Source organism: Citrifermentans bremense, from assembly GCF_014218275.1.
GTDB lineage: Bacteria > Desulfobacterota > Desulfuromonadia > Geobacterales > Geobacteraceae > Geomonas > Geomonas pelophila.
Genome location: NZ_AP023213.1, coordinates 399,881 through 511,573, shown reverse-complemented (window position 1 = coordinate 511,573; position 111,693 = coordinate 399,881). Strand labels below are relative to the sequence as shown.

Genomic DNA, 111,693 nt, shown 5'->3' with positions numbered 1-111,693 from the left:
CGGGTTCCTCGTTACGATGAGGCGTTTGCTCAAACACAGGCTACTGCCCGGAAACGTCGAAAGACGCCAACGGGTAGACCAGGTCTTGCCGGCTTAAGGCTTGACCCAAGGTAGCTGGTCCCCCGGGGCCTACGTTGCGCACTGCCGAAAACCTACGAGAGGGGAATCCGCGCCGGAAATAAGGCCATGGTCCCCCATGGCCTTTTGCTTTTCCAGATCACGACAAAAAGGTGGTGGTTTTTCACATTGGACAGTCATAGTAGCGACTATCACTTACCCATCCCGCAGTTCCGGCAGTAGCCTCCCCGAAGCTCCCCTCTAACCTGGGCCTGCTTCCGGTTCTCCTGCCGCGCCGCGGGAAACAGCCGAAGCGAGGAGTCCAGGGGCCTTTTTCCCGACTTCCCTTCAATTCATCATTCTCACTGCGGTGCCATGAAGCATCGGCAGTAGGGGTCTCTTCGCGCGTGGTCTCGGCATGCGGCAAGGGGACCCGCGTCCGGAGATACCTAAGCCTTTTTCCCGAAAAGAGGTAGAGTATCCGGCAGCACGGAGGAAGCAGGATGGCCAACCGGTCGACACCGCTGGACAAAACTACAGGGAGAGCCGCTCCGAACCTTTGGGACTTCGCCGCCTTTCTCCTGGTCATGGGGCTCGTCACGCTCTTTGCCTGGGGAAGCCGTGAGATGGCGCTCCCCTATACGCCGGGGGAGCGTATCCCCCTTTCGCTTGACCCGATCCACCTCCCCGAGTACGCGCTGCGCACCGTATTGCGCATGGCGGCGGCGCTGGCGCTTTCGCTCCTTTTCACCTTCAGCTACGGGACACTCGCCGCGAAGAGCCGCCGCGCCGAGCGGATACTGGTCCCGCTTCTGAACATACTCCAGTCGGTGCCGATCCTTGGCTTTCTCTCGGTCACCGTGACCGGCTTCATCGCCCTTTTCCCCGGGAGGCTTCTAGGCGTCGAGTGCGCCGCCATCTTCGCCATCTTCACCTCCCAGGCCTGGAACATGGCCTTCAGCTTCTACCAGTCGCTGAAGACCATCCCCGCCGACCTGAACGAGGCCTCGGTCCTCTTCGGGCTATCCCCCTGGCAGCGCTTCTGGAAGCTGGAGGCCCCCTTCGCCATGCCCCCCCTGATCTGGAACATGATGATGTCCGTCTCCGGGGGATGGTTCTTCGTGGTGGCGTCCGAGGCGATCACGGTCGGGAAGACCTCAGTCACCCTCCCCGGGATAGGGTCCTACGTGGCACAGGCGATCCACTACCGCAGCCTCTCCGCCATCGGCTGGGCGCTTTTGACCATGCTGCTGGTGATCCTCGTCTACGACCAGCTGCTCTTTCGCCCCATGGTGGCCTGGGCCGACAAGTTCAAGTTCGAAACCACCGAAAGCGGCGAAGGAAGCGGATCGTGGCTTTTGACCCTGTTCCAGCGTGCGAGGCTTCTGCGCGCGGCCTCGCGCTTCGCGCTCGACCGCTGGATCAGGCTCACCGACCGGCTCCCCAGGCGCAGGCAGCGCGGCAGCTTCCACGGCGTGACGCCGGCCGCGATTTCCAGGCCGCAGGAAGCCGCCTGGAACGCTGCCCTCGCCATAGGGGTCGCCGGGGGGGCATGGCTCCTGGTCCGCTTCGTCGGCGGTGAGGTCGACGGCGCCGAGATCGGGAAGGTCTTCTATCTCGGCTTCCTGACGCTCACGCGGGTCACCGTGCTATTGATCATCGCCAGCCTGATCTGGGTCCCCATCGGTGTGGCCATCGGGCTCAACCCTAAATGGGCCACGAGGGTCCAGCCCCTGGCGCAGTTTCTGGCCGCGTTCCCTGCGAACCTCTTCTTCCCGGTGGCGGTCTTCTTCATGGTCCACTACCACCTCTCCCCTGAGATCTGGACCGCGCCGCTGATGATCCTTGGGACGCAGTGGTACATACTTTTCAACGTGATCGGCGGTGCCTCGGCCATCCCGACCGACCTGCGGGAGGCGGCCCGCAACTTCGGCGTCTCGGGGTGGAAGCTCTGGAAGACGCTGCTTCTCCCCGGCATTTTCCCCTCGCTCGTCACCGGGCTCGTCACCGCCGCCGGGGGTACCTGGAACGCCAGCATCGTCGCCGAGATCGTCACCTGGGGGAACACAACCCTGACCGCAACGGGGCTTGGGTCGTACATCGCCGTCTGGACCGAGAAGGGGGACTACCCCCGCATAGCCCTGGGGATAGCAGTCATGAGCATTTACGTGGTGGTACTGAACCGGTTCTTCTGGCAAAGGCTTTTCACCGTCAGCCAGACGCGCTACCGGCTCGGGTAGGAGAATAAAAATGGAAGCTACAGGCAACAAGGTTCCGCTGCTCAAACTGAGCAACATAAGGAAGTCGTACAAGAAGAGCGATTCGGGCGAGCACCTGGTGCTCGACGGGGTCGACATCAGCATCGAAGAGGGGGAGATCGTCGCGCTTTTAGGGCGCTCCGGCTCCGGGAAATCGACGCTCTTGCGGATCATCTCCGGGCTCGCGCAGCCCGGCAGCGGCGAGGCGCTTTACTGCGGGAAACCTATAACCGGCCCCACGCAGGGGCTCGCCATGGTGTTTCAGAGCTTCGCCCTCTTCCCCTGGCTCACCGTCCTGGAAAACGTGGAACTCGGGCTCGACGCCATGGGGGTGCCGCAGGCCGAGCGCAGGAGGCGCGCCCTGGAGGCGATCGACCTGATCGGCCTGGACGGTTTCGAATCCGCCTACCCGAAGGAGCTCTCCGGCGGTATGCGGCAGCGGGTCGGTTTTGCCCGGGCGCTGGTGGTGGAGCCGACTCTCCTTTTGATGGACGAGCCCTTCTCGGCGCTCGACGTCCTCACCGCCGAAACGCTCCGTACCGACCTGATCGAGCTCTGGCTGGAGCGGCGCATCCCGACCAAGGGGATCCTGCTGGTCTCCCACAACATCGAGGAGGCGGTGCTCCTGGCTGACCGGATCATCATCCTGGGGAGCAACCCGGGCCGCGTGGTCTCCGAGATCAAGGTGCCTCTGGCCCATCCCCGCGACCGCGACGCCCCCCTGTTCCGGCAGCTGGTCGACACGGTGTACGGCCAGATGACCCAGCGCTCCCGCGCAGCCGGGAAGGTGGAGGCCGTCCCCATCTCCTACCTCCTCCCCGAGGCGCACGTGAACCAGCTCTCCGGCCTTTTGGAGGCGCTGGCCGCCGAGCCTTACAACGGCAAGGCTGACCTTCCGGAACTCGCCGAGCAGATGGGGTTCGGCGTGGACCAGCTCTTCCCGCTTCTGGAGGCGCTCGACATCCTGAACCTGGCCCGCATCGAGGGCGGCGACGCCGATCTCACCGCGTCCGGCAAAAGCTACGTCGATGCCGACATCCTGCGCCGCAAGGAGATCTTCGCCGAGCACCTGGTGCGGCACGTGGCACTCGCCGCCCACATCCGGCGCGTGCTCGACGACCGCCCGGGAAACCGCGCGAAGGAGGACCGTTTCCTGCGCGAACTGGAGGACTTCTTCTCCGAGGAGACCGCGGAGACGGTGCTGCAGGTGGCGATCGAATGGGGTCGCTACGCCGAGCTCTTCGCCTACGACGAGGGCTCCGGCATCCTCAGCCTGGAGAACCCGGCGAGCGGCGAGCACGGCTAACCGGCAGATAAAGAACAAGGGGGAGCGATCGTGCTCCCCCTTTCCATTTTTCCCCTGAATTTCCCCGCCAGGATTCCGATAAAGTTAGGGAAGAAAAAAGCGCGGGCCATCCCGCCAGACTCTCGTTTTTCACACGCGGCCGGGGAAAAGCAGATGATTCAAAAATTCGTCAATAAACGCGCCCTCGCCCTTCTCGTCCTTGGCTTCACCTGCCTGTGCATCTTCATATTCAATTTCGCCTACCAAAAGGCAAAAGACGCAGCCATAACCCGCCTGAACCAGGAGCAGTTCATACATGCCAGGCAGGCGGCCAGGGGGATCGAAGAATATTTCGTCACCTGGACCGGCATCCTCACCTCGCTTTCCAGACTCCACGAGATCTTCAACATGGATCCAGCCGGTAAGCGTCAGATGGAGTTTTTCTACGACGCCCACAAGGACCAGATAAGGTCGTTCACCAGGATGGACGAGAAGGGAAACATCCTCTTCACCGTCCCGAACCTGGAGATGTCGGGAAAGAACATCGCGGCGCAAAAGCACGTGCAGGAGCTGATCGCCACGCGAAAGCCGGTGGTAAGCGACGTGTTCCGTTCCATCCAGGGGTATGACGCCGTAGCGCTTCACGTCCCGGTCTTCGATGGGAACCGGTTCCGGGGGAGCATCGCCATCATAGTGAACTCCCAGGGTCTCGCCAAGCGCTACCTTGAGGTGATCAGGGTCGGCAAGACCGGCTATGCCTGGGTGGTGAGCCGCGACGGCACCGAGATCTACTGCCCCGCAGCCGGCCACAGCGGTCAGAGCGTTTTCACCACCTCCGCGGGCTCGCCGTCGAGGCTGGCCATGGTGAAGGCGATGCTCAAGGGAGGATCGGGAACGGCGAGCTACACCATCGCCTTCAACAAGGGCGCCGCCCCCGTGAAGAGACACGCCGTCTATCTCCCCATCAAACTCGACAACACCTTTTGGGCCATAGTCGTCGCCTCGTCCGAGGAGGAGATTTTCTCCTCGCTCACCTCGTACCGCAACAAGCTGGCTCTGGTAGTCGGCACCACCCTGTTCGCAGCTATCGTCATCTGCATCCTGGTACTCCGCGCCCTGCTGATAGTAAGGGAGGAAGCCGTTTACAAGGAGGCCGAGGCGGAGTTGCGGGCCAGCGAAGAGAAATACCGCTACCTCTTCGAGCAAAACCCCGCGCCGATGCTGATCTACGAGCGGGGGACACTGCAGATGCTGGCGGTCAACGACGCCTTCGTAATCAGCTACGGCTACAGCAAAGACGAGGTGCTGGAGCTAAAGCTCACCGACCTCTATCCCGAGGAGGAGAAACAGAAGATCACCGAGGTTGCCGCCGGACTCAGCGGCCACACCTATGTTGGGGAATGGCACCACCGCCGCAAGGACGGCACGGTATTCCCCATCTTCGTCACCTCGCACGACATGCCCTACGGCGGCAAAACAGCTAGGATCGGCGTCATCACCGACATCACCGACCGCAAGCTGATGGAAAAGACGATCGAGGAGGAGGCGATCTTCAACCGCCTCCTTTTGGAGCACTCGCCCGACGGCATCGTCATCATCGACCCGGAAACCGCGCGCTTCATAAACTTCAACACCGCCGTCTGCAGGCAGCTCGGATACTCACGAGAGGAGTTCGCACAACTGAGCGTCTTCGACGTGGAGGCCATCGAAACGAGGGAAGAAACCCGGCACCGCATCGAAGAGATCGTGCGGGAGGGAAGAAGCGACTTCGAGACCATGCAGCGGACCAGCCAGGGAGAACTGCGCAACGTCCATGTGACGGCGCAGATCCTGACCATCCAGGACCAGCCGGTCTACTATTGCATCTGGCGCGACGTAACCGAGCAAAAGAAGCTGGAAGAGCAGTTAAGGCAATCCCAGAAGATGGAGTCGGTGGGACGGCTTGCCGGCGGCGTCGCCCACGATTTCAACAACATGCTCGGCGTCATCATAGGTTCCGCCGATCTCTGCCAGCACCAGATCGCGCCGGACAGCCCGCTGCAGAAGTACCTCGAGCACATTATCAAAGCCGCTCAGCGTTCGAGCGACATCACGCGCCAGTTGCTGGCCTTTTCCCGCAAGGAGGTGGTTTCGCCCAAGCCGGTGAACCTGAACAGCCTCATCATCGAGTCGGAGAAGATGCTCTGCCGGTTGATCGGCGAGGACGTCAACCTCACCTTCAAGCCCTCCACCGGCCTTTGGACCGTCCTCATCGACCCGGCCCAGTTCGACCAGATACTCATGAACCTTTCCGCCAACTCCCGCGACGCCATGCCCGACGGCGGCACGCTCGATATAGCGACCGGCAACGTGCATGTCGATGCCGACTACTGCCGCCATCATTCCGGAACGGTTCCCGGCGACTACGTGAAAATCACCGTTTCCGACACAGGAACGGGCATGGACCGCGAAACCAGGGACCACATATTCGAGCCCTTTTTCACCACCAAGGGGGTCGGGGTTGGGACCGGTCTCGGCCTCGCCACCGTCTACGGCATCGTCACCCAGAACAAAGGGTTCATAAACGTCTACAGCGAGCCTGGCCAGGGGTCCGTCTTCAACATCTACCTTCCGCGCCTGCTGGACGATGAAGCGGCAGAGGAGGCGGCCGAAGTGGCCCCGCCGCCGAAGGGAACCGGAATCATCCTTCTGGTCGAGGACGAGGAGATGCTCCTTTGGACCACCACGAAGATGCTGGAGGAAATCGGCTACACAGTGCAGCAGGCAGGGTCTCCGGCAAGGGCCATAGAGATCTGCACCAGCGGAGAACAGATAGACCTGGTGCTCACCGATGTGGTGATGCCCGGCATGAACGGCCGGGAGATGGTGGACAGGATCAGGAGCGCCAGGCCCGACATAAAGGTGCTGTTCATGTCAGGCTATACCGCGGATATCGTGGCACAGCGGGGGATCGTCGAAGAAGGGATGTTCTACATTTCAAAGCCACTGGACGCGAGACAATTGCATGAGAAAATCGTCCAGGCGCTGGCGTCGTGAAGCAGGCTGCTCACAGGGCAGAGATTCTGTCATTCTCACTAGGCCCTTGTAGATTCCCGTTTTTGTGGAAAGCTTTTCCTGGCGGAGGAAAAGCTGATGACACAGAGCGCGGCCAGTCTCTTCGAACAATTGATAGTATTCGTCGTCCAGCTCTTCGTGATCGTCGATCCTCTCGCCGCCGTCCCTACCTTTCTCGCCATCACCGTAGCACACAGCAAGCAAGAGCGCAGAGCCATAGCTAGACGCGGCTGCTCGATAGGACTTCTGGCCATCGTCTTTTTTCTGGTAGTAGGCCCGTCCCTGCTGAAATACTTCGCCATCAACACCTCCGCTGTGCAGATAAGCGGGGGGCTGCTTCTATTCGTGATCGCGCTGGAACTTCTTTACGGCAATCCGACCGGCACCCAGACCAGCAGCAAGGAAGAACGCCTGGCAGAGAAGAAGGAGGACGTCTCCGTCACCCCGCTGGCCATTCCCCTGCTGGCCGGCCCCGGCGCGATAGTCACCTGCCTGGTGTTTTCAAGCCAGGCGAGCGGCGCCCTGTCGGTGCTGGTTCTTATCGGGGGCGCGCTCATCGTTTTCATCACGGCTTACCTGCTTTTGCACTGGGCCGACGAGCTGGCCCGCGTCTTCGGGGAACTGGGGATGAAAGTCGCAGTAAGGATAGTAGGGCTCATCCTCGCATTCATCGCCGTGCAGTACGTCATCAACGGCATCACCGCCATCTGGCCCGGCGTCCACATCCCTTCCTGATACCCCCGCATTCCGCGCATCGCCCCCCCGCGTCCGTTTCATATCCCCTGCATCCGTTGCAACACCTGGGTCCGTTGTATCCCTGAAGCGTCAATTAGCTCCCCTCCCCAGGAGGGGGAGGGACAGGGTGGGGGAAACAGGCGCAGTCGGCTAATCACGTTGCACTTTGCTGCCTGCGCAAGTATAAAAGAACCTGTTTTTCCGGTGAATACGTTGTTACCGTCTGAAGCCGAGGGAGTAGATGAAGCACGAACGCGAAAGGGCAGTCAAAGAGAAAAGGCGGCTGGCGCACAAGATCACGCTGGAGCTGCTTGGTCCCATCGTGGGAAAGATGCCGAAGTCGAGCATCGAGTCGCTGGAGAAACTCTCCTACCTACCCAAGGTCAAGCGTCACATCGCCGAAATCATCTCGGTTGCGGATGCCCACGTTGTAAAGCACGACCTGCAGGTCCCCTTTCCTCCTTTCATCAGGACAGAGGCGGCTTTCGGCAAGCGCAACATCTACCTGTTGAAAGACGCGGTGGTGTCGCCCGATACCGGCATGGCCTGGATCGGGAACAGGATCATCGAGGAGAGCGTTGGCTCCTTGCGTCGCATCATGGACTGGGGGGACATGCTGCACGAGCCGCTTCTTCCCGTGAGCGAGCTTAGGTCTGAGGATCCTATTGTCGTCTGCCATCCCGCCGCGGGGTACTACCATTGGCTCCTGGAGGTACTGCCCAACCTTCTCTACGCCGTCTCGACCGTCCCGCAGGTGAAGATCGTACTGCCCGAGAACTGTCCTGCCTACGTGATGGACGGGTTGGCCACGGTACTCGGCCCCGAGGCAGCCGGCCGTTTCATCTTCTGCTCCACTCCGCTCAAGGTTCGAAGCCTGGTGATGCCCCAGTACCACACGGCGCCCGAATTCACCAGCCCCCAAGTCATCGACCTGCTCAGATCGCAGGTGAAGGCCAAGGTCATAGCCAAAGAATGTTCCGCCGTGCCCGCGCCGGGAACGAGGCTCTACATCTCCAGGCGCAGAAGCAGGAGGCGCCGGTTGATGGGAGAGGAAGAGCTGGAGAGGACGCTGAAGGAAAAAGGGTTCACCATACTGCACCTGGAGGACTTTTCCTTCCAGGAGCAGATCCGCATCTTCCGCCAGGCCGAGACGGTGGTCGCTACGCACGGAGCCGGCTTGAGCAATCTGGTCTGGTCTGATCCCCCCTGCCGGGTGATCGAGATTTTCCCCCGCAACTACGTCCTCGACTGCTTTGCCTGGCTCAGCTTCTGCCTCGGGTTCGACTACCGCCACGTCATCTGCAGCACGGGCCACAGGATAGACGACGAAGCCATGGCCGCCGTGCTGGAACAGCTGTAAAGTCCAAAGGAGGGCCGACAGGGACAGGTTTATCCCTGATGAACCAGCTGAAAACCCGCGTATCCTAAATTTTTCTTCCTGCAACCTTTCCGACACATGCCCGTGACGTGTGGCTGCTACCTTTCGTGACAACGAACCGAAAGGAGCTGCACCATGTGGAAAGAAGATATCGTCGACCTGAAACTTACCCGCTTCTACGAGATGTCGACCAGAGTCGTCCTCTCGTTCCTGATTCTGTCGATACTTTTTGCCATCGTTGCCGGCGTCGGATGCGCCATCTACGACCTTCGCCTCATCTTCGAAACCGACTTTCACAGTGCCTTCAAAACCATCATGGTCGACCTGCTTACCGTCCTCGCCATCATCGAGGTCTTGAGGACCGCCCTGGCCTATTTCAGCGAAGGGAGGGTCAAGGTCACCTACATCATCGACACGGTGATCGTCACCGTGCTCACCGAGGTCATGGCCTTCTGGTACAAAAGCATCCGTTGGGAAGAAGTCGCCATGACCATCTCCCTGGTCATCTCCCTTTCCCTGGTCAGGGTCATGGCGGTCAGGTACTCACCCGCAGCCATAAGGAAGGAGCTTTGATAAGCTCACCTGTTTTTTAGGAAGAAATGTCATTTCCGAATCCGAAAACATCACTTTTAAAAAAAATGTGCTGTTTCGCATACAAAATGACAATTTTGATTCACGTCTAAAAGAAATATGACGTATTCGAGTTCGAAAATGAAACATTTGAAAAAAATATAACGTTTTTGCATAAGGAAATGACATATTTGAAAACAATGTGACGTATTCGCATCAGGAAATGACACATTCGGGGAAAATGTGATGTTTTCGCTCAGGAAATGGCACATTTGAAAAAAATGTGACGTTTTAGTTCGGGAAATGACACATCTGAAAAAAATTCGTCATTACCTGCTCCGAAAATGACCTTCCTACGTTGCACCCCTCAAGCGCTGGTCCACTCGAGCCAAAAGTCCCTCAAATTGCATTGACAACGCCCCCTACAAGATATAGAAATATGAATATTCATGTCACAAGCGGACAGAAACGTGGCTAACAAAACGAAGATGACGGGTTCTGCGGAGGTTTTGATGAAGGTTTGTTTCCCGGTTTTTGAGAATGAGGGGTTGGAGAGCGAGGTGTATGGGCATTTCGGATCGGCGCCGGCTTTCGTCGTGGTGGATCTCGACACTAAGGAGCTCACTGCGATCACCAACCAGGACAGGATTCACCAACATGGAGCCTGCAATCCGATCGCTGGACTTGGCGGCCATCGTGTCGACGCCATCGTCGTCGGTGGGATCGGCGGCGGAGCGTTGTTCAAGCTGAACAGCTCCGGGATTCGGGTATTCCAGGCGTGCGAGGGGACTGTTGCAGAAAACATGTTGCTCTTCAAGAACAACGAGCTCCCGGAATACCAGCCTGGCCACACCTGTGGCGGCCACGGCAGCAGCCACGGATGTTCCCATTAGTTACTCAGCGCACCGAGGAAGTAAAAAAAGGAGCGCGTCGCCTGCAAATGAAGCGTGAGGTCGATAGATGACCATGAAGGACAGACTCAGCTACAGATTTCTTATCCCCTTGGCGCTGCTTCTTGGTTTTGCCCCCTTCTACCCCCAGCCCCATATCGTCGAGAAGATCGGGATGCTGACGGCGGGAACTTTGATCCGGCCCATCGATGTATTCGACCTTTTCTGGCACTCCTGGCCCTTCGTGTTGCTGGGCTACCGCGTAGTCAGCGACCTGAGTCAACGAAGAAGGTGACCGCCGCGGAGGCGCAATTCAGCTGGAGTGAGAAAACCGGCACGAAGTGATGCCCCCTCGCCCATGACTCTTCCTCCCGCCCCGGGCTCTTTATAAACCCGGGGATCTATTGTCTTCTGCAAGAAAGGTTATGCCGCGGACTGCACTCAGACAAAGGGATGCTATATTGGTGAAGACTTTTTAACCGGTATCTCCTGCAGGCATGAGTGCTTCATGGTCCCCACCCCCACACAGGAAGAGCGAACGGAACAGTATCTTCGACGCGGCGCGGTTCTGAGCGGAATCGTCGCTGCCGTCATCGGAGCGGTCCATCTCGCCCTGTGGCTCTCCGGCCTCCTTACCTCTAGCGGTCTGTACTCTTTCGTCATGAAGACCAACGCCTCTTTGTGCCTTGCTCTTAGTGGCTTTGCCCTGGCTGTCGCGGCGGCGGAGCGCACGAGGCCTTGGAGATGGTGGTCGGCCGTTCTCGCGGCACCGGCTACCGCCATCGCCGCTCTTACCCTCCTCGAACACCTGCTCGGCTTCGATTTCGGCATCGACCAGTTCCTAGCCTATGAGGAACCGGGCGCCCTAGGCGTCCTGCACCCCAACCGGATGGGTCCCCCCGGTGCCTTCGCCTTCACCATTTGCGGCATCGGCACCTTCTTGCTGCTGCAGGGGAAAGGGGTGGCGATCCGCATGGCCCAGTCGCTTGGCCTTATCCTTTGCCTGCTTGGCCAGATGGGACTTCTCGGCTATCTCTACCATGTCGAGGGGTTCTACGCTGCTCCGCGGGTCACCGCCATCGCCTGGCCCACGAGCTTCTCCATCTTTCTCCTTGGCGTCGGCTTTTTACTCGCAAGGCCGAGGGAGGCCTTCACGGCGGTCTTCACGTCACCCACACCCGGCGGCTTCGTCTCGCGTGCCCTGCTCCTGCCTGCGGTCGCACTCCCCATCCTGCTCGGGTAGCTAGTCCTTGCCGGAGAATTTCACGGCCTCTACGGGACCACCTTCAGCATCAGCCTCCTCGTCCTCTCGTGGATCGTCACCTTCTCAGCCATCGTCTACGAAATCGGGAAACGCGCAGACCTTCACGTGCGGTTGGTCGAGGACCAGCGGACCCGCGAGGCGCTGCTCCAAAGCGAGGAGAAACTAAGGGACATCATCGACAATATGGCGGAGGGGCTCATCGTCATTGACGCCGAAACCGCCGGGTTGTACTGGAACCGCAGGGCCCTGGAGATGTACGACTTCGAGGAGGAACTTGATGCGATCAAAACGTTTGAAAGAATGGTCCAAAAGATCGAGCTGAGGACGCTGGAAGGGGAACTCCTCCCCTTGGAGCAGTGGCCGATACGGCGGGTAATGAGGGGAGAGGAGCTGCACGATGTCGAGCTTTTGGTGAAAAACAAGGAGCAGACCTGGCAGCGGATCTACAGCTACCGCGGTGCCGCGATACGCGACCCGCAGGGGAAGCTGCAGATGGGAGTCCTGACGCTTCGTGACATCACGGTGAAAAGGCACGCCCAGGAGGCGCTAAGGGAGAGCGAGGAGAAGTTCCGGGCCGTTTTCGAGCAGGCGGCGGTCGGAATGGGACGGGTGACCTTCAGTGACGCGCGATGGATCGACGTCAACGAGGCGTTTTGCAACATGCTGGGCTACAGCCGCGAAGAGATGCTGGCGACCCCTTGGCCCGAGATGACGCACCCCGATGACCTGGACCTCGATCTCATCCCATTCAGAAACATGGCCTCAGGGGAGTTGGACAGCTACAGCGTAGAGAAGCGCTTCCTCCATAAAGCCGGTCGTCACGTATGGGCAAGGCTCACCCTGTCGCTGGTGCGCGACCTCCGTGGCGGGCCGGATTTCGAAGTAGCCATCGTCGAGGACATCACTCGCCGCAAAGAGGCTGAGGAGGCGCTCCGCAGGGCCAAGGACGAACTCGAGCTGCGGGTCAGGGAGCGGACGGCAGAACTTGAGCAGGCGTACGTCGCGCTGCAGCGGGAGACCGACCAGCGCCTTGCCGCCGTTGAGGACCTGCGGGAAAAGGAACAGCTTCTCATGCGGCAGAGCCGGCTGGCAGCCATGGGGGAGATGCTCGGCAACATCGCGCACCAGTGGCGGCAGCCGTTGAACGTCCTCGGGCTCCTCGTCCAGCAAATGCAACTGACCTACGAGGTGGGAAACTTCAGCGGCGAGTTCCTTAAGGGAGAGGTCGCCAAGGTGATGGATCTTATCAGGCACATGTCGGACACCATCACCGATTTCAAGGATTTCCTGAAGGAGGAGAAGGAGCCCCAGCCGTTCAACGTCAATGCGGCCGTGGCCGCCACGGTAACACTTCTGGAGGCGCCGCTTAAAGCGATGCGCGTCGAGGTACGTATCGAGCAGACGGACGAGCTGGTCGTAACGGGCCACCGGAACGAGTTTTCCCACGTCATAATGAACCTGGTGAACAACGCGAGGGAAGCCCTCAACGAGCGGGCGGTGGCCACTCCGCAAATCTCGATACGCCTTTTCAAGGATGCAAGCAGATCCGTCGTCACCGTTACCGATAACGCCGGCGGGATTGCCGAGGAGATAATGCCGCGGATGTTCGAGCCGTACTTCACCACCAAGGGGCCGGATAAAGGAACGGGGATCGGACTCTACATGTCGAAGAACATCATCGAGAAGAGCATGGGAGGAAGGCTCTACGTGCGGAACACCGGAGAGGGTGCGGAGTTCAGGATCGAGTTTTCCGGGTAGCCGAACGGGGAAAACCATCGGCAAAAGCCAAAGTCGTCCATACTTTGCTCTTCCTTTTGGCTGCCCCGCTCTTTCATTGCACTAACAGTGGCGCAGGGGTTTCATCTGGCATCGATGATTTCCTGCTTCAGTATCAGGCTCAATTTCTTCGCGCCCCTCTCATTGAGGTGATCATTGTCCGAGAAATCGCTTATGTCGAAACGGCTGTCGTTGAAGTAATTGTAGCTTTTGACCCCGTACCTGTTCGAAACCTCTGCTATTACCTTGACCATGGTCGCGTAAATCTTCGGATCCACATGCCGAGCGTAGGTCCTGTAGACCGGCGTGACCAGCAGAATCATCTGTATGTTCTTTTTCTTGAGCAGTTCCGCCATCTGCCCCAGTATGGCGAGGTTCGACTGCAACACCGAGGGGTTCATGATCTTGTTGTGATACCCCACCCTCTGTTGCCCCGCGCTGTCGTTTATCACCTCGTCGACACGCTGCCTGTTCGGCTCCGGTGCCTGGTAGCCAAACTCGTTTATCCTTAGTTTCTTTGCCTTTTTCAGGTTCTTCACAACCCCTATAGGACCTTCCCACAAGGCAAGCGCGCTGTTGTTCCTGAGCTCCCAGCCCGAAGCAGAGGCATCTGCATTCACCCCCATGTACACGGAATAGTAAGCGCAGCGCCAGGCTTCCGGTGACAGAGCGAGGTCGGTTTGCAGCGTGAAGTAAGAAATCGGGACCAGGACCAACCTTACGTTTTTGCACAGGGGGAGGTACTTGAGCAGGAGCTGGTAATCCTGCGACAGGCACTGGCTGGCGTTGGCCATGTTAAAGCCGGGCCTCCCGAAGTACTGAGGATCGATGCCAAAGTTGGCATGCGACGAGCCCATGACCAGCGCCTCAACGCTGTCCTTCTTGGTATTGAGCGCCTTGTACTTTTGGCCGTAGCTGGTCGGGATGGTGCGGGCTAGCAACTCGAAAAGGACAAGGAACGCGAGCACCGGCAACGCTATAAGAACTATTTTTTTGATTAGCTTGGTCATGGTCAGAACTGGAAGTATATGAAGCTCTTAGTCGCCCCGTACTTCGCCAGGAGGATAAGGGAAAACAACAGTGAGTTGTAAGCCAGGTAGCGTTTAAAAGCGCTCTTGGCGAAGAGCTGCTGCAGCTTCTCCTGTCGGAAAAGGGCCGACAGCAGGACGAAAATGGCCACCGAGACCAGGGTCATGGTGAGTTCGTGCGACCGCAGGAACAGAAACGCTTCTTTCATGCCATCTGCTCCGTTGAAAAGGTTGGACGCAACGTACCACGCGTCGGCAAGCGTTGCGGCACGGAAGAATATCCAGGCAAAACTGACCAGGTTGAAGGTGACGAATACCTGCCACCACTTGAGAAGCTTCGTCTTTTCCATGCCGAGCGCCTTATGCAGCTTCTTCTGGTACGGCTTGTAGAAGATGGAGCAGGCCATGAACAGGCCGTGCAAGCCCCCCCAGATCACGAACCCCCAGCTCGCCCCGTGCCAGATCCCGGACACCAGGAAGGCGATGACGAGAGCAGCGGCGCTGCCCCAGTTTTTCAGGCTGCGCCACTGCATCTGGAGCGGCTTGAAGATGTAATCGAGGATCCAGCGGGAGAAGGAGATGTGCCACCGTCTCCAGAAATCGGCCACGGAGGTGGCCAAGTAGGGACGGTTGAAGTTCTGGGTCAGCCGGATGTTGAAAAGGAGCGCGCTCCCCAGCGCCATGTCGGTGTACCCGGAGAAGTCGAAAAAGATCTGGAAGGAGTACGCGTAGGTTGCCAGCAAAAGCGGCAGTCCCTTGAAGGCGTGGACATTGTTATAGACGTTGTCAACGTATGGGGCGATGCGGTCGGCGACGACCACCTTCTTGAACAGCCCCCAGGTGAAGAGGAGCATCCCGAGACGCGCGTTCTCGTAGTTGAACAGGTACTTCTCCCGCAACTGCGGGATCAGGTCGCACGACCTCTCGATCGGGCCCTGGAGGAGCTTCGGGAAGAAGGCGAGATGCAGGGCGAAGTGCCCCAGGTGCCGTTCCGGTGTGTCGATTTCCAGGTAGATGTCGAAAAGGTAAGAGATGGCCTGGAAAACGTAGTAAGAAACGCCTATCGCGACCAGCGCCTGTACAGGCGTAACATCTGCGCCCGGGGAAAAGAGCTTCGCAAGCGTCCCCAGGTTCTCCGAGAGAAACGGTAGATACTTCATGCCTACCAGTATCAACACGTTGGCCGCTATGCCGCACCACAAAAACGCGCGCTTCGCCCCTTGCGTCCGCGCCCCGTCCACCCAGATGCCGAAGGCGTAGGTGACGAGGGTCACCAGCGCCAGCACCGCCGGAAGATATGGAACCTTCAGCGCCGAGTAAAAGCAGAAGCTGGCCGCAAGCAGCACGCCCCAGCGGGCACGGTCCGGCACGCAATAAAAGACCAGGTAGACGAGCGGCAGGAACAGGAAATACTGAACCGAGTTAAACGGCATGATCTATCAGCCGAGCTTGCTGCGGATGGCGTTAAGGAGGTCGCCGACGTTTTTGAAGGTCAGCAGTTCCTTCTGCGAGAACCTGATGTTGAACTTGGACTCGATGCTGACGATCAGGTTGACGTGCGAGAGGGAATCCCATCCGTCCACATCGTTCGCGGTCATCTCCTCAGAGATCCTGATGTCGTCATCGTCGAAGACCTCGCAGAAGATATCGTTCAACTGTTCTTTCAACTCCATTGCTATTCCTCCAATGTAGATATGTCGCCTGCGTCCTGACCCAGGTAGCGCGCCTTTAAAAGGCGCCGCATGATCTTTCCGCTCTTGTTCTTGGGGACGCTGTCCACCACTATTATTTCCTGTGGCGTGGCGATCGATGAAGCCCTGTTGCTGACGTGAAGCCTCAGTTTCACCTCAAGCTCTCTGCTCCAGGTGCACCCCTCGTGCAGGTTTACAAACGCCACCACCTTCTCGAACAGCAGTTCGTCCGGAGCGCCGATGACGCCGGACTCGGCGACCTCCGGGATCTCCAGCAAGGCGCTTTCCACCTCGAACGGGCTGATCAGGTGCCCTGCCGTGTTGATCACATCATCGCTGCGGCCCTTGAACCAGTAGTACCCTTCGGCATCGCGCACCGCGGTGTCGCCGGTGTAGTAGTACCCGTTCTTGAACTTCTGGCCGTACACCACGGGATTGTTCAGGTACGTGGTGAACATCGAGGCCCAACCGCTCTTGAGGCAGAGGTTCCCTGTCATGCCGTCACCCAGAACCTCTCCGTCGTCCGCGATGATCGCCGCCTCGATCCCCTCCAGGGGCGTCCCCATTGAACCGGGACGGATCTGCAGTCCAGGGCGGTTGGAGATCATGATGCCTCCGGTCTCGGTCTGGAACCAGGTGTCGTAGATATCCTTCCCCAGTGCCGCGCGGGCCCAGGTTATCACTTCGGGATTGAGCGGTTCCCCCACGCTGTAGATGTGCCGCAGTTTCGATAGGTCGTAGCCGCCGTAGAGCCCGGCATCCTCCCGCATCAGCATGCGCAGCGCGGTTGGGGCTGAGTACCAGATGGTAACCGCCTCCTTTTGCAGGACGTCGAACCACAGTTTCGCATCGTAGCCGCCGCCGTAGTGGATCTGGGTGACGCCGAGGCTCCAGGGTCCGATGATGCCGTAAGAGGTTCCGGTCACCCACCCCTGGTCCGCGGTACACCAGTAAATGTCGAACTGGGTGAGGTCCAGCACTTTCGCCGCGGTCATGCTCTGGTGCAGGACGCTTCTGTGCGCGTGCAGAACCCCCTTGGGCTTTCCGGTGGAACCGGAGGTATAGTGCAGCACCGACGGGGTTTCGGGCGGGGTCAGGGGCGCGGTGAAATCCTCAGATGCCTCCCGCATCAACGCCGCATAGCTCAGGATCTCCGCCGACTGGTGCTCGTCTATGTCAGTGAGGATGATGTACTGCAGGGAAGGGAGCTGCGGACGGACCCGCGTGAGCTTTTTCAGGAAGCTCTTCTTGGTGATGACGGCTTTCGCCCCGGCATCGCCCAGGCGGTCCAGTATGGCGTCATCGCCGAAGTTTGAGAACAAGGTGCCGCAGATCACCTGCAACTTCAGCGCGCCGAGAAAGGCGAAGAACTGTTCCGGGGCCTTGGGGAGGAAAGTGAAAAAAATATCGCCGGCTGTGAAGCCCAGCATCTGCAACACGTTGGCGAATCGGCTCGACTCGCGGTCGAGGTCGTTGAAAGTGTAATCGGCACGGTCCTGATGGGCGGAAATCCAGCGAAAAGCAGTCTTTTCCCCCATCCCCAAATCACATTGCTGCCGCGTACAGATGTGGCCTATGTTGTATTGCCCGTTAACAACGACACTCAAAGCGCAGCGTCCCCACGTAGGTTTCAGAAATATTTACGAAGGCGAGAAGTTATCACACGTTTGGAGCAGAAAAAAGGAATTTATGAAAGCTGTGACGGGATGCAGTCTTGCAGATGGAGTTGAATAAGCAAAAAGGGGTTAGCTATTACTAGCTAACCCCTCTACTTTCTAGTGGTGCCAGAGACGGAATCAAATTCCGCCCATAAGCACTGATGAGGCCAACTGTTTTCCTGATTCGATTTTCAGAGTATACTTAAAACTATACCTATCCTAGACTGCGTAGAAGGTCGTACCCTTTATGACAAACCTTTTCCTACAAACAGGGCAATCTGTTCCAACAACCTTATTTTTTTGAGAAGCTAAGATGGTGACATCCACCAGCCCCGTGCAGTAAGGACACGGTCCCCGCAAGATGGTACTGCCTGCAGAATCAACACCGCCCTTTACACCGAAAGCACCGACGAAAAAGGGAGCTGCTATGCCTGTCACCATCAGGAATGGACCGAGCACCCACCCTATCACAGGAATCAGGCAAACGACAAGGCCAACACTGAAAAATCCTATCCCAAAGAGCGCACCAAGTTTCATGCCCTGGGCTGCCCCTTTTAGCCCTGACGTTAATTTTTCGTTCCTTGCCTTTCGCTGCTGAGCTTCTTCCTTCGCAGTTCTTACCAGCCTCTCTCTTTCCACTTGTTTCTGGTGGTACTTTCTAATCACAACGCCACACTTTGGACATTCTTCAAAGGCATCACCAGCAACGAAACCACAGGCTGGGCATTTAACCGTTTTATCAAACGACATCTCTTCCCCCACTTTCACCTTACACTCAAGTTGGTTTTGCTGGTTCTTTTCTATATTTTAGTGGGGTTATTCTAACTATTAGGAAGATATTGTCAAATAAAATAGGCCTATCAGTAAGTTTAGCTTCCCTCTTGAAACGCGCATTATTCGCAACAAGACGAGGGGGGACAAATGAGCGACAGGAAACTGCTGCTAGGAGCGAGGATAAAGGAACTACGGAAACGTACGGGGCTATCGCAAGACCAGCTTGCCGAGCGGGTTGGAATAGAGGCTAAATACCTCAGTCGGATAGAGGTTGGAAAACGTTATCCTTCTCTTGAAACGCTGGAGAGTATTGCAGATGCATTACGAGTGGAGATGAGGGAGTTATTTAACTTCACGCATTTTGAAGACGGGGCTGACACTACGAGAGGGTTTCAAGCCCTAATAGAGGGGGCAACATCCGAAGAATTACGGCTGATCAACAAAATCGTCACCGCTATACTACGGTAATCAACGGATTGACATTAATTGCAAATTGCACCTGACGGGCAGATTAGTTGGTTGCATTAGTGGATCATGGCAACATCAAATACCTATTCAGAGTAAATTTCTACGTTATAGCCCAGAGCTTTTAGAGCTTTGCTCGTGCGACCATTACGTGGTGGGAACATATCTGGCAAGGTCCATCCGACAATTTCACCTAGGCTGCTAATCCCCAGATGCGAGATTTTATAACCTTCCGAAGCCATCGCTTCCCAAATCCGCTCGGGAACTCCTTCCGGTTTACCTCCGTAAAGGACATAAGATAGGACCTGAATCACACTCCGCCCTTGAGCAGTCTTTTGTTTCCACAGGTATTTGCTGAGAAGCTTGATCCTTTCGGTGCTGTCAGTCGAAAAGTTGGCAGGCAACCCATAAGTGCTATTTTTAACTCTCTTGCAATGGTCTGTAAGCGCGTGGACATGCTTACAAACATCTAAGAAGTCATTTTCTGTCAGGCCGTCAATTCTTTTCTTACTCAAATTAATCTTAACAGTTTTTGAATTAGCTATATTTTGATCTTCCCATGAGGGTGCGGACGTAGTGGTTCTCCACCAGCTTATGATTTCCTGAAGGGCTCTCTCAGGATTTGCAGAGTTTTTGAGATAAAATTCATGGTGCCTTGCTTTTTGTCCTTCTAGTACATGGTTATAATAGTAGGCATGAAGAAACTGATCTGCTTGCACGCCTTTTGGAGTTTCTACAGGAAGCCATACCGGCTGATTGGAAGGATCAGAAACCCGATCTGCAATATCTCTTAGTATTTGCAGTGTATCCCGCCACTCCTTCAAAAACTTGTTTTTCCTTCGATCAATACTATTCCGAGGTGAAATGGCTTGAAGCGGATTTAGTTTGGGAATCAATCGTTTCTTGTTGAAATCATCACGTTCCGTTTGTCGTCCTTTGTTAGCGGTGAATTCTCTTAATTCCAATTCGCAAATTTGATCGTAGATCTCTTTTGTTAGCGAATGCGCCAGACTGTCCACCTGTTCAAAAAAATCCGTAAGCTCCAAGTCCAGGCCATTCTCTACTATTTCTTCTTGAGAGAAAAAAGTACCTGCTTCAATATTACCCACCCAACCGTTGTCGGTCAGATTGGCGGAACCAATATAAACTCCATAACCACCCCACCATATTACCTTCGCATGAAAAATGTCAGGAACTAACTTGCAGACAAAATTCGGGGACTTCCTATCCAGAAACGTTTTCAGGATGTTCGTCGTAACTGGGGCACTGCTGTCGAACCTTCCATAAAAAGTAAGTGGGATGGAATTTTTCCAACAATCCTCGAAGAGCTTTGGATGTCCACTAGCATAAGCTATCGCTGCCTTGACCCAAACAGTCTCCTTCTTAGAGTTGGTATTAATTTCTTCAAGATAAAGTCCGTTGAGGCCCCCTGCAACGACCTTCATATCCCCCCCCATCACTTTAGATGTTAGCGCTAGTGCCTTAACATATTTCTATGTCTGATGTAACGAGTGTGGTTTGGATCTCTTCTGCTATTTTTTGCCTGCGGTGTTCGTCGGCCACTGTAAACACAAGTCTTCCATCTGTGACCTTAATTTTGTAGCCCCGGGTCGGTAGCCCGCGGGGATTTTCAGCTGATGGACGGCCCCAGTCCTGCAAGCAGTCTGATAATTTCAGAAGGAATGCCAACGGAGCGCGATCCTTGTCTATAGGTGCGTCTTTGAAACAGCGGGCGGGTAAGTTATGTACGAAAATGGCCGAACAGGCGGACACAACATCGTTTTCAAAGAAGGCCTGATTCCAATTTATACCCACAGGTGCAAAGATGTCTCGATGTTCCCGCTGAGGATTATATTTTTGGTACATCAGATCAATCACGTACAGAACCGACAGAGAACTCATGATGCCATGGCACATCTGCCCGGACTCCAGCATGTCGTTGTACTCACGTGCCGCGTCCACGCGAAGCCCCCACTGGTCTAATCGCTGTTGGATCAGATCTAGGGAATTTCTGTCGTTTCTCAATCCGTCGAGCCCAACGGGTACTAGCTTGAAGAATACGTCAGGAGCCTCTACCCTCAATGTTTCCTTGATTTTATTTATCTGGCCTGTGAACGGCTTTAGGATATCTCTAGCCACTTGGGCCGGATAAGCAACATCGTGGAAGAGACCTGCGAGCTTCCACTGAAACGTGTCTACATCAAGCCCCCGCTCTTTCATGAACCTTTCATTTATGTATATTCCGAGCAGGAAACTGAGTAAGGCATGAGCCACATGATCCCTCACCCACGGCTCTAGTTCTCGTATTCCATGTTCTACTCGTGCCAATTCTACAACGTAATGAAGCAGCTCCTGCTTGCCGTGGTAGGTCATTGTGCCATCAAGAATAGAAATTGCTTCTGTTTGGCGGCGACGAAGCCCCCAACGCGCCATAAGAAAGGTTTCAATTTCTGCGGGACTACAACCATAATCCACAAGTACGTCATTAATGGCATTAAAGATGGTGCGATTTATACCCACAGTCCCCCCAGCTCTAGTAGATTAAAATTGATTTCAAGTCTCAACTTTGAAGATTGATTAAGTCTGTTACAAAATAGCACAAGGGGGCTTCAAATTTCCTCCGTGGGCCTCCTTTGAATGATGGTGAAGGGGATGAGCTTTCAGCTCAATAGTCGCTCGCCAATGTTCCCTCATAGAGTTTCTTGGCATCCTTAGCCTCTGCCACCCCCTTGCGCACCTTTGCATCGGTCATATCGAGCACGCGCAATGTCCCGTTAACCTCGGCAACTGCACCAATTCGACGATAAACGCTTGAATAGGTCTCGGCGTATTTCGCCAGGCCCACAAGTTTGGGCAATGAATCGCTGTATTGTGTCCCGTGAGGATCAACAATGTCTGCCACCGTGGTACCGTCCTCCTCCGCAGAGAAAATGATGAAATCCGGCCTCATAATTTTGATCTGCAGATCCTCCGTATAGGCGATTCCCAGAGAATCCTGGCTTGGACGCGACGGGTTACGGTACCAGAACTGAAAACCTGGACGTTTCATCTCCTTTGCCAACACGGCGCGTTCCCAATTGTTCATCTCAGCCGGGAACAAACCGCTCTCGTCGCATAATAGGTGCTGCCTATACGTCGGCAACGGCTGGCTGTTGCCGTGGATATCCTGCTCAGTAGTAGCCACCGTCCACGATTTCGGCACGGCGAGGTCTATCTCTCCTGGCTCCGTACTCATCTCTTTAAGCGAACGATATACATCCTGTCGCTCGTCGGACAACTTCTTGATCTGAGCCTTGTATGTTGCGAACCACTCATTGGCCAGGGTATCCGCTGCGGCGTCGAGACAGGTTTTCACATTGGTTACCAGTCCAAGAGCCGCAATGTCGGCGTAGGCCTCAATCAGTGCCTCTTCCATGTCTTCAGCATCTTCATTCTTGGCTGCCAGATATTCGGAGTAGGTGCGCGCTATATCTGGACTCAGGATGCGCCCGGCACGACGATAGGAATCTTCGATCACGACATAGTCGGCTTCCTCTAAAAATTCATCAAGGGTTTTCTCCTTAATCCTCATATCGGCGATAGTGGTATACCCTTCAACCTTCAGTACTTCTTTGCGGGCAGCAGCGATTTCACCTGAAAAGCGTATCTGAAGTGCATCCAGCAACTTGTGCATTTCCCCGTGGGCGATCTTTCCGGCTCCAGGGAGCAGCTTATCCCAGGCGAGTTCATGGGCAAGAGCGGTCAAACGTTTCAATGGCTTAGCGCCTCGATGTGGCAGGGACTGGGACGGCAGTGTCCGAAACTTTTCCCAAACTGATTCCGGAGTTGATGGATTCGGCGTCATATCCTTTGGATTGATGAGTACACGACGGCCAGGGAGCCCTTTGCCGTCGTCTCCCCCCTTCATGAGAGCGTCGGCCACAGCTTGAACGGATTTCGTATCGAAAAACGGCAACAGACAGTCCACTGAATTGAGCCTATCATTGCCCGGAATCCGCCTGGCAAGGGGGGTCCGGACCATGCGCCCCATTAACTGGGTTATGTGGGTTCGATCCTTAGACTGCCGGAAGGAAACCAGCACCTCAGCACGTGGGCAGTCCCAACCGGTGCTTATGGCATCCTTGGCGATAAGCACGCGAATCCAATGGGAATCCTGCACTAGCTCAGGGGAGATGTATGGCACCGAATACTTGCCAAACGTATGGGTGGTGTGTTCGCCGAAGACGTGGGCAATGGCTTCTTCAGTCAATGCCGGCCACTTCTGAAAGATCGTATCCAGTGCCCGCCCGATCTGGTTTTGGTCCGGCGTGTTCGGTACTTGGAGCACCATGAGCGGCCTAACGACCTCCTTGATCCCCTGCTGTTTGCAATACTCATCCCACGTATCGCTCGACTCCTTGATTTTGCCGGTGGCCCGGCGTACCAGCACCGTGTCGAATAGGCCTACTTCATCAGTAGTGTCAATAATGATGGTGTCCTTCAGCAGGCCCGACTCCTGTACCTTCGCAGAATCGACGACCACGTTTCGGAGTAGGTCGCGACCTTGTGCCTCTATCATAGCGTTATTAAATCGCTCGACGGTGGCGGAAATGCCCAAGACAATAGGAATCGCGGGGACAGTGCCGGCCCCGTTGATGAGGCGTTTCACAATTGTTGATTTGTCCCTTAATACCGCTTCCGACGGACTCCCCATGCCACGGTGAGCCTCGTCAAGAACGAGATAAAGCGTCAGAGCTGGGTCTTCAATCGTGTTTTGGATAGTATCCCAGATGGTGTGGGAACGGAGGTCTGGCCGCATTTCGGGGAATGACGGGCTGTCCTCATCAGGTTCGAAGCCTCGCACAAGGAGGCTCTTTTTACTCAGCTTCTGAGTGTTAATGAAGTAAATTTTCCCCGGTTCAAATTTCTCACGGTTAAAAGAATTCTGCACCACGACGAGATCAGAGTAATTCAGACGGTCAGATGCTTCCATAAGGCGAAACCGCGTTTGCTCATTCAATGAAGGATCGTCGCTGAACCAAATCACCACTGCACCGCGATCAGCATCGAAGTCGTAATTATCGTCACCATGAAACAACGCCTCAAATGCCGCAGCAGCCATAACAGTCTTACCAGCGCCAGTTACCGCCGTGAGGGAGAACGCATGCCGGTCACCATCGTCACGCCAGCGCTTGCGTGCCTTCCGTAGATTGGCAAGCACGTCCCGCACCGCCTCGTCCTGGTAATCCTTGAGGGTAAACTTCATTTATTACTCTCCATTGGCAAACTTGAAGTTCGAAAGGTATGACTCATATAGCCGGATCGGTTCTACCGATTCTGGCAGAGTGCGAGCAATGGCTTGGAAGCGGCGATCGTCGTTGGTGACGATGTAAGCGATACGCAAGCCATCAGTTTTTTGGAAGGCAGCACAAAAGGCTTCCGCCTGATCCAGATTCGTGAGCAACCCATAATTATCGGCGACCTCCCAACCGTTGAGGGGAAGGCTATCGATGCGCCTTCCTCGGCTACCGGCCCGGAGCCACAGCAGAGGGGCAACACGTTCAAACGCAAGGTTGTGGCTGACCGCCACAGGCGTTTCGTAAGTGAGGGTGAAAAACTCCGCGTTTTCCTCAAGGCCCTCGGCTATTGGAAATTCGTCTACAAATTTATAATCGCCATCCACGGGATTGCCATCAGGAGTAAGTCCTGTAATTGCAGCTTTAACACGGGGCTTAGTAATGTACTCACATATACCTAGCTCCTCCCACTCCGTATCCCCCGGGCGCTTGCCCTGAGTGCGCAACAATAGTTGCTCTGCTACTGCGACCTCGTTGTTCGTCACCGCTATGCATTGGCGACGGCCCTCATCCCTACGATTCAGCCGCATGACAGCATGTACTGTGGTCCCCGAACCTGAAAAGAAATCTAGCACTGTAGCATTCAACTTCTTGCTCAAAAAGAAACTGAGGACATCTTCAACTGCGTAAAGTGATTTTGGAAATGGAAACTTACGCTGTGGAAGAAGCGAGAAAAGCAACTTACTACCATACTCACCCGCATTGTGCGAAGGCATCTTCCATACTGTTTTAGGTTGGGTTACCTTTGTATTTTCAGGGTACCGCACAATTAGAGTACCATCAGGTTTCCGGCCTACGGTCTCTATCTCTCCGGAATCAACCTTTTCCATGATTCCAGATGAAAGATAGGACATTGGGAATTTACCCCTCGCCGGATCAATCTTCCCGAGGCGAAGGGCTCCTATTGCAAGCAGTTCACGCGCCTTTTCGGGTCCAATCCCCCATCTACCTTCTACTCCGCTAAGGTGATTCGGAGGCCACACTACGACTGTCCCGTTTGGAGCGGCTACTGATTCACGAGGTTGCTCCCATGGGAGGGGCTCACCAAACGAATGGATTCGGGACCGGTCGCAATCAATGAAAACTGGATAGAAAGCTCCTGGACTATCTGTTCTTACACCTTGCGCGCCTCCGCGAATAAGACTGGACCACTTAACCGTGCGACTAGCGGCTGCGTTTTTGCTTTCATCAAGCATATCCCTTACCTCTGGGACGACGCGACCGCCAAAATAAAGAATGAATAGATACTCTTCAACTCGTGCGAAGTCACCTCCTAATGATGCACCCTTTGGGTTGATAACAGTTGTTATCATCTGCATCCGAACCCCTTCAAAAACTTGCTGCAACAATAATCCAAGGCGGTGGACTTCATTTTCGTCAATCGCACATATCAAGATAGAATCGGAGGGATTTAATAGTTTTTTTGCTATTCTTAAACGCCGCTCCATAAAAGCCAGCCACTTGCTGTGCCGGTAGAGGTCCTCCGACTCCACGTAATCGTTGTTGTACTTCCAGTCCTTCGCGCCTGTGTTATATGGCGGGTCGATATAGATGACATCCACCTTCCCACGGTGCGTGTAAGTCAGAGCCTCCAGCACATGGTAATTCTCGCCGTTGATGACTGTGTGAAAAGGCTTGTCCCCGCCCTGCGCAACTTTGCCCGTGGAGATTAGCCCTGGGAAGATGTAGTCCCGAAATTCTGCTACAACAACCAGATCATCAACTGAAACATCCTGCATCTCCGATCCGGTGTCGCCCTTTAACTCCAGGCGTGCGATCAGGTTCCCTTTGACCTTCGCAACCCCCCTCACCAGCCACAGCCGCTGGTCCCCCTTCGCGGTCGATCCACGCTCCGGAAGAACTCGCACCTTATCTCCCTTGCGGACCGGTCGCCGGGGAAGTTCCACCACTTCGGGCCGATGCCGTTCAAAGTTCAATCCGAACGCGAGGCGCGAAGACAGCGCCTTGAATTCTCGTTCCAAATCCAGCCCCATCTGGGGGTCTTTCGCCTTTGCTTGTGCGATGAGATCGGTAAGCCGTGACACTTCAACTCCTTGTAATTTAACGACCGGAAGATTCAACTTCCTCTTCATCCGTAGTCTGTAGTTACTTTGCAAGCTGGGCATATTAAACTATTCCTCACTGATTTGTAAGCCAAAATTCATTCGTCCCTAGAGCCAAGTTTTTCTCTCTTGCTAGCCCCTTACCTGCTAAGAGCCCAATTACCCATAAAGTGACATTAATAGCAAACGACCTTGCCCATTTCTCATTCGGTCGAGCATTAGAAAAGGCCACTTTAGAGATGCTGTGGCCCCCAAAATTGACTTTAGGTGCTTGATTTATAACTGAGGAAGGGAAAGGTATTGAGGGATGGCGAGACCAGCATTAAAACAAAAATAGCGTGTTTGCGCTATGGTAGCTTTTCTGCATATTCCGCCAATATGTCTCCGTGGCAAGGATTGGGCTTGCAAAAACAAACAAGGGTCTTCCCTCGCAGCCTTTTGACCAATTCTTTGAACTGCCGGTCTGCGAACAGCCTCTTCTCAAGATAAAGACGGTAGCACATCTCCCATCGCCCTTCGTCATTGTATGGATGCAACTGCTTGCAGGTTGGACATTTATAGCCAAACCTGACCGGATTCCCGAACAAAGACGACATCCCCCGGCCTGAGCGACCAATGTAGACGTAAGCTGGATTTTCTCTCCAGCCAGCAGGAGCATCTTTGATATTAATCACTTCAGTTGTCATTATCTCTCCTTAAAATAGCCTTGAAAGTGATGATTTCCTGCAACAAACTTGTTTGATATTGAGCGGTTGCCACAAATAGAGTTAACGAGTGCTTTACCTGTGCCCGGCCTACCGAATGGCTAGTCCCGCTTCAGACGGGACCGCTCCACCACATTTTGTCGTGCTTCCCTGAGAATAGGTTTGTGCTTCAGAATCAGCCTTGAAAGCTCCACCCCATCTTCCAATCGCAGGCACTTTTTTTGGTAATCATCCTCGACCGTCATCCTGTAAACCCGATCGGCTCCTTCAAAGTCAATCCTTCTATCCAAGATTGCCGACTCTGAAATAAAAAGGCTGATTCCGATGGCACCAATGATCTCTTCATTCCCGACCATACGCATAGTTGTGAGGAAGTTACTGACAGGGGTGCAGGCTTGGTAAAATTTCAGGTAAGCAGCTTTGCCCTCTCTGGTGTGCTGATCCCAAGCCTCTTCAAGGACACCACTGATATAAAACGGCGGAAGAACTTTCGTCTCTCTAACCTGCCTATATGGTGACCTCTCCAGCAGCTCCCATACGAAGGAGTAGCAGATATTCATTGCGCATCCCCGGCATGCGACCATCCCCCGTAGAGTGATGTACTTCACCAAGCCTGGCATTCTCATGTTCTCAACAGTAAGGTCGAACCAGTCTCTTGATCCACCCCGGAGTGGGAGCCGTGGATTCTTCATCTTGTCGGTACCCCACAGTAGCCATATTGCAGCTATGCGGGTATTAATTACGGTGTCCGACAAGACCATGTCAGAGAGACCTTTAGGGGAATTGGACTTAAGAAGCGTAAGGGATGAGGGTGATAAAGACCGGTTCTCAAGAACCTGACAAAGATCGGCAACCGTCCTGTCCTTGACCGATTCTGCTAGTCTCTTAACGATGTACCGGATAACGATCAAGTCCCCACCGGCCCTCTTCCTCCAAACGCTGCTTCTCGCAACGGCTAACGTCATTGCGACCGCCCACACGTCGCCAACTCCGACATCCTCAAACGCTATTATGACTAGTCGTTTCCAAAAGCTGGCAGGATCAATGGCGTGGTAGGTCAAGGCGCATTTGACTGAATCCTCGACGAAACCTCGCCTTATGCTCTTTTGAAGTCCTGAACTGTATTTCCATTTTGCAGAGATGCTGGTCTCGTTGTCAGCCTTCACATCCAGCAGCTCAAACTCTGCCAGTTCATCTTCGAGGAAAGTTTCCAGCATTGCCTCAACAGCCTCGTATGGGACGTGTTCATCCATGAGCAATTCAAGCATTGATTTCTGTGTAGGGGGAATTTCCAACAGGGATAGTTGCGTCATACCACCTCCGTCTTAACAAGATGTTTTTTAGGATCTGTATCTATGACAGGCTATGCAAAACCCAAAAATATGCAGTTTCTGTATTTTTTTGTGCTTAGACAGATGTCTCTGTCTTTGTCTCTCTGATGATTTCGTTTATGTAGGAGACAGCCCTCTCCAGCCGAGATCCCGGTCGTGTGACATTAATGTCAAATGCCCTCATATCTCTTTTAAGTAAGCGTCCTTGATGTCAGCCTCTTGTATTCCCAAGTATGCAAGAGTCTGCTTCTGACTTGAGTGGTTGAACATCTCCATCAACACAGGGACGCTCGTACTGAATACCGTGCGATGGATGTAACCGAAAGTTTTCCGAAGGGTATGACTCCCATAGTTCCCACGCAGATTGATGGACCGACACCATTTTTTCGTCAACCCGCTGAGATAAGGAACACAAAGCGGCTTGCCTCCTTTCCTAGACCTGAAGAGAGGGGAGTCATCTGTTGCGTCGGGCATGGTCGTCAATAGATTAGCGATAGCGTGGTGCACAGTCTTGTTTAGCGTTATGATCCTCTCCTTCCCAGTCTTCTTCTCCTTAATCGTAAAATGCTCTCCCACCTTCAGGTGACGGACTTGGCCTACTGTGATCTTCAGGAGATCAGATGCTCGTAGGTTAGTGTTGATCCCCAAAGTGAAGATTGCCAAGTCCCTTGGTTTGTCGGAAAGGAGCTTCTTGATATTCCTGATGTCTTTTTCTTCTCGAATGGGATCGACTCTGATCGTTTCTCCTTTGGCTGGATGGTTCCTGTTTTCTCCCATGAAATACCTCCCTGTGAATGTTAAGAAGTGGGATAAATACGCGTATATTCTAACTTTTAGAAAACAAGAGGTCAAAGGAAAAACCCTTCAAGTATCTGAAATCATTGTATTTTTATGAATTTACGGATTTTTGAGGATGTTAAGATTTGGGGAATAGTTTAGATTGGGTTATCAGGGCAAAACGTGGAGGTGCGGTTCGGTACTAGTTTCGAACACTACAAAATTGGGATCAGATGAAGCAAACAATAAAACCGTTTCTACTTGAAGATGACAAACTGGCAGTTGGCTCCATCATGGGATGCGTCAATGGTGATTGCAGAAACTGCAACGATGCAGTTTTCGACACTAGCCAACTGTCAGAGTGGCAGTTGGCTCTCCCCCTCTCCCCGCGCCCCTCTCCCTAAAAGCAACAAACCAAAACCTATCTCGGCCCTAAAGGGCCTCGTGAACAAACCAAACTTCTTACTTCAAACCCCAAAACCTTACACCCTAAACTCACTTAGGAACAAAAGCCCCCCTACCCCATTTACGAATGGGTGGAAGGCCTTTTCCTCTCGAAAGTGATGTTCTCACTTGAGGCCAGAATACCCCTTGCAGTGATCCTGGTTCTCTCAGACTATCACGGACTGCAAGTCCGCCTCCGGCCCGCTCTGAAATTAGCCCCACGGTGCCACTATGCCGGATTTCTTGGTAATGGCTTGTCTTTGTATCCGCGCCAACGTATCTAGCCGCCCACGGATACTAGAAGAAGAATAAAGGCAGCCTACCTAATATTTTGCGCAAATTGATGGACATCCTCAGATCGCCAAACCGTACACCTAGCGGAAAGTCTCACCGGCTCTGGGAACTTTCCATCTTTTACCCATGCCCATAGAGTAGATTTCGATACGGGCACTATTTCCAGCACTTGTTTGATACGAAGTAGCTTATTCATTGTCCACCTCCGATGGTTAGCCTTGAGACAAAGAAAAAGCCCCAAGACGCAACAAGGGTGTAAAAATTACATCCCTGTAGCGCTTGGGGCTCTATGAGTCGCAAGCTTTATTGATTTTTTCTGGTTCTACATCAACCGTTCTGGACTGTCAACGAAAAAAACACACCATAAATTAAGTTGGTAGTCAAATATCATGCAACTTCTGAAATCGGAGTCGGCTTCGCGAGCTTTTTGATGTCATCTAAGAAATCAGCCCATCTCTGCATCATGTCCCGGCGTGCCTCAAGGTGAGTAGTCCTATTGTAGGCAGTTCCCAATGCATCCCTCACAGTGTGACTAAGTTGATGCTCGATATACTCGGGCCGGAATTTAAGCACCTCATCTAAAATCGTCCTTGCCGAGGCTCTGAACCCGTGCGCTGTCGCCTCTTCTTTCGTAAACCCCAACCTGCGCAAAGCAGCATTTAGGGTGTTGTCGCTTATACAACGTAACACTGAGCGGGTGCTGGGGAAGAGATACCTCCCGCCCCCCGTCAAGGGCTGTAATGCCTTTAAAACCTCAATCGCTTGATGGGATAGCGGGACTATGTGCGGTTGTTTCATCTTCATTCGTCCGGCGGGAATCTCCCATACTGCATTCTCCAGGTCGAACTCTGCCCACTCAGCAGCCCGTAGTTCGCCGGGCCTGCAAAAGAACATCGGTAGGAGTTGAAGGGCGCACTTCACCGGGAAGCTTCCTTCATATTCATCGACCGCCACCAAGAGTGGTGCTAAGGTTTTTGGTGTCGTCAAAGCCGCATGATGCCCATTCTTGACGGACGGCAACGCACCTCGCAAATCTGCAGCGATGTCCCGCTCTGCCCTCTCGGTAACCACCGCATACCGGAAAACCATCCCGCAATGGTGCTTAAGCCTGTGGGCGGTATCCAGGGCTCCTCTGCTGGCAACACGCTCCAGCACCTTCAGTAGATCAACAGGTTTTATCTCGGATATGGGGCGTGCTCCTAAGGGAGGGAAAATATCCTTTTCAAAGCGGTGAAGGATGTCCGTCGCATGCCCTTCTGACCACTTGCCTGCGGAGGAAAACTTTAGGTGCCATTCACGGGTTACGGCTTCCAGAGTATTTTTCGCAACTTCTTTCTGGAGAGCCTTGGTGTTTTTTCGACTCTGGCTGGGGTCAATCCCTTGCAACAAGAGTCTTTTGGCTTCTGTTCTAGAATCTCTAGCGTCGGCAAGCGAGACTTCAGGATAGCTCCCAAAGGAAAGCATGTTCTCTTTCCCGGCATGCCGGTATTTGAACCGCCACAGCTTTCCACCACTAGGAGTGACCAGGAGGAAAAGGCCACCACCATCAAACAGGGTAAATTGTTTTGATGCGGCCTTTGATTTTCTGACTTGGAGTTCGGTAAGAGGGGTGATTTTTTTAGGCATCTGTCCTCCTATGAGTATACCTGATCCAGTTTGGGTATACGTTATGAGTATACCTATACTTAAAAAGACTGGATTGGAGTATAGCTAAGAGGAGAACGCTGGACAATAGGAAATAAAAAAGCCCCTGTGGTTAAGGGGCTTTTCTACATCATCGGACAATGCCGGATTTTTTGGTGGTGCCCAGAGACGGAATCGAACCGCCGACACGAGGATTTTCAATCCTCTGCTCTACCGACTGAGCTATCTGGGCAAGAGACCAACTTTATACTTGAATAATCCGGACGAGTCAACCTCTTTTTTTAATTTTTCTGACTGTCCAGGAAACCTGAAGTCCTGCCCTCACCCTGTCCCTCTCCCGCTGGGCGAGGGAACGTTTTGCCACCGGTTACGACTAAGGGGGCAAGGTATCCGGGTAGTAGGCATACTTTGCTTCTTATTCCTAACTAGGCGCGGGATATGAAACGTGCGTCGCGGGTGTCTACTTTGATCTTCTCTCCGGCTTCGAGGTACGGCGGCACCTGCAGACGCAGGCCGGTCTCGAGTACGGCTTCCTTGGTCTGGGCGGTGGCGGTGGCGTTTTTCATCGCGGGGGCGGTCTCGGTGACTACCAGTTCGACGGTCATGGGGAGATCTACGTTGACCATGCGCTCCTGGAAAATGCCGAGCTGTACTTCGGTGCCGTCCAGCAGGAAAGGTGCGATGGCCTCGAAGTTGTCCTCTTCCATCTCGAACTGCTCGTAGGTCTCCAGGTCCATGAAGATGCCGCGGCCGCCGTCGGCGTAGAGAAACTGCCCCTTGTGGCGCTCGAAGTCGGCTTCGTCTACCTTGTCGCCGGAACGGAAGGTCTTCTCCAGCACCTGGGAGGTGATCAGGTTGCGGTACTTGGTCTTGACCATCGTGTTGGCGCCGCGGGCGGACGGGGACTGGAAGCTGACGTCTACTAGCACGCAGGGGGCGCCATCCAGCTGGATGACGAGACCCTTCTTGAAATCATTGGTGGTGTACATGCAGGATTCTCCTTTACGAAATGTCCCTTTTTAGCAGAAATCTGTGATAAGTTCAACCGCGCCATATAGGCGGCAGCTATCGAGAATGGAGGATTTAGTGAAGATAGATACGGAATTCATCAAACTGGACAGCTTTCTGAAAGCCGTGGACGCTGTCAGTTCAGGCGGCGAAGCGAAGATCATCATCTCTGAGGGGATGGTGTCGGTAAACGGCGAGGTGGAACTGCGCCGCGGCAGGAAACTGCGCCCCGGCGACAAGGTGCAACTGGAGAAAAAGACGTTCCTGGTGGAGTAGCCTGATTCTACCCGCCGGCGCGCTTGGCTTTGTAGCCGCGCTTGGCGAGTTCGGCGAGAAGGACGTCGGCGTGGTCGCCCTGGATCTCGATTACGCCGTCCTTGGCCGTACCGCCGCAACCGCAGCGGCGCTTCAGCTCTCCAGCAAGGGCGCTGAGCTTATCTGCATCGAGGGGGAGGCCGGTAATGACGATGACTGTCTTGCCGCCTCTCCCTTTTGTTTCGCGCCGGAGACGCACCACGCCGTCGCCTGCGGGGCCTGAGGCGTTCTTGCGGCAGACGCAATCCTTGAGCGGCTTGCCGCAACCGGGGCACATACGGCCGAATTCGGAGGAGTAGACTACCGGGGCGTCGCTATTGAAGCTGGTCTTTTTCATAGGGGCTTTTGTAGCACAAAAACCAAACCGTTTGCCACGGAGAAAATCTGACAGTGAGAGCAAAAATGTTTGTACTCTCATTGCCTCTTTGCGGCTTTGCAGTCAGCTTTTTAGTTCCACGGGCCTTGGCACTTCACTTTCCATGATCGGGCGGGGGGTGAGGCGGTCGGGGATTTTCAATACTGTCACTCCGGGCGGCGGTTCTATCTCCTGGTACAGGGGCTCGCTCCCCCGCTGGTAAGTCTTGGAGAAGTGCATCGGCAACACGTACTTCGGGCGCAGCCGGTCCAGCATCATGTTGAAATCGGTCGTGCTCATGTGCCGCGAGAGCCGCGCCTTTGCTTGCTCGGAGGCAAGGAAAGCGCATTCGCACACAAGTAGCGTCACTCCCTTAACCAAGCCTTCCAGGCTCGCCATGTTCTCCTCTGAATACCCGATGTCGGTGACATAGCCGATGCTGGCCGGCTCCTCGAATTTCCGGATCCGCTGGTACAGTGCCGCGGCATTGGTCTCCACCCGCTCCTCAACCCTTTCGCCGCTGCTACAGAGATAGCGTACGGGGTTCCCCTCCATCAAGCCGTCGTGAAAGAGCTTCTCCATCTCCTTCAGCCATACACCTTTTCTGACTCCTGCTGCGGCCATCCGTTCGTCGTCGATGACGAAGGCGGCCCCTTCTTCCACCTTGTAGGCGACGACCGGAATCCTGTGCTCGCACTGCGCGCTGGTGACGGTGAGGTGCCTGTTGCTGTAAAGGACGCCGGAGCGCTCCCCTTCCCTGCTTGCCGCGAATCCTTCGGGGCCGCTGAAAAGCGTGCTGACAATACGGCCAGCGTCGTTTATCTCGGCTACCCTGAAGTTTCCCCAAAAGGTATCGGCCAGGTTCCAATCGTAGCAGGAGAACTTGTGCCCCATCCGGTCAGCGAGTGCTGGGGGGCCGAAGACGTCTATGGTGCGGGGAGAGGCGTGGCTGTGACGGATCACGCTGTCCATCCCCATGAAGTGATCCATGTGGGCGTGGCTGATGAATATCGCGTCGATGGAGGTGTAGACTCTCTTGGCCAGATGGTGCATCTTGCCGCAGTCGAATAGCAGTGCGCGGCCGGTCGGTCGCACGCGAACCAGCAGTAGCGGGTCGTCGAAGAGACCGGCGAAGAAGGTGGGTTCGAGGTAGCGGAAGGGTTTGGGCATGCGCAGAATTTTACCATTAGATTGACCTGCATCAATTGCATCACTGTCTGATCGGGTTACAGTTCCTATCAAGAAATCAACCTGCGTGAAAGGAGAATGGATATGGCTGAGAAAAAAGGCGTGGCACTTGGGGAGAAGCTGAATCTGGTGAACCTGGCTGGCTATCAGGATGGTGCGGTGGTGAGCAGGACGGTCATAGACAAACCGGTGGGAACTATCACTGCGTTCGCCTTTGATGCGGGGGAGGGGTTGAGCGAGCACACCGCACCCTATGACGCTTTCGTGCAGGTTTTAGACGGGGAAGCGGAGATCAATATAGACGGGACCGCCCACAACGTCGCGGCGGGAGAGATCATCATCATGCCGGCGAATAAGCCTCACTCGCTGCGGGCGGTGAAGCCGTTCAAGATGCTGCTGGTGATGATCAGGGCTTAAAGGCGTTGCACACGGATAAACACGGAAACATCTGCGGATAACTTCAGATAGACCTTAACTCAGCTTGATCTGTTTGAATCCGTGACGGTTTGCCTTTCCGTGTGCGGTCGCCACAAGTACACATAGTAAACACAGAGAAAAATAAACAAAGGGCGCAGATGCTCGTGACGAGTATCTGCGCCCTTTTATGTTTCCTGCTTTAGCTCTGGGTCCTCTGTGAACCGCTGGACCTCTGTGGTGAGCTTTAAGGTTGGCCTACTTGCAGCCGCAGCCGCAGCGGTCGCTGATGTCGGCTTCGTACCCTTTCCTCAACAGTTTGGCTACTTCCTTGGAGTGATAAGTGAGGATCAGGTCGGCACCGGCACGCTTGAAGGAAAGCATGGTCTCCATGGTGACGCGGTCCTCGTCGATCCAACCCATCTTGGCTGCGGCCTTGATCATGCTGTACTCGCCGGAGACGTTGTACACGGCGGTCGGAAGATTGAACTCGTTTCTCACCTCGCGCACGATGTCGAGGTAGGGAAGACCCGGCTTCACCATCAGGATGTCGGCGCCTTCTTCGACGTCCATGCGTGCTTCGCGGATGGCTTCGAGTCTGTTGCCCGGATCCATCTGGTAGGAGCGGCGGTCGCCGAACTGCGGCGTCGACTCGGCGGCTTCCCTGAACGGGCCGTAGTACCCGGAAGCGTACTTCACGGCGTAGCTCATCAGCGGGATCTGGTTGAAGCCGTTGTTGTCGAGCGCCTCGCGGATTGCAGCTACGCGCCCGTCCATCATGTCGGAGGGGGCGACCATATCGGCACCCGCCTTGGCGTGGGAGAGCGCTTCCTTGGCGAGCAGTTCCAGGGTCTCGTCGTTGTCGACGTCGCCGTTTTTGATCACGCCGCAGTGGCCGTGATCGGTGTACTCGCACATGCAGACGTCGGTGATGACGGCCAGCTTGGGTACGGACTTCTTGATGGCGCGGATGGTCTCCTGGATGATCCCGGTGTCGGAGTAGGCGTCGCTACCCATGGCGTCCTTCTGCTCGGGGATACCGAAAAGGATCACTGCCGGAACGCCCAGCTCGTAGACCTCCTGGGCCTCTTCGACGATGTTCTCGATGGACTGCTGGTAGATGCCGGGCATGGAGGAGATCTCTTTCTTGATCCCCTTGCCGAAGGCGGAAAACATCGGGTATATGAGGTCATTGGCGGAAAGCGAGGTCTCCCTGACCATGTTTCTGAAGACTTCTTTGCCCCGGATCCTTCTCGCTCTGTACAGTGGGTAGAACATTGATCTCTCCTTTTTGTCTGTCGTTAAGCCTTGAAACCTTCCCTCACCCTGTCCCTCTCCCGCTGGGCGAGGGGACTTTCGTCCAACTGATATGGCTAAAGGGCAAGCTTGATGGTTAATGCTCTGTGCCTGCCTGGGCGAAATACTTGATCATCTCCGCTGCCAGCGCGTCGAGCGTGTACTCGGCAGGCTCCATGTGCACCTCAAGTCCCAGATCGCGGCAAGTCTTCGAGGTGATGGGGCCGATGGAGGCTACCTTTACCCCTTTCATCAGGTGCAGGAACCGGTTCTCGCCCAAGATGGCGGCAAGGTTCTGCACGGTGGAGGAAGAGGTGAAGGTGGCGCAGTCGACGCGCCCGTCTTCAAGGGCGGCAAGGGCCTCGGCCGGGATGCCGTCTGGGGTGTGGTTGGCATAAGCGATGGGGGCGATCACCTGCGCACCCAGCCGCCCCAACTCCTCGGTGATCACCTCACGGGCGCGGTCGCCCTTGGGAAAGAGCACCCACTGCCCAGCCATGTCCATCTCGGAGAAGACATCCACCACTCCCTCGGCCTTGTAATCGGGAGGGATCAAGTCAGCGCGGACGCCATAATGGGCCAGCGCCGCGGCGGTCTTGGGGCCGACGGCGCAGACGCGGCAGCGGCCGAGGGCGCGGGTGTCGAGGTTGTGCTCGGAGAGCCTGGCGAAGAAGTACTTCACTGCGTTGTACGAGGTGAAGATGATCCAGTTGAAGCTGTCCAGCGCCTCGATCGCCTCGTCGAGCGCAGAATGATCGGCCGGCGGGGTGATCTCGATGGTCGGGCAGCAGTAGGCCCTGGCTCCAAGCTGCTCCAGCTTGGAGGTGAACTCGCCTGCCTGGTCGGCACCGCGTGTCACCAGGACCGAGTGCCCGAAGAGCGGGCGGTTGTCGAACCAGCGCAGCGTGTCCCTGAGGTTGACCACTTCCCCGACTACGGTGATGGCGGGCGCCTTGAACTCGGCAGCCCTCGCCTTCTCGGCGATATCCGCCAGGGTTCCGACCAGCACCTCCTGCTCGGGACGGGTGCCCCAGCGGATCAGCGCCACCGGGGTCTCGGGCGCGCGGCCGTGTTCCATCATGCTGCGGGTAATGTGCGGCAGGTTGGTGACACCCATGTAGAAGACGACGGTGCCGCTTCCCAGCGACAGCCCCTCCCAGTCGATCTCGGAGCTGGCTTTGCCTTTCTTCTCGTGCCCGGTGACGAAGGCGACCGAGGTGGTCACCCCGCGGTGGGTGAGCGGAATGCCTGCATAGCTGGTGGCGCCGACTGCGGCGGTGATGCCGGGGACGATCTCGAAGGGGATGCAGGCCTCGACCAGCGCCTCGCATTCCTCGCCGCCGCGCCCGAAGATGAAGGAATCTCCCCCCTTCAGTCTCGCCACGATCTTGCCCGAGAGCGCCTTCTGTACCAGCAGTTCGTTGATCTGGCTCTGCTCCCGGTTGTGTTCGCCCCCAACCTTGCCGGCGTAGATGAGCTCCGCCCCCTTCGGGGCAAGGCGCAGCAGGTCCTCATTGGCCAGGTAGTCGTACATCACCACCTGGGCCTTGGCGAGGCAGTCCCGTCCTTTCACCGTGATCAGCCCCGGGTCCCCGGGACCCGCACCGATGAGATAGACATATCCGTTCTTCATACCAGCGCTCATAGCGACACCACACCAAAAGGCAAAAGGCTAAAGGGAAATCCATTAGCCTTTAAACAAGAAAAAGAAACAAAAAGCTTTACCACAGAGGTCACCGAGGATCACGGAGGTCACAGAGAGAAGCAAAAGACTTTGGGGTTACCCCGAAAAGCCTTTTGCTTTTGTCCTCAGATTTTCCTCTGTGTACCTCTGTGTCCTCTGTGGTGAGAGCCGTTGTTTTGGTTATACCGGGATTTCCTTCTCCCTGGAGACTTCACGCTGGTATACCTCGGCGAGGATGGCGTGGCCACCTTCGGAGAGGAGCTGCTCGGCGAGCTTCACACCCAGCTTCTCGCAGTCGTCGGCGGGACCGGTAACGACTCCCTTGACGGAAACCTTGCCGTCCACGGAAGCGATGAAGCCGGTCAGCTTCAGCTGGTCGCCGGTCACTTCGCCGAAGGCGGCGATGGGAACCTGGCAGCCGCCCTCGCAGCGCCACAGGAGGGCGCGCTCGGCGCGAACGGCGCGGCTGGTGTCCGGGGAGTTGAAGAAGGAGATGGCGTCCTTCACATCCTGATTGGAGAGGTTGCACTCGATGCCGAGGGCGCCCTGGCCGATGGCGGGCAGGGAGAGATCGGTCGGGAGCAGTTCGGTGATCTGGTCGGCAAAGCCCAGACGGTTCAGGCCGGCTGCGGCGAGGATGACGGCATCCAGCCCTTCGGTCTTAAGCTTGTCCATGCGGGTCTGCACGTTGCCGCGGATGATGACCATCTCGAGGTCGGGACGCACCTTGAGCAGCTGTGCCTGGCGCCTGAGTGCCGAGGTGCCGATACGCGCGCCCTGCGGCAGATCGGCGAACTTCACGCCATTGGAGATCACGGCGTCGCGCGGATCTTCACGCTCGGTGATGCAGTAAAGGCCCAGCCCCTCGGGGAATTCGGTCGGCACGTCCTTCATGCTGTGCACCGCGATGTCGATCTCGCCGCGCAGCATCGCCTCCTCGATCTCCTTCACGAACAGACCCTTGCCGCCCACCTGCGCCAGGGGCACGTCGAGGATCTTGTCCCCGATGGTCTTGATCTTGACGAGGGTGACGGTCATATCCGGATAGCGTTTTTCCAGCTCGGACTTGACCCAGTTTGCCTGCCAGAGTGCGAGCTGGCTCGCGCGGGTACCTATTCTCAGCTCTTTCAGCGCCATGTACTTCTCCTTTTAGTTGAATCGAGGGGCTAGGGACTAGGGGCTAAGGTCCGGCGCCCGTTTTTTAGTCTTCAAGGTCCATCATGTTGTCCTGCGACTCGCCCGCGACCTCGAGGTCGAAGAGGTTTCTCAGCGCGTCGACGTAGAGGTCGTTGCGGTTTCCCTGGTCGGTCCTCTTCAGCACGCTGGTGGGCTGGTGCAACAGCTTGTTCATGATGGCGTTGGTCAGCGCGTCGAGCTTCTTCTCCGCGCCGGGGGGAAGATCCTTCCATCCGGAGATGGTTTTGGATAGCTCGGCTTTGCGGATCTCATCAAAATGGGTTCTGAGCGCCACGATGGTCGGGGTCACCTCGAGGGAGGAGAGCCACTTGAAGAACTGCCCGATCTCCTGCTCGACGATCGCCTCGGCCTTGGCCGCCTCGATTTTGCGCTGCTCCAAGTTGGTGGCTACGACGCCGTTCAGATCGTCGACGGTGTAGAGATAACAGTTCTCCACGTCGTTGACCTTGGGGTCGATGTCGCGGGGCACAGCGATATCGATGAAGAACATCGGCTTGTGCTTGCGGCGGCGCAGCACGTCCTCCATGTCCTTTTCGTGGATGATGAAATGGGGAGCGCCGGTGGAGGAGAGGATGATATCGGCCTTGGGAAGCGTCTCCATCAACGCCTCGAAATGGACCGGCTTCGCGTCGAACTCTTCGGCCAGCTTCTCGGCGCGCTCGTAGGTGCGGTTGGTGACCATGACGCCGCGCACGCCGACGTTGATGAAGTGCTTGGCGGCAAGCTCGCACATCTCTCCGGCCCCGATCAGAAGGACCGTCTTGTCGGAGAGCTCCCCGAAGATCTTCTTGGCCAGTTCGACCGCGGCGAAAGCGACGGACACGGCGGAGGAGGCGATCTTGGTCTCGGTGCGGACCCTCTTGGCGACGGAGAAGGCCTTGTGCAGGAACCGGTTCAGTATGATGCCGGAGCTCTTGAACTCGGCTGCGTAGCCGTAGGAGGTCTTGATCTGTCCGAGGATCTGCGGCTCGCCCACCACCATGGAATCGAGGCTGGAGGCGACCCGGAAGACGTGACGGGTGGCATCTTCGCCGTGGTAGCTGTAGAGGTGCTTCTCCAGCGTCTCCAGGGGGACGTTGTGGTAATCCGCCAGGAAGCGCTTGATCCTTGCCATCCCACCGGCTACGTCGCGCGTGGTGGCGTAGATCTCGACCCTGTTGCAGGTGGAGACGATGACCGCCTCGGTGATGTCCGGAAGCGCCACCACGGCCTGGAGCGGTTTTTCCATCTGGGTCGGGGCGAAGGCTACCTTTTCCCTTATTTCAACTGCGGCAGTTTTATGTGACAGCCCAACCACAATAATATTCATAACAATCCTGCCCCTTGCTGAGATTCACAACCGAAAAGCGGTTGCCGCCTCTTTCGCCCTTACTTGTAGCTGTGCAGCCCCGACAGGAGAAGATTCACGCCGAGGAAGGTGAAGAGCATGATGACAAAGCCGAAAATGGAAAGCATGGCAGCCTTCCTGCCGCGCCAGCCGGTGGTGAGCCTGCCGTGCAAAAGCGCCGCGTAGATGAACCAGGTGATGAGCGACCAGGTTTCCTTGGGGTCCCAGCTCCAGTAGGTGCCCCACGCGGTTTCGGCCCAGATGGCGCCGGAGATGATGGCGAAAGTGAGCAGCGGGAACCCGAAGGTAAGGCAGCGGTAGCTGATGTCGTCCAGCATGTCGAGCGGCGGCAGCTTCTGGAACATAGGCCCGAGCCGGCGCTTCTTCAGGAAATGCGACTGGATCAGGTACATGACGCTGACGCCGAAGGAGATGGCAAAGGCGGCGTACCCAAGGAAAGCCATGATGGTGTGGACGGCGAGCCATTTGCTCTTGAGCGCGGGGTTGAGCGGCGGGATGACGGCCGAGAAGGTCGCCGAGATGGCTAGGATCAAGAGCGCCAGCGGCATCACGAAGGACCCGAGGATGGATACCTTGTAGCGCCGCTCGAACAAGATGAAGATGCCGACGGTCGCCATGCTGAAGAAGGAAAGCGACTCGTGGAGATTGGTGATCGGGGTGTGCCCCGCTTCGACGAAACGGTCAAGCGTGAAGCCGAGATGCACCAGGAAGCCTGCAACAGTGAGCCAGAAGCCGGCAAGTCCCAGTGATTGCTTGGGCTTGACCAGGTAAGCCAGGTAGATGACGGTGGCGACTGCGTAGATGACCAGGGTGCAGTTGAAGAGCAAGGCGTTCATGACGGTTCCTTTTTATCAGCCCCATCCGGGCCAGGTCGAGCCCCGGTAGCGGAGAGCTTTAGGAGTATCTGGTCTATTACATCTCTCTGCCCGTTTTTGATCAGCGCGGGGAGATCAAGCGCTGCCAGCTCGGCAAAAACCGGGTCATTGTATTCGTTCACAACCTTTTCAGTCAATAGCTTTTCACGGGCAGTACCTAAAAGCGATACAGCTTCGGCATATTCGGGACCGAAAAGCGGCTCGATCATGGCGACGATCTGCCGTGACAATGACGGGCTGGCACCCCCTGTCGACACGGTGATCAGCAGATCCCCCTGTTCCAGTACTGCGGGGGTGGTGAAAGCGCTCTGACGCGGGGCGTCCACCACGTCGACCAGGATGCCGCGCTCCTTCGCCTCGGCTGCAACCTCGCGGTTCAACAACGGGTTATCGGTAGCGGCGAAGGCGAGCAAGGCACCGGCCAAGTCGCCGTGGCGGTAATCTCTTTCCAGGTGCCGCAGCGCCCCCTTCTTCGCCAGCTCCGCAAGCGTCGGCGCGAGTATGGGCGCGACCACGGTAAGACGGGCGCCGGCGGCTATTAGCCGGTTGGCCTTTCTGGCGGCAACCTTTCCGCCCCCCACGATCACCACGCTCTGGTCATGCAGGTCGATGTTTATCGGGTAGTAGCGCAACTTGGCTCTCCGATTCAGGATTTGCGCCAATATGGCCTTAAGCCGCGTCACTGTCAACCTTGAATACGACTGACAGGAAAGGCAAGAGCCCGGGCTTTGTTTTTTCCGCTCTAAAGAAGGTTAACTGGACGGCCAAAGCCCTTTAACCACCTCTAATACCGCGCCCAAGTTACCCCTTGCATTTTTCATCCGCTCATTTATAGTAGGAGTCACTTTTTTTATTAAAGGAGAGGGTTCATGGCCAGCGAAAACGTACACACCTTTACCGACGACAACTTTGAGAAGGAAGTGCTCCAGTCCGACATCCCTGTGCTGGTTGACTTCTGGGCCACCTGGTGCGCCCCCTGCAAAGCAATCGCTCCGCTCATCGATACCGTAGCGTCGGAGTATGAAGGACGCGTAAAAGTTGGCAAGGTAAACGTCGACGACAACCCGGCAACGCCCGGCAAATACGGGGTGCGAGGCATCCCCACGGTCATCCTGCTGAAGGACGGTAAAGTCGTGGACCAGGTCGTCGGCGCGATACCCAAAGCACAGCTGGAGGCCCTGATCAAGAAGGCGCTCTAAATGAAAATGCAGATCCCGTTTCAGAAGTTTGCAGTAAGAGTTGTCCCCCTGGCTCTTGCCGGCCTGCTGCTATCCACGCAACCGGCAGCCGCCATACTGCAGAAAGGGGAGGCGGCGCCTCCCATCAAGTTGGTGACGACCTCCGGGCAGCCGATCACGCTCAACAACTACAAGGGTTACGTGCTGGTGATGGATTTCTTCGCCACCTGGTGCATACCCTGCAAGGAGTCGATCCCGCACCTGAACGCGCTGAGGCAGAAGTACGGCAAGCAGGGTTTGCAGATCCTGGGCGTCAGCGTGGATGAAGGGAGCGACCGCGAAGTGAGGTCCTTCATCGGCGAAAGAAGGATCAGCTATCCGGTGGCGATCGCAGGCGAGGAAATGCAGGCAGATTACGGCCTCCGCTCCATCCCGACGATGTACATCATCAACAAGAAAGGGATAGTGGCCGGGAAGTTTCAGGGCTTTTCCGACGAGACTGCCAAAGCGATGGAAGATACCATCAAGAGGCTTCTCGCGGAGTAAACCACTCTTTGAAGCAAATAACGGAAGCGGCATTCCCCCCATTACAGCCAGATGGCTATGGACGGGGATGCCGCTTCTGCTCGTTTACAGGGTCGACTCACCAGCTTTCCATCCTTGGCGCAAGTACCCAAGACATTACGCCGCTCTCCCCTCCCCGCAAGGGGGGAGCTATTTGGCCGCACTGGAGCCCCCTCCCTACCACCCCCCCTCCGGGGGAGGGTACTGGAATAACAGGGCAACTGCTGCTTTATGGTGGGCTTACGGGTGGGCCTCCAGGTAGTTTTCGGCGTGGTAGCTGCTCCTCACATACGGGGCGCTCTCCACGTGCTCGAACCCCATCGCCAGCGCCCTCTCCTTGTAGAACTCGAACAGCTCCGGCTCGACATAACGCTGCACCGGATGGTGCATCCGGCTGGGCGCCAAATATTGTCCCAGGCTCAAGTACCGGCATCCCACCTTCAGCAGGTCCTCCAAGACGGCGAAGAGTTCAGTTTCCTCTTCCCCGAGACCAAGCATCAAGCCGGATTTGGTGTTGAGGTCAGGAGCCAGCAGGCGCGCCTGGGCCAAGAGATCAAGAGATCTCTGGTAATCCGCACCGCTGCGGATGTAGTAGAGCCGCGGCACAGTCTCCAGGTTATGCCCCAGGATGTCCGGGGCGCTCTCGACCACCGCGGCGAGCGCCGCCCCGTCCCCGCGGAAGTCGGGGATCAGCAGCTCGACCTTGGTACCGGGAGAGACGCTCCGGATGCTGGCGACCGTTTCCGCATACATCGATGCGCCACCGTCGGCGAGATCGTCGCGGGTGGGGCTGGTTATGACGACGTGAGAGAGGCCCAGCCGCTTCACCGCTTCAGCGACCGAGGCAGCCTCTCCCGGTTCCACGGGAAGAGGGGCCTCCTTCGAGACGGAACAAAACGAGCATAGACGCGTGCAGATACGACCAAGGATGAGGAAGGTCGCCTGTCGCTTGCCGAAGCATTCAGTGATGTTGGGACAGCGCGCCTGCTGGCAGACCGTGTTCAGGCGCAGCTCCTTCAGAAGCCCCTCCATCTCCGCATGGGCCACAGGGGTGATCTTCTTCTGCAGCCAAGCCGGTTTTCTGATCGGATCCATGTGCACCTTCGTGGGGTGGGATAGGATAACAGCTTGGAACTATACACGCCTTCGAATCAAAGCGCTACGGCATGCTCGCACTTTCGGGCCTCCGTCATGGCTGCTTTAGGTGAGGAGGGAGAGGTAGGGCTGGCGCGAGCCGGCAATAAGCTTGCGCAAAGAAAAAAGGGCGCCGTTGCCGGCGCCCCATAACATACCCAGGAAGTGCTTTTTTTTAGAACTTGTAGTTCACATAGGCTCCGAACACATGCGCGTCGTAGCTGAAGTTGTTCGCGCCGGTGTAGAGGTACTTGGTGCTGTTCTCGTAGGTGTTGCCGGCGGTGTAGGCGCCAGTCTGGGTGAAGTCGTCCTGCATGAACAGCTCGTACATGTAGGTGACGCCCGCTTTGAGGTTCCTGGTGAAGCTGTAGCCGAGATCAGCCTTCAACTCCTGGTACTTGTTGGTGATGGTGTTCCAGTCCTGGGCTGTCGCGTTGCTGAGCTTGGTCGGGACGCCGTTCGGGTTGTAGGTGTTGACGTCCATCTTGCTGTAGGAAACGTTGTAGTTCGTGTTCAGGGTGAGCTTCTCGGGAATCACCTGGAAGCTTACGCCCAGACCGACCGTGTCGACTTTCTCGTAGATGGAGGAGTTCCAGTAGTTGAACGGGTTGAAGTTGCCACCTGCCGCACCGGTGGTGAAGGCATCGTCGAGGCTGCTGACGGCGTTGAAGACGTCATCCTTGGCAGCGGACTGCATGAAGCCCTTGCGGTAGTCTTTGGCGTAGCTCGCATAGATCGAGACCCTGTCGGACATGGCGTAGTTCACGTCGATGGCGCCGGTTACGCTGTCGTTTTGCTTGAGCCCGAACCTGTTCTCGCCGCCGAACTCGTCTTTGAGATACTGCCCGGAAAGTCCCACGGTGACTGCCTGGATCGGCGTCGTCTGCAGCCTCAAGTCCGCCTTCTGACGGTTCCTGTCGGCCCAGTCATAGTTCTGGAGCCCGATGGCCTCGGGGCTTTCGGAGCTGTTGCCCGGCTTGTAGCCATCGACCGCGCGGTGCGAGTAACGGTAGTTGCCCTTGAGCTTGGTGCTCCTGGCCGGCTGGTACACGAACCCGCCGCCTACCCCAAATTCGGTGGTGCCGTCGATGCGCAGTTGCTCGCGGTCCCAATCCTCCCAGAACCCTTCCACGATCAGCGTCAGCGGCTTGAGAACATGGTAATCAACCGAGATTTCGGCATTCTGGCGGGTAAAGGAGAGCGCCTCGTTGCGGACCGGAATGTCGGTGAGGCTCGCGCTCACGTCGGCCCTTTCGGTTCTCCAGTAGGAATCGCCAAACGCAGCGTAGCCAGGGAAGGTTATGTTGTCCGATTTGTTGTTGTAGTCATAGTAGCGGTAGCGGGCGGTGACAGCCAGCGAGTCGGTGGGCTTGCTTGTCAACTGGTAGCTCTGGAACAAAGTTGCGACTTCCCCGTTCAGGCTCCCCTGCGGCAGCGCCAAGGTGGAGGCGAACGGAGCGCCCGCGCCCGGGAAAGTCGTGCCGATTGCGCTATTGAGGGTGTAGGGGTCAAATGCCTCGTCCTGGGTGACCCAGCCGTAGCTCACGTTGCCGGTGAACCTGCTGTGCAGCGGGAGCTCTACCGACCCGTTCAGGCTTATATCGTGGGACTTGCTGTCCGGGGAGAGGGTGATCTGCCCCAGTGCGGAGCGCCCGCGGTTGAAACCGTTGTCGCCCAAGGCGGCGGTGGCGTTACCGGCGCCTGAGGCCTGCGCCGAGGTCAGCCGGAACGGGTTGTCCCACACCAGAGAATTGATCTTGTTCTCGAAGTTGGTGAAGGTGTACTCCGCGTCCGCGAGCCACTTTTTCTTGTAGACACCGGCGCCGACGCTCATGGTAGTGGTGCGGTAATCGATCACCTCAGGGAGTTCAACCCCAGCTACCAGGAAATAGTCGACGAGGTGCACGTTGCCGGAGGTCAGGGGAACCGGGGAAGTCCCGGCGTTGGCGGTGAACCTCTCGTAGGTCCCCTGGTTGATGCGCCTGGTCCCGGTCCGCTTCTCACTGTTCACCTTGGTCCAGACCTTGACGTCCTCAACCGGAGCGAAGTCGAAGCTGAAACCGGTCTTGTTCCTTTTCAGCCCGTACTTCACCGGATTAGCCGAGTTGGAGTACAGGTTGTTCACGATGTTGACCATACCGGCGTCCAGCGCCTGATTAGTGGCGTCCGCCGGGTTTATGATTCCGCCGGAGGCCACACGGCCGGAGCGCAGCACCTCGTTTGCCTGCAGCGCCGACTGGATCGGGTCGGCGACACGGAAGACCCCGCCGCCGACGTGGTTAAGGATCAGCTTGCCGTCGCTGAAATTGTGCGGGGTCTTGTCATAGAGAAGACCGAAGTTGTACTTGCCGTGCACCCCGCCCTTGACGGCGTACGACTCGTCGTCCTGGGACACGTCCTTCGCCTTGAGGTCCAGGTAATACGGAGTTTCAGCGCCATTCACTTTCACGCGGACGTCGTTCAGAACCACACCTTCTTCGATGTCGCGGTACTCCTGGAACTTTCCGTTGGCGCCGTCGAGTTTCGTCTGTTGAATACCTGCGTTCACTTCGCCGTGAATGGTCGCCTTGCCACTTTCCGCCAGTGCCGTGCCGCAGGCGATTGCCGTCGCAAGCATGGACACCGCAGCATATCTAAAGCTTTTTCGCTTCATTATCTATCCTCCCAGTAATGATTAGATCTGTTGCTAGCGCTGCAGTATCGCGCCGGACGGGTTGTTGGAACCGTGGACCTGGGAATGGCAGTTCAGGCACCCCCTGTTGATCGCATAGGTGGAATTCATCCCCAAGGCCCCGCTTTGGTGGCGTCCCTGCATATGGCACTGCTGGCAAAGGCGCGGCACCTTGGTGACCAGCATCTTGTCGTTGGAGGATCCGTGGGGGGTGTGGCAGGTCATGCAATCTTCCTTCACCGGGGAATGCTCCCAAAGCAGCGGGGCCTTTTTCTCCTGGTGACATTCGTAGCACTTGTCGTTGAAAGATTTGGCGTCGATCAGCTTCTCGCCTTTGGCGCCGTGGACGTTGTGGCAGGAGGAACAGGTCATTTTGCCCTCGCCGGAAGGGGTGGAAGCGTCACGCATCGGATGCTTGGAGCGCTTGAACATGTCCGCGCGCACGTCCAGGTGGCAGGTAATGCAGAGCTCTGTTTCGGTCTTTTTGCTGAGGAGCTTATCGTTGCCGCCGTGGATCTTATGACAGGCGACGCAGGCGAGCTTCTGGGACTCGTGGATGCTGCCATGCCAGAACATCTGCCCTTTCCCCTTGGAGTGGCAGTTCAGGCAGCCGGCGGAAGCGGCCTCGACGTCGATCTTGGCAGGGTTGCTGATCGCGGCGATATCGCCGGTGCTGGCGTGGGAAGCGCTGGCGCCGTGGCAGGACTCGCAACTGGCGCCGGCGAAGCCGTAGGCCCCAGCTTTCGAGTGGACGTTGCTGGAGAACTCCTGGACTTCCGCGGCGTGACACTCTTTGCAGAGCTCGCCTCCGGCCGGGGCACTGTCTACGGCAAAGGCGAACGCACCGAACGAAAACAGGCATCCGACAATTGCGCCAAGCAGAAACAGCTTCTTTGGTACCGATCTTTTACTCATCAGATATTCTCCTTTGGTGGTCTGAATTGATCCTGTTTCCAGGGATATCCTGCTACTGAAGCCACCTCCTCTGTTGATATGGTTGTTTCAATAGAGCAGGATCCAGTCCAAGCAGCATGGCAGCGCATGCGAATCGACTCTGACGAAGGAGTGCGGCGCGAGATGAGGATACAGAGGGGGGCAGGTTTTAATGCTGAGGAATTCAGAAGTTACGCAGCCGTCAGGCGTAGCGGCGAAAAGATTATTTTATTCAAATCGTATACGAATTGGAGGTGTGTAATAAGGATAAGACAACGAAGGGTGGCGCAGCGGAGGAGATTTCCAAAATGGAACGTAAAGTTTTCTTTACGCCCCGGCCTTATCGCGTGGCGTCGCACCATCATGGCGTCTGATCTTCTCCCAGAGCATCTGACGCGACATTCCGAGCAGGTCGGCGGCCTTGGTCTTGTTGCCGCCGGTGCCTTTGAGCACCTTGGCGATGTACCTGTCCTCGAACTCCTGCACCGCCTCCTTGAGCGGCTTATCCACGCTGAAGCATTCAAACAGGCTGCCGACCCAGGAGTCGCTGCCCAGCGAGACCGGGATCTGCCTTGCCTTGATGGTCTCACCGGGGAAGCGGATGGTGAGCTGTTCAACGATGTTCTTCAACTGCCTGACATTACCTGGGAAATCGTATTGACACAGCCGGTCCAGCGCCTCGGGAGTGAAATCGATCGCCCCACCGACGCCAGCCGCGGCTAATCGCTTCTGGAAGGTGGCGATCAGCAACGGTAGGTCCTCCCTCCTTTCCCTGAGGGGGGGCACCTCTATTGGCATCACGCTGATGCGGTAGTAGAGATCCTCGCGGAACTTCTTCTGTTCCACCAGTTGGCGCAGGTTGCAGTTGGTGGCTGCCACCAGGCGAAAGTCGACCGGGATCTCCTTGTTCCCGCCGACGCGGTACGCCGTCTTCTCCTGCAGAACCCGCAGCAGTTTCCCCTGCAGGGAGAGCGGCAGGTCTCCGATCTCGTCCAGGAACAGGGTCCCCCCGGCAGCCATCTCTACGTACCCCTGACGGGTTCTGTCGGCTCCGGTATAGGCGCCCCTCTCGACACCGAACAGTTCGCTCTCCACCAGGTTTTCCGGTATCGCCGCGGAGTTGATCTTCACCATCGGCCTGCGCGCCCTCTTGCTCTGCGCGTGCACCAGGTCCGCCAGGAGTTCCTTGCCCGTTCCGCTTTCCCCCAGAAGAAGCACCGCGACGTCGGTGGGGGCGGCCACGCGCACCATCTCCAGCACACCGGCCATGGCCGGGCTGCGGGTCACCAGTTTAGGCTCCTCCCCCTCCTTCAGGGCGGCCACCTCCTTCTCCATCTGCCGGAACTCAAGCACCTTTTCAATCTTAAGAAAGAGCACATCCATGGCAAAGGGCTTGATCAGGAAGTCGAAGGCCCCGATCTTCATCGCCTTCACCGCCCGGTCCACGGTGGCGAACGCCGTCATCACCAGCGCCTTCCACTGCGGTTGCCGGCCAAGGATCTCCTCCAGGAGCTCGAGCCCGTCTGCGTCAGGGAGCTGAATGTCCTGCAGCACCAGGTCGAAGCTCTCCTCGTTCACCGCCTCCAGCGCTTCCGACCCGCTGCGGGCAAGGCGCACCTGGTACCCGGCCTCCTCCAGCGACTCCTTTATCAGGTCGCCCAGGAGACGGTCGTCCTCTACCATGAGCAGCTTGGTCTTAACCATGGTCGGGTTCCTTCTGCAGCGGGATCCGGATCAGGAAGGTAGTGTCTCCCGGACGGCTCTCGCAGGTTATTTTTCCCCGGTGCATCTCGACGATGCTCTTGCTTATAGCAAGGCCGATGCCGCTTCCCTCCCCCCCGGGCTTGGTGGTGTAGAAAAGTTCGAAGATCTGCTCCTCGTCGCCGGGGTTGACCCCTGCGCCCTGGTCGTGGACGGCCAGGCAATAGTTGCCGTCCTCCAGATAGGCAAGCAATTGCACCACCCCTCCCTCGGGGGAAGCGTCCGCCGCGTTCAACAGCAGGTTAAGCACCACCTGGTGCATCTTCCCTTTGTCGATTAAGAGCAAGGTCGCACCGGCGCTGTTGCTGCTTTGGAACCTTACCGGGAACTTCTTGATTGCAAGGGTAGCGAAGCCGGCGGCTTCCTCAAAGAACCGGTCGCTCGTCACGCGCTGCAGGTCAAGGCTCCCGGCCCTGCTGAAGTCGGTCAACTGGCGCACTATGCCCTCTATGCGCTGGACCCCCTCCTTATGGTGAGAGATGTACTTGACCAGTTCGGGCTGCACCTTCTTCTCCAGGTGAAAAAGGCTCGTCGACATCACCATGAGCGGGTTATTGATCTCGTGCGCTACGCCTGCCACCAGCTTGCCGACAGTTGCCATCTTTTCATTCTGCATCAGCCGCGCTAACGCCACCTGCCGCTCCTGCTCGGCCTTCTTCAACCGCTGCAGCATCTCGCTGAAGCTCTGCTGCAGCTTTCCGATCTCGTCGTTTCGATGCATGTGCTGTGAGAGGGGGACGGCGTCCAGGGAGTGATGGTTGACCTCCGACATCGCCTGGGAGAGCTTGAGAAGAGGTCGGGACATGGTGAGGCCCACCACATAGAAGACCACGTTGCCGATCAGGAAAAAGAGCACCGAGAACATGATGATCTCGCGTGCCATGAGCTCTTTCTCCTTTTCCACCTGGGCCAGTGACACGCCGACCCGCAGCGCCCCCCAGCTTTTCCCCGCCACCTGTAGCGGCATCGCCATGTCGTAGATCTCCCCTGAGGGGAGGCGGGCGGTGTGGCCGTAGAACTCGTGGCGGCGGAGAGCGGCCGTGGTGAGCGGGTCACGGTACGTCTTGCCGAACTCCCGGTAGTCGCTGTGGGCAAGGACCTTGCCGTTGGTGTCCGTGATGAAGGCGTAGACTACCTGCAGCTCGCGGTTTTCCACGATCTGCTCGATGAAGTTGTCCAGCAGTCCAGCGTTCTCCTCGACGACCCCCAGCCTCTCGTAAAGGATCGCGTCGATGATGGGAGGCTGGATCGAATCCAGCAGGAGCCGCCCGTTCGCCTCGAGCCTTTCCATGAGATGCTCGCTCTCGTTTAACCAGAACCATCCCCCCCAGGTGATGGACGTGAGCGCCACGAGGAAGGTGGACACCAGCATAAACTTGGCCTTAAGGCCGAAGCTGATCCCTTTTCTCATCGGTGACACCCCGACCCGCAGCCGAAGGGGATGGACTGGAACATCCAGATCTGCTCGCGGTAGTCGGTGGCCGAGGCCGGGGCGAAACCGTGCTGGAACTCGTCGTCCCATCGCGACATGATCTCTCGGTGCGCGGGGTTGCGCCGGTCCAGCTTCAGGAGCGCGGCGACAACCGCGTCCCTAACCGGCGGCGGTATGTCGGGGCGCACCACCAGCGGCACCGACGGGATGGGATCGGAAAACGCCAGCACCCGCAGCCCGTACTGCCAATACCTGCCGGCGAAAACCTCCTTCACCGAACCGGCGTCGTACTGCCCCTTCAGGATCGCCTTGGTGACCGCGTCGTGGTTTTTCAGGCTCGCCCGATATTCGAGTCCGGAGACGCTCACCCCTCCCCGCTCCAGCATGTAGCGCGGCAAGAGGTTACCGGTGATGGAATGGTGGGAACCAAAAGCGAAACGCTTGTTCTTGAGGTCAGTGATGCGCTGGGCATGAGAATCGCGAGGCACCACGATCGCCGCCCGGTAAAAAGGTTTGCCGTCATGGTTCAAGGGCTTAACAATCGGGACCGCGCCGTAAAGCAGCATCGCTTCCACGAAAGCCCCGTCGCCGAGTGAGCTGATCAGGACCCGCCCGTCTTTCAGATCGTTGAGCGCCTGGCGGTAGTCACGGCTGATCAGGAGCTCGAATCGGTAGGGCGTGTTCTCCGTGAGGTAATCCATGAGGGGCTGATAGCGGGCGTACATGGTCCTCGGACTGTAGCGGAGGTTGATCCCGAAGAAGACCACCGGCTTCGAGCCGGCAAGGCAGGGCTGGGCCGAAGCGATCAGCAGCAGGACGCCCAGTATCAGACGGGTAAAACGTGGCATGAGGGGCTTCCTTTCCTAAAATGGGCTCTCGTTACCTTACGGCGCCTGGCCATCTCGACTTTAACGATCTTCCTTCATTAATGCAAGAGAGCGGCCACATGGCACGGGCCGGGGAGATGCGGACTTCAAAGGAGGGGCAGGAAAACGGGGGGGCACAGCGGATACTAGAGCAAAAGGAAGGCTATACACGGCCTTCAAGGTTCCAGCTGCCACTTCTATACTTCCGGGTTTCCAGTAGCGCCGCGGCGTCCAGTTCCGCCTCGGTGGGGAGCTGCGGCTCGAGGGTCACCCCCAGGCGTTCCTCGAACGATTCCACCAGCGCCTGCTTCAACTGCGGCTGCTCGACGGCTATGCCTAACTCCGTGAGGCTCACGGCGCCTGCGGCCCCGGGAGCTGGCTCTTTGAGGTAGCGAAGCCCGTGCTGCACCCGGCTCACCAGCGGGATGGAGCCGTGCTGCAGGATGGCGCCGTTCACCCGGCGCTGGGCGTTGCCGCCGATCTTGCGCCCCCGCACCACGATGTCGAACTCCTCCTTGCCGGCAAAGCAGAAAGCGGTGCGCGCCCCCAGGCGCTCCTCGTCCGGGTTCAGGTCGACGGCGAAGCTGGCTTCGAGCCCGAGCTTTCCGTAAGTCCCCAGCAAAAAGGCGCAGAGTCTGCGGAAGCCCTCCTTCACCCCCGCCGCCCCGCCGATATGTCCAGGGGCGCAGACGATGCTGTAGGTCAGTTCCTGGGCGTGGTAGATGATGCCGCCGCCGGTCATGCGGCGCACCACCGGCACTTTTTCCTCCTGGCAGAGCTCCAGCTTCAATGAGGCCGCCACATCCTGGAAGCGCCCCACCGAGAGCGCGGGGGGATCCCAGCCGTAGAGCCTTAAGAGCGGCTGCGAGCGCTCCTTGTCGAAGCAGTTGAGCAGCGCCTCGTCCAAGGCCATGTTGGCGGGACCATCGAGAGGGCCGGTATCGATCAGACGCCAGGAAATCATAAAGATAAAACCTCAAAACATTGGCCACGGAGAAATCTGAGAACTTCTGAGAAAACCCGGAACCTATCTAACAAAACAGCCACGGATAAATCAAAGGGAATCTCAGATCTCCTCAGATTTTCTCCGTGGCCAATGGTTCCCGGTTCTGCTTTTGTCTTTACTCGCAGCAGACCTGCTGCGCCCTGGCCGCCCGTGTCTCATCGAGCCGCCCCACGGGGGTGGTCACCGGCGCCTGGTGCAGTGCTTCCGGGTTCTCCCTGGCAAGCCTTGCCGCCTCCAGCATCACGTCGATGAAGAGGTCCATGGTCTGCTTGCTTTCCGTCTCGGTCGGCTCAATCATGATCGCCTCCTTGACGTTCAATGGGAAATATACGGTGGGAGGATGGAACCCGCGGTCGATCAGGTACTTGGCGATGTCGATGGCGTGCACCCCTTCCTTCAGTTGACGGCTAGCCGAGAAGACGCACTCGTGCATGCAGGTCTGCTCGAAGGGAAGCTCGTACTCATCCTTGAGCCGGGCCATGATGTAGTTGGCGTTCAACACCGCGTGTTCGCTCACCTCGATCAGCCCCTCGCGCCCCAAGAGAGTGATGTAGGCGTAGGCGCGCGCCATGATGGCGAAATTCCCGAAGAAGTCCGAGACCCGCCCGATCCCCTCGGGATGCGCCTCGACTACGAAGCTCCCGTCCTCCGTGCGCTGCACGCGCGGAGTGGGGAGGTAGGGGATCAGTCCCTTTTTCACCCCCACGGGACCGCTCCCCGGGCCTCCACCGCCGTGCGGGGTGCCGAAGGTCTTGTGCAGGTTCACGTGGATGACATCGAAGCCGACGTCGCCCGGGCGCACCTTCCCAAGGATCGCGTTGAGGTTGGCACCGTCGTAGTAAGTGAGCGCCCCGGCCTGGTGGGCTATGTCGCAGATCTCGGCGATGTGCGGGTTGAAGAGCCCCAGCGTGTTGGGGCAGGTCATCATCACCGCCGCCACCTCGTCGTTCATGGCGTTCTTGAACTGATCCAGATCCATGTCGCCGTAGGGAGCGGTCGGTATGGTGACGATCTCGTACCCCGCCATGGCGGCGCTGGCCGGGTTGGTGCCGTGGGAAGAGTCGGGAACGATTACGTACTTCCGCTTCTGATCTCCGCGCGCCTTGTGGTAGGCGGAAATCACCATGATCCCGGTCATCTCGCCGTGCGCCCCCGCCAACGGCTGCGTGGTCACCTCGTCCATGCCGGTTATCTCGGCCAGTTGCTGCTCCAGGCCGTGGATGAGTGAGAGAGGTCCCTGCACCAGCCGCTCGCCGCCGGGAAGCAGCGGCAGGACCGGGTGACATCCGGCGAAGAGCCCCCCCGCGTTCTCGGTCACCTTGGTGTTGTACTTCATGGTGCAGGAGCCCAGGGGGTAGAAGTTGGTGTCCACGGAGAAGTTTCTCCGGGAAAGGGAGGTGTAATGCCGCACCAGGTCCAGCTCGCTCACCTCCGGCAGCAGGACCGGCTCCTTGCGCCGGAGTGCATCGGGGAAGGGGGAGGCTTTCGGGACGTCGGAGAGGGGAACCCGCACCCCGCTGCGCCCCGGTACAGATTTCTCGAATATCAGCTGCATAGCGCCTCCTCCAGGAGAGCTGCCAGGCGGTCGATCTCCGCCCTGCTCCGTTTCTCCGTTACCGTCACAACCAGCGCCTCGTCCAGGCCCGGGTAGTACTGTCCCAGCGGCACGCCCGCCGCGACTCCCGACGCGAGAAGCTTTTCCACCACCGGCGCCGCGTCCATCGGAAGCGACAGGGTGAACTCGTTGAATGTGGTCCCGGTGTTCATGAGGGTGACTCCCTTGAGGGAGGTGAGGCAGGACTTCGCGTACTGAGCCTTGTCGTAGTTCAAAACTGCCAGCTCCTCGAAACCCTTTCTTCCCAGCGAGGCGCAGAATATCAGGCCGCGCAGCGCGCACAGGCTCTGGTTGCTGCAGATGTTGGAGGTGGCCTTGTGCCTTTTGATGTGCTGTTCGCGCGCCTGCAGGGTCAACACGTACCCGCGGCGGCCCTGGTTGTCGATCGTCTCTCCCACGATCCTGCCGGGAAGGTTGCGGATGAAGCGCTTGCGCGTGGCGATGAACCCGAAATAGGGGCCACCGAAGGAGAGCGCGTTGCCAAGGCTCTGACCGTCACCGACCGCGATGTCGGCTCCCGTCTCGCCAGGACTTGCCACAAGGCCCAGGGCGATGGGATAGCTGGAGACGATGAGGAGCGCTCCCTTTTCGTGCGCCTTCGAGGCGAGTTCCGAGAAGTCCTGCACGCTCCCGAAGAAGTTGGGGTTCTGCACGATGACCGCGGCAGTCTCCTCGTCGATGGAGTCGATGAGGCTTTTCAGGTCCGAGCTGCAGCCGTCCGGCGCCACCTCGACCGCCTCCGCCGACAGCCCGTGCAGGTAACCGGTCACGATCTCGCGGTGCAGCGGATTTACCGAGGCATCCAGGATTACGCGGTTCCGCTCGGTGATGCGGAGCGACATGAGGGCCGCCTCCGCCACCGCTGTTCCGCCGTCGTAGAGCGAGGCATTGGAGGCCTCCATCCCGGTCAGCCTGCAGATCGCGCTTTGGTATTCGAATAGGGCCTGCAGTGTCCCTTGCGAGCACTCCGGCTGGTAGGGGGTGTAGGCGGTGTAGAACTCGGCGCGCGAGGAGAGGTGGTCCACCGCCGCCGGTATGATGTGGTCGTAGATGCCGCAGCCGATGAAAGGAACGATCTCCGCCCCACCTGCCGCGGCCTTCTCCCTCATGATCCGCATCAGCTCGAACTCGGACATGCCTGGGGGAAGGTCGAAGGACTTGGCGCGCAACTCCGCCGGGATGGGAGCGAAGAGCTCCTCGATGCTGCCCGCGCCGATCACGGCGAGCATCTCCCGGATCTCGTCTGGTGTGTTGGGACAGTATCCCATCCCTATAGCCCTTCGAGGTATTTGGCGTACGCCGCGGCGTCCAGGAGCGCGGCGAGCTCGGAGGCGTCCACCCCTTCGAGCCTGCAGATCCACCCTTCGCTCTCGGCCCCCTGGTTCACCAGCTCCGGGGCGTCCTCCAGCTTGTCGTTCACCTGGACCACCTTGCCGGAAACCGGCGCGTAGATGTCGCTTGCGGCCTTGACCGATTCGATCCCCGCGAGGGTGTCGAACTGCTTCACGCTCTTGCCGATTTTCGGAAGCTCCACGAAGGTGATGTCCCCCAGCTCGTGGGCCGCGTGTTCGCTGATGCCGACGATCGCCTGCGCCCCGTCCATCTCTACCCACTCGTGCTCCTTGGTGAAGAACTTTGCCATCTGGTGATCCTCCGTTTTTTTGTGTTCGGATAAAGGGTAGTTCTCCTTCCCCTCTTAGCTCCACTCTGCTCCGCCTGCCTGCAACAAAGCATTGGAACAACTGCGGGCTCCCCTCCTCCTGGAGGGGGAGGCTGGGAGGGGGGAATAGCTATGCCCTAAGCGAGCCCCCGGTGTAGAAGGGAAGCTCTACCACCTGGGCCTCCATCTCCACCCGCTCGTGCTTGATGGTGAGCCTGGTCCCGAGCGCGGCCGCCTCCGGCTTCACGTATCCCATACCGATGCCACAGGAAAGCATCGGAGAGAAGGCCCCGCTGGTCACCATCCCGACCGGCGTTCCCTGCTGCAGGATCTCGTAGTAGTGGCGCGGGGAACGGCGGGAGTCGACGCGGAATGCGATCTTCACCTTTTCCGGCCCCTTTTCCCGTTCCCTCAAAAGCGCATCCTTGCCGATAAATTCCTTGTCCAGGTTGACGAACCCGGTGAGTCCCGCGGCAAGCGGCGAGGTTTCCTCGTCGATGTCGTTTCCGTACAGGGAGTACCCCATCTCCAGCCGCAACAGGTCGCGAGCGCCCAGCCCGGCAGGAGCAACCCTCGGGTCCTTGAGCAGGAGCTCCCACAGTTCCGCCGTCTTGCCGCTGGGGAGAAAGATCTCGTAGCCCAGTTCGCCTGTGTACCCCGTCCGGCTCACGATGGCATCCGCCCCAAGCACGCGGGTCCTTATGAACTTGAAGAAGGGAAGCGCGCCGAGGTCGCCGCCCAGATGCTCCACCAGCACCTCGCGGGAGAGTGGCCCCTGGAGGTCCAGCTTCCCCGTCTGCGCGGAGATGTCGACCAAAAGCGCCGGGTTCTTCAGACGCGAGGAGATCACCTTGAAGTCGTTGGGGGCGGTCGCGGCGTTTACCACGATCATCACCTCGTCCTCCGCCAGCCTGAAGACTATCAGGTCGTCGATCACCCCCCCCGACGCGTTCAGCAGAAATCCGTAGCGCGAGCGGCCGACCGGGATCCCCTTCACCGAGAAGGTGAAGACGTCTTCCAGGCCGCCAGCCTGGATATCCCCCCTGTACCGGAACTCGCCCATGTGGCAGATGTCGAACAGCGCCGCTTTCTCGCGGCACCACCTGTGTTCGGCAAGGATTCCCTCGTACTGGATCGGCATAAGCCACCCACCGAAGGGAGCCATAAGCGCCTTGAGCCCCTCGTGGTGCGCTTGCAGCGGTGTCGCCTTGAGACCTTCCATAGTTACGTTCTCCTTTCTGCCGGCGGCGAGCCAGTAGTCGACTCCGGTATGCCAAGTGATTAGGCTAGGGGGCCCGCCCTCTTTAACTTCTTGCCAAATCAGCCAATTTGCTTATAATCTAGCCTTTGTTAGGAGATCCGAAATGGATAAAGAAGCAGTCGTTCAAAAGACCGTCGAGACGCTGGCCCCCTTCGAGACCGCGAACCTGGTGCATTTCATAAAAAACCTCACCGTGAAAAGCGCGATGGGGAATCCATGGATCATCGGCATGTTCCTGATCGTCGCCTTCTACGCCATCGTGGTGCGCTCGAAGTTCGTGCTCTCCCTACTTTTCGCCGCTGTTTCGCTGCTGCTTTTGCTGCGCTACACCCTGCCGGCCGAAGGGGACACCCTCTCGGTCTCCTCCACCCTTCCTTTCGCCTTCGGAGGCCTCGCCATAGGGGCGGTGCTCATCTACCTCAACTTCATCAAGACGGAGTAGGCTTTTGCGCAGAGTAGGCTTTACCACCACCATCCCGCTCGAGGTGTTGATCGCGGCGGGCGTGGTCCCCATCGACCTGAACAACGTCTTCATCACCCACCACGACAGCGCGTCGCTCATCGAAGATGCAGAACTCACCGGCTTTCCAAGGAACGTCTGCGCCTGGATCAAGGGGATCTACGGAGCCGTTGTGCAAAGCGGCGTCACCGAACTGATCGCCGTAACCGAGGGTGACTGCAGCTACACCAAGGCACTCATGGAGGTCCTCTCCCTGAACGGCGTGCGCGTCTACCCCTTCGCCTATCCGGCCGGGCGCGAGGCTGCGCCGCTCAAGGCGGAGATAGAAAAGCTCATGGGGCAGTTCGGCGTGGACTGGGACCAGGTGGGCCAGGCGAAAAAGCGCCTGGACCGGATCCGCACCAAGATTCACGAAATAGACCGCCTCTCCTGGCAGGAAGACAAGGTGACCGGCGAGGAAAACCATTACTTCCAGGTCTGCACCTCGGACATGAACGGCGACCCTGATGCCTTCGAGGCCGAGGTGGACGCCTTTCTCTCCGCAGCGACCGCCCGTCCGCCGCGCCAGGAGCGCCTGAGGCTCGCTTTCCTCGGGGTGCCCCCCATCATATCAGGCCTTTACAGCTTCCTTGAGGAGGTCGGCGCCAGGGTGGTGTTCAACGAGACCCAGCGGCAGTTCTCCATGCCCTACGGGATGGAAGACCTGGTGGAACAGTACAGGGCATACAGCTACCCGTATGACATCTTCCATCGGCTGGCTGACATCTCGCGCGAGATAGAGAAACGCCGAGTCGATGGCGTCATCCATTACGTGCAGTCTTTCTGCTTCAGGCAGATAGAGGACATGGTTCTCAGAAAAAGCATCAAGCTTCCGATCCTGACGCTGGAAGGTGACAAGCCCGGCGCCATCGATGCCAGAACAAAGATCAGGGTGGAAGGGTTTCTGGAACTGCTTGAGGATCGTGACTGAGAGGAAAGCCTCATCGTGACCAAATATACAATGTGGCCTTGGTTTCGCAAGCCTCGTAAATTCGAAAAAACAATTAGAAAAGCACACAATCACTACCCTGACAGGAGCAGAGCAATCAGGTGCCAGACAAACTGAAAATAGGAATAGATCTGGGGAGCAGAAAGGCGAAGTTCGCACTGATGCGAGGGGTGCAGATCGTGAGGCTCGCGGACCTGGACACCATCTCCTTTTACAAGAAATACGGCAGCATGGTGAACGATGAGCTCTCGCTGGACCTTTTGGGGAGCGGCATCTTCACAGCGGAGGAACTCGCCGAGGCGGAGATCACCGTTACCGGCTACGGCAGGAACAGCATCAACCTCCACGGGGCCCGGGTCATCTCGGAGATCAAGGCCCACGTCGCCGGTGCACGCACCCAGACCGGACTCGCCAACTTCACCCTGCTCGACATGGGGGGGCAGGACACCAAGGTGGCCCAGGTGGTGGGGGGGCGGCTGACCGACTTCGTGATGAACGACAAGTGCGCCGCCTCCAGTGGGCGCTACCTGGAGAACATGGCCGCCGTGCTTGAGGTCTCACTGGAAGAGCTTTCCTCGCACTCGGCCGATCCGGTGGCGCTGGACGCAACCTGCGGCATCTTCGGAGAAAGCGAGCTGATCGGGCAGATCCTGCGGGGGTACGCGCCGGAGCGGCTCTGCGCCGGGGTCAACCTGACCCTGGTCAAGCGGGTGATGCCCATGCTCAAGCGCTTTCCCTCCGACACCCTGGTGATAACCGGGGGGGTGGCCCTGAACCGGGCCATGGTGAGCCTGCTGATGGAGCAGTGCGGGATGAATGTAGTGATACCGGAGCACCCCCAGCATAACGGCGCCATCGGCTGCGCGTCCTGAACCTAAAAAGAACTCACCACAGAGGACGCAGAGGAAAAACAGAAGCAGGAAAATCACAACCTTTTTTGGGTATAACCAAAGACTTTAACTTTTCGCCTTCCTCTGTGCTTCCTCTGTGGTGACGCCTTTTGCCTTTACCAGAAAAAACTCTATGACCTCCGTGGGCCTCTGCGACCTCTGTGTTCCGCCGTTTGGTTCTCCCGGATCTTCTCCACCGCTAATGGTTTTAATTTTCGCTTGAATTTTCCGCGCGGCGCGTTTACCCTCGCCGCAATTGTATTCTTCGGAGGGCTACATGCGCATCGGCAAGAAGGACTGGTTCTTTATCATCATCATCGCCGCCGTCTTCGGCACGTTCTACCTAATTTCCGGCGAGGAGACCACCAAGCGGGTCCCCCTGGACGAAAACCACAAAGCGTCCTACGAGTTGTTCAAGAAAACCGGGAGCAAGATCGAGGCGGACAAAGGATGCCCGACCTGCCATTACGAGCCCGGCGGCGTTCCTTTCCCGGCTAAGCACCCGGTGAAACCGAAAGACGGCCCTTCGCGCTGCCTGTTCTGCCACAAGCTGAGGCTCGCCGGAGTCTAGTTTGTCTACGCTTAACCTGACCGGGGAGTTGGAACGCCTGATCCGGGACATTACCGCCCGCATTCCGCAACTGCAGCACGTAATGCCGGACAGGCTGCTGGTCTGTGTCTCGACCGGCAGGACCACCCGCGGCGGCAGTCTGGCGAAGATCCACCCTCTGCGCTTCGCCGGCGGGGAAAGGTCGGTCAAGGCACGACGCGGGCGGCGCAGCGTGCTCTGCACCATGCCCACCATCAAGCACCAGGGAGAGGAGATGCTCTACGTCATCTACTTCCTGGTGCCAAGGTTCCTCGAGCTTCCCCAGCGGGAGAAGCTCATCACCATCTTCCACGAGCTTTACCACATCTCCCCCGCCTGCGACGGCGACATCCGCCGGTTCCCCGGCCGAAACTACGCGCACGGCTCGTCCACCAAAAGCTACAATCTTCTGATGGGAAAACTTGTGGACGCGTACCTCGAAATGATCCCGGAACACTCTGCGCTGGACTTCCTCGAGGGAGACCTGGCTTCACTGCGCTCCCGGCATAAGGCCATCGTCGGCCGTCGCCTGCAGGCTCCCCGCATCAGCATCACCCCCGCCTGACCAATCCCTTAAGTAGCGCAGGAATTCGACCGATACGGTGATCTGTTATATACTTCTGTAATTCTCAGTCCCAAGGGGTGCGCCCTCATGTTAAAGCTCGATTACACCATCGCTAGAAAGTTTGAGGAGCTGGCCGAAAAAGCCAAAAAGGTCAATTCCTCCCAACAGATAAACGACATATCGGCGGTTGTCGACTCCAAGCTGTTTCAGGATTGGGCCAGCTCCGCCCTGAGCCTTCTTCAGCAGGTATTCGGCGAGGAAAGCGCCTACTACCGCAACTTCGAGGCGATCTACGCCAAGATCATCAACATCACCTACAAGGAAAGCTTCGACAACTGCCGCGCCATCGTGCAGTCCGCGCGAAACGAGTTCGAAGGTGGAGGATTGAACGAGGTCAGGCTGTTTCTCGACCATGCGGTACTGGAGTACCTGGGGGGACGGACCCTTGATTTTCTGCACCGCGGTGACCTTGCCACAGCCACCATCCTGGCCTCGGTCCTGCTAGAGCAGGCGCTGGCGCTAATCTGCGGCAGCAGGTCCATCCCATCCGGGAGCGTCCCCGAAATGAACGAGGCGCTCTACCAGGCAAAAGCGTACCAGGTAGGGACCTATCAGCGGGTAAAAGACTGGTGCTACATGAAGGATGACTTCATCGCCGGAGATGGCTCCAGGTACCGCACCGCCGACGTTGAGGACATGCTGCGCGGGGTGCAGAAGTTCATAGCCAAGGAGATTGGGTAAAAACAGAAAGAGATTGAGAAAAGACTTAGATCGAAATAGGGATGGATCACGACCTGTTGAGACAGGTCGTGATCCGATACATATAACAGAAAGGGGAAGCCACAAACCGGCTTCCCCTTTCTTTGTTTCTCCTTGATCTTAATCTTGATCTAGATTTATCTACTTCTTGATCACGCAGTCGATCACGGCATTGATCCTGCGGTTCTTTGCCCGCCCCTCGGGTGTGCTGTTGTAGGCGATGCGCCGAGTGTAGCCATATCCTTTCGCGGAGAGCCGACTTTTATCTATGCCGAAATTCTGCACCAAATACTGCACAGCATTCTCTGCCCGCTGCTGCGACAGTTTCATGTTGTAGTCGGCCCCGCCGACGTTGTCGGTATGCCCTTCGATGACCGCCGTCGTAGTGGGGTATTTATTCATGTACTCCCCAACCTTGGCCATCTCGTTTCGGTACTGAGGCTTGATGTCGGCCTTGCCGCTGTCGAATTCAAGCAGCAGGGTCATGCAGAGCCGGTCCGGGGGCTGAACTTCCTTGACATCGAAGGCGCAGTCGATGATCGCTTCGATGCGACGGTTGGCCTGCCTTCCCTCGTCAGTGCTGTTGGAGGCTATCGGGCGCGACATCCCGAAGCCGCGGGCCTCCAGGCGCGAGCGCTCGATTCCATAGTTGTCGGCCAGGTAGTCGACGACTGCTTGGGCGCGGCGCTTGGAGAGATCGAGGTTGTATTCGGGGTTACCGACGTTATCGGTGTGCCCTTCGATGACGGCGGTGGTGGTCGGGTACTGCTTCATGAAGTTACCTACCGTTGCGATCTCGTCGCGGTACTCCGGCCTGATCTCAGCCTTGTCTATGTCGAATTCGCCCTGCAGGGTCACGCAATATTTGTAGTGCCCCGGAGCAGGCTCTGCAGCCGGCACCGGCTCCAAGGGGGCTTCCTCGGCCGGCGGTTGCACCACGGGCGCCGCAACGGGCGCCGCAACTGGAGCGGCTGCTACCGCCGGAGCGGCCTTCCTCCCGCCGAAAACGAAATCGACCCCGATGCCGTATTCCAGGTTGTGGAAGGTTTCATCATGATCCCTCATCACGATATGGCGCACATCGCCCCTGAGCGCCATGGCATCGGTCAGGAAATACTTAACCCCGCCGCCATAGTTGAAGGCGGCGCGGTTCACTTCACCGTCCCTCTCGTAGTCGCGCCAGTGTCCGCCGAAGCCCATGGCCAGGTAAGGGACCAGCGTGTTTTCAGGCATGAAATGATACAGCATGTCCAGGTGATAGTTGAGGGCATCCACATCCCCAATCCCGGAATGTGCCTTCCCTTCCGTGCTGATGTAGGTCAGCACCGCCTCCAAACCGAAATGGCTGGTGAAGTTGTAGCCGCCGCGCAATCCGGCGGCGGGCCCAGTCTCCAGCCGGTCTCTCCCCAGGAAACTGTAACCGGCGACGTAGGGAGAAACAGAGAAACTCTCCGGCTTTACCTCTGCGTACACCTGGGCAAACATGCTCAAAAGCAACACCGGTACTAGAACAAGCTGCAGGTAGATTTTCATCTCACACCTCCTATCGTAGTTGATTTCTACTGGGCTGAAGTGCAATTCGGACAACGGGACGCGTTGACAGGTATCATGGTGCAGCAGTGTGGACATTCTTTGGTACTAGCCGGAGGTGTCGGAGCCGGAAGCAGCCTGTTTACCTGACGCACCAGCAGGAACAGTGCGAAGGCAATGATGATGAAGTCAAAGACCGCGTTCAGGAAGAGGCCGTAGGCTATGACCGGCGCCCCCAGGGCCTTTGCCTCGGCGACAGAGCGGACCGGTGTGCTGGAGAGATTCAAGAACAAAGAGGAGAAGTCGATGTTACCGAGGAGTTTGCCGATGGGCGGGGTGAGGATGTCCGAGACGAAGGAGCTGACGATCTTGCCGAACGCGGCGCCCAAAACGACAGCTATGGCCAGGTCCAGCACGTTACCCTTGAGTGCGAATTGTTTGAATTCTTTAAACATTTTTTGCGCCCCCCCTGTATGATATGACCTCAGCAAAAAACACATGGGAAAGGCTACCACCCTTTGCACCGTGCGCAAGAAAATTGAGTTGTGTTCTGAGTCATTACGGCGGCAGGGCTTCAGCGCCAGCCGCAGTTGATGGATACCAGCATCGCCGTAAAACGCGTAAGGAGAGCGACATCAAAACCTTGCGCCAGGATCGGAGGGAGGATGGGAAAAAATTTCTGCTGAGCAATGCGTCGATGCAGAATTCCTGTTGACACACCAAAAGTGCTATGTTATACACGTAATCTCTTCGCGGGACAGGGTGCCAGAGGCGCTCCCAGCGCGGGGAAACACGAGGTTAACAACTCGTGCAACCGAATATTCCCCATTAGCTCAGTCGGTAGAGCGGGTGACTGTTAATCACCATGTCCGTGGTTCGAGTCCGCGATGGGGAGCCAATCAAATCAAGGGGTTACGGTTTTCGGCCGTAACCCCTTTTTGTCCACGTATCCTCCCACGTATCCTTTTTTCTCACCCTGAATCTTAGTGAAAAATAATTCCGTTCGCGTCACTTCTGCGGAGTTCCGGCTGCGCAAGCTGCAAGCGCTCTAAATTCCGCTGTTTTGTTCCCAAAGCGCATCTTACCGTTGGCTCAGGCTGCTACGGGAGAAGCTCAAGGTGCAGACAGATTCTTTTCGGAACTCCTCCCCTTACGCCTCCACCAACTGAGACGGCAGTTCATTCGGGAGCAAGAATCTGCCTTTTCCGGCCGTACCTCTTTTTCACCCACGTATCCTCCACGTATCCTTTTCCCCCTGAACCTCGCTGAAAATTCCGTCGCACCGGCAGCACCGCAGCGACGGAAGTAGACCTGATTCTTTTGGTTTCAGACTGGAGAAATTTGCCGGCGCACTCGGTCCGGCCTTAACGGTTTGGCTCACGCTCTCGTGGAGGTGACGCAAGGTGCGGCAATTTCTTTTTGCGACATTTCCTCAAACACCTTCACCAACTCAGTCGGCAGTTTTCTCGTAATGAAGTCGTTGAGCCACCGGCAGGATTGCTCGGTTTGGTCCTGCGCCTGCCGAGTCCAGGCCGAGACTTTTTCCACCTGTTCCTAAAACTCGGCACGGCGTTTTTTCTCCTGATCCTGCGCCGGCCTCGACACCATGGGCGAGCAGATCGTGGCGCTCCTGGAGTTGGGAAACCTCGGTCCATAGTTCGAGTAAAGCTGATTTTTCTCTCCTGATCCGTGAGGAGATTTCGGAAGATTTTGATGATGGAGGCCAGGCCGACATCACGGTTTCACCTCCGACGTCGCCAAGTTTGCGCGCCTCGTTTCTATCGTGTTCTGCAGATCTCCGGTGGGAAGCCGGTGCTTGTTTTCGGCCATGCAGGACATATTTATAAGCGTCGGACAGCGGAATACGGCGGTATTACCGGTATACGCATGAATAAACGGGTACTTGAGCCTATTCGGTATTACAGGTGCCATACGCCGTCCGACGCGAAATCATAGAACTTTATCAATAGCAAAGGCTCGGTGTAGCCCACAGGGCTGCGTGGGGTGTGAAAGGAAAATCAGCCGAGCCAAGCGAGGCCCGCCTCGACAGGAGCCAAACCCGAAAAGCCCCCTTCCTGCACACCGCCAGCGCTGGCGCCGACCTTACTTTTCCATGTCCATCCCGAGCCCCTCGGGAAGGGAAAGCTCCAGCTGCCGACCCACCATCTTTTGCAGTGAAGGGATCTCTCGGACCGGTGCCGGCAACTTGTGACTCGGAACCCGCAGCATGGGAACCACATGCTCCAGGCTCGTCGTCTTCCGCACACCCGCCTCGGGCTGCAACATGACCCGCTGCAGATTTTCGATTTTCAGGTCCAACTCGCGTACGGGTCGCAGGTTTATTTTCTCGTAAATGCTGCACTAGACATCGTGGTCTCGTTCGCCCAAATTTGCTGAGGATGGAACTTTTCCCGCAGGCCATTTTCACTGAACGGGTCAGACCACCGATGGAGTTGATGAAGACTCGGGTCACGAATCGGGTGCCGAGTTGCTACGACGTTGTGCGCGCTGTAACTGGGCAGCTCGTATTCCTGGACCGCGCGAGATCTTCTTCGGGCACCTTCACGGGACGCACCGGCGCATATCTAAATTAAATGCTCAACGGTGCCCTCCCCGACTCTTGTGGATGGTGACCTCCTGCCGCTTCAAGTTCCTGCACCTACCTGAGCAGATCCCCCGCCTGGATCCCCTGCACCTGCTTACCCCCGCAATAAGATGGAGCTCCACCTGCAAGCCTCGCTGCTTCGGTTCATCCACGACGCTAAAAAAGACGCTCCGCCTGTCGGACTCCCAGGAACCAGGTCTCATACACCCGGAACTCCACTTCTCGATTCGGGATGAGATTTTTTTCACCCTTGACCGTTACCATTGCCACCTCCCCGTTTTGCCTCTGTAGGGCAAATTTGGAAGCCGGATTCACGCTTTCTAAAATTGAAGAGGGTGCAGGCGGGTCTTCCGGTGGCAAGGGAAAGTTTCCGGGCCGCTTTCCCGATTTAGGCGAGGTTGATGGAGAGATGCTCCCGCCCATCATGGACCAGCACCTCCTGGTGAAGCGCTCGATTACTTCTGGAGAGAAGTCTTAGCTGTCCCCAGGGCTCCCATGGATAGGGTAGCGCCCCGGCTCCCTGTCAGCTCGTTAAAAACCTCGGCTGTCTGTCCGGCCGTCAGCCGGACGCCTTCTTCCGACAACCTTTCCAGGTACCGTTCCACCACCGCCTTTGTGGTGACGCTGTGAAAGGGCGCCAGTTCCCTGATCCGGTCGGGTTGTGCATCTCCAACCCCTGCATCTCTGGGGTCGCATTCCAATGGTAGCTGCAGGAGTACTTTATTATTGTTTTTCATTAACATTGCATGTTATTCTGCGCCTGCCAAGGGCAAGATATCCCTGAATTTCAAGTCTAGCGGGGATGGGCCCTGAAAAGAAGGCAGTCAACAAAATCCCCGGCCCATCAAATTGGAGGGGCGTGTCACTGCTTCTAATACGAAAGTTCCCGATATAAGGAACCGGCTGCAGTCGCCTATATAGGTAACAAGTTGCCTATATAGGGAACCGGTGCCCTACATAGGTAACTTTTCTAACCGGTCAATAACAATGTTAGGCAGAAAAAAATGAGATTAATACTCTATCGAATACTTTCAGTGTTTATAGTCGTTGACCTTGTTGCCATCGTCTATTTTATCACGACGGCAAACCTTCAAAAAGCATATCTAACGATGGCAATCATCCCGGCAATCTTGATAACTCAAGTGTTTATAATCAGATGCAGGTGCGGGTGCAGACCCGGACTATGGCTGCTTGCAATATGGACAATGTTGCTTGATTTTGAGCTATATTTTACTGACACGCTTCTTCTCAGAAGATGCCCTAAGTGCAACAGAGATTTGCAGCAAAAAGACTGGTGGGAAGATGCCTAACCAGGGCCTTAGACGCCGACCGGGGCTGAGAAGCGCCCCGGTGCGGGTCAAGTCCCGGCCCGTTGGTCTGCATAAGAGAAATATCGAATTAAAGGAATAATGGGAATCGAAACCATCATAAAAAGCACAGAACTCGATGAGAAGAAGAGAAAGCGAGTAATAGGAAAAGGCTTATTTCTCAGCAACTATCTTCTAATAAGCTTCCTCATCAAGCATTTCATGAGCGCGCCGGGCGGCGGAGCAGTGTTTGTGATAGGGAACCTCGGGACTTTGTTGATAGCGCTTTTGTTGACCGCCTTGATGTATAACCTCCTTCCCCCAAAAGTATGTCTAATGTCGATACCGTTGGCGCTCGCGATGGCAGTTATTGCAGCCGTTTTCTGAAGCTCGAATATAAAATCTAAGTGGGGACTTCCGGGGGGACGGAGAGCGCGGGGGGGATAGGCACCAATCAGCGCGTGACGAAGGCAGGTTCCAACAAAACGGCCTTGGGCGCGGACGGCTGACGCCGCCGGTCAAGGCCGGCCCCGTTAGACAAAAAAAGATGAGGAAAAAACATGGCGAGAAAAATCATGAAATGGGGCCTGATCGCCTGCATCCTCCTAGCTTCACCTTTAGTCTATACGGAAGTACAGGCATTTTTGACGTCGAACGGAGCATTCCCGACAATCAACGCTTTCTCGGCCAAGTCGAAAACTGCACTGGCAGTCATATTCGCTCTTTTCAACTTAATCACCGCAGCTTTCACAGCAATCATTACAGTTCTACCGGCTGGATTTTTAGAACCGAAACAACCCAAAATTATTGCCTCTTTTTTTGTGCTGTTGACAGAATGCCTCCCGGTTTATGCCTTCTTTCAACAACCGAATATAACAGCTTTCACCACAGTAGTAATGACAGGACAAGTCATTGCGTTTGTGCTTACGGCATTCATGTTTGCAGAGTTTGGGAGCCGTCTCGCAAAGAAGAGAATGTGGACGGATGCCTAACAGGCCCTTGGACACCGACCGGGGCTGTGAAACGCCCCGGCGGGTCAAGGGCGCAAGCCGTTGTGTAAGGAAAATAGAAAAATATGACGAATGACCAGAGAACAGAACCTGGAATTATCTTTCTGGCGTTCAGGGCGCAACGAAGCGGTATTATCAGCCAGGAGGGCAGATAGATGTCTTCACCCCCGCCCGTTTGCCCCAAGTGCGCCGCACCACGTACCGACGATAACTGCTGCCCCCACTGCGGAGTGATTTTCGCCAAGGTACGGCCACGGCCGGGTATGCCGTCTTCGGAGTATGAGGATGCCGAGCCCGTGCCTGGCCCGCCTACTGTTGCCTGCGAGCCGGTTGCCTCGGCCGTTGTCGTTGTACGCGTGATATTCCTCGTGATCCTGTCGTTCTACAGCTTCCGTATCCTGACCCATACCATCGCGTCCAATTACGTTGGGGAAATTTTCCTTCACCTTGTCAATCTCCCATTTCATGAGGCAGGGCATGTCCTTTTTTCACCTTTCGGCCGTTTTGTCCAAGTTGCCGGCGGGACGATCATGCAGCTTCTGGTGCCGGCAGTAGTGGCGTTCTCCTTTCTCATGCGTCGCGACCGCTACGCCGCAGCCGTCGGAATCTGGTGGTTCGGAGAGAGCACGGCTGATGTGGCTCCCTATGCAGATGACGCCCGTACTGGGCAGCTCCCGCTCCTTGGTGGTGTGACCGGGAGTGAGGTGGAAGATTACCACGACTGGGAGGTCATGCTGGGAAAGCTGGGAATCCTTTCTTGGGATCACGCCATCGGTCGTTTCTTCTTTATAACCGGTGGGATCGTAATGACCGCAGCCATCATCTGGGGATTGATTGTTTCGTTTCGTCAGACAGAAGGCGTCTCCAGATAAGTCAATCGTGGTATTTCCCAACTCACGGCTGGACCGGCCCAAATAAGCCGGTCAGCCTTGCGTTGGGCAGAAGAAGGGAATATGACAACAAAGGAAGTAAAACAGATAAAAATTGCAGCATATTTGACAACGATTGGTGTCGCGGCGAATGCATTAAATAGAATGCCACTTCAAGGCGTTATCATAGCGCTTGCCTATGCAGCCTTCATATTTGTACCGCTCGCCACCGTTTTGAATAAATGTAAAAAACAAATAGATGCCCTTCCCAAAAGTATAATTTATTTAGTGTTTGGATTGAGTGTAGTTTTATGGAGAGTTCTGCGGGCACATCCAATTGCTGAAGCAACATGTGCTTTTGTGGCCAGCTTTACTGTTTATGCTACTGCCTTTATTTATGATGAGCGACTAGCTGAAAAGCCTGCAAAGCAAGAGATGCCATAATCTCCGCGGGCAGTAGAGTAAACGAATGAACGAACCCAGCCACGTCCTTATACACGGACGGCTGACGCCGCCGGTCAAGGCCGCCCCCGTTGAGCAAGTAGAAGAAAAGGCGGAAAATGGATATCTTACTGGTCATCGTAATAGTTACAAATATTTCGTTCCTTGCAATGGTAGCTAGGCTAAGAGTGAGTCATAAAGAACTTTCTGAGAGCATGGGAATCGACGGGAGGCTGCTTTGTGGCTCGGTCAAGCAACTTGCGACACTCGTTGAGTTCATAATCAAGAGAAAACCGATTTATTTAAAAGACAATTTATTGATAGTCAGCAGTTACACCTTCTTGGCGTCGTTTAGGTACGATCATCATTCTTGCAGGAGGGGTAATAATGAACCTTCAACGGCTGTTGGCAGTAATTATCGCAGTTCTTGCCTGCACTGGGTCTCTTTATGCTGTACAGAAACCTGACGATCGGGAGGCCTTGGCAGGATTGACGTCTGCCAAAGTAATTTTCGATGTGCGGGTGCCCGATCTCGACAAGCTAAACTTCAACCTAAATCTATTTAAAGAAACATATGAAGGGATGGTTGCCCAGGGAATCAAGCCCCAGATGATTATAGTTTTTCGAGGCCCCGGGGTCAGACTACTTACAAATACAGCTCTAGACGATGAGGCCAAGGATCTGATCCGAGATTTGAAAAAATTGGGGGTCCGATTTGAGGCTTGCGCGTTAGCCATGCGGGTATTCAAAGCCGATCCGGAGAAGCTGTTCCCTGAAGTAAAGCTAGTCGCGAATGTTATAAACTCGTTGATCGGCTACCAGAACAAGGGCTATGCAATGATCACCATCAATTAAGAGATTGTTGGTTGTGAGTGAGTAGAGAATACATAGAAGTTCCGACAAAATACTCCAACACAAAATCAAATCGCATAACCAGCCGGTTGCACGCGGCCTTGAGGCCGGTGAACCTGACACCGCGTAGATGCAGAAAATAAAAATTAAAGTAACGGTGCGACAGTGGGCCTGATTTTTTTAATTCTTGCCGTTGTGGTGCTTGTCACCGGTGTCTTCTGGTGGTGCGAGAAAAAAGTACCTTCTGGACAAGCCACCTGCGGACTGGGACTGTCAGATTTCTCCAGGCGTGAGTTTGATGCGCTGCTCAACAAGCGTAAATTTTCTGCTCTCACGTCTTGGGTGAATACTCCCTACCTTTCCCAATTCTTCGCGGGGACCGTTAACGGTATGAACACTTGTGTCTTCACTATCTCTAGGAGCCGTTACTCGCCTACCACTTTTGGTATTCTACTGACATCCCTGGATCTGCCTATCCCAAAATTCATCCTGAAACCTAAAACCTTCACAAAAGAGGTTGGAGACATGCTCGGGATCGGAGACCATCGCGCTTCATTTCCTCAATCTCTTGTAGATATGTACGATATCTCATCTGAGGATGACGGAACCTTCGCGGCGATGCTGAGACCTGAGATCATTACCTTCTTTCTACATCATGAGGGCTTGTCAGTTGAATACCAGAATGGAGCCCTGTTGGTCACGCCATCGTTGATCAGCAATGAGCAAAATTATGAACCTGCAGTCCAACGTACCCATACTTTAGCTCAGTTACTTGGACAATCGAGATAGCAGACAATACTACCTTCGCGGCTCTTCTGGCGAAGGTCCGGGCCGCGGTACCCTGTGGCGGTTGCCTTATAAATTTGTTATGGCAGTATTGACGGGCGTGTCTTGCCGGTCGCGGTGCTTTGGTCGGCGAGGCCGCGAAGACAACCAGTTGAAAGGAGGCTGCCATGGAACTGGTAACGGGTAGATCTGCAGTAAAGAACTTCGGAAAGCCGGACGAAGTACGTGAGTTTCCCAAGGGAAGGGTGGAAATGCTGGATATTGGTGGTGCGTGGGTGGGGCGAGCCACATTCTTGCCCGGGTGGCGCTGGTCCGAGTCGGTCCAGCCGCTCGTCAAGACCAAAAGCTGCGAGGCTCCCCACTTCCAGTACCACGTCTCCGGCAGGCTCCATGTGGTGATGGATGACGGCAGCGAGTTCGATTGCGGCCCCGGCGACGTCGCGCTGCTCCCGATGGGGCACGATGCCTGGGTCGTCGGCGACGAACCGGCCGTGGTGGTCGATTTCCAGGGGATGATTGACTACGCAAAGAGAGTCTGAAGCTTAGGGGGCGGGAACTCGATTCTGAACTCCGCCCCCCTCTTTGAGATTTGCCGTGTGTCCGGGTGTACTAGGCGGACGCGCGCTCCGGGGTGATATTCAACCGCAGCCCTACTCCGTGCAGCAGGTTGAACAGTGTCCTGATTTCGGGGTTGCCCCGACGCGACAGGGTGCGATACAGGCTTTCACGGTTTAGATGGGCCTTGTCCGCTACCGCAGCCATGCCACCGTTTGCCTCCGCGACGTTGCGCAAGGCAAGAAGGAAGGCTTCCCGGTCCCCCTCTTCCAAGGCCGCGTTCAGGTATGCCGCCGCCTCGGCCGGGTCCTTCAACGCCTCGATGAGATCCTTCTGGTAGTCAGTCGTGTGAGCCATCTTGATGTCTCCTTCTGTGATCCTGCAAGCACCCCGCAGCCTTCGCGATATCCCGTCGCTGGGACTCCTTGTCCCCGCCGACCAAAAGCAGGATCAGCCGGTTTCCCTCAAGGGTGTAATAGACGCGATACCCAGGGCCATAGTCGACCCGCAGCTCGTACAGCCCCTCACCCAGGTTCTTATGGTCCCCCAGGTTCCCAAGCCGTGCCCGGTCCAGCCGGACGCGGATCTTGGCGCGCCCGGTTACATCCCGCAGGGCCTGCAGCCATTCCCTAAACGGCGCTGTGCCCCCCTCCGTCCTGTAATACTCGATTTCGAAAGGAAAAGTCTGTGTCGTCATAGATATTAGCCTATAAGCTACAAATTGACAAGTTGGATTACGCCGGCTTGGACCGGCTGCCGATGGCGATCACCTTCCCCTTCACTCCGGTGGTGATGCCGATGAGTCTCCTGGACCAGGATTCGAGAGCCGCTTGCTTCTGCGCGTCGTACTTGAACTGGTTGTAGACCCTGATCACCCCCTGCTTGGCGTGGTTCAAAACGGCGTCGATCACCTCATCCATCTCGCCGGATTCGGCCATGAACGTTGCCGCGGTGCGCCTCAGATCGTGCGGGGTGAAGTGGGCGACGTCGAGCCGGTTTACCGTGGCGGGCTTCCCATCCCGGTCGAGGACCCGTTTGAAGTTCTGATCGAGCACAGGGGAGGCAAGGGCCCGCCCCACTGCCACTATCAGCGCTTGCGGATCTATGGACTGCACTTTGGCGCGCTGCGGCGAGGGAAACATGAAGCCGTGATACTCCTGGTCCCCCGGGATGCCCTGCTTTTCCTTGTTCTCGGCGACGGCCTCCGCCAGGATCTCTCTGGCGAGCGTCGACAGGTACACCCGGTGGGACTTCTTGTTTTTCACCCTCTCTCCAGGGAGTATCCACCAGTCCCCCTTGATCTCGTCGGTATGCATCCCGATCACTTCGCCCGGCCGCTGCGCGGTGACCAGCACCAGCTTCAACGCGCGCCTGCTTTCATTGGACATGGCGCAGGCATCCAGGTTGTTCCAGAAGGTCCTGATCTCTGCTTCCGAGAGGACCCGGTCCCGAGCGACCTTGGGCGCTGGAGGCTTGACGCCGTGGCAGGGGGTGTGCTCCAGGATGTCCCGCTCCACCGCAAAGTTGAACATCTTCCGGACCAGGGCGAACGTGGTGTTGGCCTGTACCGGCGCCCCGCGATCCATGATCTTTTCCAGCAGCAGGACCACGTCCCGCTTGGTGATGTCCCGAGCCTTCCGCTTGCCCCACTCCGGCAGTACGTCCCGCTTTATCATCTGCTCGTCTTTCTGCCAGGAGCGCTTGAACTGCTTGGCGTGGCGCTCCAGATACTCGGCGCACAGCTCGGCAACCGTGGGAGCCCTGCGCCGCTCCTCCAGCTCCGCTTCCTTCTGCGCCAATGGGTCTACCCCCGTTTTCACCTTGGCCCTTGCTACTTCACAGGCCTCCCGGGCAGCCGCCAACGGCACCGCAGGATAGCTCCCGAGCCACATGTACCGCTTCTTTCCCTGGAAGGTGTAAATGTAATACCAAAGCTTCTCCCCGGAAGGAACCACCCGGACCGCAAACCCTAATCCTTCGCGCGCCCAGAAATCCTTTTCCATCGGCTTCAGGTTTTTAATGTACAGGTCCGTAAACCTGATTCTGCTTTTCATTTTCCCACCTCTCAACCGCCGTTTTTCGCCACGTATCCTTTTCCAGAACGACATGGTGATCTTTCCACGTATCCTCCCACGTATCCTTTTGTGGTTGTGCTGCAGTGAAACGTGGTGCAATGTCCTGAATAGGATGTTAGCCGTAAAAGGCCGTGGTGTCTACGTTTACGAGGTTTTTTGAACAGCCCTGAAACGGCATGAAATGGCCTGAAAAGGGGCTTGGGACGCTCTGTTAATCACCATGTCCGTGGTTCGAGTCCGCGATGGGGAGCCAAAAAAACCATGGCCGATTCCTAAAAAGGAATCGGCCATTTTCGTTCCGTGTGCCGAAGTACCTCCCCGCATACACAGACTCCAACAATATGATCCAGAGCTCACTTTTAGTTGCACGCCTCCTTCGCCGTTGGCCCAAAAGAATAAGGCGGTCGTTGACCGCCTTATAGTACTTCCGCTTAGGCTCACCAGTTCTATTTCAGGTTAAAAGTACCTGCTACAGGGCTGGTGACACTGCCGTCTTCATAGTTGCGCCTCAAATAAATAACCTGGAACGATGCCGGGGTGCCTGAGCTGAGGAAGAAGTACTCCGCTTTTACCCATGGATACACGAGTATCAATACGCCGTCCTGGAGGCCCCACTGTCCGGCCATAGGCTGACCGACTTTCAAATTCTGCCCTGTGAAGGTCCCGTCCGGGTTGAAAGTAACCACTCCATACCCGTCTGGCGAGATGGTGTAGTCGAAGGTTTTCCCGTTCACCATCTCGGCAACAAACAGCGCCTCCGGAGTGGCGCTCAGTTCAGTCGAGACTGCCGATTCTCCTGACTGGTTAACTGCCGTGACGACGAAGTAGTAGATTGTCCAGTTCATCAAGCCAGTGAGCACACAGGGTGAGACGGCGCCGACCTTTCGCGTTGCCACACTGGGCGTCACACTACCAGTGGTAGACCAATATACGTTGTACGAAGTTGCATTGGCGACGGGGCTCCAGGAGATGGTGACTTGGCCATCTCCCGGCTGTACCGTGACCCCAGTCGGCGCCCCCGGAATGGTAACCGCCGGGGGCGACACCGGAGTGTCGACTGTGCCTCCCGTACCGCTGCCAGTCCCGCCTGAGGTGCTGTCATTGGTTCCACCGCTGGACCCAGTCCCGCCAGTGGGGTTCGTGATGCTGCCGGTGCTACCGCCTGTTCCGCCGTCGGTGCTGTTGTTGACAGATCCGGTATTACTGCCTCCACTGCTGCCGCCTCCACCACCACAACCGAACAGGAGTGACATGACGACGATCGTTAGAATCACCAGTAACCTTTTCATCTCGGACCTCCCAGTTAAACCCGGTGATGCTTTCCCATGGGTGAGACGTCCCCGTCGGGTCGCCCCCAGTGTCCGCACCAAAATGGAGGCGACGCACGGTTGCGGTACGTTTCTCCAGACATGTCAACCTCCTCTTTGCACCTGAACTCGAATCTCTTCAGCAGAACCAGTGGGTAAAAATGGCGTCAGCCTGGTGGCAAGCAGCGCCTCAAAAGTGCATCCCGTCTCAAGTCTGGCAAAACGGGTTTAGACCAAAAAAAACCAATGCTCAGAGAAGGAGAGCGGTATGCTGTTAAAGTCTATCCCTATTGGATGCAATTGCATCTTGGATTTTGTCAATGCCACTGCACATTGAAGTGAGCGCCGAATGCTGTCGGTTCTTGAGATTAGGACTCACGCCTATAAAGAGGTCCATCAACCTTCAACCAGTGAAGATCCATTAGGACGGAGTCGATACACTGCAGCTAGCCGCTTTGAGTTCGCACTTCGTGCATCCTACAGCCTTCTCTCCAGACCTTACGCCGTGTGGCTCAGTCCTTCGTGCGCTTGCGTTCGATGCCGTGTAAATCCCTTTGGCGGAAAGGAGCATCGTGCGCATAAATGATATTTAATTACTTTTCATTTAAGCACGTGACATGCCAACGACAACCACAACGTTTACGGCCATTTACAGGTCTGAGCCTGCAGCCTGCTGTGCAAGAATTGACCATCGTGTGCAAGAACCTGGGGGGGCAGAAGCGGGCGCGAAAGGAGCTAGAGGCGAAGAGGTGGCAGCCGGCCTGGGCATCAAAATGGCACAAACGCGGATATCTTTTATAATTCTGATGCCATGTTTTATCGAAAACTTGTCGAATTTAAAGTGCAAATGAAGTCCTTGCTTTATACCCCTCTTTACGATAAAACATTTTTTTACTACTATTGTTCTGCCCGCGAGTAAGACGCGGTACGGAATGGACGCCGCCTGCCTGAGAACGATGGGCAGGCCTCAGGACTAGACTCGGCCGACACGGATGACACGGCTAATGAAGGTAAAATCAACGGGGGTTAAGATGGCTCAACGCGGGAAATGCATGCCGAGGGTTCTTGTCCTCGGCATCGGCAACACCATTATGAGTGATGACGGTGTGGGCGCAAAGGTGGTCCAGGAACTGCAGCGGGAGTACCGATTTCCGGCTGGAGTCGATGTCGTCGACGGTGGAACTCTTGGTCTAGCGCTACTGCCGCTTCTGGAAGGAAAAAGCCATGTCATCATGGTTGACGCAGTCGAAACCGGAAAGCAGCCGGGGTTCTGCGTCAGGCTGGTCGGGGAGGAACTTCCCTCAGCTCTGGACACCAAGCTTTCACCACACCAACTGGGGCTGAAGGACCTGCTGGGTGCAGCTCAATTGATGGGGCGCACCCTTCCGGAACTGGTCCTTGTCGGAGTGCAGCCCAAATCTCTCGCGCTGGGTTCCGAGCTGAGCGCAGAGGTCAACCTGCAGGTGGAGACCATGAAGGGGGCTGTGCTGAAGGAACTGGAGCGGATCGGAGCCCACGTCGAACCTGTCTCGCCTCCCCCTTCTTACCGGTGGGACCAGTGACCGCGGAAGAGCTGCCCGCGCGCGGGCCAGTCTTACCTTACCCCCACCGCGCTACATAAGCCTCCAGCCTTGCCAAGGCGAGAGGCTTTTTTTGTTCACGGGGGTAGATCTGGTGCTGACGAGTGCCGACAACCTCGCCTTCGCTTTTTCAGTAAAATCGTCTCGGCATGCGGCTGAAAGCCAAGGACTAATGAGTCCGCGCTCCTCATAAATTTCTAGAGCCTTTATGATGATTTGCTTATAATGCCGCGCTACCTAACGTCTGCACCACCCAGATATTTTTCCACGCCGACAGCGTGCGCCTTCCCAGGAGAGCTGCGAGAATGGACAAGACCAGTGGCACCCACAGCTTCGCCTTTCTGGAGCATATGGTCGAGGAGCGAACCCGCGAGTTGAAACAGGAGATACAGGAGCGCCTGCGGGCCGAAGGGCAACTGGCAGAGGCGCGGGATCACTACTTGAACATCCTCGCCGAGGCACCCGCACTGATCTGGCGCGCCGACACGCAGGCCAGGTGCGACTGGTTCAACAACACCTGGCTTTCATTCACCGGCCGCACCATGGAAGAGGAATACGGAGACGGCTGGGCGCAAGGTGTCCATCCCGACGACCTGGAACGCTGCGTCGCCATATGGGTGGGCGCCTTCCGCCAGCGGGCCCCCTTTGAGATGGAGTACCGGCTGAGGCGCCACGACGGCATCTACCGCTGGATACTGGACATCGGGCGTCCCTTCAATGGGCTCGACGGCAGCTTTGCCGGCTATATCGGCTACTGCTTCGACATCACCGACCGAAAGCTCTCCGAGATGGAACTGGTTTTCGCAAGAGAGGCGGCCGAGGCCGCCAACCGGGCCAAGACGGAGTTCCTGGCCAACATGAGCCACGAGATCAGGACCCCGATGAACAGCATCGTCGGCATGGCGCAGCTTCTTGCCTACACGGAGCTTTCCGCCGAACAGAAGGAGTACCTGGATGGGATACTCACCTCGTCCGAGGGGCTTCTTGCCATCATCAACGACATACTCGACCTCTCGAAGGTGGAGGCGGGAAAGGTCGAACTGGAGTCCAGAACCTTCAGCCTCAGGAACAGCATCAACGAGATCGTCAGGACGCAGACGGCGACGGCCCACGAAAAAGGGCTTCAGTTGAAGCTCTGTGTCCCGGAAGAGGTCCCTGACACGCTGGTAGGCGACCGGCTGAGACTAAAGCAGGTGCTCCTCAACATCGTCGGCAACGCCATCAAGTTCACCGCATGCGGGAGCGTCGCCTTATCGGTCACCCTGACGGTAAAGCAAGAAGATATGGCCCAGTTAAGATTCAGCGTGAGCGACACCGGCGTCGGCATAGCGCCTGAATCTTTGGAGCGCATCTTCGCCCCCTTCGCCCAAGAGGACACCTCCACCACAAGGAGGTACGGCGGCACCGGCCTCGGGCTTTCCATAAGTGCGAAGCTGGTCCGGCTCATGGGGGGGCGGATCTGGGCGGAGAGCAGCAAGAACGCAGGCAGCACCTTCCACATGGAGATTCCCTTCGCACTAAGGGCCGAAGAATGCGGGCAGCACCCCTCGCCCAAGAACGACAAGGTCACCTGGGACGAGGCGAAGCTGAACATCCTGTTGGCTGACGACCAGGAGATGAACCGCAACGTCATGGCGAAGCTCCTTGGGAGGCTGGGGCATAGATTGGACAGCGCGGCGGATGGCGGTGAAGCGCTCGCAAAGTGGAAAACCGGAAACTACGACCTCATCCTGATGGATGTGGAGATGCCGGGCATCGGCGGCACGGAAGCTACCCGCCTCATCAGGGAAGCCGAAGCTCCTCTGGGAAAGCGCACCGTGGTAATCGCTCTCACGGCGCATGCCCTGAAGAACCATGAGGAGATGCTACTTAAACTCGGTTACGACGGGTACGTCCCCAAACCGGTGGAGATGCCCACGCTGTTGCGGGAGATGAGGCGCTGCCTCCGGCTCCCCGAGCCGCTGCCGCCGGGGGGGCCTGCCACTGCCTCCGCAATGCCGACATGCGCGGCAAACCAGCCAGGCACAGTGGACAGGCAGCAGCTTGCCGATATACTCACTGCAGTCAGCACGCTGTTACGGCAAAGGAAGCTGGAGGTTTTAGACAAGGTGAACGACCTGTCCGAGCTGATTCCGGGCTCAGCTTTTCTTGAACAGCTGAACCTGCAGATACGACAGTTCGATTGCCCTGGCGCTTTGAAGACAGTGGAAGAAATCCTTCTCGAATACGATATCCACACCTGACACAGTTTCTGTGCCTGCTCACAGGGAAATGAGGACAACTTGGTTAAGAAAAAACTGTTGGTTGTCGACGACACCCCGGAAAATCTAATCATCATCTACAAGATCTTGCGCAAGGAGTACGAGGTCATCGGCGCCAACAGCGGGAAGGAGGCGCTGCTGGCCCTGGCGGAAAGTCGTCCAGACCTGATACTGCTCGACGTCATGATGCCCGAGATGGACGGCTTGGAGCTTTGCCGTATCCTGAAGGGGGACTCAAGGTACCGTGACATCCCGGTGATTTTCATCACTGCGCTAAGCGATGAGGTGGACGAGTCACGGGGATTTGCAGCCGGCGCTGTAGACTACCTCTCGAAGCCGCTTAAACCGGCCATCCTGAGCCACCGTGTCGCCGTGCATCTCGAACTGCAGTCGCAAAAAGAGGCGCTGGCCAGGAAGAATCAGGAGCTGCAGGAGGCGCTGTCCAAGGTGAAGGAGCTCTCAGGTCTGCTCCCCATCTGCATGACCTGCAAAAAGATTCGTGACGACCAGGGGTACTGGAACCAGTTGGAGAGCTACATCACACTCCACTCGGGGGCCCTTTTCAGCCACGGCTACTGTCCTGAATGTGCCGCTGACGCCATGAAGAGGATCCCCCCTGTGCCGACCTTGAGATAGCGGCAGCAACGAAGGGGGCATCCGGGCTGGGGGCTGGCGCTCCGGCCACGCTTTTGCGGCGTAGCGATCACCTCACCAGGACGAAGTCGGCTATGGTGTGGGCGATCCGGTCGGCGGGGCAGCGGTCGTTGTTGAAAAGGAGATCGTAGAGGGCGGGATCGTGGTCGTCCTGGTTCAGGAAGTCACGGGTGAAGTGGTCGCGGGCTTTCTGCTGCTTGTGCATCAGCTTTTCCGCCGGCTCGATTTCCAGCCCGAGCCGGCTGGCGAGCGTGGCGGCCTTGAAGGCGGGTGACCCGAAGAGCCTGAAGTGATAGGAATTCTCGATGTGCCTGGTGATGATGGCGCCGCCAAGCTCCAGGATGATGACGTTACCCTGCTCCGCTAAGGCCACCACGTGGCGCGAAAGGGGGAGAAAGTAGTCGTAGCTGCTTTTCCAGCGCGGCGAGAACGTGGCGAGGATCTCGTCCAGGATGCGGTTCTCGGCCCCCAGCGTCTGCAGGATCTCTTGTGAAAGGTTGTGCCTTTGCGCCACCTCTTCGAGCACGGCCTTGTCGATCAGCACCCACTCGTCGCCGGTCCTTTGCATCAGCAATTCGCGGAGCAACTCCGCCGTCGGGTACCCGGTGCAACCGAACTCGCGCGAGATGGTGATACAAGGACGGGGCTTCGCCTTGGCGTGCCGCAAAGACGCCTTATCCTTCTGCCTGCGGTTGTATTCCTCGAGCGATCCGATCCTCAGGTCGACCGATGGGATGAAGAGGTTGTCGGGCACGGGTCCACTCCTTTGCCGCCACGGCCGGGCTCCCGCCGGCGCTTCAGCTTTGCTCCTTCAGCTCCCTGATCAGGTCCACCTGCCGCTGAAAGATAAAGCGCGAGATCACCCCCTCCACATGCGGGTCCGACTCGATGGAAAAACGGCACACCTCGCCCTGCTCCTCGTGGGCAACGGCGACCACCTTCGACCTCAGCTCCAGCGGGGTCTCTCCGCTTTGCAGCAGGTTCGGCACCATGACCTTTAGCAGTGCCCCCTTCCCCTCCCGCAGGTACGAAGGGCGGGAGGCCCTGATGGATACCCCCCCGAGGGAGATGTCGAGAACCTTGCCGTCAATGGGTTCTGCGTCACCTATAATCTGGGCGTCGCAAGGCGGCTCCAGTTTGAGCCGCAGCGACACGCGCTGTTCCGCCAGGATCTCCACGAAACGGAAGTTGGCAAGCGACGCCATCATCCGGCGCACGTCGGCGTCTTTCACGTCGGCGAGCATGGGGCGGTCGAAATAGCTGCACTTTACGAAGGTGCATCCCGTTTGCTCCAATGCCACCGCCTGCTGGGGATGGACGTCCAGTTCCAGGACAGTGCCGGTAAAGTCGACCGGGGTGGCGGGGTAGCTGATAGGGAGTCCTTTGAAGTAGTTAACCAGCTTGAGCTGCACCCGCAGCCCCCCCTTGACGATCTCCCTGAACCCTGCAGCTATCTCGGCGCTGTCATCCTTGAGCGATTTCCTGATGTCTTCCCGGTAATAATAAGGTTCCATGCCCATGTCCTTGCCACGCCCAGGCGCGCCATCAGTTGATCAAACGGTACCTGCGCAGCAGTGCCAGCAGATCGGCCCGCACTATCGGCTTTACCAGATAGTCGGTGCAGTCGCCGTCCCAAAGCGCCTGCTCCATCTGTTCTGCCGAGGTAAGCGCCGTGGTCATGATGATGACGGCTTTCTGCTGCGCCGAAACCCCCTTCTCCCTTTCCGCCTGGCGCATCCGTCTCAAGGCCTGCTGCCCGTCCAGCTTGGGCATGACCACATCAAGCAGCACCAGGTCGAACCCCTGGCCGCCGGCAAGTGCGGTTTCGAAAAGTTCCACTCCCTCCTGCCCGTCAGTCGCCAGTTCCATCTCGGCGTGAGGCGCCAGAAAGAGACTCAGGGTTTCGCGGGAGAAATCGTTATCCTCGACGATTAGACACTTCATGCTGCTCCCTCGCCACCTGCTCGACTACATTTGCGGCGGCACAAGACTTTGATCCGCCGGGAACGGGGTTCCCGGGCACTCTTGGTCTTTTCGGACGCAGCTAATTAACCTTGAGCTTTTTGCCGCTAATTTTATTCCGGCGCGAAGGGAGTTGCGACGGGGTATCTCAGTTGGGCTCTGCGGGGAGGGCGCCAGCCTCCTCAAGCGCCTCTCTCACAGCGTCGTCGTATCCCGTCAGTCTAAGGGGAATGACCTTACGAATCTCGTCGTCGTGGCAGACGACCTCGTTGCCGAGCCCCTCGATCAGGGGGCTCGAAATCGACGGTTTTATCGGGGTGACCAGCCAGACCCAGTAGGAAGAGAGTTTGGGGGTGAGAAAGGGGACCGGCAGGATCTTGATGAACTTCTGCTCTATCCTGGCGAAGCGCTCCATCATCTCGCGGTAGGAAAGGATTTCAGGTCCTCCGATGTCGTAGGTCTTCCCAGCCGTCTGTTCGTGCAGCAGGCAACCTACGAGGTAGGCGATGACGTCCCGCACGGCTATGAACTGGCAGCGAGTGGAGACCCAGCGCGGCGTTATCATGACCGGTAGCCTCTCGACCAGGGCCCGGATCATCTCGAAGGAGGCTCCCCCGGCACCGATGATGACGGCCGCGCGCAGGTAGGTGGTATTAAAAGGGCCCCGCTGGAGGATGCGCGCAACCTCCAGCCGGCTGGCGAGGTGCTCGGAAAGGTCGTCCTTCTCCTCGCCCAGCCCCCCGAGATAGATGACCCGCCTGAGCCCCTGTCTTGTAGCGGCGGCGACAAAATTCTCCGCTGCTTCCCGGTCGCGGCGCTCGAACCCGGCGCGGTCGCCGGACATGGCGTGTACCAGGTAGTACGCCGTCTCGATTCCCTCCAGCGCTCGGTCCAGGGTCTCTACCTGCAGCAGATCCCCTTGGACCACCTCTGCGCAGGGGGGAAGCGTCGACTGGGGGTTGCGCACCAGGCAGCGCACCGGTATCCCCTGTGCGGCAAGGGCGGCTACCAGCCTTTTGCCGATGAACCCCGTAGCCCCTGTCACCAGGACCATGGCTTTCTTGCTGTCGGAACTGCTCATTTTCCCCCCACTGACTCAAATATCCCGCTTCTGCCACGGTCTAGTTTAGGTGCCGGGAACTCGATGTCAACTATGAGGGACGGGGCAAGAACAGGATGAGGGACGCTTCTGCGGATGACTGCAACAGACGTTTAACTTTATTTTGATACAGCCTTTGGTCTATGATTGTCGCTCGAGTTGATACCGCCAACTTTTGTGACGGGAGAAAAGAGATGAAAGTACTGGTAGATCTTTGCGTGGTTCCTCTTGGCGTCGGCGTCTCGGTGTCGAGTTACGTTGCCGCATGCGAGAAGGTACTTGTCGAGGCGGGGCTCAAGGTTGCATTGCACAGCTACGGGACCAACATCGAGGGGGAATGGGACGAGGTGTTTGCCGCCGTCAAGCGCTGCCACGAGGTGGTGCACGGCATGGGGGCTCCCCGCATCACCACTACCATCAAGCTCGGCACCCGGACCGACCGCGACCAGAGCATGGAGGACAAGATCAGGAGCGTGAGGGAAAAGATGTGACTTCGTCCTGCACCGAAAGCATCTCCACCTCGAACAGGACGTCGGCGCCGGAAGGAAGCGGCTCGCGATAATCGCGGTTTCCGGGGATGGAGAGGGAGACGTCCCCTCCCGCCCCGGGGCCGAAATCGTAGGCTATGCCGGGGGCCGTGCCGGTGCTGAAGGCAAAGTGTGACCCCTTGGGGAAAGGGAAGAGCTCCGCTTCGGCGGCGGGGACCCGTACCACGCGATGGTCCCCCTGCTGCATCCCTAAAAGCCCCGCCTCCAGCGTCTTGGGGACTCGCCCTGAACCGACGAGAAACTCCAGGGTGTTCCGTTCACCCACAAGGTAGACCCGGCCGTCCTCCAGTTTGCACTTGTACCTGATCTTTACCCTTTTCCCTTTTTCCGTTTCCATGAGGCACCGCCTGTGTGAGAGCTGGTGGCTTGGTGGGCCCGGCTTTCGGGGGAGTTGCCGCAGTTGCCGGGGGCCGGGGCCGGCCACAAAGATCAAACTATAGCAGCAGCAGTTGTTAACTCAAACTAATCTACAGCAAGCGTCGCTTCAGCAGGGAGCCACGGCGCCGATCCATGCTGCGCCGAAGACCCCGGCCGAGTCCCCCAGCATGTGCTTCAGCACCGGGGTGCGCAGGTCGTTGTGGAAGGCGTAATGCCGCACTCGCTCGACACCTGCCAGGTAGAGCTCGTCTATGTTGGAGAGCCCACCGCCAAGCACCACCGCGTCGGGGTCGAGGATGGAGATGATGCCGCCCAGGCTGCGCCCGAAGTCGTCGAGAAAGGCGTTGAAGGCGGTAGCGCAACGCGGCTCTCCGAGCCTAGCCCCGGCCACGATCTCCTCCATGCTGAGGCTCTCGCCGTAGCGGGCGGCGAAAGAGGCCTCCACCCCCGATCCGCTGATCTTGGTCTCGATGCACCCCCGGTTGCCGCAGTAGCACGGTGCGCCCGAGGGGTCCAGGGAGAAATGCCCCCATTCCCCGCAGATCCGGTGCGGCCCCTCGCGCACCACACCGTCGATGCTGATACCCCCGCCGCAACCGGTCCCCATGATGACTCCGAAGACGAGCCCGTAACCGGCCCCGGCCCCCTTGCGGCATTCCGCCAGGGTGAAGCAGTCGGCGTCGTTTCTCACCTCGATCCTCCTGTTCAGAAGACGCTCCAGATCGGTCTGCAAAGGGCGTCCTATGAGACAGACCGAGTTGGCGTTGCGCACAAGGCCGCTGACCGCATCGACGGAGCCGGGGATGCCGATGCCCACCGTACAGCGCCCGCCCGCCGGCACCCGGGAGGCCCCCTCACGCACCAGGTCCGCCACGCACTCCAGCATGGCGTGATAGCCCTGCAAGAGCGGGGTCTCCCTCCTCTTCCTCAAGACCACCACGTCCTGCGGATCGAGCAGTACGACCTCCGTCTTGGTCCCTCCCAGATCAACCCCTATGCGGTACTGCTCGATTGCCGGCATTGCCGCTCCTTTTGCTGCGGGAAAAGGGAGGGCGCTACTGCGCCTCCGGTTCCGGCGCCTTCTTTTCCTTGAGAAAGACCACGACCGCTCCGCTTCCACCCATGTCGCCGGGGGCCTGGATGAACTCGGAAACCATCCCCTTCCCCTTCTCCCTGAGCCAGCCGGCCACCGCGGATTTGAGCACCGGCTCGCCTGCGGAGTTGTTCCCCTTGCCGGTGATCACCAGCACCCCCTTTTGCCCACGGTTGTACGCACCCTTGACGAAGCGATCCAGGTTCTCCAGGGCCTCGTCACGGGTGAGGCCGTGCAGGTCAAGCTGCAGATCGATCCTGATCCCGCCGCGTCTGATCTGCCGCAGCCGGTTCACAGGATTCTGACGCTGCGCGGGCTCCTGCTCCGCCAGCTCGTCCTGAAAACGGACGTCGAGCTTGAGCTGCTCCAGGGCCTGCAGAAAGGCACGCTGCTCTTCCTCCTCGCGCTCGGCCTTTGCGGCGCTGTGAGCCTTGGCCTTGGCCGTGGGAACGGCGGCGGGGCGCAGGGGGCGCACGCCGGCCACCGCGTCGAGGAAGAGGAGCTCGTCTGTCAGGTCGGAGACCGGTTTCTGCTGTTTTTCGGGCTCCGGCGCCTGGGGCTTTGCCTCCGGGCGCAACTCGAGTGCCGCGCTTTTCAAGGCCTTGAAGGGGGAGGCACTGAACTCCTTTTCCTTTTGTTTCGGCTTTTCCTTCTTCTTCATGCTGCGCCCCTCTCTATCTGGTCGGCCGGGTGATCGGCCGGTTCCGGTTCGGCAGCGGTTTTGCCGCCTGTTTCTAATGAGTCTCACGTCGATGGGTCGCTAATCTGGCCCCCTTACCTACGAAGAAGAGGGAAATGGGGCAGGCGCGTCTTTATTTCGCGACGGCGGCCGCGCCATTCCTGGCGGATAACATTCTGATATCTAAGTGGGAATCCACATCGGACCAGCGGCAACTTCTTCAGAGGAGTTAAATTAGCCCACTCCAATCGGCATGGTATACTACCAAGGATTCGGGACCCATGTCAATGAAGAGTGTCCGCGAAGGAATCCAATCTAAAGAGGGCGGTCAGCAAAGGCGCGGGGGATGGTGCATGGAGAGTCACGGCAACTACCAGAAGGAGGCGGACCGCAAGGAAGGGGTGGAAGACTCAGGCCTTGAGATCGCCGCACTGTTGATGAAGTCGGGTTACCTGGCCGACGCCCAGCTGAGCTACGCGCAGCGGGTGAAGGCGAAGCTCCTCTCCCCAAGAACCCTGGTCGGCGTGCTGCTGGAGCTCGGCTTCTTCACCCGCGAGCAGCTCAGGGAGACGCTGCGCAGCAACATGGTATCGGTGAAGCTTGGCGCCCTGCTGGTGGAGCTTGGCTACCTGAAGCCGACAGAACTGCAGGCGGCCCTCGGGATACAGCGGGACGGGGAAAACTCGAAGATGCTGGGCGAGATCCTGGTGGAACAGCGCTTCATCGAGGAGTACACCCTGGCCGAGGTGCTCGCCTTCCAGCTGGGGTTTCCCTTCATCGACCTGGACGCGGCCAGCATCGACCGTGCGCTTTTGGCCCGGGTTCCCCAGCACTGGCTGTCGCAGCACAGCTTCGTTCCGGTCAAGGAGGAGGGAGGCAAGGTCCTCGTGGCGATCGCGGACCCCTTGAACCTGGAGGGGAGAAAGACGGCGGAGAAGCTCTTCGGCCAGAGCACCACGTCCTTCGCCATCTGCACCATGAAGGCGATCCGGGACGCGCTTAGCCTTTTGAAGCGGGGGATGGTGCAGGGGGACGGCACGGCGACCGACGAGCACACTGTGACGGGGATCGTGAACTCCATCTTCGAGGAGGCCCTGAAGGAGGGGGCCAGCGACATACATATCGAACCGATGCGCAGCGCGCTCAGGGTACGCTTCAGGCGGGACGGGATGCTGGTCCTGTACAAGGACTTCGCCAAGGAGCTGGCGCTTCCCGTCAGCAGCAGGATCAAGGTGATGGCCGAGGCGGACATAGCGGAGAGAAGAAGGCACCAGGACGGCAGGATCTGCTATGAAAGCGCCAAAAGTGGCAGCACCCTGGACATGAGGGTCTCCTTCTACATCACCATCCACGGGGAGAAAATCGTGCTCCGCCTCTTGAGCATGAAGGGGGAGCTCCTCGACCTCAAGGAGATCGGCATGCCCGGGCGCATGCTGGAGCGCTTCATGGACGACGCACTGGACACCCCAAGCGGCGTCCTGATCATCACCGGGCCGACCGGCAGCGGCAAGACTTCCACGCTGTACAGCTGCGTGCACCACCTAAACGACCTGAACACCTCCATCGTCACCGCCGAAGAGCCGGTCGAGTACGTGATAGAGGGGATCGCCCAGTGCTCCATCAACCAGAAGATCGGGGTGACCTTCGAGGAGACCCTGAGGCACATCGTGCGCCAGGACCCGGACGTGATCGTCCTCGGGGAGATCCGCGACAGCTTCTCGGCCGAGACCGCAATCCAGGCGGCGCTCACCGGCCACAAGGTGCTCACCACCTTTCACACCGAGGACAGCGTCGGGGGGCTTTTGCGCCTGATGAACATGAACATCGAGGCGTTTCTCATCGCCTCGACCGTGGTCTGCGTCCTGGCGCAGCGGCTTTTGCGCCGCATCTGCCCTGAATGCAGCGAGGGCTACCTCCCCACCCCGACCGAGCTCCGGAGGATCGGATACAGCAACGCCGACCTCAGGGGGGCGGAGTTCAGGATCGGCCGGGGGTGCGCCAAGTGCCGGTACAGCGGTTACCGCGGCAGGGTGGGGGTGTTCGAGATGCTGATACTGAACGAACTGGTGAAGGACGCCATCCTCAGCAAGAAGACCTCCTACGAGATCAGGAAGATCTCCACGGAGAGCACCGGGATGGTCACGCTCCTGGAGTCGGGTTTAGCCAAGGCCGCCTCGGGCCTCGTGTCGCTGCACGACACGGTGCGGCTTCTTCCCAGGATCGGCAAACCGCGCCCGATTGCCGAGATCAGGCGCCTTTTGGGGGATTGACATGCACAGCAGACCCTTCGTCGAGGTAGTGAAGGAGCAGCTTGAATCGGAATCGCTCAACCTGCCGGTGTTCCACCCCATAGCCATCAAGCTGCAGGGGATCCTGGCGGCCAAGGACTTCAGCATCGACCAGGTGGTGGCGCTGATCATCAAGGACCAGGCCCTCACCAGCCAGATCCTGAGGCTCGCCAACTCCGCCTTCTTCAGCGGACTCGCCAAGGTCACCACCATCACCGATGCGGTGGTCAGACTTGGGGCGCGGGAGATCGCCAGCGTGGCCATGCTCGCCTCGCAGCAAAGCAGCTACAACAGCTTCACCATCCCTGAATTGAAGAGCCACTCGCAGCTTTTGTGGAAGCACGCCATCGGCTGCGCCATCGGGACCAGGTGGCTGTGCGAGAAAAGCGGCTACAAGCAGCTCGCCCAGGAGGGTTTCATCGCCGGACTGCTGCACGACATCGGCTGCCTGCTGATTCTAAGGGTGCTGGAGGGGATCATGCTTGCCGACGGCGGGCAGAAGAAGGTGTCACGGGAGTTGACCAACGAGATCATGACGGCGATGCACGCCGAGTCGGGATACCAGCTGATGCAGAAGTGGAACCTGCCGGAAATCTACTGCACCATCGTCAGGGACCACCACAAAGAGCAAAGCGACACAAGCGACGTGCTCCTCGCCCTGGTGCGCCTGGTGGACCACGCCTGCCGCAAGCTCGGGCTAGGCTCGCCGCCGGAGCCGAACCTGATGCTGGCCGCGACCTTCGAGGCCCAGGGGATGGGGATCAAGGAGATCATGCTGGCCGAACTTGAGATCACCATCGAGGACGCCATGGAGATGGTCACCTCTGCCGCCTGAGGAACTCAAAGATCCCCTGGTCGAAGACGCGCTGAATCTCCCACTTCTCGCCCCGCTCTTTCGCCACCAGAATGGCCCGCGCCTGGCACCCCAGAAACCCCGCCAGAAGCGTGAGGGCGATGGCTATCTGCAGGCGGCGGCGCAAAATGGAGGGGCGCTCCAGCGGAGAAAGCACCCCACGCGGTCCGTGCTGTGACATCTGGTGCAGTTGCTCGGCCGAGATGTAGCCGATAAGCCGGTCGCGGTCGGCCTCGTCGATGAAGCGGTACCGAAGCGCCGTGCTGAAGCGCACCCCGTCGGGGAGCGCCTTCACCTGGACCACCTCTCCGATGACCTCGATGATCTTCGAAGGGTGCGGCAGATAGAAGCTCAACTCCACCAACTCCCCCTCTTTGAAGCGCTCGGCGATGTTGAGCCGGACCCCGCCGCCGCTAAGGTTCGCCGCCACGGGGTGCGCCACCATGCGCTTTTCCAGCCTGGCCCTGATCTCCTCCCTGCTGTCCGTCACTTCCTCCAGCTCCCCCGGCTCCGGCTCCTGAGCGGCGAACTCGATCTCCCTGCGCGACTCCTCCCAGCGCAGCCGCACCTCCTCGGGGAACTGGCTTATGGTGCGCCGGCAGATCAGGGGAACGTAGACGTCCTGGCGGAAGTACTCCCTGGGCTCGAAGGGGCCGACGTCCTCCACCAGCCGCAGCAGCAGCCGGTGGTCCAGCTTGTCGTCGGCGACGAGCACGCCGCGGCAGCCGAGCGTTCCCTCCTTTCCCTTGAGCGCCAGGTCGAGGGTCCGCCCCAGTTCCAGGCGCGCCTGCTCGGGAAGCTGGTCCCTGGAGAGGTAGAGCTGCAAAAGGTCGTGGTCCAGCGACGCCACCACCCCCCATTCGGCGAAGGCTCCCCCCCCCTGGAGCGGCACCCCTACCCTGACCCGTCCACCTTCCTGGAAATGCGCTGCGTACTGCTCCAATTGCTCGGTCATTATCGCCTCTCCGGACCCGCTTTGTTCATCGGAAACCCGACCAGTCCAACAGCTGGCCAACAAAGATCTAGTGCGCCTCGCTCCAGTTGAGCCCGAAATTGAGGTCGACCTTGAGAGGCACCGACAGCGGCAGTGCTGCCTCCATCTCGGTACGCACCAGCTCCTCCATGAGACCGCGCTCCCCCTCGGGGACCTCGAAAACCAGTTCGTCGTGCACCTGCATGATCAGCCGGCTCGCCACCCGCTCCTGCTGCATGCGTCGGCTCACCCTCAGCATGGCGGCCTTGATGATGTCGGCGGCGGAGCCCTGGATCGGGTAGTTCACTGCGTTCCTCTGGGCGAAGGCGCGCACGTTGCCGTTTTTGCTGGCGATCTCGGGGATGCAGAGCCTTCTCCCCATGATCGTGGTGACGAAGCCGCAGACCTCCGCCTCCCTGATGCAGCTGTCGAGAAAGCTCCGCGCGCCGCTGTGACGCTCGAAGTAGCTGTCGATGAACGCCTTTGCCTGCTTCGGGGTCACCCCCAGCTCCTTGGCGAGGCTGAAGGCCCCCTGCCCGTAGATGACGCCGAAGTTGATCACCTTGGCCTGGCGCCTCATCTCGGAGGTCACGAGCTCCGGGAACATGCCGAAGACCTCGGAAGCGGTGCGGCGATGGATGTCCTCGCCAGCGGCGAAGGCATCGCAAAGGACGCGGTCGCCGGAGAGGTGCGCCAGCACCCTGAGCTCGATCTGGGAGTAGTCGGCCGAGAGCATCAAGCTCCCCGGCTCCGCGATGAAGGCGCGCCTGATGCCGCGTCCCTCCTCGCCCCGGATAGGTATGTTCTGCAGGTTCGGGTCGCTCGAGGAGAGCCTGCCGGTGCTGGTCACGGCCTGATTGTAGGAGGTGTGCACGCGGCCGGTGGCGGGATCGACGAGCTTCGGGAGCGCGTCGGTGTAGGTCGATTTCAGCTTCGAGATGCTTCGGTACTGCAAAAGTAGCCTCGCCACCTCGTGTTCCTCGGCCAGCCGCTCCAGTTCCTCCACGTTGGTGGACCAGCCGGTCTTCCCCTTGGTCTTCTTCCCGACCGCGAGCCCCATGCGCTCGAAGAGCATCTCCCCGAGCTGCTTGGGCGAGTTGATGTTGAAGGGGCCGCCACAGTGCTCGTGGATCTGCGCTTCCAGCTCGATCAGCTGTCTGCCGAACCCTGTGGAGAGCTCCTTCATGAGTTCCACGTCCAGCTTCACCCCGTGGAGCTCCATGTCGGCCAGGATCCGCATCAGCGGCATCTCCAGGTCGAAGAGAAGCTCCTCCATCCCCTGCTCCCGCACCTTGGGGAGCAGTATCTCGTGCAGGAGGTAAGTGGCGTCGGCGTCCTCGCAGGAGTAGGGACCGGCGCGGTCCAGATCAACCTCGGAGAAGTTCAGCTCGCACTTGCCGCTTCCCGCCACCTCGGAGTAAGAGATCATGCGGTGGTCCAGGTACTCCAGCGCCAGGGCGTCCAGCCCCTGGCTGTTGCGCGCCGGGTTCACCAGGTAGGCGGCAAGCATGGTGTCGCACCAGATCCCCGTCAGCTCGATCCCCGCTATCCGGAGCACCTGGTAGTCGTACTTCAGGTTCTGGCCGATCTTGCGGCGCGCGGGGTCCTTCAAGAGCGGCCCGAGCAGCTCCAGCACCAGTGCCTCGGGAAGCTGCTCCGGCGCCCCCAGGTAGCGGTGCCCGACCGGGATGTACCACGCCTCGTGCGGGCGGCAGCTCACCGCGTATCCCACGACGCGCGCCTCCCTCGGGTTCAGGCTCGTGGTCTCCAGGTCGATGGCGAAGGCAGGGGCCTTTTCCAGCTCGGATACCACCTGGCGCAGCTCCGCCTCGGCCAGGACCAGCGAGTAGCGGTCGCAGGAGAGGGTGGGAGAGCTGGTCAGGTCCTTCAAGAGGGTGGCGAAGCCGTACTCGCGGAAGAGGGACGCAAGACGGCGGTTGTCGGGGGGGGTGACAGCGAAGTCGTCGATGCTGTACTCGATGGGGACGTTGCAGTCGATGGTGGCAAGGGTGCGGCAAAGGCGCGCCTGGTCGGCGAACTCCACCAGCCTTTCGCCGTTTTTCCCCTTCACCTCGCCGGCGCGGGCCAGGAGCTCGTCGAGGGAGCCGAACTCCTGCAACAGTTTCTTCGCCGTCACCTCGCCGATGCCGGGGACCCCGGGGATATTGTCAGAGGCGTCCCCCCAAAGGGCCAGCACGTCCACCACCCGTTCCGGCGCCACGCCGAACTTCTCGTACACGTCGGCGATACCGGAGCTCTTCTCTTTCATGGTGTCGAGCAGGGTGACCCGGTCGGATACGATCTGCATCAGATCCTTGTCGCCGGTGACGACGACGCAGGACATCCCCTGGGCCTCGCACTTCTTGGCGATTGTGCCGATGATGTCGTCCGCCTCGTACCCGGGCAGCTCCAGCGCCGGGATGTTGAAGGCGCGCACCATCTGCTTGATCGGCTCGATCTGTTGGGCCAGGTCCTCAGGCATTGCGCTCCGGGTTGCCTTGTAGGCGGGGAAGAGCTCGTTTCTGAAGGTGATCTTGCCGGCGTCGAAGATGACGGCGACGTGGGCCGGAGCCCGGTCCTTCATCACCTTGAGGAGCATCTGGGTGAAGCCGTAGAGCGCGTTGGTGGGAAAACCGTTGGGGGAGGAGAGGTGCCTGATGGCGAAATAGGCGCGGTATATGTAGGAAGAGCCGTCCAGAAGGTACAGCGTCTCTGTTTCAGTTGTCACTAGGGCTCCTCGCGTGTGAATACTACAAAGGCCATGGCGGGGCGGCGGCTTGCGTCGCGCATGGCGAACTGCAGGGCGTCAAATTTCCACCCCTTGCGGGTCCATTCGTTCAACGCCTCCTCGATCGTTTCCTCGGAGACGTGACTCAGTTCGACCACCTTGTACTGCACCATAAAGGCTCCTTCGTTGGGGCAAATTCCCGCCCATATTATCCGATAAACCCTTGTGGTTCAAGGCGAAATGTTCTGTTGCAAAAAAGTGCCAAACTGCTATGATTTGGAAAACTAAAAAGGGGGTGCAGCAGGTTCAGCGCATTTTGGTAGTCGACTCACAACAACCAGGATCAAGGGGAGCCAGCATGGCACGAGACGAAGAGAGAACCATCGACGAATTGGCACAGGAGATGGAAATCAACCTGGCAGTGGATTACGACAAAAAAGACCTCAAGGCACAGCGGGAACTGACAAAGCAACACCTCTATGACGGCTCCAAGAAACTGAAACACACAATTCCCAAAGGAAAGAGAGTCTAAAAGACGGCAGGATAGGAACAACGGGGAGGGGGCTTGAGGAGACGGCCCCCTCCCCTTAATTTGATATCTGCATTTTGGGGCGCCCAGGCGCCGGACGGAGGAGAGCGATGGCGATCGTCAGGTACAACCCGTTGAGCGAACTCAGAAGCATGCAGGACAAGATGAACCGGCTTTTGGACATGGCGTGGACCAGGGAGATCGGCGAAGAGATAAGGGAAGGTGTCTGGCATCCCCCCGCCGACGTCTATGAAGACGCCGCGGCGGTCACCGTCAAGGTTGAAGTTCCGGACATGGAGCAAAAGGACATCGAGATCAAGGTGGAGGAGCAGACCCTCACCGTGAAGGGGGAGCGCAGGCACTCCGAGGAGATCAGGAAGGAGAACTTCCACAGGATCGAGCGCTACTTCGGCCCCTTCCAGAGAAGCTTTGCGTTGCCGGGCGATCTCGACACCGACCGGATCAGCGCCAGTTGCGACTACGGCGTCCTCACCATCGTGATCCCCAAGCTGCGCGCCAAACCGGTCACAGTCGAGGTGAAATAGGGCGCCGGCTCTCGCCCTACCCCTCGTTCATGCTTCCGGCGCGATACCCCTGCAGGTCCAGCGATACATAGGTGAAGCCGGCGGCGCGGAAAAACTCCAGGGTCCTCGCTCTCAGCGAGGGCTCCAGCATACGCGGCAGCTCCGCCTCGCTCAGTTCGATGCGCGCGCTTTCCAGATGAAACCTCACCCGGTACACGGTGAACCCCTCCCCCTTCAAGAACTCCTCGCAGCGCTCCACCTGGTTCAGCCTCTGCTCCGTGATCTCGGTCCCGTAGGGGAAGCGGCTGGCCAGGCAGGCATAGGCCTGCTTGGCCCAGGTGGGGAGCCCGAGCCCGCGGCTCAGCTCCCGGATGTCACTTTTAGAAAGCCCCGCCTCCAGAAGCGGCGAGCGCACCTTCAGCTCGCAGGCGGCGGTGCGGCCGGGGCGGTAATCGCCCAGGTCGTCGGTGTTGCTCCCGTCGGCGACGAAGGAAAGGGAGTGCTCCCGCGCCTTTTCGGTGCAGATCCGGAACAACTCGCTTTTGCAGTGATAGCAGCGGTCCTTGGGGTTGTGGCTGAAACCGGGGATCTCCAGCTCGTTGGAGACCACGAGCTCCTGGCGGGCCCCTATCAGGGCAGCCAGCCGCGTGGCCTCGGCAAGCTCCGATTCGGGATAGGTGGGGGAGGTGGCGGTGACCGCCAGCACCCTTTCGCCGCCCAGGGTGTCAAAGGCGGCCTTGAGAAGGAAGGTAGAGTCGACGCCGCCGGAGAAGGCGACCAGCAGGGATCCCATGTCACGCAGGATCTCCTGCAGCTTCAAGTACTTGTCCTGGGGAGTTTGCATAAGGTAGTGTTCGGGCGGGGCCAGAGGAGCCGTCAGGAAATCTCCTGGCGCCACCCCCCTTTCCACCCCGCCCCTAGATGAAGTACATGAAGCGGTGGTCCTGCTCCCGCTTGATGCCGAGCGACTCGCCGCGGTCGCACAAGGTCTTCAGGGTAATGGACTCGAAGAACTCGTTCAGCCTGTTGTTGGACTCTTCCCAGACGGTCTGGGTGACGCAACTGCCGTCGAAGCTGCACTCACCCTTCTTGCGGCCGGAACAGTCGACGATGAGGGTATCCCCTTCGGTCGCCTCGACGACGGCGCGCACCGTGATCTCCTCCGGGCTCTTGGCGAGGCAGTAGCCCCCCTGAGGTCCGCGCTTGCTCTTCAAAATCCCGTGCTTCTTAAGCCCCTGGAAGATCTGCTCCAGGTAGCGCGGCGAGATGTCCTGCCGGCGCGATATGTCCTGGATCTGCGCCGGCTGGCTCCCGGCGTTGTAGGCGATGTCGAAAAGAGCCCGCAGTCCGTAGCGGCTCTTGGTGGATAATCTCATGATAGTATCTCCCCTGTTTTAAAGGCTAACTGAAGATACAGTACCACATTTTCCATGTCAAGAATATAAACAGGGAGGGCCCTGTAATTGTCTACCTGGGCAAAGTGGCTTGGTTACCAGTATCTCTGGGGCGGTTCGACCCTTTCCATGTGGACGATGGCCGAGTCGACCACCTCGAAAACGTCGCCGTAGGCGTTGGTCCACTTGTCCCCTTCCTCCAGCGGTATGGGAACCTCGCGGCTACCGAGGAACACCTCGGCGTCGCCGATGTAGGCGTACCATTCGAGATTCCCGTTCATCCAGATCCTGTTTTTCAGCTCCATGAAGCCTCCGTGTCAAATTTTCCACGATCTTACTTAAAAGATGCACCGCGGGTCAAGCGACTCCGGTTTTTTCTTGTTGGACTCTGCCGATTTTGCTATTAGAGAACAATACTTTTTCCGGGGGTCATTCCTTATGAAATTCACAAAGATGCAGGGTGCAGGCAACGACTACGTGTATGTCAACTGTTTTGAAGAGGTGGTGCACGACCCTGCCGCCGTGGCGATAAAAGTCTCCAACCGCAACTTCGGCATCGGGTCCGACGGGCTGATCCTGATCATGCCGAGCGAGGTGGCCGACGTAAGGATGCGGATGTTCAATTCGGACGGCTCCGAAAGCGAGATGTGCGGCAACGGTATCCGCTGCGTGGCGAAATACGCCTACGACCACGGGATCGTTGCGAAAAAGGAGATCACGGCGGAAACCGGCGCCGGAATCCTGACACTGCAGCTTTTCACCGGAGCCGACGGCAAGGTCGAAAAGGTGCGGGTGAACATGGGGCCGCCGAGGCTGACCAGGAAGGAGATCCCCATGCTGGGAGAGCCGGACGAGCGGGTGGTCAACGTGCCGCTCAACGTACTCCACTCCACCTTCAACATCACCTGCGCCTCGATGGGGAACCCGCACTGTGTCATCTTCGTGGACGACGTTGACGCGTTCCAGGTGGAGAAGTACGGCCCCCTGATCGAGAATCACGAGCTGTTCCCGCGCCGCACCAACGTGGAATTCGTCCAGATCGTATCCCGCACCGAGGTGCGACAGCGCACCTGGGAGCGCGGCGCCGGCGAAACGCTTGCCTGCGGCACCGGCTCCAGCGCCGTCACCGCCGCCTGCGTCCTGAACGGGCTCACCGAGAAGCGCATCCTGAACCACTTGACCGGCGGCGACCTGGAGATGGAGTGGGGCGAGGACGGCAACATCTACATGACCGGCCCTGCAGTCGAGGTCTTCACTGGGGAAATCGACGTATAAAACTTATAGAACCAATTGACGATTGATAATTGACGATTGACAATGCAACACACCTCACTGAAGCCCGCTTCACTGGTACGTGCGCTCTCCGCATTGTCAATCCGGTTTTCCGTTGTCCATTGTCAATTGTCAATTGTCAATTATTAATTGACGTTAAAAGAGGTTTTATGAACTGTCCTATCTGCAGCAAGTGGCAGGACGATCCGGACCAGAGGGTGGTCGAGCTCAAGCACACCCTGGTCTCCTTGAACCGGGATCAGTTCTTTCCCGGTTACTGCTTCGTCTATCCAAGAAACCACGTGACCGAGCTCTTCCACCTGAGCGAGCCGGTCAGAAACGGGGTGATGGCCGAGGTGACCGCCGTGGCCCAGGCGCTGCACAGCGTCTTCACCCCCGACAAGATCAATTACGAGCTGCTGGGGAACATGGCGCCGCACATGCACTGGCACATCGTGCCGCGCCGCGCGAAGGACCCGCTTTGGCCCCGCCCCCAGTGGAGCGAGCCGCACCAGGAAGTGGTGCTCAAACCCGAGCAGTACCGGAAGCGGGCCGAGCTGATCAAGGCGCAGTTGAAGCTCATCCTGGGCTAGCCATCATCACCCTCCCCTCCCCATCGAAGGGGACCTGCCAAAAAGGAAAACCATGGACCTGCTGGGCGCACACGTCTCCATCGCCGGAGGCATCCATAACGCCGTGGACCGCGGAGTCAGCTCCGGCTGCGGCGTGATCCAGATCTTCACCCAGAACTCGAACCAGTGGAAGGGAAAGGCGGTCTCCCCGGCCGACGCGAAGCTGTTCCGGGACAAGCTCGACGCCTCGGGGATTTCCCACGTGGTGAGCCACGACATCTACCTGATCAACCTGGCGGCTGCTCCCGGCGAGGTAAAGGACAAGAGCCTCATCGCCTTCAGGGAGGAGATGCAGCGCTGCGCCGCGCTCGGGATCAAGAAGATCGTCATGCATCCCGGCTCGCACAACGGCGACGGAGAGGAGACCGGCATCCGGCGCATCTGCGAGGCCTTCGACCAGCTCCTCGCCGAGGTCCCCGAATACACCGGCAAGGTGCTCCTGGAGAACACCGCCGGCCAGGGGACGAACCTGGGCTACCGCTTCGATCACCTGAAGGCGATCATCGAGGGGAGTTCCTATCCCTCCCGCTTCGGCGTCTGCTTCGACACCTGCCATGCTTTCGCCTCGGGGTACCCGATCGCCGACCGGGGCGGCTACCGCAAGACCTTCGACGAGTTCGACGCCGCGCTCGGGATCGACAGGCTGATGGCCTTCCACCTGAACGACTCGAAGAAGGGGCTCGGCTGCAAGGTGGACCGCCACGAGCACATCGGGGCGGGGGCGCTCGGGCTGGAGCCGTTCCGCTTCATACTGAACGACCCGCAGTTCAAGCTGGTCCCGAAGTTAATCGAGACCCCCAAGGGGGACGCCGACGAGATGGACGCGGTGAACCTTAAACTGTTGAGGAGCCTGGTCGAAGGGTGATCGGGCCGGAGGTCCTTCATGAGCGCCAACAAGCTGAGCGAGAGGGTGGAGATCGTCCGCGGCGACATAGCGAAGCTTTCCGTCGACGCTATCGTCAACGCGGCAAACAGCACCCTTTTGGGCGGAGGGGGCGTCGACGGCGCCATCCACCGCGCGGCAGGTCCGGAACTCCTGGCGGAATGCCGGACCTTGTCCGGGTGCGCCACCGGCGAAGCCAAGATCACGGCAGGATACCGGCTGCCCGCGCGCCACGTGATACACACGGTGGGGCCGGTCTGGCACGGCGGCAGCCGCGGCGAGCCCGAACTGCTCCGCTCCTGCTACCGCAACGCCTGCCGCCTGGCCCATGAAAACGGGCTTTCCAGCCTGGCCTTCCCGGCCATCAGCACCGGGGTCTACGGCTACCCGATGCGCCCCGCCTGCAGGATCGCGCTGGAGGAGGTGAAGGCGGCGCTTGAGCGCTACCCGGAACTGGAAAAGGTGGTATTCGTCCCCTTCTCGCCCGAGGCGGAAGAGATTTATCGAGAGCTGCTACAGGAGGTCTTTTCGTGAAGGCGGTAATCCAGAGGGTGAAAGAGGCGAAGGTCACGGTTGAGGGGAAAGTCGTCGGCGAGATCGGCGAAGGGATCCTGGTGCTTTTGGGCGTGGAGATCGGCGACGACTGCGCCCAGGCGGAGTGGATGGCGGAAAAGATCGTCAACCTGCGGATCTTCGCGGACAGCGAGGGGAAGATGAACCTGGCACTTTCCGAGGTGAAGGGGGAGATGCTGGCGGTTTCCCAGTTCACCCTCGCCGGCAACTGCTCCAAGGGGCGCCGCCCCTCCTTCGACACCGCCGCGGCCCCCGAGGAGGCGAACCGCCTCTACAACTACTTCATGGGACAGGTCTGGGAGCGGGGAGTGCCTGTGCAAAGCGGGATCTTCCAGGCCGACATGGCGGTCTCCCTGGTGAACGACGGCCCGGTGACCTTCATCCTGGAGACCCCGCCCAAGCGCTAGTCAGATAAGAGGGCGCACCTCGTCCACCTTGAAATAAGCGACCCGGGTCACGGCAGAGCTAGCTTCCGGGCTCGCCACCTGGGCCGTACGCGACTTGATCTTCTCCAGCATATCCCCCTCGCCCAACTCCTCCTTCATGGTCAAGCTCAACCTCCAGCCGCTGTAACCCCTGGACGGCGCCAGGTAAAGGTAGCTCGCGTGCGGGTTCTCTCTCAGGTTGGCGATGCTGCGCCCATCGCTGAAGCCCCAGGCCAGCGTCTGTTCATCCACCACGTGCGGTATGGCGAAGACCGCCTGGTTCACCACGCCTGCTGCGTCGGCGGTGGCGATCACCCCTCGCCCCCCCTCCGGAAAGAGCTCTGCTAGTTTCATGTGTTGCGCCCCCTTTTTCCTTTAAGCTGATTTGCCACTATGATAATCTAGCAGGCTCAAAGGGATTGTCCATAAAAGGTGGGAGCGCTGCGCTAATGAGAAATCGGCTGGACCTGAAAAACATCCTTGAATCACTTTACGCCGCCCGCTCTCAGGAGCACCTCGCCAACGACCCGCTCTCGTTTTGCCACCGCTACCAGGACCCCAGGGACCTGGAGATCGTCGGCCTCATCGCCTCCTCCTTCGCCTACGGCAACGTGAAGATCATCAAGAAGAACCTCGCCTGGATATTCGACCGGATTGGGGACTCCCCGCGACTTTTCGTGGAGCGGTTCGAGCCGGAGCAAGGCTTTCGCCTATTCGCCGGGTTCAAGCACCGCTTCAACGACGCCCGCGACCTCTGCGCGCTCCTTTTCGCCTGCCGCACCATGCTGGAGCAGGAGGGCTCCGTCGAGGGGTGGATGCTCAGGTTCCACGGGCAGGGGCGCGAGGACCTGACCGAGACCCTCACCGGGTACAGCGAGGCTGTGAAGTCACTCGACCTGACGCCCGTCTTCGGCGCCGCCTCACCCCCCGGCGACTCCTATTTCCCCTTCTTCTTCCCCTCCCCCGCCTCGGGGAGCGCCTGCAAGAGGCTCTGCATGTACCTGAGATGGATGGTGCGGCCGGCCGACGGCATCGACCTCGGGATCTGGAAGGGGATCACGCCGGACCAGCTGGTTATCCCCGTCGACGCCCACATCCAGCGCATCTGCAGGCTCCTCGGCTTCACCTCCCGCAAGCAGGCGGACTGGCGCATGGCGCGCGAGATCACCGCCGCACTGCGTAAGCTCGACCCGGCGGACCCGGTGAAATACGACTTCTCCATCTGCCACCTGGGCATCTCCGAGGGATGCGACGGCAAGGACCAGTCAAAGTGCCTCGCCTGCCCCATCGCCGGGCTCTGCCCGGTCGGATCGCCTTGACCGCGGCTTCCCCCGCGTACCTGCATGGATGGAGTTTCTGCGCGCCCGCGGGCGAGGTCTGCGCCGCCACGCCGGAAGAGGTCGTCCCGGCGCTTATGTCCCTGGAACGGCAGGTCGCCTCGGGTCTGCACGCGGCGGGATTTATCAGTTACGAGGCCGCCGGCGCCCTTAACGGCGACCTCGCCACCCGTGCGCCGGGGAAGCTGCCGCTACTTTGGTTCGGGCTCTACCGAAACCGCTCCCGGACCCCCCTTCCGTCCCAGTCAAGCCCTTTCCACTGCGGCGACTGGCGCCAAACGCTGGACGCGGAGGCGTTCGACCGGGGGGTGCGGACCATCAGGGAGCTGATTGCCGCCGGGGACTGCTACCAGGTCAACTTCACCCTGCGCCAGCGCTTCTCCTTCCGAGGGTGCCCCCGCTCCTTCTTTTCAGAGCTTAGCCGCAGCCAGCCGACCCCTTACGGCTGCTACATCGAGACCGGGAATTTCCGCATCCTCTCCGCCTCCCCCGAGCTTTTCTTCTCCCTGTCCGACGGCGTTATCACCACCCGCCCGATGAAGGGGACCGCCCCAAGGGGGAGGTGGCCGGACGAGGACCGAGTCCGGATGAGGGGGCTGAAGGAAAGCCCCAAGGAACTGGCCGAAAACCTGATGATCGTTGACCTGCTGCGAAACGACCTGGGGATGGTGTCGGAAACCGGCTCGGTGCGGGTCGCCTCCCTCTTCGACGTGGAGAGCCACCCCACCGTGCACCAGATGACCTCCACCATCGAGGGGAGGCTGCGGGAAGGGGTGGGGACGCTGGAACTCCTCCGAGCCCTTTTCCCCTGCGGCTCCGTGACCGGCGCACCCAAGAAAAGGAGCATGGAGATCATCGCGCAACTGGAGGAGGAGCCGCGCGGCCTATACACCGGTTGCATCGGCTATCTCTCCCCGGGAGGCGAGGCCAAGTTCAGCGTCGCCATCCGCACCGCCGTCCTGGACCTCGCGAGCGGCGAGGGGGAGATCGGGGTCGGCAGCGGCATCACCTACGATTCCTGCGCCGGGGAGGAATACCGCGAGAGCCTCTCCAAGGCGCGTTTTGCCCGCGAGCTCGTCCCGGAATTCCAGCTGATCGAATCGCTTCTTTACGACGGCGAGTACTTTCTGCTGGAGCGGCACCTGGAAAGGCTGGCGCGCTCCGCCGCGCACTTCTCCTTCGCGCTGCAACCGGACGCGGCCCGTCGGGCCTTGGAAGAAACCGCCGCGGGGCTCGCCGCCGGGGGGAGCTACAAGGTGCGCCTGCTCCTTTCTAGTGACGGGCGCATCGCCTGCGAGGCGGCGCCGATAGAGGCCGTCGCGGCCGAAGCGAACGTAGGCTTCGCCAGCGCCCGTGTCGACTCGGATGACACGTTGCTCTACCACAAGACCACCCTGCGGGACCGCTATCGTGACGAGTTGGCGGCACAGCCGGAACTGGACGAGGTGATCTTCGAGAACGAGCGGGGCGAAGTCACCGAAGGGGCCAACAGCAACCTCGTGGCGCGCATCGAAGGTCGCTACCTGACGCCTCCTATGGCGAGCGGGCTCTTGCCTGGGACCTTCAGGGAGGAGCTGATCGCACAGGGCAAGATCGAGGAGCGGGTGCTGACCCGGGCTGACCTGGAGGGTGCGGAGGCGCTCTTTCTGATAAACTCGGTGCGAAAGTGGCGCCGGGTGGCGCTGGCATCGAAGAAATAGCAGGCGATAAATCTATTTATCCAAGGAGAGGAACATGGAACAATACGGATTTTTAGGATTGGGGATCATGGGAAGCGCGATGGCCAAGAACCTGCTCAAGGCCGGGTTCAAGGTGACGGTCTGGAACCGGTCGCAGGAGAAGTGCGCGGAGCTCGCGGCGCTCGGGGCAACGGTCGCCGCCACCCCCGCCGAGGTCACCGCCTCCTGCAGCGTCACCATCGCCATGCTGGCCGACCCCGCGGCGGCGCATGCGGTCTGCTTCGGACCTCAAGGCGCCCTGGAAGGGATCGGCGCCGGCAGGGGGTACGTTGACATGTCCACGGTGGACGCCGCGACGGCCAAGGATATCGGCGCGGCCGTCACCGGCAAGGGGGGGAGGTTCCTTGAAGCTCCCGTTTCGGGGAGCAAGAAGCCGGCCGAGGACGGCACCCTGATAATCCTCGCCGCCGGCGACCGTGAACTCTTCGACCAGGCGCTCCCGCTCTTCGAAAAGATGGGGAAGAAAAGCCTTTATTTGGGCGAGCTCGGGCGCGGCGCGCAGATGAAGCTGATCGTCAACATGGTCATGGGAGGTATGATGACCATCTTCTGCGAGGGGCTGGCCCTTGCGGACAAGGCGGGGCTCGAGGGGAGCGACCTCCTCGACGTCATCGACGCCGGCGCCATGGCGAACCCGATGTTCAAGCTGAAGGGGGCGCAGATCGGACAGGGAAACTTTGCCACCGCGTTCCCGCTCAAGCACATGCAAAAAGACATGCGCCTCGCCGTGGCGCTAGGGGACCAGCTGGGGCAGCCGCTCTTTTCCGCCTCCGCCGCCAACGAGAGCTTCAAGATGGCGCGGGCCCAGGGGCTGTCGGATAACGACTTCAGCGCCGTCTTCAAGGCGATCGCTTCATGAAAAAGCTGCTCTCCCTGGCCGCGGTGACGCTCATCACCAGCGCCTTTCTCGATCCCCTGATCTACTCCGGGCTCGGCAAACCGATACCCTGGGGGCGCGACGCGCTGATGCTTGTGGCAGGGGTCATCTGCTTTTACCTGCTGGTGAAATACCGCAACGACCTGTAAACCAAGGGATAAGTTTGCCGTTGACAAAAGTAAACGGCTCCCTTATCCTGCAGCGACAATTTCATATAAAAGACCTGCTTATCTAGAGTGGTGGAGGGAAAGGCCCTGCGAAGCCACAGCAACCGGCCCAGAAATGGGCGACAGGTGCTAAATCCTGCCGAAAGGCGAAGATGAGAAAGGCGCGCTTTAGCTCCATCACCACAAAAGCCCCTTCTCTCATACCGAGACGGGGCTTTTTTAATACCCGCAGCGCGCGGGCACCAATGAAGAGAGAAACATGTCCTACGGCATAGTGACAGAACAGATCGCCACCTTCGATACCGAGCTGCGCCTGGAAAGCGGGCGTATCCTGGGTCCGATTGACATAGCCTACGAGACCTACGGCACCCTGAACGCGTCGCGCTCCAACGCGATCCTCGTGACCCACGCCTGGACCGGTAGCGCGCATCTGGCCGGGCGCTACAGCGAGGACGAGAAGCGGGCGGGGTGGTGGGACGACATCGTCGGGCCCGGCTGCCTTTTGGACACCGACCGCTATTTCGTGATCTGCTCCAACGTGATCGGCTCCTGTTTCGGCTCCACCGGCCCCACCTCCATCAACCCGAAGACCGGCAAACGCTACAACCTCGCCTTCCCGGTGATCACGGTGCGCGACATGGTTAAGGCCCAGGCCTTGCTCATGGACCGGTTGGGAATAGAGAAGCTTTTCTGCGTGCTGGGGGGGAGCATGGGGGGGATGCAGGCCCTGGAGTGGACCACGCAGTTTCCCGAGCGCGTCGCCTCGGCCGTGGTGCTCGCCACGACGCCGCGCCCCTCGGCGCAGGCAATCTCGTTGAACGCGGTGGCGCGCTGGGCCATCTTCAACGACCCTAACTGGAAAAAAGGGGAATACCGGAAGAATCCCAAGGACGGGCTCGCCCTGGCCCGCGGCATCGGGCACATCACCTTCCTCTCGGACGAGTCGATGACGGCCAAGTTCGACCGCCGCTTCTCCGCCCGCGACGGCCAGTTCGACTTCTTCGGACAGTTCGAGGTGGAGCGCTACCTAACCTACAACGGCTACAACTTCGTGGACCGCTTCGACGCCAACTCCTTCCTCTACCTCGCCAAAGCACTCGACCTCTACGACGTGGCATCCGGGTGCGAGTCGCTGGAGGAGGCGTTCGCGCCGGTAAAAGCGCCCATACAGTTCTTCGCCTTCACCTCGGACTGGCTCTACCCGCCGGCCCAGACCGAGGAGATGGTCGAGTCACTTAAAAAGCTCAAGAAACCGGTGGAGTACCACCTGATCACCTCGGCCTACGGACACGACGCCTTCCTTTTGGAGCACCAGACCTTCACCCCGCTGGTCGAGTCGTTCCTGGACCGGGTCGAGATCTAGGCGGCACCAGCCTCGCGCGCCGGCCACCCCATGATGGCGGCCACGTCCTCGTTGAGCATCATCTCCTCGCCGCTGGGAAGGGCGAACACCTTGATCTTCGAGCTGTCGGCGCTGATCAGCATCTCCCGCTCGCCCCGCAGGGCCTCCTCGTCCCGCTTCAGGTCCACCTCGATCCCGAACTGCTCCATCCCCTTGAGCGCCATCCCCCGGACCGGCCAGTCCTCCCACCCCTCGCCGTAGGTGAAGACGATGGCGTCGGGCCTACCGATCACGGCTATGTAGGCGCCTATGTACTTGCGCAGGCGGTAGGACTCCATGTCGAGCGCCAGCTGGCAGCGGGGGTCCCCCACCACCGCCTCGTCCACCACCGTCCTGCGGCTCACCCGGCGCCCGACGATCCCCGCCAGCCCGCTCTTCTGGTTCAGGAAGAGATCCATTTCCGCCGCCGATATCCCGGCCTCGTTCATCATGAACGGTATGATACCCGCGTCTATGTCCCCGCAGCGGGTCCCCATCATCACCCCTTCCAGCGGGGTGAGGCCCATGCTGGTGTCGACCGAGACCCCGTTTTTCAGCGCGCAGAGCGACACGCCGTTGCCGGTGTGCACCGTCACTAGGTTGCAGCGCTCCAGTGGGACGCCGGCCAAGGCGGCTCCCCTTCTGGCGGCATGCAAGTGGGACTGGCCGTGGAAACCGTAGCGCCTGATGCCGTGCTGCTTGTACCAGTCGTAGGGAAGGGGGTAGATGTAAGCCTTTTCCGGCATGGTCTGGTGGAAGGCGGTGTCGAAGATGGCAACCTGCGGCAGGTTGGGGAGCAGGTCCTTTGCGGCGCGGATGCCGGCCAGGTTCGGGGTGTTGTGCAGCGGGGCGAGGTTCGCGGTTTCCTTGATGGCCGCGACCACGTCGTCGTCGATGAGGACTGACTTGGTGAACCTCTCTCCCCCATGCACCACGCGGTGCCCGATGGCGCTGATGCTCGCCGCTTCCGGCAGCACCCCGTCCTTCGCGTCGGTCAGCGTGTCCAGCACGAATTGCAGCGCTTGCGTATGGTCGGCGCAGTCGCGGTCCAGGTGCCGGGGCGCCTTGCCGGGGACCTTGTGGGTGAGGAAGGTGTCCCCGATGACGACCCGCTCCACGTTTCCGCTGGCCAGGGTCAGGTTTCGTCCCCAGTCGAAGAGTTGGTACTGCAGGGAGAAGGTCCGGCAGTTGAGGGTGAGGATGAGCATGCTACAGACTCCAGTCCGGGCGCCCATAGGGGGCCCGTCGCTTGGTTATGACCGACCATAACTAGCACGCTCGGTGGAAAAGTGCAATTACAACTGGGGGATCACAGCGGCAATTAGGGGGAATCCTTCAGGAAAAAATCGGCGACTACCGGTCGGTGGTCCGAGGCCCTGCCGGTCCCGACCCAGCAGCGGGAAGCGGTAAGCCAGGAGTTGGTCATGATGTGGTCGATGCGCATCCAGGAAAGGCGCAGCCAGGGGATCCTGTTTCTCAGCAGGAAATGGCCGTAGGTGTAGCCGTAGCCCGTCCCGGCCGCGGCGAAGGCATCGGTGAGTCCGGCCTCCCGGAGCGTGCGGCAGACAAGGGAAGGATCCGGGGAGTTCATATCCCCCGCCACCAGCACCGGCCCCGTCTCGCGCGCAAGGTATCCCGCGACGGTCATGGCCTGGGCTAGCCGAAGCGACACGTTGTCCTCGAACCTCTGGATGGCCTTGGGGAGGTACCAGGGGCCGTGCTTGGCTTTACGGAACGCGTTGAGGCTGCGGCGGGGGGTCTTGAAATGGACGTCGTAGACAGATACCTCCGAGGAGCCCACGCGCACCTTGCAGCGCAGGAAGTACTCCTTCCCGCGCCCCGAATAGGGTAGCTCGTGAACCTCTGCCGCCGTGAGCGGGTACCTGCTGGCGACCAGGTACTGCCCCTGGCTGCGCAGGTGCCAATCCCTGAAATACCCGGCCAAAGGCCCCCCCCCGGCGCGCACCGCGTCCTGGAAGAGCACGATGTCCGGCCGGCTCCGCTCCATCTCCTCCACCAGCGGCATGAGATCGTGCTTTCCGTACTTGATGTTCCAGGTCATCACCCTTATGGGAACGCCCGATGCTTCACCCTGCCCCCGGTTCGGCGGGATGTTGTACCCCATCACGGGACCGATCACCCACAAAAGTAAGCAAAGCGGGAGCCAAACCCAGGTCCGCTCCGTCTTCCAGGTAGCCGCCACGAGGATGATGCCGGGCACAGCCCACATCACCTGGGGGAGGTACAGGTTCAAGGCGCCGAGCCAGAAACGGTCGGCGCCTGTCCGATAGGAGAGGGAGATCGCGGCGATGACGGCCGCATAGATGAGGTTCAGCCACAGAACCGGCTTCATGCGCCGCCTCCAGGGGGGAGAAAGAGGCCGCCCCTGCCGAACGCCGGCGTCGGCTCAAAAGCGCCGCCTCCGGGGTTACCGGAAGGCGACGCGCTCGGTCCAAAAAGATGCGATTTCATAGGGGAGAAAATGGCAGTACTCGCCTTGGTACTCGGTCCGGATGTGCTCCAAAAGCTCGCGGTAGAGCTCGCAGGGATACTCGTCGAACTGCCGGCAGCCGTTGAAGCTCATGTAATCGGGGTGGGTGATCAAGAGTGCCATCCCGCCATGCTCGGCGATCCAGCGCAGCTTCTCCTTCCAGATGTCGATCCCCTTTTCCCGGAACAGGATGAACATGGTGAAATCCTGCGGCAGGGTATAGGGAAGCACCACGTACTCCCGCCCCGGGACCGCGGTCTGGTGCACCGGGAAGATGGTCCTCAAGCCGTCGGACTGCGGCTCGAAGGGATCGGTGTCGAACGCGGACGCCTCATAGGCTATGTCGAGCTGGTGCAGCCATTCGAAGTTGTGATAGACGCAAGGCGAGCGGAAACCGACCGCGCCCCACTCCTTCAGGTAGCCGTTGATCAAGGCTGCATGCTTGGCAAAGGTGGCCGGCGACTCGTAGAGCTTCCGGTTGTGCTCCAGGCCGTGCACGCCCACCTCGAACCCCTGTTCCACCAGTTTCCTGCGCAGCTCCGGGGGGACGTTGTAGTCGTGGGCCACGAAGTTGAACGAGGAGCGAAACCCCATCTCCTGCTCCAGCGCCATCAGTTGCTCGCAGCGCTCGACGCCGCGCGCCGTGTCGACGTCGTGGGTAAGGACCACGGAGAAGCGGTTCCCGCCCGGCCAGCCGGAAAAGCCGGCCGGGGTGCCGCCGGCATCGGGGTCGATGGGCCAGGTGGCGCCGTAGAGCGCCCTTTTGCGCCTGGCCACCATGCTGCGCACGATAATCTGCAGCCTGCGCGACATCAACGGTTTGACCCGGTAGTACGCTCGCGCCAGCATCTCTTCGGTGATCAGCTTCATGCGATTCTCCTTTACCGGTTGGCCAGACATGGAGGCATCTCCCCGACCGAACTTTCTGTAACGGACGTCGGTTAGCGATCCCTTAATTAGCAAACACAAAGACAAAATATAGCCAAACAAAATGACAACGCAAGCTGGTTCAGAAAAGGCGACAGGCTCCCTCATTTTTCAAAAGTAGCCGGTCCCGTTTTTAGAGACAGCGAACCGACGATGTGATATCTTTCCGTCTTCCTTTGCAGCCCCCGGAACCGTGAAGGGGCGCGATCCGCAGAGATTTGGGAGTGGGAAATGCCGCTGAAGATACATACCAGCAACCGCATGGAACGACTGGTGGACGAACTGGAAAAGGTGGTCCGCGCCCCCCGTCCCGCCCCCGGCACCCCCTTCGACAAAGAGCTGATCGTGGTGCAGAACAAGGGGATGCAGCGCTGGCTCTCCATGGAGCTGGCCGGACGGATCGGGGTCTGGGCCAACGGGGACTTCCTCTTTCCCAACAGGTTCGTGGAAGAGGTCTTCGCCCAGGCGCTCCCGGAGAGCCCCGCCGACGCCCCACTCTTTACTCCCGAAGTGATGACCTGGAGGATCCTCGCCCTGCTGCAGTCTGCGCAAACAGCCGGCTTCGAGGAGGTCGCGGCGTACCTTGCGGACGACCGGGACGGCCTCAAGCGGATGCAGCTCGCCCGGCGCATAGCCGACACCTTCGACCGGTACACCATCTACCGTCCCAAGGAGTTGCTCCGCTGGGAAAAGGGGGAGGAGGACCATTGGCAGGCGCAGCTCTGGCGGGCGCTCAACGACGGAGCCGGACAGAAGCACCGCGCCCGGCTGCTGCACGACTTCCTCGGCACGCACCAAAGCGGCAGTGCCTGGCGTCGACGCGTCTCGGTGATCGGCATCCCGTCGCTGCCCCCATTCCACCTCGAGGTCCTTGCCAAGCTGGCCCAGAACGCCGAGGTTAACCTGTTCCTCCTGAACCCATGCCGCCAGTACTGGGGCGAGATCGTTTCCGAGCGGGAACTGGCCCGGCTGGAGAAACACGGGCAGGGGGAAGAGCAGTGGTACGAGACCGGTAACCCGCTCCTTGCCTCCTGGGGTAAGCTCGGCCGGGACTTCTTCAAGGCGATCATCGACGACTGCGGCGACCACGAGCGAGAGGACAGCTTCTACGAGCTCCCGCAGGGGGTGCTGCTGCACGAGGTCCAGGCGGACATCGTCGAGTTGCGGGGAGCGGAGGCAGGGCCGCGCCAGGTGCAGGCCTGCGACCTCTCCCTCAAGGTGCACTCCTGCCACTCCCCCATGCGCGAGGTGGAGGTCCTCTACGACACGCTCCTCTCCCTGTTCGACGCCGATCCATCGTTGTCCCCCCGCGACGTGCTGGTGATGACCCCCAATGTCGAGGCTTACGCCCCTTACATCTCCGCGGTTTTCGACAACCCCGAGGATGAGAGCCGCCGCATCCCCTATTCCATCGCGGACCGAAGCCTCAAAAACGAAGGGGAGGCGGCCCGGGCGCTTGTCGCCATCCTCGCGCTCTGCGGCGGCCGCTACGGCGTAGCGACGGTTTTGGATATCCTGGAGTCCCCCCCGGTGGCGCGCCGCTTCGGCCTCTCCGGAGACGACCTGGAAACGGTGCGGGACTGGCTTCGGGGGGCCAACATCAGGTGGGGCCTCGACGCAGCGCAACGCACCGAGCACGGCGTCCCCCCCTTCGGCGAGAACTCGTGGGCAGCGGGGCTCGACCGCCTGCTTTTGGGCTACGCCATGAACGGCGACGGGCGCTCGTTCTACGACGGCATCCTCCCCTACGACGACATGGAGGGGGGCGTGGCCCTTCCCTTCGGGCGCTTCCTCACCTTCTGCGAAAAGCTCTTCGCCCAGACCCGGGACCTCTCCCGCCCGCGGGTGCCGTCCGAGTGGGTGCCGGCGCTGCGCCAGATCCTGGACGACTTCATCCTCCCGGACGCGGACGGCGAGCGCGAGTTCCTGTTCCTGATCGAGATGGCGAAAAAGCTCGGGAACTCCCCGGCGCATGCCGGTTTCGAGGAAGAGATCGGCATCGAGGTGGTGCGCTACTGGGTGGAGCAGCAGCTGGGGGCCTCGAAACGGGACCTGGGCTTTCTCACCGGCAGCGTCACCTTCTGCGCCATGCTCCCGATGCGAAGCATCCCGTTCCCGGTGGTCGCCCTTTTGGGTATGAACGAGGGGGAATTCCCGCGCCGCAACCCGCCCCAGGGGTTCGACCTGATGACCAGGGAGCCCCGCTCCGGGGACTCCTCGCCGCGCGACGAGGACCGTTACCTGTTCCTGGAGGCCCTCCTCTCCGCCCGCAAGAGGCTGCACATAAGCTACGTGGGTCAAAGCATCAAGGACAACGCCGAACTTCCCCCGAGCGTGCTGGTGAGCGAGCTGCTGGACTACCTGGAGCGCTGTTTCGTGACGCCGGAGGGAAATCCTGTGCCTGCGGTCTTGTGCCACCCGCTGCAGCCGTTCAGCCCCAGGTACTTCACCCGCGGCTCCGCCTTATTCAGCTACTCCCAGCAAAACTGCGAGGGGGCGAAGGCGAAGCTCTCCCCCCCCTCTCCCCCGCAGCCGTTTCTGGATGCGCCCCTTCCCCCCTGGGAGGAAGAGGGTACGGTCACCCTCAAGGCGCTGGTCGATTTCCTGTGCAACCCGGCCAAGGAACTCCTGAGGCGCCGGCTCGGCATCCGCATAGAGCAGGGTGTGGAGCCGCTGGAGGAATCGGAACCGTTCGCGCTGGGTAGCCTCTCCAAATACCAGCTGGAACAGGAGATGGTCACGGCGCTTTTGCGCGGCGAGGAGCTGGACGTCCCTTACGCCGTCGCCTGCGCGCGCGGCGACCTCCCCCCCGGCGTCTGCGGCTCAGCCCTCTTCCGCAAGCTGGGAGAGCCGGCGCAGGAATTCGCCGCCAAGGTGGTCGAGGTCTCCTGCGGAGAGACGCTCCCTCCCCTGGACATCGACCTGAAGCTTCCCGGCGGGAGGATCATCGGACGCATCGAGAACCTCCGCTCCGACCGCATGGTGCGCTACCGCTACACCAAGCTGAAGGCGAAGGACCAGCTGCGGTTTTGGGTCGAGCACCTGGCGCTCAACTGCGCCAAGGCCGAAGGGTACCCGCTGGAAAGCAGCTTCGTCGCCTCCGACAGCACCATCCACCTCCCCCCCATCGGGGATTGCGTCACGCACCTTAACCGGCTCCTGGAGCTGTACCAAAAGGGGATGACCTCTCCGCTCAAGTTCTTCCCGGAGAGCTCCCTGGAGTACGCCAAGAAGTCGCGCGACCCGAAGAAGGCGGCGAAGGCGCTCAGCGACGCGCTCGGCAAATGGCACGGCAGCGAGTTCTACGAGGGCGAGGGGAAGGACGAGCACTGCCGCCGCTGCTTCCGCGACGACGCACCGCTGGACGAGGAATTCGCAGCCCTGGCGCTCCAGGTCTGGGAGCCGCTCCTGGATAGCCAGACCGGCAAGGGTAAAGGCAAATGAAACGGTTCGACCTCATCCATACCCCGCTTGCCGGGCGCAACCTGATCGAGGCGAGCGCCGGCACCGGCAAGACCTTCACCATCGCCGGGGTCTACCTGCGCCTGGTGCTCGAAGAGAAACTCGACGTCTCGCGCATCCTGGTGGTCACCTTCACCGAGGCCGCGACCAAAGAGCTCAAGGAGCGGATCAGGAACAAGTTGAAGGAGGCGGAGGACGGCTTCCTCACCGGTGCTGCCGACGACTTCCTGATCCAGGGGCTGATCGAGTCGAGGCCGGACCACTCCGAGGCGCGTCGGCTTCTCTCCAGCGCGATACGGAGCTTCGACGAGGCGGCCATCTTCACCATCCACGGCTTTTGCCAGAGGATGCTGCAGGACAACCCCTTCGAGAGCGGCTCCTTGTGCGACACCGAGCTTGTGACCGACCAGGGGAAGATCCTGATGGAGATCGCGCAGGACTACTGGCGCATCAACTGCTACGGCCAGCCGGCGGAAAGGGTCGCCGCGGCCGACGCCGCCAAGGTAACCCCCGAATCGCTGCTGAAGCTTGTGCAGAGGGTCAGCGGCGACCCCAACGCCACCGTGATCCCCGACCCGCCCGCCGACGCCACCGAGATTGAAGACTGGCTCCAGGGGCTCAAGCGCGGTTTCTTCGACTACCTGCGCGCCGAGCTTCCGAGGCGAAAGCGGCTCAAGAACCTGCGCTCCTTCGACGACCTCCTCCTCGACCTGCACGCGGCGCTCCTTCGCCCGGTTTCGTCTCTGCCGCGGCTGATCCGCGAGCGCTACCAGGCGGCGCTCATCGACGAATTCCAGGACACCGACCCGCTACAGTTCGCCATCTTCGACGCCATCTACCCGGTGGGACACGAGGCCCCCTTCTTCCTCATCGGCGACCCCAAGCAGGCGATCTACAGCTTCCGCGGCGCCGACATCTTCGCCTACATGGGGGCAGCCGAGGCAACCGAAGAGCGCCACACCCTGCTGCAGAACTTCCGTTCCGAGGCGGGGTTGATCGACGCCGTCAACACCCTCTTCGCGTCGCGCGAGCTCCCCTTCCTCTACCCGCAGATAGGCTTCAACCCGGTGGAGGCTGCCCCGAAGGAGAAGAGCAGGCTCGTCGAGGAAGGGCAGAGGAAGGCGCCGCTGAAGCTCTGGCTCGCCCCGCGCAAGGACGC

106 protein-coding genes, 2 tRNA genes and 2 riboswitches (1 of these 110 running past the window's edge) are annotated in these 111,693 nt (G+C 58.6%); of the genes, 49 read left to right on the top strand and 59 right to left on the bottom strand.

What is annotated here, in order from left to right:
- Nucleotides 1–170, top strand: a riboswitch (M-box (ykoK) riboswitch).
- Between the two features lie 390 nt (nucleotides 171–560).
- The 10 genes from GEOBRER4_RS02190 to GEOBRER4_RS02145 all read left to right on the top strand — a co-directional run bounded on the left by GEOBRER4_RS02190 (nucleotide 561) and on the right by GEOBRER4_RS02145 (nucleotide 13,249).
- On the top strand, nucleotides 561–2,297 hold the full coding sequence (locus GEOBRER4_RS02190) for an ABC transporter permease (RefSeq protein ID WP_185244047.1): 1,737 nt from the start codon (nucleotides 561–563) through the stop codon (nucleotides 2,295–2,297).
- A 10-nt stretch (nucleotides 2,298–2,307) separates the two neighbouring features.
- Entirely contained in the window at nucleotides 2,308–3,621 is a 1,314-nt protein-coding gene (locus GEOBRER4_RS02185; RefSeq protein WP_085814068.1) for an ABC transporter ATP-binding protein, read from the top strand.
- Nucleotides 3,622–3,774: 153 nt separating this feature from the next.
- Nucleotides 3,775–6,636 (top strand): hybrid sensor histidine kinase/response regulator, encoded by a 2,862-nt coding sequence (locus GEOBRER4_RS02180; protein WP_185244046.1) that lies wholly within the window; start codon nucleotides 3,775–3,777, stop codon nucleotides 6,634–6,636.
- Between the two features lie 96 nt (nucleotides 6,637–6,732).
- Nucleotides 6,733–7,389 carry a MarC family protein gene (locus GEOBRER4_RS02175; protein WP_185244045.1) on the top strand — a complete coding sequence of 219 codons (657 nt, stop codon included), beginning with the start codon at nucleotides 6,733–6,735 and terminating at the stop codon, nucleotides 7,387–7,389.
- Between the two features lie 241 nt (nucleotides 7,390–7,630).
- Complete coding sequence (locus tag GEOBRER4_RS02170; RefSeq protein ID WP_185244044.1) at nucleotides 7,631–8,749, top strand: glycosyltransferase family 61 protein; 1,119 nt, start codon at nucleotides 7,631–7,633, stop codon at nucleotides 8,747–8,749.
- A gap of 153 nt (nucleotides 8,750–8,902) precedes the next feature.
- Nucleotides 8,903–9,340, top strand: coding sequence for a phosphate-starvation-inducible PsiE family protein (locus GEOBRER4_RS02165; protein ID WP_185244043.1), 438 nt, complete (start codon nucleotides 8,903–8,905; stop codon nucleotides 9,338–9,340).
- Between the two features lie 509 nt (nucleotides 9,341–9,849).
- Complete coding sequence (locus GEOBRER4_RS02160) at nucleotides 9,850–10,230, top strand: NifB/NifX family molybdenum-iron cluster-binding protein (protein ID WP_185244042.1); 381 nt, start codon at nucleotides 9,850–9,852, stop codon at nucleotides 10,228–10,230.
- 67 nt (nucleotides 10,231–10,297) lie between these two features.
- Complete coding sequence (locus tag GEOBRER4_RS02155; protein ID WP_226377864.1) at nucleotides 10,298–10,522, top strand: hypothetical protein; 225 nt, start codon at nucleotides 10,298–10,300, stop codon at nucleotides 10,520–10,522.
- A 213-nt stretch (nucleotides 10,523–10,735) separates the two neighbouring features.
- Nucleotides 10,736–11,470, top strand: a complete 735-nt coding sequence (locus tag GEOBRER4_RS02150) for a hypothetical protein (protein WP_185244041.1) — start codon at nucleotides 10,736–10,738, stop codon at nucleotides 11,468–11,470.
- Between the two features lie 126 nt (nucleotides 11,471–11,596).
- On the top strand, nucleotides 11,597–13,249 hold the full coding sequence (locus tag GEOBRER4_RS02145) for a PAS domain S-box protein (protein WP_185244040.1): 1,653 nt from the start codon (nucleotides 11,597–11,599) through the stop codon (nucleotides 13,247–13,249).
- A gap of 101 nt (nucleotides 13,250–13,350) precedes the next feature.
- Here the strand turns inward: GEOBRER4_RS02145 and GEOBRER4_RS02140 are convergent, their stop codons facing one another.
- From GEOBRER4_RS02140 to GEOBRER4_RS02120, 5 genes are all read right to left on the bottom strand, one after another.
- Nucleotides 13,351–14,277, bottom strand: coding sequence for a DUF1574 family protein (locus GEOBRER4_RS02140; RefSeq protein WP_185244039.1), 927 nt, complete (start codon nucleotides 14,275–14,277; stop codon nucleotides 13,351–13,353).
- 2 nt (nucleotides 14,278–14,279) lie between these two features.
- Nucleotides 14,280–15,728 (bottom strand): MBOAT family O-acyltransferase, encoded by a 1,449-nt coding sequence (locus tag GEOBRER4_RS02135; RefSeq protein WP_185244038.1) that lies wholly within the window; start codon nucleotides 15,726–15,728, stop codon nucleotides 14,280–14,282.
- 6 nt (nucleotides 15,729–15,734) lie between these two features.
- Entirely contained in the window at nucleotides 15,735–15,968 is a 234-nt protein-coding gene (locus tag GEOBRER4_RS02130; protein WP_185244037.1) for an acyl carrier protein, read from the bottom strand.
- A 2-nt stretch (nucleotides 15,969–15,970) separates the two neighbouring features.
- Nucleotides 15,971–17,524 (bottom strand): AMP-binding protein, encoded by a 1,554-nt coding sequence (locus tag GEOBRER4_RS02125; RefSeq protein WP_185244036.1) that lies wholly within the window; start codon nucleotides 17,522–17,524, stop codon nucleotides 15,971–15,973.
- A 339-nt stretch (nucleotides 17,525–17,863) separates the two neighbouring features.
- Nucleotides 17,864–18,394, bottom strand: coding sequence for a hypothetical protein (locus GEOBRER4_RS02120; RefSeq protein ID WP_185244035.1), 531 nt, complete (start codon nucleotides 18,392–18,394; stop codon nucleotides 17,864–17,866).
- A 171-nt stretch (nucleotides 18,395–18,565) separates the two neighbouring features.
- On the opposite strand from GEOBRER4_RS02120, the gene GEOBRER4_RS02115 reads away from it, so the two are divergent.
- Nucleotides 18,566–18,886 carry a helix-turn-helix domain-containing protein gene (locus GEOBRER4_RS02115; protein WP_185244034.1) on the top strand — a complete coding sequence of 107 codons (321 nt, stop codon included), beginning with the start codon at nucleotides 18,566–18,568 and terminating at the stop codon, nucleotides 18,884–18,886.
- An 83-nt stretch (nucleotides 18,887–18,969) separates the two neighbouring features.
- Here the strand turns inward: GEOBRER4_RS02115 and GEOBRER4_RS02110 are convergent, their stop codons facing one another.
- The 11 genes from GEOBRER4_RS02110 to GEOBRER4_RS02060 all read right to left on the bottom strand — a co-directional run bounded on the left by GEOBRER4_RS02110 (nucleotide 18,970) and on the right by GEOBRER4_RS02060 (nucleotide 32,465).
- Nucleotides 18,970–20,328, bottom strand: a complete 1,359-nt coding sequence (locus GEOBRER4_RS02110; protein WP_185244033.1) for a phospholipase D family protein — start codon at nucleotides 20,326–20,328, stop codon at nucleotides 18,970–18,972.
- 37 nt (nucleotides 20,329–20,365) lie between these two features.
- Nucleotides 20,366–21,403: a hypothetical protein gene (locus GEOBRER4_RS02105; RefSeq protein WP_185244032.1), complete on the bottom strand. Its 1,038-nt coding sequence runs from the start codon at nucleotides 21,401–21,403 to the stop codon at nucleotides 20,366–20,368.
- A 145-nt stretch (nucleotides 21,404–21,548) separates the two neighbouring features.
- The gene (locus GEOBRER4_RS02100) at nucleotides 21,549–24,128 is read right to left on the bottom strand and encodes a DEAD/DEAH box helicase (RefSeq protein ID WP_185244031.1); all 2,580 of its coding nucleotides are present in this window, start codon (nucleotides 24,126–24,128) and stop codon (nucleotides 21,549–21,551) included.
- A 3-nt stretch (nucleotides 24,129–24,131) separates the two neighbouring features.
- Complete coding sequence (locus GEOBRER4_RS02095; RefSeq protein WP_197971390.1) at nucleotides 24,132–26,300, bottom strand: site-specific DNA-methyltransferase; 2,169 nt, start codon at nucleotides 26,298–26,300, stop codon at nucleotides 24,132–24,134.
- 329 nt (nucleotides 26,301–26,629) lie between these two features.
- The gene (locus GEOBRER4_RS02090; protein ID WP_185244030.1) at nucleotides 26,630–26,968 is read right to left on the bottom strand and encodes a DUF4326 domain-containing protein; all 339 of its coding nucleotides are present in this window, start codon (nucleotides 26,966–26,968) and stop codon (nucleotides 26,630–26,632) included.
- Nucleotides 26,969–27,087: 119 nt separating this feature from the next.
- A complete protein-coding gene (locus GEOBRER4_RS02085; RefSeq protein ID WP_185244029.1) occupies nucleotides 27,088–28,299 on the bottom strand; it encodes a hypothetical protein in 1,212 nt (403 codons plus the stop codon).
- Between the two features lie 198 nt (nucleotides 28,300–28,497).
- Nucleotides 28,498–29,094 (bottom strand): tyrosine-type recombinase/integrase, encoded by a 597-nt coding sequence (locus GEOBRER4_RS02080; RefSeq protein ID WP_185244028.1) that lies wholly within the window; start codon nucleotides 29,092–29,094, stop codon nucleotides 28,498–28,500.
- Between the two features lie 763 nt (nucleotides 29,095–29,857).
- Nucleotides 29,858–30,028 (bottom strand): helix-turn-helix transcriptional regulator, encoded by a 171-nt coding sequence (locus tag GEOBRER4_RS02075; RefSeq protein ID WP_185244027.1) that lies wholly within the window; start codon nucleotides 30,026–30,028, stop codon nucleotides 29,858–29,860.
- A 191-nt stretch (nucleotides 30,029–30,219) separates the two neighbouring features.
- Entirely contained in the window at nucleotides 30,220–31,458 is a 1,239-nt protein-coding gene (locus GEOBRER4_RS02070) for a tyrosine-type recombinase/integrase (RefSeq protein ID WP_185244026.1), read from the bottom strand.
- 174 nt (nucleotides 31,459–31,632) lie between these two features.
- Nucleotides 31,633–31,708: transfer RNA gene (locus tag GEOBRER4_RS02065), tRNA-Phe, on the bottom strand.
- 193 nt (nucleotides 31,709–31,901) lie between these two features.
- Nucleotides 31,902–32,465: an elongation factor P gene (locus tag GEOBRER4_RS02060; protein ID WP_085814078.1), complete on the bottom strand. Its 564-nt coding sequence runs from the start codon at nucleotides 32,463–32,465 to the stop codon at nucleotides 31,902–31,904.
- 97 nt (nucleotides 32,466–32,562) lie between these two features.
- On the opposite strand from GEOBRER4_RS02060, the gene yaaA reads away from it, so the two are divergent.
- On the top strand, nucleotides 32,563–32,760 hold the full coding sequence (gene yaaA, locus GEOBRER4_RS02055; protein ID WP_185244025.1) for a S4 domain-containing protein YaaA: 198 nt from the start codon (nucleotides 32,563–32,565) through the stop codon (nucleotides 32,758–32,760).
- 7 nt (nucleotides 32,761–32,767) lie between these two features.
- On the opposite strand, the gene GEOBRER4_RS02050 is transcribed toward yaaA, so the two are convergent.
- Entirely contained in the window at nucleotides 32,768–33,136 is a 369-nt protein-coding gene (locus GEOBRER4_RS02050; RefSeq protein ID WP_185244024.1) for a translation initiation factor Sui1, read from the bottom strand.
- 102 nt (nucleotides 33,137–33,238) lie between these two features.
- Nucleotides 33,239–34,324, bottom strand: a complete 1,086-nt coding sequence (locus tag GEOBRER4_RS02045; protein ID WP_185244023.1) for a ribonuclease Z — start codon at nucleotides 34,322–34,324, stop codon at nucleotides 33,239–33,241.
- Between the two features lie 102 nt (nucleotides 34,325–34,426).
- On the opposite strand from GEOBRER4_RS02045, the gene GEOBRER4_RS02040 reads away from it, so the two are divergent.
- Nucleotides 34,427–34,759 carry a cupin domain-containing protein gene (locus tag GEOBRER4_RS02040; protein ID WP_012528848.1) on the top strand — a complete coding sequence of 111 codons (333 nt, stop codon included), beginning with the start codon at nucleotides 34,427–34,429 and terminating at the stop codon, nucleotides 34,757–34,759.
- A 255-nt stretch (nucleotides 34,760–35,014) separates the two neighbouring features.
- Here the strand turns inward: GEOBRER4_RS02040 and hemB are convergent, their stop codons facing one another.
- From hemB to GEOBRER4_RS02010, 6 genes are all read right to left on the bottom strand, one after another.
- Nucleotides 35,015–36,034 carry a porphobilinogen synthase gene (gene hemB / locus GEOBRER4_RS02035; RefSeq protein ID WP_185244022.1) on the bottom strand — a complete coding sequence of 340 codons (1,020 nt, stop codon included), beginning with the start codon at nucleotides 36,032–36,034 and terminating at the stop codon, nucleotides 35,015–35,017.
- Between the two features lie 115 nt (nucleotides 36,035–36,149).
- A complete protein-coding gene (cobA, locus tag GEOBRER4_RS02030; RefSeq protein ID WP_185244021.1) occupies nucleotides 36,150–37,685 on the bottom strand; it encodes a uroporphyrinogen-III C-methyltransferase in 1,536 nt (511 codons plus the stop codon).
- A gap of 231 nt (nucleotides 37,686–37,916) precedes the next feature.
- Nucleotides 37,917–38,873, bottom strand: coding sequence for a hydroxymethylbilane synthase (gene hemC, locus GEOBRER4_RS02025; RefSeq protein ID WP_085814085.1), 957 nt, complete (start codon nucleotides 38,871–38,873; stop codon nucleotides 37,917–37,919).
- 64 nt (nucleotides 38,874–38,937) lie between these two features.
- Nucleotides 38,938–40,242, bottom strand: a complete 1,305-nt coding sequence (gene hemA, locus GEOBRER4_RS02020; protein WP_185244020.1) for a glutamyl-tRNA reductase — start codon at nucleotides 40,240–40,242, stop codon at nucleotides 38,938–38,940.
- A 59-nt stretch (nucleotides 40,243–40,301) separates the two neighbouring features.
- On the bottom strand, nucleotides 40,302–41,117 hold the full coding sequence (gene ccsB, locus GEOBRER4_RS02015) for a c-type cytochrome biogenesis protein CcsB (RefSeq protein ID WP_085814087.1): 816 nt from the start codon (nucleotides 41,115–41,117) through the stop codon (nucleotides 40,302–40,304).
- Entirely contained in the window at nucleotides 41,114–41,788 is a 675-nt protein-coding gene (locus GEOBRER4_RS02010) for a precorrin-2 dehydrogenase/sirohydrochlorin ferrochelatase family protein (RefSeq protein WP_185244019.1), read from the bottom strand. The genes ccsB and GEOBRER4_RS02010 overlap by 4 nt, the downstream gene beginning before the upstream one ends.
- Before the next feature lie 237 nt (nucleotides 41,789–42,025).
- On the opposite strand from GEOBRER4_RS02010, the gene trxA reads away from it, so the two are divergent.
- Complete coding sequence (gene trxA / locus GEOBRER4_RS02005; RefSeq protein WP_085814088.1) at nucleotides 42,026–42,355, top strand: thioredoxin; 330 nt, start codon at nucleotides 42,026–42,028, stop codon at nucleotides 42,353–42,355.
- Nucleotides 42,356–42,880: a TlpA disulfide reductase family protein gene (locus GEOBRER4_RS02000; RefSeq protein WP_185244018.1), complete on the top strand. Its 525-nt coding sequence runs from the start codon at nucleotides 42,356–42,358 to the stop codon at nucleotides 42,878–42,880.
- Nucleotides 42,881–43,138: 258 nt separating this feature from the next.
- On the opposite strand, the gene lipA is transcribed toward GEOBRER4_RS02000, so the two are convergent.
- From lipA to gcvT, 11 genes are all read right to left on the bottom strand, one after another.
- Nucleotides 43,139–43,993, bottom strand: coding sequence for a lipoyl synthase (gene lipA / locus GEOBRER4_RS01995; RefSeq protein WP_185244017.1), 855 nt, complete (start codon nucleotides 43,991–43,993; stop codon nucleotides 43,139–43,141).
- A gap of 214 nt (nucleotides 43,994–44,207) precedes the next feature.
- Nucleotides 44,208–46,685 (bottom strand): MtrB/PioB family decaheme-associated outer membrane protein, encoded by a 2,478-nt coding sequence (locus GEOBRER4_RS01990; protein WP_185244016.1) that lies wholly within the window; start codon nucleotides 46,683–46,685, stop codon nucleotides 44,208–44,210.
- 33 nt (nucleotides 46,686–46,718) lie between these two features.
- Nucleotides 46,719–47,618: a DmsE family decaheme c-type cytochrome gene (locus GEOBRER4_RS01985; RefSeq protein ID WP_185244015.1), complete on the bottom strand. Its 900-nt coding sequence runs from the start codon at nucleotides 47,616–47,618 to the stop codon at nucleotides 46,719–46,721.
- Between the two features lie 345 nt (nucleotides 47,619–47,963).
- The gene (locus GEOBRER4_RS01980; RefSeq protein WP_185244014.1) at nucleotides 47,964–49,340 is read right to left on the bottom strand and encodes a sigma-54-dependent transcriptional regulator; all 1,377 of its coding nucleotides are present in this window, start codon (nucleotides 49,338–49,340) and stop codon (nucleotides 47,964–47,966) included.
- Nucleotides 49,333–50,808 carry an ATP-binding protein gene (locus GEOBRER4_RS01975; protein WP_185244013.1) on the bottom strand — a complete coding sequence of 492 codons (1,476 nt, stop codon included), beginning with the start codon at nucleotides 50,806–50,808 and terminating at the stop codon, nucleotides 49,333–49,335. The genes GEOBRER4_RS01980 and GEOBRER4_RS01975 overlap by 8 nt, the downstream gene beginning before the upstream one ends.
- Entirely contained in the window at nucleotides 50,805–51,677 is an 873-nt protein-coding gene (gene phnD, locus GEOBRER4_RS01970) for a phosphate/phosphite/phosphonate ABC transporter substrate-binding protein (RefSeq protein WP_185244012.1), read from the bottom strand. The genes GEOBRER4_RS01975 and phnD overlap by 4 nt, the downstream gene beginning before the upstream one ends.
- Nucleotides 51,678–51,858: 181 nt before the next feature.
- Nucleotides 51,859–52,659, bottom strand: a complete 801-nt coding sequence (locus GEOBRER4_RS01965; RefSeq protein WP_185244011.1) for a lipoate--protein ligase family protein — start codon at nucleotides 52,657–52,659, stop codon at nucleotides 51,859–51,861.
- 157 nt (nucleotides 52,660–52,816) lie between these two features.
- Nucleotides 52,817–54,256 (bottom strand): aminomethyl-transferring glycine dehydrogenase subunit GcvPB, encoded by a 1,440-nt coding sequence (gcvPB, locus tag GEOBRER4_RS01960; RefSeq protein WP_185244010.1) that lies wholly within the window; start codon nucleotides 54,254–54,256, stop codon nucleotides 52,817–52,819.
- Entirely contained in the window at nucleotides 54,247–55,584 is a 1,338-nt protein-coding gene (gene gcvPA, locus GEOBRER4_RS01955) for an aminomethyl-transferring glycine dehydrogenase subunit GcvPA (protein WP_185244009.1), read from the bottom strand. The genes gcvPB and gcvPA overlap by 10 nt, the downstream gene beginning before the upstream one ends.
- 2 nt (nucleotides 55,585–55,586) lie before the next feature.
- Nucleotides 55,587–55,958, bottom strand: coding sequence for a glycine cleavage system protein GcvH (gene gcvH, locus GEOBRER4_RS01950; protein WP_185244008.1), 372 nt, complete (start codon nucleotides 55,956–55,958; stop codon nucleotides 55,587–55,589).
- A gap of 148 nt (nucleotides 55,959–56,106) precedes the next feature.
- Complete coding sequence (gene gcvT, locus GEOBRER4_RS01945; protein ID WP_185244007.1) at nucleotides 56,107–57,198, bottom strand: glycine cleavage system aminomethyltransferase GcvT; 1,092 nt, start codon at nucleotides 57,196–57,198, stop codon at nucleotides 56,107–56,109.
- Nucleotides 57,199–57,340: 142 nt separating this feature from the next.
- Here gcvT and GEOBRER4_RS01940 point away from each other — a divergent pair, with 142 nt between their 5' ends.
- From GEOBRER4_RS01940 to GEOBRER4_RS01915, 6 genes are all read left to right on the top strand, one after another.
- Entirely contained in the window at nucleotides 57,341–57,679 is a 339-nt protein-coding gene (locus GEOBRER4_RS01940; RefSeq protein WP_185244006.1) for a hypothetical protein, read from the top strand.
- 4 nt (nucleotides 57,680–57,683) lie between these two features.
- Nucleotides 57,684–58,667 carry a 2-hydroxyacyl-CoA dehydratase family protein gene (locus tag GEOBRER4_RS01935; RefSeq protein WP_185244005.1) on the top strand — a complete coding sequence of 328 codons (984 nt, stop codon included), beginning with the start codon at nucleotides 57,684–57,686 and terminating at the stop codon, nucleotides 58,665–58,667.
- A 119-nt stretch (nucleotides 58,668–58,786) separates the two neighbouring features.
- Nucleotides 58,787–59,557, top strand: coding sequence for an acyl-CoA dehydratase activase (locus GEOBRER4_RS01930; RefSeq protein ID WP_185244004.1), 771 nt, complete (start codon nucleotides 58,787–58,789; stop codon nucleotides 59,555–59,557).
- A 295-nt stretch (nucleotides 59,558–59,852) separates the two neighbouring features.
- Nucleotides 59,853–60,146 (top strand): cytochrome C, encoded by a 294-nt coding sequence (locus tag GEOBRER4_RS01925; RefSeq protein ID WP_085814099.1) that lies wholly within the window; start codon nucleotides 59,853–59,855, stop codon nucleotides 60,144–60,146.
- Nucleotide 60,147: 1 nt separating this feature from the next.
- Nucleotides 60,148–60,729 (top strand): hypothetical protein, encoded by a 582-nt coding sequence (locus tag GEOBRER4_RS01920; protein ID WP_185244003.1) that lies wholly within the window; start codon nucleotides 60,148–60,150, stop codon nucleotides 60,727–60,729.
- An 87-nt stretch (nucleotides 60,730–60,816) separates the two neighbouring features.
- A complete protein-coding gene (locus GEOBRER4_RS01915; protein WP_185244002.1) occupies nucleotides 60,817–61,470 on the top strand; it encodes a hypothetical protein in 654 nt (217 codons plus the stop codon).
- Between the two features lie 159 nt (nucleotides 61,471–61,629).
- Here the strand turns inward: GEOBRER4_RS01915 and GEOBRER4_RS01910 are convergent, their stop codons facing one another.
- Nucleotides 61,630–63,021 carry an OmpA family protein gene (locus GEOBRER4_RS01910; protein WP_185244001.1) on the bottom strand — a complete coding sequence of 464 codons (1,392 nt, stop codon included), beginning with the start codon at nucleotides 63,019–63,021 and terminating at the stop codon, nucleotides 61,630–61,632.
- Between the two features lie 26 nt (nucleotides 63,022–63,047).
- On the bottom strand, nucleotides 63,048–63,473 hold the full coding sequence (gene mscL, locus GEOBRER4_RS01905) for a large conductance mechanosensitive channel protein MscL (protein ID WP_185244000.1): 426 nt from the start codon (nucleotides 63,471–63,473) through the stop codon (nucleotides 63,048–63,050).
- A 367-nt stretch (nucleotides 63,474–63,840) separates the two neighbouring features.
- On the opposite strand from mscL, the gene GEOBRER4_RS01900 reads away from it, so the two are divergent.
- Nucleotides 63,841–63,916, top strand: a tRNA-Asn gene (locus GEOBRER4_RS01900).
- Nucleotides 63,917–65,121: 1,205 nt separating this feature from the next.
- Here the strand turns inward: GEOBRER4_RS01900 and GEOBRER4_RS01895 are convergent.
- Nucleotides 65,122–65,304, bottom strand: coding sequence for a hypothetical protein (locus GEOBRER4_RS01895; RefSeq protein ID WP_185243999.1), 183 nt, complete (start codon nucleotides 65,302–65,304; stop codon nucleotides 65,122–65,124).
- Between the two features lie 1,728 nt (nucleotides 65,305–67,032).
- On the opposite strand from GEOBRER4_RS01895, the gene GEOBRER4_RS01890 reads away from it, so the two are divergent.
- From GEOBRER4_RS01890 to GEOBRER4_RS01860, 7 genes are all read left to right on the top strand, one after another.
- Nucleotides 67,033–67,317 (top strand): hypothetical protein, encoded by a 285-nt coding sequence (locus tag GEOBRER4_RS01890; RefSeq protein WP_185243998.1) that lies wholly within the window; start codon nucleotides 67,033–67,035, stop codon nucleotides 67,315–67,317.
- A 173-nt stretch (nucleotides 67,318–67,490) separates the two neighbouring features.
- On the top strand, nucleotides 67,491–67,922 hold the full coding sequence (locus GEOBRER4_RS01885) for a hypothetical protein (protein WP_185243997.1): 432 nt from the start codon (nucleotides 67,491–67,493) through the stop codon (nucleotides 67,920–67,922).
- Nucleotides 67,923–68,095: 173 nt separating this feature from the next.
- Nucleotides 68,096–68,812: a zinc ribbon domain-containing protein gene (locus GEOBRER4_RS01880; protein WP_185243996.1), complete on the top strand. Its 717-nt coding sequence runs from the start codon at nucleotides 68,096–68,098 to the stop codon at nucleotides 68,810–68,812.
- An 81-nt stretch (nucleotides 68,813–68,893) separates the two neighbouring features.
- A complete protein-coding gene (locus tag GEOBRER4_RS01875) occupies nucleotides 68,894–69,253 on the top strand; it encodes a hypothetical protein (RefSeq protein WP_185243995.1) in 360 nt (119 codons plus the stop codon).
- Nucleotides 69,254–69,637: 384 nt separating this feature from the next.
- Nucleotides 69,638–70,105, top strand: coding sequence for a DsrE family protein (locus GEOBRER4_RS01870; protein WP_185243994.1), 468 nt, complete (start codon nucleotides 69,638–69,640; stop codon nucleotides 70,103–70,105).
- Between the two features lie 162 nt (nucleotides 70,106–70,267).
- Nucleotides 70,268–70,891 carry a hypothetical protein gene (locus GEOBRER4_RS01865; protein WP_185243993.1) on the top strand — a complete coding sequence of 208 codons (624 nt, stop codon included), beginning with the start codon at nucleotides 70,268–70,270 and terminating at the stop codon, nucleotides 70,889–70,891.
- Nucleotides 70,892–71,055: 164 nt separating this feature from the next.
- The gene (locus tag GEOBRER4_RS01860; RefSeq protein WP_185243992.1) at nucleotides 71,056–71,427 is read left to right on the top strand and encodes a cupin domain-containing protein; all 372 of its coding nucleotides are present in this window, start codon (nucleotides 71,056–71,058) and stop codon (nucleotides 71,425–71,427) included.
- A gap of 70 nt (nucleotides 71,428–71,497) precedes the next feature.
- Here the strand turns inward: GEOBRER4_RS01860 and GEOBRER4_RS01855 are convergent, their stop codons facing one another.
- The 4 genes from GEOBRER4_RS01855 to GEOBRER4_RS01840 form a co-directional block, all read right to left on the bottom strand.
- A complete protein-coding gene (locus GEOBRER4_RS01855) occupies nucleotides 71,498–71,800 on the bottom strand; it encodes an addiction module antidote protein (RefSeq protein WP_012774075.1) in 303 nt (100 codons plus the stop codon).
- Nucleotides 71,784–72,140 (bottom strand): type II toxin-antitoxin system RelE/ParE family toxin, encoded by a 357-nt coding sequence (locus GEOBRER4_RS01850; RefSeq protein WP_185243991.1) that lies wholly within the window; start codon nucleotides 72,138–72,140, stop codon nucleotides 71,784–71,786. Before GEOBRER4_RS01850 ends, GEOBRER4_RS01855 begins: the two co-directional genes overlap by 17 nt.
- 37 nt (nucleotides 72,141–72,177) lie before the next feature.
- On the bottom strand, nucleotides 72,178–73,497 hold the full coding sequence (locus GEOBRER4_RS01845) for a tyrosine-type recombinase/integrase (RefSeq protein ID WP_185243990.1): 1,320 nt from the start codon (nucleotides 73,495–73,497) through the stop codon (nucleotides 72,178–72,180).
- 467 nt (nucleotides 73,498–73,964) lie between these two features.
- The gene (locus tag GEOBRER4_RS01840) at nucleotides 73,965–74,807 is read right to left on the bottom strand and encodes a fibronectin type III domain-containing protein (RefSeq protein WP_185243989.1); all 843 of its coding nucleotides are present in this window, start codon (nucleotides 74,805–74,807) and stop codon (nucleotides 73,965–73,967) included.
- Between the two features lie 1,070 nt (nucleotides 74,808–75,877).
- Between GEOBRER4_RS01840 and GEOBRER4_RS01835 the strand changes: the two genes are divergently transcribed.
- From GEOBRER4_RS01835 to GEOBRER4_RS01825, 3 genes are all read left to right on the top strand, one after another.
- Nucleotides 75,878–76,387, top strand: coding sequence for a HyaD/HybD family hydrogenase maturation endopeptidase (locus GEOBRER4_RS01835; protein ID WP_143424284.1), 510 nt, complete (start codon nucleotides 75,878–75,880; stop codon nucleotides 76,385–76,387).
- 323 nt (nucleotides 76,388–76,710) lie between these two features.
- Nucleotides 76,711–78,648 carry a PAS domain-containing hybrid sensor histidine kinase/response regulator gene (locus GEOBRER4_RS01830; RefSeq protein WP_185243988.1) on the top strand — a complete coding sequence of 646 codons (1,938 nt, stop codon included), beginning with the start codon at nucleotides 76,711–76,713 and terminating at the stop codon, nucleotides 78,646–78,648.
- A gap of 39 nt (nucleotides 78,649–78,687) precedes the next feature.
- Entirely contained in the window at nucleotides 78,688–79,302 is a 615-nt protein-coding gene (locus GEOBRER4_RS01825; RefSeq protein WP_185243987.1) for a response regulator, read from the top strand.
- 67 nt (nucleotides 79,303–79,369) lie between these two features.
- Here the strand turns inward: GEOBRER4_RS01825 and GEOBRER4_RS01820 are convergent, their stop codons facing one another.
- From GEOBRER4_RS01820 to GEOBRER4_RS01805, 4 genes are all read right to left on the bottom strand, one after another.
- Entirely contained in the window at nucleotides 79,370–80,074 is a 705-nt protein-coding gene (locus GEOBRER4_RS01820) for a cytidylate kinase-like family protein (RefSeq protein WP_085814115.1), read from the bottom strand.
- Between the two features lie 43 nt (nucleotides 80,075–80,117).
- Nucleotides 80,118–80,834: a PilZ domain-containing protein gene (locus tag GEOBRER4_RS01815; protein WP_185243986.1), complete on the bottom strand. Its 717-nt coding sequence runs from the start codon at nucleotides 80,832–80,834 to the stop codon at nucleotides 80,118–80,120.
- A gap of 31 nt (nucleotides 80,835–80,865) precedes the next feature.
- Complete coding sequence (locus GEOBRER4_RS01810; protein WP_085814119.1) at nucleotides 80,866–81,264, bottom strand: response regulator; 399 nt, start codon at nucleotides 81,262–81,264, stop codon at nucleotides 80,866–80,868.
- 166 nt (nucleotides 81,265–81,430) lie between these two features.
- On the bottom strand, nucleotides 81,431–82,363 hold the full coding sequence (locus GEOBRER4_RS01805) for an NAD(P)H-binding protein (RefSeq protein ID WP_185243985.1): 933 nt from the start codon (nucleotides 82,361–82,363) through the stop codon (nucleotides 81,431–81,433).
- Between the two features lie 212 nt (nucleotides 82,364–82,575).
- On the opposite strand from GEOBRER4_RS01805, the gene GEOBRER4_RS01800 reads away from it, so the two are divergent.
- Complete coding sequence (locus GEOBRER4_RS01800; protein WP_085814122.1) at nucleotides 82,576–82,872, top strand: MTH1187 family thiamine-binding protein; 297 nt, start codon at nucleotides 82,576–82,578, stop codon at nucleotides 82,870–82,872.
- On the opposite strand, the gene GEOBRER4_RS01795 is transcribed toward GEOBRER4_RS01800, so the two are convergent.
- The 3 genes from GEOBRER4_RS01795 to GEOBRER4_RS01785 all read right to left on the bottom strand — a co-directional run bounded on the left by GEOBRER4_RS01795 (nucleotide 82,847) and on the right by GEOBRER4_RS01785 (nucleotide 85,061).
- Nucleotides 82,847–83,266 carry an FKBP-type peptidyl-prolyl cis-trans isomerase gene (locus GEOBRER4_RS01795; protein WP_185243984.1) on the bottom strand — a complete coding sequence of 140 codons (420 nt, stop codon included), beginning with the start codon at nucleotides 83,264–83,266 and terminating at the stop codon, nucleotides 82,847–82,849. The two genes, GEOBRER4_RS01800 and GEOBRER4_RS01795, sit on opposite strands and share 26 nt — an antisense overlap.
- A 147-nt stretch (nucleotides 83,267–83,413) precedes the next feature.
- Entirely contained in the window at nucleotides 83,414–84,328 is a 915-nt protein-coding gene (locus GEOBRER4_RS01790; protein ID WP_185243983.1) for an ROK family protein, read from the bottom strand.
- 34 nt (nucleotides 84,329–84,362) lie between these two features.
- Entirely contained in the window at nucleotides 84,363–85,061 is a 699-nt protein-coding gene (locus GEOBRER4_RS01785; RefSeq protein WP_085814125.1) for a Smr/MutS family protein, read from the bottom strand.
- 371 nt (nucleotides 85,062–85,432) lie between these two features.
- Here GEOBRER4_RS01785 and GEOBRER4_RS01780 point away from each other — a divergent pair, with 371 nt between their 5' ends.
- Nucleotides 85,433–87,349: a GspE/PulE family protein gene (locus GEOBRER4_RS01780; protein WP_185243982.1), complete on the top strand. Its 1,917-nt coding sequence runs from the start codon at nucleotides 85,433–85,435 to the stop codon at nucleotides 87,347–87,349.
- A gap of 1 nt (nucleotide 87,350) precedes the next feature.
- Nucleotides 87,351–88,202 carry an HDOD domain-containing protein gene (locus GEOBRER4_RS01775; RefSeq protein WP_185243981.1) on the top strand — a complete coding sequence of 284 codons (852 nt, stop codon included), beginning with the start codon at nucleotides 87,351–87,353 and terminating at the stop codon, nucleotides 88,200–88,202.
- Here GEOBRER4_RS01775 and GEOBRER4_RS01770 read toward each other — a convergent pair.
- The 3 genes from GEOBRER4_RS01770 to GEOBRER4_RS01760 all read right to left on the bottom strand — a co-directional run bounded on the left by GEOBRER4_RS01770 (nucleotide 88,186) and on the right by GEOBRER4_RS01760 (nucleotide 92,094).
- Nucleotides 88,186–89,175 carry a PilZ-like domain-containing protein gene (locus GEOBRER4_RS01770; RefSeq protein ID WP_185243980.1) on the bottom strand — a complete coding sequence of 330 codons (990 nt, stop codon included), beginning with the start codon at nucleotides 89,173–89,175 and terminating at the stop codon, nucleotides 88,186–88,188. The genes GEOBRER4_RS01775 and GEOBRER4_RS01770 overlap by 17 nt on opposite strands.
- Nucleotides 89,176–89,242: 67 nt before the next feature.
- On the bottom strand, nucleotides 89,243–91,921 hold the full coding sequence (gene polA, locus GEOBRER4_RS01765; RefSeq protein ID WP_185243979.1) for a DNA polymerase I: 2,679 nt from the start codon (nucleotides 91,919–91,921) through the stop codon (nucleotides 89,243–89,245).
- Nucleotides 91,921–92,094, bottom strand: coding sequence for a DUF4177 domain-containing protein (locus GEOBRER4_RS01760; RefSeq protein ID WP_185243978.1), 174 nt, complete (start codon nucleotides 92,092–92,094; stop codon nucleotides 91,921–91,923). Before GEOBRER4_RS01760 ends, polA begins: the two co-directional genes overlap by 1 nt.
- 185 nt (nucleotides 92,095–92,279) lie before the next feature.
- On the opposite strand from GEOBRER4_RS01760, the gene GEOBRER4_RS01755 reads away from it, so the two are divergent.
- Both GEOBRER4_RS01755 and GEOBRER4_RS01750 read left to right on the top strand, forming a co-directional pair.
- Nucleotides 92,280–92,453: a hypothetical protein gene (locus tag GEOBRER4_RS01755; RefSeq protein ID WP_162843128.1), complete on the top strand. Its 174-nt coding sequence runs from the start codon at nucleotides 92,280–92,282 to the stop codon at nucleotides 92,451–92,453.
- A 107-nt stretch (nucleotides 92,454–92,560) separates the two neighbouring features.
- The gene (locus GEOBRER4_RS01750) at nucleotides 92,561–92,995 is read left to right on the top strand and encodes an Hsp20/alpha crystallin family protein (RefSeq protein ID WP_185243977.1); all 435 of its coding nucleotides are present in this window, start codon (nucleotides 92,561–92,563) and stop codon (nucleotides 92,993–92,995) included.
- A gap of 16 nt (nucleotides 92,996–93,011) precedes the next feature.
- Here the strand turns inward: GEOBRER4_RS01750 and larE are convergent, their stop codons facing one another.
- The 3 genes from larE to GEOBRER4_RS01735 form a co-directional block, all read right to left on the bottom strand.
- A complete protein-coding gene (gene larE / locus GEOBRER4_RS01745) occupies nucleotides 93,012–93,818 on the bottom strand; it encodes an ATP-dependent sacrificial sulfur transferase LarE (RefSeq protein ID WP_185243976.1) in 807 nt (268 codons plus the stop codon).
- A gap of 73 nt (nucleotides 93,819–93,891) precedes the next feature.
- Nucleotides 93,892–94,350 (bottom strand): RrF2 family transcriptional regulator, encoded by a 459-nt coding sequence (locus tag GEOBRER4_RS01740; protein WP_185243975.1) that lies wholly within the window; start codon nucleotides 94,348–94,350, stop codon nucleotides 93,892–93,894.
- A 113-nt stretch (nucleotides 94,351–94,463) separates the two neighbouring features.
- Nucleotides 94,464–94,673, bottom strand: coding sequence for a hypothetical protein (locus GEOBRER4_RS01735; protein WP_185243974.1), 210 nt, complete (start codon nucleotides 94,671–94,673; stop codon nucleotides 94,464–94,466).
- Nucleotides 94,674–94,806: 133 nt separating this feature from the next.
- On the opposite strand from GEOBRER4_RS01735, the gene dapF reads away from it, so the two are divergent.
- The 5 genes from dapF to dtd all read left to right on the top strand — a co-directional run bounded on the left by dapF (nucleotide 94,807) and on the right by dtd (nucleotide 98,135).
- The gene (dapF, locus tag GEOBRER4_RS01730) at nucleotides 94,807–95,643 is read left to right on the top strand and encodes a diaminopimelate epimerase (protein ID WP_185243973.1); all 837 of its coding nucleotides are present in this window, start codon (nucleotides 94,807–94,809) and stop codon (nucleotides 95,641–95,643) included.
- A 167-nt stretch (nucleotides 95,644–95,810) separates the two neighbouring features.
- On the top strand, nucleotides 95,811–96,233 hold the full coding sequence (locus tag GEOBRER4_RS01725) for an HIT family protein (RefSeq protein ID WP_185243972.1): 423 nt from the start codon (nucleotides 95,811–95,813) through the stop codon (nucleotides 96,231–96,233).
- Nucleotides 96,234–96,285: 52 nt separating this feature from the next.
- The gene (locus tag GEOBRER4_RS01720) at nucleotides 96,286–97,137 is read left to right on the top strand and encodes a deoxyribonuclease IV (RefSeq protein WP_185243971.1); all 852 of its coding nucleotides are present in this window, start codon (nucleotides 96,286–96,288) and stop codon (nucleotides 97,135–97,137) included.
- Between the two features lie 18 nt (nucleotides 97,138–97,155).
- On the top strand, nucleotides 97,156–97,689 hold the full coding sequence (locus tag GEOBRER4_RS01715; RefSeq protein ID WP_185243970.1) for an O-acetyl-ADP-ribose deacetylase: 534 nt from the start codon (nucleotides 97,156–97,158) through the stop codon (nucleotides 97,687–97,689).
- A complete protein-coding gene (gene dtd / locus GEOBRER4_RS01710; RefSeq protein ID WP_185243969.1) occupies nucleotides 97,686–98,135 on the top strand; it encodes a D-aminoacyl-tRNA deacylase in 450 nt (149 codons plus the stop codon). The genes GEOBRER4_RS01715 and dtd overlap by 4 nt, the downstream gene beginning before the upstream one ends.
- Here dtd and GEOBRER4_RS01705 read toward each other — a convergent pair whose 3' ends face one another.
- On the bottom strand, nucleotides 98,136–98,507 hold the full coding sequence (locus GEOBRER4_RS01705) for a pyridoxamine 5'-phosphate oxidase family protein (RefSeq protein WP_185243968.1): 372 nt from the start codon (nucleotides 98,505–98,507) through the stop codon (nucleotides 98,136–98,138). It abuts the gene before it with no gap.
- Nucleotides 98,508–98,602: 95 nt separating this feature from the next.
- On the opposite strand from GEOBRER4_RS01705, the gene GEOBRER4_RS01700 reads away from it, so the two are divergent.
- The 5 genes from GEOBRER4_RS01700 (at nucleotide 98,603) to metX (ending at nucleotide 103,636) form a co-directional block, all read left to right on the top strand.
- Nucleotides 98,603–99,472: a TIGR02757 family protein gene (locus GEOBRER4_RS01700; protein ID WP_185243967.1), complete on the top strand. Its 870-nt coding sequence runs from the start codon at nucleotides 98,603–98,605 to the stop codon at nucleotides 99,470–99,472.
- Entirely contained in the window at nucleotides 99,469–101,190 is a 1,722-nt protein-coding gene (gene pabB / locus GEOBRER4_RS01695) for an aminodeoxychorismate synthase component I (protein ID WP_185243966.1), read from the top strand. The genes GEOBRER4_RS01700 and pabB overlap by 4 nt, the downstream gene beginning before the upstream one ends.
- A 34-nt stretch (nucleotides 101,191–101,224) precedes the next feature.
- Nucleotides 101,225–102,088, top strand: coding sequence for an NAD(P)-dependent oxidoreductase (locus GEOBRER4_RS01690; RefSeq protein WP_185243965.1), 864 nt, complete (start codon nucleotides 101,225–101,227; stop codon nucleotides 102,086–102,088).
- A complete protein-coding gene (locus GEOBRER4_RS01685; protein ID WP_162843129.1) occupies nucleotides 102,085–102,255 on the top strand; it encodes a hypothetical protein in 171 nt (56 codons plus the stop codon). Before GEOBRER4_RS01690 ends, GEOBRER4_RS01685 begins: the two co-directional genes overlap by 4 nt.
- A gap of 75 nt (nucleotides 102,256–102,330) precedes the next feature.
- Nucleotides 102,331–102,432: riboswitch (SAM riboswitch) on the top strand.
- Nucleotides 102,433–102,532: 100 nt separating this feature from the next.
- Nucleotides 102,533–103,636, top strand: a complete 1,104-nt coding sequence (metX, locus tag GEOBRER4_RS01680; protein ID WP_085814144.1) for a homoserine O-acetyltransferase MetX — start codon at nucleotides 102,533–102,535, stop codon at nucleotides 103,634–103,636.
- On the opposite strand, the gene GEOBRER4_RS01675 is transcribed toward metX, so the two are convergent.
- The 3 genes from GEOBRER4_RS01675 to GEOBRER4_RS01665 form a co-directional block, all read right to left on the bottom strand.
- Nucleotides 103,633–104,862 carry an acetate kinase gene (locus tag GEOBRER4_RS01675; RefSeq protein WP_185243964.1) on the bottom strand — a complete coding sequence of 410 codons (1,230 nt, stop codon included), beginning with the start codon at nucleotides 104,860–104,862 and terminating at the stop codon, nucleotides 103,633–103,635. The genes metX and GEOBRER4_RS01675 overlap by 4 nt on opposite strands.
- A 113-nt stretch (nucleotides 104,863–104,975) precedes the next feature.
- On the bottom strand, nucleotides 104,976–106,007 hold the full coding sequence (locus GEOBRER4_RS01670; protein ID WP_185243963.1) for an endonuclease/exonuclease/phosphatase family protein: 1,032 nt from the start codon (nucleotides 106,005–106,007) through the stop codon (nucleotides 104,976–104,978).
- Between the two features lie 75 nt (nucleotides 106,008–106,082).
- Nucleotides 106,083–107,015 (bottom strand): polysaccharide deacetylase family protein, encoded by a 933-nt coding sequence (locus GEOBRER4_RS01665; RefSeq protein ID WP_185243962.1) that lies wholly within the window; start codon nucleotides 107,013–107,015, stop codon nucleotides 106,083–106,085.
- A gap of 288 nt (nucleotides 107,016–107,303) precedes the next feature.
- Here GEOBRER4_RS01665 and recC point away from each other — a divergent pair, with 288 nt between their 5' ends.
- Both recC and recB read left to right on the top strand, forming a co-directional pair.
- Nucleotides 107,304–110,516 (top strand): exodeoxyribonuclease V subunit gamma, encoded by a 3,213-nt coding sequence (gene recC / locus GEOBRER4_RS01660; protein WP_185243961.1) that lies wholly within the window; start codon nucleotides 107,304–107,306, stop codon nucleotides 110,514–110,516.
- Nucleotides 110,513–111,693: the start of an exodeoxyribonuclease V subunit beta gene (recB, locus tag GEOBRER4_RS01655; protein ID WP_185243960.1), read on the top strand. The gene runs 2,209 nt beyond the window's last position; only the first 1,181 of its 3,390 coding nucleotides appear in the window; it begins with the start codon at nucleotides 110,513–110,515; the stop codon falls past the right edge of the window. Before recC ends, recB begins: the two co-directional genes overlap by 4 nt.

What these genes read in the sequence shown, in the direction of transcription:
- GEOBRER4_RS01725 (WP_185243972.1), top strand. Translation starts at nt 95,811, where the DNA reads ATGAACTGTCCTATCTGCAGCAAGTGGCAGGACGATCCGGACCAGAGG.
- GEOBRER4_RS01985 (WP_185244015.1), bottom strand. Translation starts at nt 47,618, where the DNA reads ATGAGTAAAAGATCGGTACCAAAGAAGCTGTTTCTGCTTGGCGCAATT.
- hemC (WP_085814085.1), bottom strand. Translation starts at nt 38,873, where the DNA reads ATGGCGCTGAAAGAGCTGAGAATAGGTACCCGCGCGAGCCAGCTCGCA.
- GEOBRER4_RS01785 (WP_085814125.1), bottom strand. Translation starts at nt 85,061, where the DNA reads ATGAAGAAGAAGGAAAAGCCGAAACAAAAGGAAAAGGAGTTCAGTGCC.
- GEOBRER4_RS02115 (WP_185244034.1), top strand. Translation starts at nt 18,566, where the DNA reads ATGAGCGACAGGAAACTGCTGCTAGGAGCGAGGATAAAGGAACTACGG.
- GEOBRER4_RS01760 (WP_185243978.1), bottom strand. Translation starts at nt 92,094, where the DNA reads ATGGTGCAGTACAAGGTGGTCGAACTGAGTCACGTCTCCGAGGAAACG.
- GEOBRER4_RS01775 (WP_185243981.1), top strand. Translation starts at nt 87,351, where the DNA reads ATGCACAGCAGACCCTTCGTCGAGGTAGTGAAGGAGCAGCTTGAATCG.
- GEOBRER4_RS01780 (WP_185243982.1), top strand. Translation starts at nt 85,433, where the DNA reads ATGGAGAGTCACGGCAACTACCAGAAGGAGGCGGACCGCAAGGAAGGG.
- GEOBRER4_RS01840 (WP_185243989.1), bottom strand. Translation starts at nt 74,807, where the DNA reads ATGAAAAGGTTACTGGTGATTCTAACGATCGTCGTCATGTCACTCCTG.
- GEOBRER4_RS02150 (WP_185244041.1), top strand. Translation starts at nt 10,736, where the DNA reads ATGGTCCCCACCCCCACACAGGAAGAGCGAACGGAACAGTATCTTCGA.
- GEOBRER4_RS01990 (WP_185244016.1), bottom strand. Translation starts at nt 46,685, where the DNA reads ATGAAGCGAAAAAGCTTTAGATATGCTGCGGTGTCCATGCTTGCGACG.
- GEOBRER4_RS01815 (WP_185243986.1), bottom strand. Translation starts at nt 80,834, where the DNA reads ATGGAACCTTATTATTACCGGGAAGACATCAGGAAATCGCTCAAGGAT.
- GEOBRER4_RS01790 (WP_185243983.1), bottom strand. Translation starts at nt 84,328, where the DNA reads ATGCCGGCAATCGAGCAGTACCGCATAGGGGTTGATCTGGGAGGGACC.
- GEOBRER4_RS01975 (WP_185244013.1), bottom strand. Translation starts at nt 50,808, where the DNA reads ATGAGAAAAGGGATCAGCTTCGGCCTTAAGGCCAAGTTTATGCTGGTG.
- GEOBRER4_RS01675 (WP_185243964.1), bottom strand. Translation starts at nt 104,862, where the DNA reads ATGCTCATCCTCACCCTCAACTGCCGGACCTTCTCCCTGCAGTACCAA.
- ccsB (WP_085814087.1), bottom strand. Translation starts at nt 41,117, where the DNA reads ATGAACGCCTTGCTCTTCAACTGCACCCTGGTCATCTACGCAGTCGCC.
- GEOBRER4_RS02125 (WP_185244036.1), bottom strand. Translation starts at nt 17,524, where the DNA reads ATGGGGGAAAAGACTGCTTTTCGCTGGATTTCCGCCCATCAGGACCGT.
- GEOBRER4_RS02155 (WP_226377864.1), top strand. Translation starts at nt 10,298, where the DNA reads ATGACCATGAAGGACAGACTCAGCTACAGATTTCTTATCCCCTTGGCG.
- GEOBRER4_RS01910 (WP_185244001.1), bottom strand. Translation starts at nt 63,021, where the DNA reads ATGAAAATCTACCTGCAGCTTGTTCTAGTACCGGTGTTGCTTTTGAGC.
- GEOBRER4_RS01740 (WP_185243975.1), bottom strand. Translation starts at nt 94,350, where the DNA reads ATGAGATTATCCACCAAGAGCCGCTACGGACTGCGGGCTCTTTTCGAC.
- GEOBRER4_RS01875 (WP_185243995.1), top strand. Translation starts at nt 68,894, where the DNA reads ATGACAACAAAGGAAGTAAAACAGATAAAAATTGCAGCATATTTGACA.
- lipA (WP_185244017.1), bottom strand. Translation starts at nt 43,993, where the DNA reads ATGGATCCGATCAGAAAACCGGCTTGGCTGCAGAAGAAGATCACCCCT.
- GEOBRER4_RS01860 (WP_185243992.1), top strand. Translation starts at nt 71,056, where the DNA reads ATGGAACTGGTAACGGGTAGATCTGCAGTAAAGAACTTCGGAAAGCCG.
- GEOBRER4_RS02070 (WP_185244026.1), bottom strand. Translation starts at nt 31,458, where the DNA reads ATGCCTAAAAAAATCACCCCTCTTACCGAACTCCAAGTCAGAAAATCA.
- GEOBRER4_RS01885 (WP_185243997.1), top strand. Translation starts at nt 67,491, where the DNA reads ATGGCGAGAAAAATCATGAAATGGGGCCTGATCGCCTGCATCCTCCTA.
- recC (WP_185243961.1), top strand. Translation starts at nt 107,304, where the DNA reads ATGCCGCTGAAGATACATACCAGCAACCGCATGGAACGACTGGTGGAC.
- GEOBRER4_RS02165 (WP_185244043.1), top strand. Translation starts at nt 8,903, where the DNA reads ATGTGGAAAGAAGATATCGTCGACCTGAAACTTACCCGCTTCTACGAG.
- GEOBRER4_RS02000 (WP_185244018.1), top strand. Translation starts at nt 42,356, where the DNA reads ATGAAAATGCAGATCCCGTTTCAGAAGTTTGCAGTAAGAGTTGTCCCC.
- GEOBRER4_RS02050 (WP_185244024.1), bottom strand. Translation starts at nt 33,136, where the DNA reads ATGAAAAAGACCAGCTTCAATAGCGACGCCCCGGTAGTCTACTCCTCC.
- GEOBRER4_RS01805 (WP_185243985.1), bottom strand. Translation starts at nt 82,363, where the DNA reads ATGAGCAGTTCCGACAGCAAGAAAGCCATGGTCCTGGTGACAGGGGCT.
- gcvPA (WP_185244009.1), bottom strand. Translation starts at nt 55,584, where the DNA reads ATGGGATACTGTCCCAACACACCAGACGAGATCCGGGAGATGCTCGCC.
- GEOBRER4_RS02170 (WP_185244044.1), top strand. Translation starts at nt 7,631, where the DNA reads ATGAAGCACGAACGCGAAAGGGCAGTCAAAGAGAAAAGGCGGCTGGCG.
- GEOBRER4_RS02040 (WP_012528848.1), top strand. Translation starts at nt 34,427, where the DNA reads ATGGCTGAGAAAAAAGGCGTGGCACTTGGGGAGAAGCTGAATCTGGTG.
- GEOBRER4_RS01845 (WP_185243990.1), bottom strand. Translation starts at nt 73,497, where the DNA reads ATGAAAAGCAGAATCAGGTTTACGGACCTGTACATTAAAAACCTGAAG.
- gcvT (WP_185244007.1), bottom strand. Translation starts at nt 57,198, where the DNA reads ATGGAAGGTCTCAAGGCGACACCGCTGCAAGCGCACCACGAGGGGCTC.
- GEOBRER4_RS01770 (WP_185243980.1), bottom strand. Translation starts at nt 89,175, where the DNA reads ATGACCGAGCAATTGGAGCAGTACGCAGCGCATTTCCAGGAAGGTGGA.
- gcvH (WP_185244008.1), bottom strand. Translation starts at nt 55,958, where the DNA reads ATGGCAAAGTTCTTCACCAAGGAGCACGAGTGGGTAGAGATGGACGGG.
- GEOBRER4_RS01690 (WP_185243965.1), top strand. Translation starts at nt 101,225, where the DNA reads ATGGAACAATACGGATTTTTAGGATTGGGGATCATGGGAAGCGCGATG.
- GEOBRER4_RS01830 (WP_185243988.1), top strand. Translation starts at nt 76,711, where the DNA reads ATGGACAAGACCAGTGGCACCCACAGCTTCGCCTTTCTGGAGCATATG.
- GEOBRER4_RS02180 (WP_185244046.1), top strand. Translation starts at nt 3,775, where the DNA reads ATGATTCAAAAATTCGTCAATAAACGCGCCCTCGCCCTTCTCGTCCTT.
- GEOBRER4_RS01895 (WP_185243999.1), bottom strand. Translation starts at nt 65,304, where the DNA reads ATGTTGCAGCCCGAGGCGGGTGTGCGGAAGACGACGAGCCTGGAGCAT.
- GEOBRER4_RS01800 (WP_085814122.1), top strand. Translation starts at nt 82,576, where the DNA reads ATGAAAGTACTGGTAGATCTTTGCGTGGTTCCTCTTGGCGTCGGCGTC.
- GEOBRER4_RS01940 (WP_185244006.1), top strand. Translation starts at nt 57,341, where the DNA reads ATGGATAAAGAAGCAGTCGTTCAAAAGACCGTCGAGACGCTGGCCCCC.
- GEOBRER4_RS01890 (WP_185243998.1), top strand. Translation starts at nt 67,033, where the DNA reads ATGGGAATCGAAACCATCATAAAAAGCACAGAACTCGATGAGAAGAAG.
- hemB (WP_185244022.1), bottom strand. Translation starts at nt 36,034, where the DNA reads ATGTTCTACCCACTGTACAGAGCGAGAAGGATCCGGGGCAAAGAAGTC.
- dapF (WP_185243973.1), top strand. Translation starts at nt 94,807, where the DNA reads ATGAAATTCACAAAGATGCAGGGTGCAGGCAACGACTACGTGTATGTC.
- hemA (WP_185244020.1), bottom strand. Translation starts at nt 40,242, where the DNA reads ATGAATATTATTGTGGTTGGGCTGTCACATAAAACTGCCGCAGTTGAA.
- GEOBRER4_RS01720 (WP_185243971.1), top strand. Translation starts at nt 96,286, where the DNA reads ATGGACCTGCTGGGCGCACACGTCTCCATCGCCGGAGGCATCCATAAC.
- GEOBRER4_RS01925 (WP_085814099.1), top strand. Translation starts at nt 59,853, where the DNA reads ATGCGCATCGGCAAGAAGGACTGGTTCTTTATCATCATCATCGCCGCC.
- GEOBRER4_RS01965 (WP_185244011.1), bottom strand. Translation starts at nt 52,659, where the DNA reads ATGATTTCCTGGCGTCTGATCGATACCGGCCCTCTCGATGGTCCCGCC.
- GEOBRER4_RS02130 (WP_185244037.1), bottom strand. Translation starts at nt 15,968, where the DNA reads ATGGAGTTGAAAGAACAGTTGAACGATATCTTCTGCGAGGTCTTCGAC.
- GEOBRER4_RS02045 (WP_185244023.1), bottom strand. Translation starts at nt 34,324, where the DNA reads ATGCCCAAACCCTTCCGCTACCTCGAACCCACCTTCTTCGCCGGTCTC.
- larE (WP_185243976.1), bottom strand. Translation starts at nt 93,818, where the DNA reads ATGCAAACTCCCCAGGACAAGTACTTGAAGCTGCAGGAGATCCTGCGT.
- GEOBRER4_RS01665 (WP_185243962.1), bottom strand. Translation starts at nt 107,015, where the DNA reads ATGAAGCTGATCACCGAAGAGATGCTGGCGCGAGCGTACTACCGGGTC.
- GEOBRER4_RS01705 (WP_185243968.1), bottom strand. Translation starts at nt 98,507, where the DNA reads ATGAAACTAGCAGAGCTCTTTCCGGAGGGGGGGCGAGGGGTGATCGCC.
- GEOBRER4_RS02185 (WP_085814068.1), top strand. Translation starts at nt 2,308, where the DNA reads ATGGAAGCTACAGGCAACAAGGTTCCGCTGCTCAAACTGAGCAACATA.
- GEOBRER4_RS01795 (WP_185243984.1), bottom strand. Translation starts at nt 83,266, where the DNA reads ATGGAAACGGAAAAAGGGAAAAGGGTAAAGATCAGGTACAAGTGCAAA.
- GEOBRER4_RS01715 (WP_185243970.1), top strand. Translation starts at nt 97,156, where the DNA reads ATGAGCGCCAACAAGCTGAGCGAGAGGGTGGAGATCGTCCGCGGCGAC.
- GEOBRER4_RS01855 (WP_012774075.1), bottom strand. Translation starts at nt 71,800, where the DNA reads ATGGCTCACACGACTGACTACCAGAAGGATCTCATCGAGGCGTTGAAG.
- GEOBRER4_RS01850 (WP_185243991.1), bottom strand. Translation starts at nt 72,140, where the DNA reads ATGACGACACAGACTTTTCCTTTCGAAATCGAGTATTACAGGACGGAG.
- GEOBRER4_RS02135 (WP_185244038.1), bottom strand. Translation starts at nt 15,728, where the DNA reads ATGCCGTTTAACTCGGTTCAGTATTTCCTGTTCCTGCCGCTCGTCTAC.
- cobA (WP_185244021.1), bottom strand. Translation starts at nt 37,685, where the DNA reads ATGAAGAACGGATATGTCTATCTCATCGGTGCGGGTCCCGGGGACCCG.
- GEOBRER4_RS02060 (WP_085814078.1), bottom strand. Translation starts at nt 32,465, where the DNA reads ATGTACACCACCAATGATTTCAAGAAGGGTCTCGTCATCCAGCTGGAT.
- GEOBRER4_RS02080 (WP_185244028.1), bottom strand. Translation starts at nt 29,094, where the DNA reads ATGGGAGAAAACAGGAACCATCCAGCCAAAGGAGAAACGATCAGAGTC.
- mscL (WP_185244000.1), bottom strand. Translation starts at nt 63,473, where the DNA reads ATGTTTAAAGAATTCAAACAATTCGCACTCAAGGGTAACGTGCTGGAC.
- GEOBRER4_RS02075 (WP_185244027.1), bottom strand. Translation starts at nt 30,028, where the DNA reads ATGAATAAGCTACTTCGTATCAAACAAGTGCTGGAAATAGTGCCCGTA.
- GEOBRER4_RS01755 (WP_162843128.1), top strand. Translation starts at nt 92,280, where the DNA reads ATGGCACGAGACGAAGAGAGAACCATCGACGAATTGGCACAGGAGATG.
- GEOBRER4_RS02085 (WP_185244029.1), bottom strand. Translation starts at nt 28,299, where the DNA reads ATGACGCAACTATCCCTGTTGGAAATTCCCCCTACACAGAAATCAATG.
- metX (WP_085814144.1), top strand. Translation starts at nt 102,533, where the DNA reads ATGTCCTACGGCATAGTGACAGAACAGATCGCCACCTTCGATACCGAG.
- GEOBRER4_RS02160 (WP_185244042.1), top strand. Translation starts at nt 9,850, where the DNA reads ATGAAGGTTTGTTTCCCGGTTTTTGAGAATGAGGGGTTGGAGAGCGAG.
- GEOBRER4_RS02140 (WP_185244039.1), bottom strand. Translation starts at nt 14,277, where the DNA reads ATGACCAAGCTAATCAAAAAAATAGTTCTTATAGCGTTGCCGGTGCTC.
- GEOBRER4_RS01670 (WP_185243963.1), bottom strand. Translation starts at nt 106,007, where the DNA reads ATGAAGCCGGTTCTGTGGCTGAACCTCATCTATGCGGCCGTCATCGCC.
- GEOBRER4_RS02110 (WP_185244033.1), bottom strand. Translation starts at nt 20,328, where the DNA reads ATGAAGGTCGTTGCAGGGGGCCTCAACGGACTTTATCTTGAAGAAATT.
- GEOBRER4_RS01735 (WP_185243974.1), bottom strand. Translation starts at nt 94,673, where the DNA reads ATGGAGCTGAAAAACAGGATCTGGATGAACGGGAATCTCGAATGGTAC.
- GEOBRER4_RS02120 (WP_185244035.1), bottom strand. Translation starts at nt 18,394, where the DNA reads ATGTCGTTTGATAAAACGGTTAAATGCCCAGCCTGTGGTTTCGTTGCT.
- GEOBRER4_RS02190 (WP_185244047.1), top strand. Translation starts at nt 561, where the DNA reads ATGGCCAACCGGTCGACACCGCTGGACAAAACTACAGGGAGAGCCGCT.
- gcvPB (WP_185244010.1), bottom strand. Translation starts at nt 54,256, where the DNA reads ATGCAGCTGATATTCGAGAAATCTGTACCGGGGCGCAGCGGGGTGCGG.
- GEOBRER4_RS01810 (WP_085814119.1), bottom strand. Translation starts at nt 81,264, where the DNA reads ATGAAGTGTCTAATCGTCGAGGATAACGATTTCTCCCGCGAAACCCTG.
- GEOBRER4_RS01980 (WP_185244014.1), bottom strand. Translation starts at nt 49,340, where the DNA reads ATGGTTAAGACCAAGCTGCTCATGGTAGAGGACGACCGTCTCCTGGGC.
- GEOBRER4_RS01915 (WP_185244002.1), top strand. Translation starts at nt 60,817, where the DNA reads ATGTTAAAGCTCGATTACACCATCGCTAGAAAGTTTGAGGAGCTGGCC.
- GEOBRER4_RS01685 (WP_162843129.1), top strand. Translation starts at nt 102,085, where the DNA reads ATGAAAAAGCTGCTCTCCCTGGCCGCGGTGACGCTCATCACCAGCGCC.
- phnD (WP_185244012.1), bottom strand. Translation starts at nt 51,677, where the DNA reads ATGCCACGTTTTACCCGTCTGATACTGGGCGTCCTGCTGCTGATCGCT.
- GEOBRER4_RS02100 (WP_185244031.1), bottom strand. Translation starts at nt 24,128, where the DNA reads ATGAAGTTTACCCTCAAGGATTACCAGGACGAGGCGGTGCGGGACGTG.
- GEOBRER4_RS01700 (WP_185243967.1), top strand. Translation starts at nt 98,603, where the DNA reads ATGAGAAATCGGCTGGACCTGAAAAACATCCTTGAATCACTTTACGCC.
- GEOBRER4_RS01870 (WP_185243994.1), top strand. Translation starts at nt 69,638, where the DNA reads ATGAACCTTCAACGGCTGTTGGCAGTAATTATCGCAGTTCTTGCCTGC.
- GEOBRER4_RS02175 (WP_185244045.1), top strand. Translation starts at nt 6,733, where the DNA reads ATGACACAGAGCGCGGCCAGTCTCTTCGAACAATTGATAGTATTCGTC.
- GEOBRER4_RS02090 (WP_185244030.1), bottom strand. Translation starts at nt 26,968, where the DNA reads ATGACAACTGAAGTGATTAATATCAAAGATGCTCCTGCTGGCTGGAGA.
- GEOBRER4_RS01835 (WP_143424284.1), top strand. Translation starts at nt 75,878, where the DNA reads ATGCCGAGGGTTCTTGTCCTCGGCATCGGCAACACCATTATGAGTGAT.
- GEOBRER4_RS01750 (WP_185243977.1), top strand. Translation starts at nt 92,561, where the DNA reads ATGGCGATCGTCAGGTACAACCCGTTGAGCGAACTCAGAAGCATGCAG.
- trxA (WP_085814088.1), top strand. Translation starts at nt 42,026, where the DNA reads ATGGCCAGCGAAAACGTACACACCTTTACCGACGACAACTTTGAGAAG.
- GEOBRER4_RS01880 (WP_185243996.1), top strand. Translation starts at nt 68,096, where the DNA reads ATGTCTTCACCCCCGCCCGTTTGCCCCAAGTGCGCCGCACCACGTACC.